Source organism: Paenibacillus sp. BAC0078 (assembly GCF_054483875.1).
The window spans coordinates 57672-145161 of the sequence record NZ_JBTLRW010000016.1 but is presented as its reverse complement, the minus strand read 5'-3'; the positions used below and the strand labels follow the sequence as shown (position 1 = coordinate 145161).

The 87490-nt window shown below is 51.8% G+C and carries 73 protein-coding genes and 1 riboswitch (1 of these 74 running past the window's edge); of the genes, 19 read left to right on the top strand and 54 right to left on the bottom strand.

What is annotated here, in order from left to right; all coding sequences use genetic code 11:
- Positions 1-103, bottom strand: a 103-nt coding sequence (locus ACX1DY_RS24180; RefSeq protein WP_458963903.1) for a helix-turn-helix domain-containing protein, incomplete at its 3' end; no start/stop codon positions are given.
- A 285-nt stretch (positions 104-388) separates the two neighbouring features.
- Between ACX1DY_RS24180 and ACX1DY_RS24175 the strand changes: the two genes are divergently transcribed.
- Entirely contained in the window at positions 389-817 is a 429-nt protein-coding gene (locus tag ACX1DY_RS24175; protein WP_458966750.1) for a PH domain-containing protein, read from the top strand.
- Between the two features lie 105 nt (positions 818-922).
- Here the strand turns inward: ACX1DY_RS24175 and ACX1DY_RS24170 are convergent, their stop codons facing one another.
- Positions 923-1765: a GNAT family N-acetyltransferase gene (locus ACX1DY_RS24170; RefSeq protein ID WP_458966749.1), complete on the bottom strand. Its 843-nt coding sequence runs from the start codon at positions 1763-1765 to the stop codon at positions 923-925.
- Between the two features lie 189 nt (positions 1766-1954).
- On the opposite strand from ACX1DY_RS24170, the gene ACX1DY_RS24165 reads away from it, so the two are divergent.
- Positions 1955-2992 carry an asparaginase gene (locus ACX1DY_RS24165; protein ID WP_458966748.1) on the top strand — a complete coding sequence of 346 codons (1038 nt, stop codon included), beginning with the start codon at positions 1955-1957 and terminating at the stop codon, positions 2990-2992.
- A 50-nt stretch (positions 2993-3042) separates the two neighbouring features.
- Here the strand turns inward: ACX1DY_RS24165 and ACX1DY_RS24160 are convergent, their stop codons facing one another.
- The 9 genes from ACX1DY_RS24160 to ACX1DY_RS24120 form a co-directional block, all read right to left on the bottom strand.
- Positions 3043-4155 carry a GerAB/ArcD/ProY family transporter gene (locus tag ACX1DY_RS24160; RefSeq protein ID WP_458966747.1) on the bottom strand — a complete coding sequence of 371 codons (1113 nt, stop codon included), beginning with the start codon at positions 4153-4155 and terminating at the stop codon, positions 3043-3045.
- Between the two features lie 27 nt (positions 4156-4182).
- Complete coding sequence (locus ACX1DY_RS24155) at positions 4183-5361, bottom strand: Ger(x)C family spore germination protein (RefSeq protein ID WP_458966746.1); 1179 nt, start codon at positions 5359-5361, stop codon at positions 4183-4185.
- A gap of 9 nt (positions 5362-5370) precedes the next feature.
- Positions 5371-6888: a spore germination protein gene (locus ACX1DY_RS24150; RefSeq protein ID WP_458966745.1), complete on the bottom strand. Its 1518-nt coding sequence runs from the start codon at positions 6886-6888 to the stop codon at positions 5371-5373.
- A gap of 304 nt (positions 6889-7192) precedes the next feature.
- Positions 7193-8899, bottom strand: a complete 1707-nt coding sequence (locus ACX1DY_RS24145) for a GMC family oxidoreductase N-terminal domain-containing protein (RefSeq protein WP_458966757.1) — start codon at positions 8897-8899, stop codon at positions 7193-7195.
- A gap of 10 nt (positions 8900-8909) precedes the next feature.
- A complete protein-coding gene (locus ACX1DY_RS24140) occupies positions 8910-9569 on the bottom strand; it encodes a hypothetical protein (protein ID WP_458966744.1) in 660 nt (219 codons plus the stop codon).
- 157 nt (positions 9570-9726) lie between these two features.
- Positions 9727-11148, bottom strand: coding sequence for an amino acid permease (locus tag ACX1DY_RS24135; protein ID WP_458966743.1), 1422 nt, complete (start codon positions 11146-11148; stop codon positions 9727-9729).
- 78 nt (positions 11149-11226) lie between these two features.
- Entirely contained in the window at positions 11227-16650 is a 5424-nt protein-coding gene (locus ACX1DY_RS24130; protein ID WP_458966742.1) for a diguanylate cyclase, read from the bottom strand.
- 13 nt (positions 16651-16663) lie between these two features.
- Complete coding sequence (locus tag ACX1DY_RS24125) at positions 16664-17827, bottom strand: small-conductance mechanosensitive channel (protein WP_458966741.1); 1164 nt, start codon at positions 17825-17827, stop codon at positions 16664-16666.
- Positions 17828-18082: 255 nt separating this feature from the next.
- On the bottom strand, positions 18083-19171 hold the full coding sequence (locus tag ACX1DY_RS24120; RefSeq protein ID WP_458966740.1) for a winged helix DNA-binding domain-containing protein: 1089 nt from the start codon (positions 19169-19171) through the stop codon (positions 18083-18085).
- A gap of 130 nt (positions 19172-19301) precedes the next feature.
- Between ACX1DY_RS24120 and ACX1DY_RS24115 the strand changes: the two genes are divergently transcribed.
- The 4 genes from ACX1DY_RS24115 to ACX1DY_RS24100 all read left to right on the top strand — a co-directional run bounded on the left by ACX1DY_RS24115 (position 19302) and on the right by ACX1DY_RS24100 (position 24497).
- Positions 19302-20207 carry a sugar phosphate isomerase/epimerase gene (locus tag ACX1DY_RS24115; protein WP_458966756.1) on the top strand — a complete coding sequence of 302 codons (906 nt, stop codon included), beginning with the start codon at positions 19302-19304 and terminating at the stop codon, positions 20205-20207.
- 137 nt (positions 20208-20344) lie between these two features.
- Positions 20345-20779, top strand: a complete 435-nt coding sequence (locus ACX1DY_RS24110; protein WP_458966739.1) for a VOC family protein — start codon at positions 20345-20347, stop codon at positions 20777-20779.
- A gap of 102 nt (positions 20780-20881) precedes the next feature.
- On the top strand, positions 20882-24031 hold the full coding sequence (locus ACX1DY_RS24105) for a hybrid sensor histidine kinase/response regulator (protein ID WP_458966738.1): 3150 nt from the start codon (positions 20882-20884) through the stop codon (positions 24029-24031).
- Positions 24032-24092: 61 nt separating this feature from the next.
- A complete protein-coding gene (locus tag ACX1DY_RS24100) occupies positions 24093-24497 on the top strand; it encodes a CBS domain-containing protein (RefSeq protein WP_458966737.1) in 405 nt (134 codons plus the stop codon).
- A 92-nt stretch (positions 24498-24589) separates the two neighbouring features.
- On the opposite strand, the gene ACX1DY_RS24095 is transcribed toward ACX1DY_RS24100, so the two are convergent.
- From ACX1DY_RS24095 to ACX1DY_RS24060, 8 genes are all read right to left on the bottom strand, one after another.
- Positions 24590-24877, bottom strand: a complete 288-nt coding sequence (locus tag ACX1DY_RS24095) for an STAS domain-containing protein (RefSeq protein WP_458966736.1) — start codon at positions 24875-24877, stop codon at positions 24590-24592.
- The gene (locus tag ACX1DY_RS24090) at positions 24870-26879 is read right to left on the bottom strand and encodes a methyl-accepting chemotaxis protein (protein WP_458966735.1); all 2010 of its coding nucleotides are present in this window, start codon (positions 26877-26879) and stop codon (positions 24870-24872) included. Before ACX1DY_RS24090 ends, ACX1DY_RS24095 begins: the two co-directional genes overlap by 8 nt.
- Positions 26880-26900: 21 nt before the next feature.
- Positions 26901-27293, bottom strand: coding sequence for an ATP-binding protein (locus ACX1DY_RS24085; protein ID WP_458966734.1), 393 nt, complete (start codon positions 27291-27293; stop codon positions 26901-26903).
- Positions 27294-27307: 14 nt separating this feature from the next.
- The gene (locus tag ACX1DY_RS24080) at positions 27308-28738 is read right to left on the bottom strand and encodes a SpoIIE family protein phosphatase (protein ID WP_458966733.1); all 1431 of its coding nucleotides are present in this window, start codon (positions 28736-28738) and stop codon (positions 27308-27310) included.
- Between the two features lie 203 nt (positions 28739-28941).
- On the bottom strand, positions 28942-29688 hold the full coding sequence (gene map / locus ACX1DY_RS24075; protein ID WP_458966732.1) for a type I methionyl aminopeptidase: 747 nt from the start codon (positions 29686-29688) through the stop codon (positions 28942-28944).
- Between the two features lie 182 nt (positions 29689-29870).
- Positions 29871-31595 carry an assimilatory sulfite reductase (NADPH) hemoprotein subunit gene (cysI, locus tag ACX1DY_RS24070; RefSeq protein WP_458966731.1) on the bottom strand — a complete coding sequence of 575 codons (1725 nt, stop codon included), beginning with the start codon at positions 31593-31595 and terminating at the stop codon, positions 29871-29873.
- A 249-nt stretch (positions 31596-31844) separates the two neighbouring features.
- Positions 31845-33704: an assimilatory sulfite reductase (NADPH) flavoprotein subunit gene (locus tag ACX1DY_RS24065; RefSeq protein WP_458966755.1), complete on the bottom strand. Its 1860-nt coding sequence runs from the start codon at positions 33702-33704 to the stop codon at positions 31845-31847.
- Between the two features lie 248 nt (positions 33705-33952).
- Entirely contained in the window at positions 33953-34546 is a 594-nt protein-coding gene (locus tag ACX1DY_RS24060) for a TetR/AcrR family transcriptional regulator (RefSeq protein ID WP_458966730.1), read from the bottom strand.
- Positions 34547-34699: 153 nt separating this feature from the next.
- Between ACX1DY_RS24060 and ACX1DY_RS24055 the strand changes: the two genes are divergently transcribed.
- Positions 34700-35869, top strand: coding sequence for an alpha/beta hydrolase (locus ACX1DY_RS24055; RefSeq protein WP_458966729.1), 1170 nt, complete (start codon positions 34700-34702; stop codon positions 35867-35869).
- A 14-nt stretch (positions 35870-35883) separates the two neighbouring features.
- Here the strand turns inward: ACX1DY_RS24055 and lspA are convergent, their stop codons facing one another.
- Positions 35884-36342: a signal peptidase II gene (gene lspA / locus ACX1DY_RS24050; protein ID WP_458966728.1), complete on the bottom strand. Its 459-nt coding sequence runs from the start codon at positions 36340-36342 to the stop codon at positions 35884-35886.
- A 233-nt stretch (positions 36343-36575) separates the two neighbouring features.
- On the opposite strand from lspA, the gene ACX1DY_RS24045 reads away from it, so the two are divergent.
- Both ACX1DY_RS24045 and ACX1DY_RS24040 read left to right on the top strand, forming a co-directional pair.
- A complete protein-coding gene (locus ACX1DY_RS24045; protein ID WP_019910116.1) occupies positions 36576-36845 on the top strand; it encodes an ACT domain-containing protein in 270 nt (89 codons plus the stop codon).
- 60 nt (positions 36846-36905) lie between these two features.
- Positions 36906-38261 carry a DUF711 family protein gene (locus tag ACX1DY_RS24040; RefSeq protein WP_458966754.1) on the top strand — a complete coding sequence of 452 codons (1356 nt, stop codon included), beginning with the start codon at positions 36906-36908 and terminating at the stop codon, positions 38259-38261.
- Between the two features lie 163 nt (positions 38262-38424).
- Here ACX1DY_RS24040 and ACX1DY_RS24035 read toward each other — a convergent pair whose 3' ends face one another.
- The 3 genes from ACX1DY_RS24035 to ACX1DY_RS24025 all read right to left on the bottom strand — a co-directional run bounded on the left by ACX1DY_RS24035 (position 38425) and on the right by ACX1DY_RS24025 (position 41360).
- Complete coding sequence (locus ACX1DY_RS24035) at positions 38425-39378, bottom strand: sigma-70 family RNA polymerase sigma factor (RefSeq protein WP_458966727.1); 954 nt, start codon at positions 39376-39378, stop codon at positions 38425-38427.
- A 13-nt stretch (positions 39379-39391) separates the two neighbouring features.
- Complete coding sequence (locus tag ACX1DY_RS24030) at positions 39392-39838, bottom strand: carboxymuconolactone decarboxylase family protein (RefSeq protein ID WP_458966726.1); 447 nt, start codon at positions 39836-39838, stop codon at positions 39392-39394.
- 64 nt (positions 39839-39902) lie between these two features.
- Entirely contained in the window at positions 39903-41360 is a 1458-nt protein-coding gene (locus tag ACX1DY_RS24025) for an MFS transporter (RefSeq protein ID WP_458966725.1), read from the bottom strand.
- A gap of 165 nt (positions 41361-41525) precedes the next feature.
- Between ACX1DY_RS24025 and ACX1DY_RS24020 the strand changes: the two genes are divergently transcribed.
- Both ACX1DY_RS24020 and ACX1DY_RS24015 read left to right on the top strand, forming a co-directional pair.
- Positions 41526-41957: a MarR family winged helix-turn-helix transcriptional regulator gene (locus tag ACX1DY_RS24020; RefSeq protein WP_458966724.1), complete on the top strand. Its 432-nt coding sequence runs from the start codon at positions 41526-41528 to the stop codon at positions 41955-41957.
- Between the two features lie 345 nt (positions 41958-42302).
- A complete protein-coding gene (locus tag ACX1DY_RS24015; protein WP_458966723.1) occupies positions 42303-42815 on the top strand; it encodes a YbaK/EbsC family protein in 513 nt (170 codons plus the stop codon).
- A 59-nt stretch (positions 42816-42874) separates the two neighbouring features.
- On the opposite strand, the gene ACX1DY_RS24010 is transcribed toward ACX1DY_RS24015, so the two are convergent.
- The 8 genes from ACX1DY_RS24010 to ACX1DY_RS23975 all read right to left on the bottom strand — a co-directional run bounded on the left by ACX1DY_RS24010 (position 42875) and on the right by ACX1DY_RS23975 (position 53749).
- Positions 42875-44560: an extracellular solute-binding protein gene (locus ACX1DY_RS24010; protein ID WP_458966722.1), complete on the bottom strand. Its 1686-nt coding sequence runs from the start codon at positions 44558-44560 to the stop codon at positions 42875-42877.
- Complete coding sequence (locus tag ACX1DY_RS24005) at positions 44557-45960, bottom strand: response regulator (protein ID WP_458966721.1); 1404 nt, start codon at positions 45958-45960, stop codon at positions 44557-44559. The genes ACX1DY_RS24010 and ACX1DY_RS24005 overlap by 4 nt, the downstream gene beginning before the upstream one ends.
- Positions 45953-47698, bottom strand: coding sequence for a sensor histidine kinase (locus tag ACX1DY_RS24000; protein WP_458966720.1), 1746 nt, complete (start codon positions 47696-47698; stop codon positions 45953-45955). Before ACX1DY_RS24000 ends, ACX1DY_RS24005 begins: the two co-directional genes overlap by 8 nt.
- A 136-nt stretch (positions 47699-47834) precedes the next feature.
- Positions 47835-49670 (bottom strand): type 2 periplasmic-binding domain-containing protein, encoded by a 1836-nt coding sequence (locus ACX1DY_RS23995; protein WP_458966719.1) that lies wholly within the window; start codon positions 49668-49670, stop codon positions 47835-47837.
- Between the two features lie 177 nt (positions 49671-49847).
- The gene (locus tag ACX1DY_RS23990) at positions 49848-50741 is read right to left on the bottom strand and encodes a carbohydrate ABC transporter permease (RefSeq protein ID WP_458966718.1); all 894 of its coding nucleotides are present in this window, start codon (positions 50739-50741) and stop codon (positions 49848-49850) included.
- A 15-nt stretch (positions 50742-50756) separates the two neighbouring features.
- Positions 50757-51716 carry an ABC transporter permease gene (locus ACX1DY_RS23985; protein WP_458966717.1) on the bottom strand — a complete coding sequence of 320 codons (960 nt, stop codon included), beginning with the start codon at positions 51714-51716 and terminating at the stop codon, positions 50757-50759.
- A gap of 214 nt (positions 51717-51930) precedes the next feature.
- Positions 51931-52839: a fumarylacetoacetate hydrolase family protein gene (locus ACX1DY_RS23980; RefSeq protein WP_458966716.1), complete on the bottom strand. Its 909-nt coding sequence runs from the start codon at positions 52837-52839 to the stop codon at positions 51931-51933.
- Positions 52840-52867: 28 nt separating this feature from the next.
- Entirely contained in the window at positions 52868-53749 is an 882-nt protein-coding gene (locus ACX1DY_RS23975; RefSeq protein WP_458966715.1) for an SMP-30/gluconolactonase/LRE family protein, read from the bottom strand.
- Between the two features lie 502 nt (positions 53750-54251).
- Between ACX1DY_RS23975 and ACX1DY_RS23970 the strand changes: the two genes are divergently transcribed.
- Positions 54252-54878: a GyrI-like domain-containing protein gene (locus ACX1DY_RS23970; RefSeq protein WP_458966714.1), complete on the top strand. Its 627-nt coding sequence runs from the start codon at positions 54252-54254 to the stop codon at positions 54876-54878.
- A 36-nt stretch (positions 54879-54914) separates the two neighbouring features.
- Here the strand turns inward: ACX1DY_RS23970 and ACX1DY_RS23965 are convergent, their stop codons facing one another.
- The 3 genes from ACX1DY_RS23965 to ACX1DY_RS23955 form a co-directional block, all read right to left on the bottom strand.
- Positions 54915-56384 (bottom strand): MDR family MFS transporter, encoded by a 1470-nt coding sequence (locus tag ACX1DY_RS23965; protein ID WP_458966753.1) that lies wholly within the window; start codon positions 56382-56384, stop codon positions 54915-54917.
- 111 nt (positions 56385-56495) lie between these two features.
- Entirely contained in the window at positions 56496-57158 is a 663-nt protein-coding gene (locus tag ACX1DY_RS23960; RefSeq protein WP_458966713.1) for a polymer-forming cytoskeletal protein, read from the bottom strand.
- The gene (locus tag ACX1DY_RS23955; RefSeq protein WP_458966712.1) at positions 57151-57837 is read right to left on the bottom strand and encodes a hypothetical protein; all 687 of its coding nucleotides are present in this window, start codon (positions 57835-57837) and stop codon (positions 57151-57153) included. The genes ACX1DY_RS23960 and ACX1DY_RS23955 overlap by 8 nt, the downstream gene beginning before the upstream one ends.
- 565 nt (positions 57838-58402) lie before the next feature.
- On the opposite strand from ACX1DY_RS23955, the gene ACX1DY_RS23950 reads away from it, so the two are divergent.
- The gene (locus ACX1DY_RS23950; protein ID WP_458966711.1) at positions 58403-58741 is read left to right on the top strand and encodes a sigma-70 family RNA polymerase sigma factor; all 339 of its coding nucleotides are present in this window, start codon (positions 58403-58405) and stop codon (positions 58739-58741) included.
- Positions 58693-58944, top strand: coding sequence for a hypothetical protein (locus ACX1DY_RS23945; protein ID WP_458966710.1), 252 nt, complete (start codon positions 58693-58695; stop codon positions 58942-58944). Before ACX1DY_RS23950 ends, ACX1DY_RS23945 begins: the two co-directional genes overlap by 49 nt.
- Before the next feature lie 87 nt (positions 58945-59031).
- Here the strand turns inward: ACX1DY_RS23945 and ACX1DY_RS23940 are convergent, their stop codons facing one another.
- The 7 genes from ACX1DY_RS23940 to ACX1DY_RS23910 all read right to left on the bottom strand — a co-directional run bounded on the left by ACX1DY_RS23940 (position 59032) and on the right by ACX1DY_RS23910 (position 66834).
- Positions 59032-59640, bottom strand: a complete 609-nt coding sequence (locus ACX1DY_RS23940; RefSeq protein WP_458966709.1) for a 50S ribosomal protein L25 — start codon at positions 59638-59640, stop codon at positions 59032-59034.
- 365 nt (positions 59641-60005) lie between these two features.
- Positions 60006-60971, bottom strand: a complete 966-nt coding sequence (locus ACX1DY_RS23935) for an ABC transporter ATP-binding protein (RefSeq protein WP_458966708.1) — start codon at positions 60969-60971, stop codon at positions 60006-60008.
- A complete protein-coding gene (locus ACX1DY_RS23930) occupies positions 60964-61947 on the bottom strand; it encodes an ABC transporter ATP-binding protein (protein ID WP_458966707.1) in 984 nt (327 codons plus the stop codon). Before ACX1DY_RS23930 ends, ACX1DY_RS23935 begins: the two co-directional genes overlap by 8 nt.
- 14 nt (positions 61948-61961) lie before the next feature.
- Positions 61962-62837 (bottom strand): oligopeptide ABC transporter permease, encoded by an 876-nt coding sequence (opp4C, locus tag ACX1DY_RS23925; protein WP_458966752.1) that lies wholly within the window; start codon positions 62835-62837, stop codon positions 61962-61964.
- 67 nt (positions 62838-62904) lie between these two features.
- Entirely contained in the window at positions 62905-63858 is a 954-nt protein-coding gene (locus tag ACX1DY_RS23920; RefSeq protein ID WP_458966706.1) for an ABC transporter permease, read from the bottom strand.
- A gap of 67 nt (positions 63859-63925) precedes the next feature.
- Positions 63926-65692 carry an ABC transporter substrate-binding protein gene (locus tag ACX1DY_RS23915; protein WP_458966705.1) on the bottom strand — a complete coding sequence of 589 codons (1767 nt, stop codon included), beginning with the start codon at positions 65690-65692 and terminating at the stop codon, positions 63926-63928.
- A gap of 233 nt (positions 65693-65925) precedes the next feature.
- Entirely contained in the window at positions 65926-66834 is a 909-nt protein-coding gene (locus tag ACX1DY_RS23910) for an ArsR/SmtB family transcription factor (protein ID WP_458966704.1), read from the bottom strand.
- Between the two features lie 178 nt (positions 66835-67012).
- Here ACX1DY_RS23910 and ACX1DY_RS23905 point away from each other — a divergent pair, with 178 nt between their 5' ends.
- Both ACX1DY_RS23905 and ACX1DY_RS23900 read left to right on the top strand, forming a co-directional pair.
- The gene (locus tag ACX1DY_RS23905) at positions 67013-67306 is read left to right on the top strand and encodes a GNAT family N-acetyltransferase (protein ID WP_458966703.1); all 294 of its coding nucleotides are present in this window, start codon (positions 67013-67015) and stop codon (positions 67304-67306) included.
- Between the two features lie 53 nt (positions 67307-67359).
- Positions 67360-68211 (top strand): GNAT family N-acetyltransferase, encoded by an 852-nt coding sequence (locus tag ACX1DY_RS23900; RefSeq protein ID WP_458966702.1) that lies wholly within the window; start codon positions 67360-67362, stop codon positions 68209-68211.
- Positions 68212-68322: 111 nt separating this feature from the next.
- Here ACX1DY_RS23900 and ACX1DY_RS23895 read toward each other — a convergent pair whose 3' ends face one another.
- The 4 genes from ACX1DY_RS23895 to ACX1DY_RS23880 all read right to left on the bottom strand — a co-directional run bounded on the left by ACX1DY_RS23895 (position 68323) and on the right by ACX1DY_RS23880 (position 71075).
- Positions 68323-69102: a hypothetical protein gene (locus ACX1DY_RS23895; RefSeq protein ID WP_458966701.1), complete on the bottom strand. Its 780-nt coding sequence runs from the start codon at positions 69100-69102 to the stop codon at positions 68323-68325.
- A gap of 2 nt (positions 69103-69104) precedes the next feature.
- Entirely contained in the window at positions 69105-69557 is a 453-nt protein-coding gene (locus tag ACX1DY_RS23890; protein ID WP_458966700.1) for a flavodoxin, read from the bottom strand.
- Between the two features lie 189 nt (positions 69558-69746).
- The gene (locus ACX1DY_RS23885; protein WP_458966699.1) at positions 69747-70112 is read right to left on the bottom strand and encodes a VOC family protein; all 366 of its coding nucleotides are present in this window, start codon (positions 70110-70112) and stop codon (positions 69747-69749) included.
- Positions 70113-70211: 99 nt separating this feature from the next.
- Entirely contained in the window at positions 70212-71075 is an 864-nt protein-coding gene (locus ACX1DY_RS23880; protein WP_458966698.1) for a helix-turn-helix domain-containing protein, read from the bottom strand.
- 261 nt (positions 71076-71336) lie between these two features.
- On the opposite strand from ACX1DY_RS23880, the gene ACX1DY_RS23875 reads away from it, so the two are divergent.
- The gene (locus ACX1DY_RS23875; RefSeq protein ID WP_458966697.1) at positions 71337-72200 is read left to right on the top strand and encodes a class I SAM-dependent methyltransferase; all 864 of its coding nucleotides are present in this window, start codon (positions 71337-71339) and stop codon (positions 72198-72200) included.
- Positions 72201-72203: 3 nt separating this feature from the next.
- A complete protein-coding gene (locus tag ACX1DY_RS23870; protein ID WP_458966696.1) occupies positions 72204-72980 on the top strand; it encodes an RluA family pseudouridine synthase in 777 nt (258 codons plus the stop codon).
- Positions 72981-73066: 86 nt separating this feature from the next.
- Here the strand turns inward: ACX1DY_RS23870 and ACX1DY_RS23865 are convergent, their stop codons facing one another.
- From ACX1DY_RS23865 to ACX1DY_RS23830, 8 genes are all read right to left on the bottom strand, one after another.
- Positions 73067-73498 (bottom strand): MarR family winged helix-turn-helix transcriptional regulator, encoded by a 432-nt coding sequence (locus ACX1DY_RS23865; RefSeq protein ID WP_019910073.1) that lies wholly within the window; start codon positions 73496-73498, stop codon positions 73067-73069.
- Positions 73499-73688: 190 nt separating this feature from the next.
- Entirely contained in the window at positions 73689-76130 is a 2442-nt protein-coding gene (gene gyrA, locus ACX1DY_RS23860; protein ID WP_458966695.1) for a DNA gyrase subunit A, read from the bottom strand.
- Between the two features lie 457 nt (positions 76131-76587).
- On the bottom strand, positions 76588-78570 hold the full coding sequence (gene parE / locus ACX1DY_RS23855; RefSeq protein ID WP_458966694.1) for a DNA topoisomerase IV subunit B: 1983 nt from the start codon (positions 78568-78570) through the stop codon (positions 76588-76590).
- A gap of 69 nt (positions 78571-78639) precedes the next feature.
- On the bottom strand, positions 78640-79629 hold the full coding sequence (locus tag ACX1DY_RS23850; protein WP_458966693.1) for an ABC transporter permease: 990 nt from the start codon (positions 79627-79629) through the stop codon (positions 78640-78642).
- A complete protein-coding gene (locus ACX1DY_RS23845) occupies positions 79622-80602 on the bottom strand; it encodes an ABC transporter ATP-binding protein (protein WP_458966692.1) in 981 nt (326 codons plus the stop codon). Before ACX1DY_RS23845 ends, ACX1DY_RS23850 begins: the two co-directional genes overlap by 8 nt.
- A gap of 55 nt (positions 80603-80657) precedes the next feature.
- A complete protein-coding gene (locus ACX1DY_RS23840) occupies positions 80658-81623 on the bottom strand; it encodes a GDSL-type esterase/lipase family protein (RefSeq protein ID WP_458966691.1) in 966 nt (321 codons plus the stop codon).
- A 217-nt stretch (positions 81624-81840) separates the two neighbouring features.
- Positions 81841-82626, bottom strand: coding sequence for a CAP domain-containing protein (locus ACX1DY_RS23835; RefSeq protein ID WP_458966690.1), 786 nt, complete (start codon positions 82624-82626; stop codon positions 81841-81843).
- A gap of 250 nt (positions 82627-82876) precedes the next feature.
- On the bottom strand, positions 82877-84829 hold the full coding sequence (locus ACX1DY_RS23830; protein ID WP_458966689.1) for a WG repeat-containing protein: 1953 nt from the start codon (positions 84827-84829) through the stop codon (positions 82877-82879).
- A 124-nt stretch (positions 84830-84953) separates the two neighbouring features.
- A riboswitch (purine riboswitch) is annotated at positions 84954-85053 on the top strand.
- A gap of 318 nt (positions 85054-85371) precedes the next feature.
- Between ACX1DY_RS23830 and ade the strand changes: the two genes are divergently transcribed.
- A complete protein-coding gene (ade, locus tag ACX1DY_RS23825; protein ID WP_458966688.1) occupies positions 85372-87123 on the top strand; it encodes an adenine deaminase in 1752 nt (583 codons plus the stop codon).
- A 195-nt stretch (positions 87124-87318) separates the two neighbouring features.
- Here the strand turns inward: ade and ACX1DY_RS23820 are convergent, their stop codons facing one another.
- Positions 87319-87490, bottom strand: partial view of a hypothetical protein gene (locus ACX1DY_RS23820; RefSeq protein WP_458966687.1) — the 3' portion only. It continues 758 nt past the right edge of the window; 172 of the gene's 930 nt are visible here — the last part of the coding sequence; its start codon lies off the right edge, out of view — the gene reads right to left on this strand; it ends in the stop codon at positions 87319-87321.

Below are 87490 nucleotides of genomic sequence, written 5' to 3'. Positions count from 1 at the left end.
CCTTAGCCCGATTGTACAGCTTCTGGCACAACCTCAACGTTCGAATCATGAGTTGCTCCTGTTTGGGAGTTGGATAGAGGCGAAACTGATAAGTGATTTGCACGAAAGGTCACCACCTTGATCGGATCATATGTTCCTATTATATCACACAAACATCCAACATCTATCCTCTTATTGGAAAAAGATAGGATGAATTTGACGCCCAAGGGCACACACAATAGAAAATGCATATAGGCTTCGCCTAACCGAGATTCATCCCCTACCTGCAGAGGTAGGGGATGAATCTCAGAAGGCCGTTAAAAAAGGAATTCGCCACTGCTTGGTGAATATTAACAATGTGCATGTAACACCAAGTCCGGTCTACGGACAACTAACAGGAGGGAATGTAATGGCTAACTTGTTTGGCGGGTTATTAGGCAATTATTCGGAGGTATCCATTCCGGAGCTAAAGAACCAATACGGGGCCTATCTTATGCCGCAGGAACAAATTCAGATGGGCTTCAAATTAATCCGCGACGCCTTTATTATTACAGATGAACGTTTGATCCTGATTGACCACCAGGGCGTAACCGGCAAAAAGACCCGTGTGGCTTCGATTCATCTCGCCTCCATTTTTGAGGTCACGATGGAAACGGGCGGCACCGGCTTTGATGATTGCGAGGTAACACTGCACTACATCACCTCTCCTTATCACAAAAGCAATAATCTGCAGACCGCTTCCTATAAGTTCGAATTCGGCAAAAAGTTCAATGTTCAGCCTCTGTACACTGCCCTTGTCAGCATCGCCTCGGACAATTACAAGCGCCTGAACGGCTGATTGTAATTGCAATGTTTGACTAGAACAAATCCCCCTGTACCGCTGATGCGGACAGGGGGATTTGCTCTAGCCGGGGTCTGCCTGCTGCGGGCTTAGCCTAAGGATTCAGCAGGGCAGCCGGTAATAGGGTAGCGTTAGTGAAGGCTTAAAGCCCAGCTTCTGCGCCAAATAGTAGGAGCCTTGATTCTCCAAGCGGCAAGCCCATACCGGCGTAAGATCATGGTCCAGACAATAGTCGATCAAGGCAGAGCATACGGTAAACGCATATCCTTTGCCCCTGTAAGCCCCGGCTGTCTCTATCCCGATCTCTAGCTGATGCTCCGTGCGGCAGGATGCAAAGGCGGTAGAAGCTGCCTCGTCCCCTTCCAGAATGCTATAGCCAACGCCATCCGCCAGGAAATGCTCCTCGTCCCGCCAGAAAAAGCGAGGAAGGACAGAGCCGGTCTGCTCGCGAAACTGTTCTTTTCCCGTCCGCACAAGAGCTGCATCCTGCCGAAAGAATCGCTTCTTGGCGGCCAGATAAGCTTCGCGGTCAAAGCTAAAGTTGACTCTGGTATTCTTCTGAATCTGCCGGGGGTCTTCTGCTTCAGATTCATCCCCATTCCCAATCACCGTGCTGTTATGGGCAGCAAGCATCGAATCTATCAGGTGGCTCCATGCTCCCGACGGATCGCCCTGTAGCCATTCCGCGTGATTGCGGATTCCCGCTTTATTCGTTATGTAATCATACAGGCTGCGGTTAAACTCTTCATTGCCGGCATCTCCGAACAGTAAGGACATCCCGTAGGGATGAACCACATAAAAGGCACGGGGCGTGTCCAGATCATCGACGTAGACCTTCCCGGACACACACTCCTCCAGCACAGCCCTGGCAAAGAGTGTGTTTATTTTCACTTGGTTTAGCAGGGACAGCCCTTTGAAATAATCTTTACTCTCTAGTGTAAGCATGCTCTTAGCTCCTTACTATAGCTTAATAATTAGCCTCATTATACTATAGTATGGTTTATACTAAAGTACGGATTGTTTGTAACATTCCTCCACAAAAAAACACCTTTTGAACTGGAAATCGTATGTTATAATACATTCAGCAAAATTTTATACATTTATGATGATTTGATCTGAAAGGAACACAAGTAGATGATAATTCCAGCTCCAGAAGTGAATTTTACCGCTTCCTCTTTCTATAACCCCAGCCTGAAGAATGTAGTTATTCTCGCCACCGGCGGCACGATTGCCGGCAGCGGCGAAGCGCATAAAACCTTGAATTATGAACCCGGCGCGTTGCCGATACAGGAGCTGCTGGACAGTGTTCCCCACCTCGAACGGGTAGCCAATTGCGCGGGTGTGCAGATCAGCAATCTGTGCAGCGCCGACATTACCAGCGAGCACTGGCTTACCCTGGCGGCATTAATCAACACGCTGGCACTCAGAGAGGATGTCCACGGTTTTGTGATTACACATGGAACCGATACACTTGACGAGACCTCCTACTTCCTGAATCTGGTGCTTAAAACCGACAAACCGGTGATCATCACCGGCTCCATGCGCCCGGCCACGGCGATCAGTGCGGACGGACCGCTCAACCTGTACCAATCGGTGGCACTAGCTGCCAACCCTGAGGCCTGCGGACAAGGAGTAATGGTTGTTTTTGCCGAGGGAATCTACAGCGGACGTGATGTGCAGAAGGTCAATACCTTCAAGGCCAACGCCTTCGATGAGCGGGATTTCGGCTGTCTGGGCTATATGCGGGACAGTCAAGCCTTTTTCTATACACGGTCGCTCAAAAAACATACCACCGCCGCACAATTTGACGTCTCAGCCCTGACCGAGCTGCCGGAGGTGTCTGTAGCTTACTTCCATGTCGATGCCAATCCGGGAATTCTGGATTACCTGGCTACCATCTCCAAAGGCATTATCATTGCCGGAGCAGGCGGCGGAATCTACAGCAAGCCCTGGATTGATAAAGTCGGCGAGCTCAAAAACAACAATATCCCGGTCGTCCGCTGCTCCCGGATTTCCAGCGGCATCACGCTGAAGGATTCCTATATTGACCTCTCCGCCAATTCGATTCCCTGTAACAGTCTGGTGCCGCAGAAGGCCCGGATTCTGCTGTCGCTGGCGCTGACCCAGACCACAGGGTACGAGGAAATTGCAGCCATGTTCAACGAATACTAAGCTGCCCAGCACTAACAGCCCGTGAATGCTCACGGGCTGTTTGCCGCTGCTTAAGACTGCTTGGCTGCAGCCGGGCTTTTCCCTTGTCTCCATTTGCCAACAATAAACAAGAGTAAGGGCAGGCCGAGCATATTCACAGGCATTGCAACCGGCACCCAGTAACGCTGCAAATAATTCGTTGTCGCCTCGGTCACATTTTGGGGAATTAACGCGAATACAAACATAACCGGGGCAATGAACCAAATCATGGTCCGCCAGTTGCGGACATGTAAAAATTGGGCGGTTCCATAGCTCATCAGGAAGAGAAGTACAGCCAATTTGAGGAACACACTGGCGATCCATATTACGACCGGAATCGCGTCGAAATTATCAATGAAGCCGAACAGCGAGATCTTTTTGGTCATCTCGAAAAATGGGTACCACATGTTAGACGCAGAATTGATCCCTATCGTGAAGATGACCATAAACGTGGTCAACAGTACAAAGAAAACCGCGATAATCACTGCTCCGAATACGTATGGGGCTCCTTTGCGCGGCTTCGTCATAAAGGATGCAAACATGAGATATTCAACGGAATGTCCGAGATAAGAGGCGGGGGCGAGCGCGCCGCCCAGTATGCCTCCCATCCCGCTATCCGCGTATATGGGGAGAATGTTTTTCAAGTGAACATTGTTGATGCTCGCAATCAGTACAAGACAGACCATGACCAGAATGAGCGGCCCCAGAAACTCGCCGCAGCGGCCAATGCCTTCAATCCCTCCCGCATAGGTCGCATAGACGATCAGCAAGACCATCAGGAGTATGATAGCTTCCTGTGGCGTCCCCTGAAGCAGCATGATTTGAACCAAATCGGAGAATTGACGGAGCACAATCGGGGTGATCGTATACCATTGGACCAAATAGATTACAATCACAGCTTTGCCGAGCCATGCGCCAAGAATCGTTTGACTGTATTCGATTAATGTCTGTCCGGGGTAGAGATGCGCGGCTAGCGTCGCTACCAAAGCGATCAGCATTGCGATACATCCGGCTGCGACGATGGAAATCCATGCGTCCTGCTTCGCAGCCGCCAGGCTTGGGTTAAGCGTCATGACCAGCGTCATGCCGAGGTCCATGATCATGATGATCCAAAAAACCTGTATACCCGTCAATTTCATCTTCATCGTAAACAATCCTCTGCCTGTTGATGGTCATTCTATTGTTTTCTTATGTGCAGGTGCTTGAGTTTTTCCCATTCGCTGGATCTTAATATCAACATCGGCAGTCACGGGAACGACAGGATAAATGTCAGTCCATTTATCCTTTATTTTCTTCCAGGTATAAGGATGCTCTATGTGAATTTCCTCTCCTATACCGAGGATATCCGACTTCAATTCTTGCTGCAGATGTGCAATCATGCTCTTGATTTCGGAATTAATTAGTTTTGACACTTCTCTTTCCACACGCTTAATATTATTAATTTTGCTCAAGTCCAGACTCGTATCGTTATCAATCGCCCGTACTACTGCATGAAACGAGGTCCTCACTTCCGGCATTCCGTTCTTGATAGAAGTGCGTATCTTCGCGCTGCTGTGCAGAAATTCGACGCTAACTGTTCCCCGGTACTGTTCATTTTCCGGCTCCACCTGCGCAATATATCTCATATGATAGGTCTCCCCTATCCACCAGCGCAATATCTTAAATTCTTCGGGTTCCAGAAATCCGGCTAATTTGTTTCCCCGGTATACTGCAGCCCGGTCGATATCGAACGATTCCTTATCTGTGTCTTTATGAATGATCCTGATAGCGGCAGTCACCGGTGATCTCCCGGACGAGGCAAGGGCATTCACAAAATCGTCAATTTTGACGGGGAGACTTAGTTTGCTGGATTGGATTTTGGTAATGCCGATTCCCGGAATGAGCTCTAGCTGATAGGGCGTATTCAAAATTTCTTTGGCTGTAGTTCCATAAGCTGTCACCACGTAGCCGTTGTAGCGGCTCTCGGGTAACCGGGTGAATGTATCCAGCAATTGTCTTAATCCTCTCCGGGCACATTGCTCCCCGATCACGACGACTCCTCGATGTCCGAAGTAGATGGCACGGGACAATTGCTGCTGCAAACGGCCTGAAGCTTCAGACGCGCTGATGCCTTTCGCCGAGATGACGAAAAAGGATTTGTGGCCTTTTCCTCCGGACTGTACGGCACTGGGAATTCCTGTTGGAAGTGCGATCTGCAGGGTAAGCTCGATCTGTCCGTCATCCGCAAGATCAATTCCGCTGGCCATAACCAAAGCAAGATCGTCCATTTCCTTGCGGTCCCAGCAGCCGGTTGTTAAAGCGAGGATGCCGAGAATAATCAGGAACCTGCTTGTAAGTGAAGTTCTGATCATTGTCTTCCTTCACTCCAATCGTCGCTTTATCAGCTGCCGGCGCCTCTGCATCATCCGCCACGGGGCACGGATCAATGTATCCGCAAGTCCCGAGTAGCTGAACGGTGCGAGCGGCGCCATATAGGGTACACCGAAGGATTGCAGGTTTACCAGGTGGATCAAGATGGCAATCAAGCCAATTCCGACACCATACAGGCCGAAGGTTGCGGCTAAAATCATAAGTGGAAACCGAATAATGCTGATCGCCTGGCTCATGCCTGGATTGGGAATGAGAAAAGAGGCGATTCCTGTTATGGATACGATGATGATTTTGGGAGCAGAAATAATGCCTGCCTGAACGGCGGCCTGTCCGATGACCAATGCTCCCACAATACTGATCGTCTGGCCGACCGGACGGGGAAGGCGGACCCCCGCCTCGCGGAGCGCCTCAAATGTGATTTCCATGATCAGAGCCTCTACCATTGCCGGGAACGGTACGACCTCCCGCGCCGCCGCAAGACTGAGGGCCAAGCTTGTCGGGATCATTTCCTGATGATAGGTCGTGACCGCAATATATAACGAAGGGAGCGCCATCGCCAGAAATGCGAATAGATACCTCAGCCATCGCAGCATCGTAGCGTAGATGAAGTTAATATAATAGTCCTCCGTCGCCTGAAACCCGAACCAGAAAGTAATGGGCAGAACAAGTACCATTGGCGAACCGTTAACGAGAACCGCTACTTTGCCTTCGACCAGAGAAGCTGATACCAAATCGGGCCTTTGCGTCGCCTGCATGGTTGGAAAGGGCGAATTGGGATGGTCGCTGATCAAATCCTCAATATAGCCGGTTTCCAGCACGCTTTCCATGCTGATACTGGCTATCCGTTTCTTTAAGTCTTCAACTACACTCTGCTTTGCTATATCCTCAATATAGACAATCGCCACTTCAGTCTGGGATAGTCCTCCTGCGCACAGCTTCACAATTTTCAGCCGCGGCGTACGGATCCGCTGACGAATGAGCGCAATATTGATGTCGAGCTTCTCGATAAATCCATAGCGTGGACCGCGAATAACCGCCTCCGTCGAAGGTTCCTCCAGCGGGCGATGCAGCTTGTTCTTAAGTGCAAACGAGAACACTTCCGCCAGGGATTCAACGAATAGGATCACTTCTCCTCTTACGATGGCTTGAACGATTTCATTCATACTCGTGACGACATGGGGTTGAACGATGGAAGCTAATTTGAATTTCAGCATTTCATAGAGCTGGGGAGGGTTGCTACTTGACACGGCTTCCGGCTGCATCAAAGGCTCCAAGAAACCGTCGTCCCAAATGTGATCATCGACTAAGACATCCAGATAAACCGCCATACCCGGAATGGAGCCAAGCATATGAAGTCTGCGCACAACAAGATCAGAGCAATTGGTGAATAATTGATTGATGGCTGCTTCGTTGTCATCCAGGTTGCTGGAAATCGTAAGTTCAGTTGTTTTTTCTAATTCTCGTAACTTTTTATCGAAAGGATCGGATACTCTTTTTTTCGTTTTCATATGCCACCCCTTTCGAATATAACGTTCCCCATCCATTATTGGATTATTCGGAATGAAATACCATGAGGTGTGGTGCCAAAAAACAAGAGCTATCCCCCAGGCTTTTTCCAAAGCATGTGAGATAGCCCTTGGTGGGCATAAGGAAGGTATATTTTGCCTCCCGCCGTGCATACTTCTTGCATGACAAAAGAATACATACGAAAAGGGGCGCAAGAAACATGAAGGTGCTCGGAAAAGCAATCGCCTTTTTGCTTATCGTCGCATTATCAGGGACCGTTCTGTATTACACCACCGCATGGGGCAGCTAGGCAAAATACTTGGTGACGATTTTCTCTGCTGTCCGGGTGGCCAGCGCCTGTGTTGTCAGCGTTGGATTTGGACCGCCGATACCGTTGAAGTGTACGCTGTTATCGGCGATGAACAAACGGCTCACTTGATAAGCCTCACAGTTCGTATCGGTGACATACCCCATCCGCATCGTGCTCTCAAGGTGGAGCAGGAAGGAAAAGGGCGTATCCGAGCGGATAATCGTTCTGGCACCGGCTTGCTGCAGCGTTTCTGAAGCATATCTCGCCAGCCGGTCACGTCTCTTGAGCGTCTTGACACTGGGAGAATAATGAATGACCGGTATCGGTCCGTTCTCGTCTTTCAGCAGCGGATCGACCTCAACCCTGTTGCGGTACAGCGTCTCATCATCCGTAAGGAGCAGCATGCTCATCGTCCGGCTATAGTTCATCATCAGCTCTTTCAGCTTGGGACCGACGACACGGCCGCGAATATTCCACGGCGCTCCCGGCTCCGGCGGATTAAGGGCATCAAATCCCCCTTCACTGAAGCCATAGGTCAGGAACGACATGATTCCCGGGCTTAAGCAGGAAACCTGGAATATCCCCGTTCCCGGAATATCGACCCTGGCCCCCGAGGTGTGACCGGCGTACGGATAGACTGACGGCAGGCCCATAATGCTCATCAGATCCTTTTCATCGAATACGCCCGCAACCCAGTCGAAGCAATGATTGGTCAGTCCTCTTCCCACCCATTCGTTCTGAGGCAGCCCCGAATTGAGCCAGAGGCGCGGCGTCTCGATGCAGCCGGCAGCCATAACAACCGTTCTGGCGGTTAACTCGCCGACTTCCCCAGTCCAAGTATCCCGAAACTGTACGCCTGAAGCACGCAGTCCTCCCTTGGGATCATGTGCCGTTAAAATTTTGATCGCGAAGGAGTTGGGCCGGATGGCGACATTTCCGGTTTTCAGCGCGAGCGGGATGTAGCTGACAAGGGTGCTTCGTTTAGCGATTTTATCAACGGACGGCCCGGATGAGCAGCCATTGACACAATTGCCCTTCAGGGTACACCCTTCCATGGCGGATAATTGCTCAAGTGAATAATTCGGGTCCATCAGATGATCGTTCGGCGGCAAAATCGCATTCGGATTCGGACGGTAGCCTGGAGTCGTGACATTGAGTGTGGGAATGAGCGGCCAGCCTGCTTTTTTGGCACCATAGTAAAAAAGCTCTTCCTTGGGCGTTGTGGGCGAAAACTGAACAGGTAGCGTGGCTTCCGCTTTCTCATAATAGGGCATCAGCTCCCGGTAGCTGATCGGCCAAATATTATCCACAGCAACGGGAAAAGCGCGCGGGGACTGGCTCCAGTAGTGTTGGGTCGTTCCTCCCACGCCGGATGCCTGCCAAATGTCACCTGTCTGGCGCATAACCCGGTGCCAGGGCGTACGGCGGCGGTCGGCAGGACCAAAACGGAATGCGCCAGACACCACATCGTTCATATTATTTTCATACGCATTGAAGATCTTCTTGTATATCCCTACATCCAAATCCTTATAATCGGAGCTCCATTCTCCGCCACGCTCGCTGTTAGGATTCTCCCATTTTTTGTTTCCGTACCAGGGGCCGGCTTCGAGTACCAGCACTTTCAAGCCTGCTTCGCCAAGCTCCTTCGCCGCAACGGCGCCTCCGCCGCCGGACCCAATGACAATCACATCAGCATCGAACATTGCCTCTGCCTCATACAATAGTGGATTCCCCTCCCTTACGCTCGATGGTCAGCATATTGCCAAGGAGAACCCGGTAGCCCGGGACTACTCCCGGATAGCCTACCTGTTTCCAGCTGACCGGGAAATATTCCAGCCTTCGTTCAGTCGGCGTTCGAAGCCGGGTCGTCCCGTAAGCTGACCATTCCGAGTAATTTCCAAACATCGTTTGCCTGGTGAGAAAATCAACCATATACCGGACAAGACCTCCATCATCCCGGTAAGGGGGCGGCAAGGTTCCCAGATCAACCTTCATTTGCTCCAGTATTGCAAGCACACGAATCCGGTCAGGCGGGCAAAGCGAGGCAAACGGACTGCTCCGCCATAGCAGGTGGTTTGGCGCATACTGCATATGCCCCGAAGCCGCAAGCTGTACCGCTCCAGCATCGAGGAGTCTTGCGGTAGAGCAGGATAGCGGAATAACCGTCAAATAAAATCCCAGCACAAGCGAAAGACTGTGGTCCAGCTCCCAGATCATATACTCGTGAATGCACAAATAGGCGGCTCCGGCCGCTTGCTCCGCCTCGTCTGCGCAGGTCACCGGTGAACCGGGGATGATCGCTTCAACAAGCGCCCTAAAGGTCATGAAGGTCTGGGGATCGACAGTTGCCGCATAGGTTGTAGCCGGATGCATAATAGCTCCCCCTTTACTCAGGTTTGGATCGTCTGCAGAGTCCCGCATCACCTAATCTTATTCGGCAGAATGATTTTTAAGACGCTATTCAGGGACAAAAAAAGAGCTTCCCTGTAAGCGGAAAAATCCGCTTACTTAATGGAAGCCCTTCTCTCTTCTATTTCCGTTCCTTCTTCCCTTCCAGCTCCTCCGAGGCCTCCATCTGTGCTCTCATGGCAGGCACCTGCAGCAAGGGCTTCCGCACTCTTCCCGGTTCCCTTGCCTTCCTCAGTGATCCTACAGCATATATCCCCGAGAAAAACACAACAAACATCACTCCGGCGGCGAGCCCTCCGCCTTGTCCGGGAATCAGCGGCATGCTGGCCAGAATGGCGGCCAGACTTGCGATAGCAATCCAGGAGGTGTAGGGATAACCGCGCAGGCCATTCCCCCCGGTTAACGGACCGCCATGCCGTTTTCGCAGCCGGTAATGGCTGGCCATGATAACAACATACGAGAACAGCAGAGAAAAGCCGCCGGAGCTGACCAGGAAGAGGTAGACACCCTGCGGCAGCAGCATGCCTAGCCACAGACCGGCAAGCATCGCGCTCCCGGAGATCAGGATGCCCCGGTACGGAATAGCTGCACGGTCCCGCATCCAATCCGGAGTATGGCCTTCCTCAGCCAATGACCGCAGCATCCGGCCCAGACCGAATACAGAGGCCAGCATCGTCGAGAGAATGGCCGATACCAGCACAATGTTCATCACGTTTCCGGTCCACCCTAGGCCATACAGGCTTAATGCCGATACAAAAGGACTAACCTGCTCCGACACCTGAGCAGGCGGCAGAAGCAGAAACAGCGCAGCTATAGCACTTAAATACAAGCCGACCAGGAGCACAATCGTATATCTGATCGCTTTGGGGATGGTCACCCCCGGATTGGCCGTCTCCGATGCCGCAAGACCAAGCACCTCAAACCCGGCATAGGTGAACATAACCATCAGCATGCTCCCGGCGATTCCGGCAATTCCTCCCGGCAGAAAGCTCTGTCCACGTACAACGCCGAAGCCTACAGCTCTGCTGCCGATTCCCAAGATCAGAGCCACGGCAAGGATTACAAATGCAGCAATTGCAAGCAGCTTAAACGCGGCAAGGCTGCTCTCCAGCTTGCTCAGCCGTTCTGCGCCGAGCAGGTTGAGCAGCGTCACACCCACAATAATTCCCGACCCGAGCAGTGACAGCGGCAAGGCGGGAAACCAGCCCCGCAGCAGAATGGATACCGCTGTAGCTTCGCTGGACATTGCGAGTACAAGCCCTGTCCAATAGACCCAGCCCACGGTGAAGCCCGCTCCCCGGCCGAAGGCCTGCTCTGTATACGTCCGGAAAGAGCCGGCCACCGGATTCGCCACGGTCATTTCCGATAATGCGGATAATATGAAATACACCAGTATCCCGCCGATCACATAGGACAACAGCACAGACGGCCCGGCCGCGCGGATCGCTACCGACGAGCCAAGAAAAAACGAGCCGCCCACCACCGTCCCCAGTGCAAGCATCGTAAGCCCCCACACCGATAATCCTTTCTTGCCACGCTCCATGGCAGCACCCTCCCCGTCCTTTTTAGGAGGAGTATCTGCAAAAAACGGAGAAATTACCCTTGACGGTGCAAACTTCCATTACTGAAGCAGAGTCACACAATTCCTGCCTTCCGACTTGGATTGATACAGTGCGTCATCGCCAAGCTTGTAAATGTCCTCTTCCCGGTGGTTATCCACGCGGACAGCGGCAACCCCGATGGAGACTGTGATAATTCCGTAATCCTCACTAAGCGCATGCTGGATCTGCAGCTCGGCAATGCTTCTTCTGAGGCTCTCGGCATATTCGCGCGACTGCCGGGGAGTGAAGCCGGTGATGACGATGCCGAATTCTTCCCCTCCAAGCCGGAACGCATACCCGTCCGCCCGCGCTGCCAGCTCCTGCAGCAAGGCTCCCACTCTCCGCAATACCGTATCACCTTCGTAGTGCCCGTAGGTATCATTGTATTTCTTGAAATAGTCGATATCCATCATCAGATAGGTCAGGTATTGCGACTGTGCAGCGGCCTTCTCCACTTCCTCCAGGAACACTTTATTGAAGTATCTGCGATTGTACAGTCCCGTCAGCTCATCGGTGATGGAGATTTGTTCGATCAGGTGAATGTACTTGTTCAGCTCCTCATTGTTCAGCTCCAGCTCCCTTGTACGTTCCGCAACCAGCTCCTCCAGATGCTCCTTATGCCTGAGCAGCTCCCCTTCCGCTTTTTTGCGCTCCGTGATATCCTTCACCGTTCCCTGAATCGCCGGCCGGTTCAAATAGTTGACCCGTGTGACCTTGTGAATCACAATCACCTCGCGGGCCTGATCTTTATGCATTAATGTAGTTTCATATTCATAGGGAGCCTGCTTGCCCTCTACCCTTCTGGCGTAATAGTGCATGACCTTCTCCCGTTCAGAGGGGCTGACGAAATTCTCAAAGGGCTGCTCCAGCATCTCTTCGATCTCATATCCGAGCATTTGCGCCAAGGCTTCATTCACATATTTGCATATTTTGTCCTGCGTAATAAAGATGCCGTCCTGCAGATTGTTGACCAGCTCGCGGTATTTCTCCTCCGAGCGCTCCAGCTCCGAATAGAGCGTAGCATTTTCCAGCGAGAAGACCATTTCCCGGGACAAAAGATTGATGATCTTCATCCGCTCCTCCGTAAATACACCCGTTAACAGGTTGTTTTCCAGATAAATGATCGCAATGGTCTTGTTCTGGTTGATCAGCGGCATGCAGACCATGGATTTCGGCCGATGCTTGACAATATACGGATCATTGACGAACGGAGTCTCCGAGAACGCATCTTTGTAGATCAGGCTTTCCCTGCTTTCCTCCACCTGCTTCAGGATCGAATACGGCAAAGGCTCAAACGCCCTACGGTCATGCACGGCCACAGAAATTTTATCATCCTCCGGGCGGTATTCGCCTTCAACCAGCAGATTCGTCTTGGAGGTCATCAGGATACAGCCTCTTTGCGCTCCGGCATTTTTAATGACGATTTCCATCAGCGCTGCCAGCAGGTTGTTCAGCTCAATTTCTTTGGAAATGGCCTGTGAGGCTAGAATCATCGAATTCAAATCTATGCTTTCGGAATAATCCGTAACTGTGCGTCCATGCAGGAATTCCTTGGTGGATATTTTCCGGACGATCTCCGGGTATCGGTTATTGAGAAAGCGGACCTTCCCTTTTGCCCCCCAGAGCGAATAATAATATACGGATTGTCTCAGCAGATAAGCAGCGAACTCCTTGTAATCCTTGTTGTAATAAAAGCGGGCCGCCAGCTCACTCGTGAGCGCCTTATACCGTACGAAGCCGCCTTGCTCGCTGGTCTCAATGGCCAAGTCGTAGTAATAGCCTGCCTCATCGTCCTTGCCCGAGATTCTGGCCCATTCGGCCTTCATAAGTAGCTCATGCTGGCGGAAGGTCCCGGGAGCATGCTTGGCCCATTTTTGCATCCGGCTGTATTCCTTGCGCATTCTGGCTCTGGCTTTTCTCTTCTCATACCCGCCCAGTTGCTTATAGATATAAGCCAGATTCAGGAATGTGTAAAGCGAGAATTCTTCCATAAATACCGAGCCGGCCAGCGTGCCGATAATCGGGTAGGCCTTCTCAATGTATTCCAAAGACTCAGTGTAGCTTTCATAAGTGAACAGCAGCTTCATTTTATAGATATAGTAAATCGCAATCCCCGAATAATATTTGGCTTCTTCCAGCTCCCGCAGATAATCCCTTTCACTGAACGATTCACTGTCAAAAGAAAGATTGTTCTCCAGCTCTCCGGACAAATTAAGCAAATACTGCCGGGCCAGTAGCGCGGTCGCAAGTGATTCCTTGTATTTGGTATTCTCGATCATGGCAATCGTTCTGTCGCTCTCCTGCAAATTCGCAGCAATATCAAGCGTTGGGTTCCAGAGATTCACATAGAAGCAAGAGTGGGCTAGATAGAGCAAATCCCCTGTCCGCAGACTGGCTTCGATAGAGGTGGTGAACCATTCCTGCAGCGTGTCCCATGGCTCGGTCCAGGCATGGCAGAACAGCGTATATAATACAATTGCGGCCCCTTTCCACTGCAGATCATGGAACCTGTCATTAATCCGGACGCCCAGCCGGCCATAGTCGAACGCTCCCTTAATATCGCCGAACCCGGACAGCAGCATGGCATACCCGATAAAAGCGAGTGCGGATTCAGGCGAATTGCCATATTTCAGCGTCAGCCCGACCTTCTTCAGCACCGCGAAGCCAAACAGGGAGGTCTCCCCGGAAATAAAGGCTGGAGGGATAAAATTGATCAGCAGCCGCATAGTCAGCTTTATTTCCGGGTCCTTCATCTCCGGAGCTTCAAAGATGCTCTCGACAGTTCTCCCGCGCAGCGCTAATTTGATCTTTGCCAGCTCGGTTAGAACCGAGGCCATGCCTACCTTTGCCGGAATTTTGATGCCGAGTGCCGACAGCCCCCGTTTGCCGGAGTCGATGGATTCCTTCATCATCCCCAGATACATATAGTGATTGGCCTGCATTTCATAGATTTGGGCCAGGGCAAACCTGTCGTTCGTATGCTTAATCAGCTCCCTGCAAGCTGCATCGGCAGCTTCCACCTGATGGGTCAGATAGCCGCACTCCGCATACAGCTCATAGATTTCCGCTGTTCGCGCTGCATTCTCTTCCCAGGCATCCTCCTGCAGCAGACTGATGGCTGCTGTAAGCAGCTTGAAGGCCGAGTCATAACCAAAAGCAGACTTGGCCTTGCGTGCGGCCTTCAGGTTAATCCCAATGACATCGTTGATATCAGCTTTATCCACAAGCCCTTCCAGACCTTTGTTCAAATGCGAGGCTATATCAACGATTCTTTCTTCCGCTTCTTCAGGAGGCAGGTGTTTAATCAGCAAACGGCCAATCGCCAGATGCAGTCCTCCACTTTTGCCGGAGTCAAGCTTCTGGTAAAAGGCCTGCTGAATCCTGTCATGGGCAAAGCGGAACTGGAGGTTCATCCGGCCTAGCATATCTGGCTCCGGTTCCGCCAGGAAGCCGGAAATCAACCCGTACCGGTGATCCACCGGAAGAATGAACTCCTCCTCCACAGTCTTCGCAAACGCACGGACAATGACTTCAAGCGGCTCTTCCGCAATCAAGGCCAGGATGCCAAAATCGAACACATTGCCTATCGCGGCGCTTAACATCAAAATCCGCTGTACATCCTCCGGCAATTCCTGCTGCCTCAGCATCAGAAAATCGACAACATTCTCATTCACCGGCAGGGAGAGGATCTGCTCAAGCTGCCAATCCCATATACCCTGCACATCGTCAAAGTACAAATAACCGTTTTTATATAAATCCTTCAGAATTTCATTCGTAAAAAAAGAGTTGCCTTTTGTCCGCTTGTATATCACTTCCGTAAGCTTCTGCACACGGCTCTTAGATGTGTACAAAGTATCGGCGATCAAGCGCCCCAGCTTGTCCTCGGACAAGGGGTTCAGTGTAATGCTTCCAACCTCGCGGCTTTTCTCGATTTTGGCGATGGCACCAAACAGCGGGTGACCCTCATGAATTTCATTCTGCCGATAAGAGCAGACGATAAAGACTCTGCGCAACTGGTGGTCCAGCACAAGTCTTTCTACAAGCTGGAGGCTGGAGTAATCCGCCCACTGGACATCATCCAGAAACAGGACCAGCGGTCTTTCATTTCGCGTGATTCCTTCAATGAACTTGGCAAAGGTGAGAAAGAAACGGTTTGTTTCCTCCGCAGGGTTAAGCGGCTCCATCTCCGGCTGGACGCCAAGTAAGTCTGCAAGCTCCGGGATGAGCGCGGCAATCAGATTGCCATTTCCGTCCAGAGCTTTGGTCAAGGAACGCTTAACATAATCTTTGTGCTCCTCATCCGGGCTGCCCTGCAACTGGCTGATCAATCTTCGGAAAGCCTGAATCAGCGCGCTGTAAGGGATATTTTTGTTGTACTGGTCGAACTTCCCTTCAGCAAACAATCCCTTCTCCTGGCTGATGTACTTGTGCAGCTCATGCACCAGAGCGGTTTTGCCCACACCGGCTTCACCGGTGACAAGCATCAGTTGGGGATTGCCTCTGACACTTCTGCGGAACGCATCGACGAGGCGTGTGGTTTCCTGCTCGCGCCCGTATATTTTCTGCGGAATCCGAAAAATATTTAGCCGGTCCTCCGCGCCAACCACAAAACTCTCCTGTCCGGCAAGGCATTTCTTCAGATCGGCTTTGATCCCGTAGGCGCTATGGTATCTGTCTTCCGAGGATTTCTCCATCAGCTTCATGATCACAGCCGACAGGGCGCTGGATACCTTGCCTCCGGTAGCTTTGTAAGGCGGAACCGCTTCTTTGGCGATAATGGAATAAATCTGCTCCAGCATCTCCTCTGCGGCGTAAGGCTTCGTTCCGGTCATCATCTCATACAGGACGACCCCCAGCGAATAATAATCACTGCGGTAGTCGATATTCCGGTTCATTCTGCCCGTCTGCTCCGGAGAAATATACTGCAAGCTTCCTTCCAGCACACCGCTGTTCTGAAAATCCCGTTTCTCCCTGGTGAGCCTCACGGCGAGGTCAAAATCTATAATCTGAACAATGTCCCGCTCTCTGTTCCATATAATGTTGGAGGGTTTGATATCCTTATGGATCACGTTCTGTTCATGAATCGCCCCGAGGATGTCCACGACCTTGACTGCAAGCTGCAGAAGCGTCTCTTGGCCCAAGCTTTCCTCTGCCATAATTCTCTTGAGTGAACGCCCCCCGATATCCTCCAGCACCATCACACAAGAACTGCTGTGCTCCACCAGCTTGTAGGGCTTGATAACACCGTGCATGTTTTCGCTTAGCTCTGTGAGCAGCTTATACTCCTGCTTGAACCGCAGCACAGCTTCAGTCCCGGAAAACTCCGACTTGAGCACCTTCAGGATTACCGTATCACCAGTTAAGGCATCACGGCATCTGTAAACTGATTTTATGTAGTTATCGGAAATGGTCTCCAGTAGCTGATAATGGTCGAACGCAATCATACCCACTCCACCTTTAGCTGTTATCTCCCGTCACTTCGAAGTCAGCATCAAATTTGAACACATAGGCAGCAATCAGCCAGATAATCCAGCAATTCAGCCCGAAAAAGAGATACCCGAAATAGCCCAGGACAGGCATCTCGGAGAAAATATGGAATTTGTCCAGATAAGGTACGGAGTATTTCCAAAAATTCGGGTTGGTCGGCGCTGAATCGTGAAACCATTCGCTGCCGAAATTCCAGAACTCCCAGAAGAAGCCGTTAAATAAAGTCGCCAGACCGATCAGAATCACATTAGACCAATCCCCGTTCCTGATCGTTGTAAAAGGCGTCCAGTAGCCGGCCAGCGCCATTGCGGCGGACAGCATCGGAACCAGGGCAACCCAGAGCACCCAGAACAGCAGATAAGGATAATAGCCCATGCCGAAGGCCAGAATCAGCCCAAGAATGTAATAAATAATCAGAAGGGTCCGGGAAACTGTGAGCTTCGGGCCATATTTGTAGCGGTTCCTGAAGGCGCTGGAGGTCTTAAGAAGCATATACCATTCAAAGATCGCCGGAAGCACAGTCGTGTACGACAGCGAAAACCAGAACACATTGCCGAAATTCGTGAAGATTTTGTTATTGGGATAATACCAGTTTTCGATGACAAAAAAATTGAGATATTCGAAGGCGAACCAGCTGAAGCAGGACACCACAGCGAGGAGCTGCATGACATGAGGTTTGCGGGAGATGATCGACGCGCCTTTATTTCTTTTATAGACCAGCCCGTCCAGAATTAGAATAAAAGCCCACCATAGCGGGACAAAAGTGTAATATTCCAGCGAAATGACCAGCTTCACCCGTGCCCACATCAGAAACCAGCTGATCAAAAGCACAGGCAGGCTCCACCAGAACCAGACAGGAAAAGGAGTAGCCTTACCATTCGGCGCGGGAGCTTCTTTCACTTTTTTGAATCCGAAAAGACGGGGAAATACCAGCACCAGTGTAATCAGCAGCGCAACAACGCAGGCCAGGGAAAAATACAGCGGACTAAAACCCGGGTCAGCCTCTACCATTTGAGCGGGAAAATCACCATAGCCGGGCGGCATTCCCTTCCATTTCGCTAAGCTTCCGAGCAAAGGCAGCAGAAAGATCAAAGCAAAGGTCACAATCAGGAAAAGCGTCTTGTTCTTTTTCATAGTAGTGACAACCCCTCTTATGTATGAAAGTAAAGTCGAATTATGCTGATATTCTCGCTATCTATTCGATGTGTGCCCAGATTATTCCTGCTTGGTGCTTTAGTCATTCTACCATTTTCCTACTCCCGTTCATGTACACAATCAAAGAGCGCTCCAGCGGCCAAATCAATGGCATACGGAACGCCCTATGATCATAACATGCGACTATTTCCTCTGCTCATGCGAGTGTTCAACTTAATGTAATATCACCCAATTCTATATGGCAGAAACAGAGAACTTGAGAATAGGGAGACCAAGAAATGCGGCATAACGTTCAGCAGCCTGCATAAGCCCAGTTTCCAAGGCAGCATCTATGGGGGCAAAGGGGGAAAATATCAGCTCAACGCCTTTTGTCTTGATGCTTCGCTTCCACGTCCCCAAGATTTGACCGCCCGCTGCAATGGTCGGCAGAAAGATCCCGTTATTGCCGGGCACAATCCGTGGAGCCGTCTCCGGTTCAAGCACAGCGCTCCGGTCCTTATAGCCGAGGATATATTCATCGAAGCCCGCCAGCAAATGAACACCGGAGGCTTCGTTCATAAGGCCTACGGGAGTGTCCGGCATCCAGTAGTCGCTGCCTTCGATTCGTTCACATACAAGCCTGTCCTTCACGGCATCAAGCCCTGACCTCGCTTCTGTCAGCGTCATCCCTGTCCACCAGGCAAAATCCTGTACGGTAGCAGGTCCATGTGCTGTAAAATAACGCAAAGCCAGCTCTGCCGGTATCTTCTCGGAGATCAGCTCCCGCGAATGCTTGATCCATTCGTCCAGCAGTACGAACGTCTGCTGCTTCCCTTGAAGCGGGCCAAAGCAGATCAAACCGTTATACGCGTTATGCCACAAAATATGATAGCCGCGTTGGCCTGTGGTCTGAATGCCTTCCTTCTCCAAAAGTCCAAGCAGATCAGGGCGCGCAATCCGCTCCCCATTCTTGAGCGCATGGCAGATTATTTCTCCGGACCGCTTCAAGATCTTCTCATTCAGCTCCAGCTGTGCAAGCCGTCTCGCCGCTTGCTTTAAGAGGCGCGGAGCGCAAAGCTGAAGCAGCCATTTCACATCCTCCGGCGGAACGAAATGAAGGGTCCCGCGCAGCGTCCACGTCAGAACAATCTTCCGCTCGGCGATTGCGCATTCGACCTCAGCCAGTGATGCAGCCGGGGTACGAAGCCCAACGGCCCATACCGCCTGCATATAATCCTGAGCCTGCACAGCCCCCAGCCTGCGGACCACCTCCTCCGGCTTTAGCCGCTCCTTACCGTTAATGCACTGGTTAACCAGCCTGCGTTCTGCAATGCTTGTAATCATCCGAATGATTCTCCTATTGGTAGTTGATAAGAATAGATAACCATATATTAGTGTAAAAGTCCTGACTATTAAACAGGAAATACACATCTTCTGCCGAATAAAAGTTTTGGATGATTCGACTATAATCGAGGTGGTTAGATTGCAGCAATTTATGATTGGGCAATACGGAGGATTTGATTTTACTAAATATGAGCGGGATTTCAGAGATGAGTTCTATGGAATTGAGGCTTGTTCCTTTACGAATGCTGAAGATTGCGCCCATTTAATAACTGAATCCCGTAATAAAGGGTTTCGCGTGGGGGTTCATTTTCCATTTCGTGCTGACGCTGCAAAATTACGCGATGCGCTATTTCTCTCCTTGAGCGAAAGTGAACGCAATGCTGCATTCCAGCACATCCAGGCGGAGCTTGATTATCTGGCTGCGCTCCAGCCCGAGTATATCTTGTTTCATTATCCAAAACCGGTCATTCTGGACGACCGCGTTGACTGGAAGCATTGGCGGTTTGGGGACCGCAGGGAATACATATATGAAAGTGAATATACGTTAAGTGAATTGATCGGGCGCAGTGAATACCTTTTCGAATGGCTTGACTTAAAGAGCAGACAGTACCATTTCACGCCTGTTCTTGAGTTTGATGCGTTGAACAGCTATATTTACGGGTACGATTTTTTTGAGAAGCTATTGCTGCAGTACCCGCAAATTAAATTATGTCTGGACACTGCCAGACTGTTTCTGCAGGACAAGCTTGATCCTAATTTTGATGCAAAAGAAATCCTGAGAAAGTACGCCAAATATGCCGGACTGATCCATCTCTCCAACGTTCAAGTAAATGACAGTGTGCAGAACAGCCATTATCCAGCGCTGCCGGAGCTAAGTCCGCAGGATGGCTGGGCCCCCATAGCGGAATATTTGCAAATTATTCGGGAGGAGAACAGCCGGGTTAAGATTATGTTCGAACACCGCTCCGATCTGATCACCAATGAGCAACTGCAGCAATGTTATTCTTGGGTCAATGGAATCTTAAAAGGCTTTTGAGTTTCACTATCCAATCAACGGGGTTAAAAGGGTATTGGAAATGCCTCGCAGATCAGTATATTAATAAATGGACAGGCACATGATACAATGTGGATGCAATACGCTTGTCTGTACAAAACACTTGAGGAGTGAAGCATGTGGCGATTAATGTTTACTTGAATTTCAATGGAAACTGCCGTGAAGCTGTGGAATTTTATGCCGACGTCTTTGGGACAGAAACTCCTAACATCATGACTTTTGGACAGTCACCTGCCGATCCTTCTTACCCTCTGCCGGACGAGGCCAAAGATCTTGTGATGCACGCAATGCTGCTTGTTGACGGCAGCCCTTTGATGTTCTCGGATGTTTTTCCGGGCATGCCTTTTGTGGAAGGGAACAACGTAAATCTTACGCTATCAAATACCGATGTTGAGAAGCTTAAAGGGTGGTTCCATAAGCTTGCAGAAGGCGGAACCGTAATGATGGAGCTGCAGGAGACCTTCTGGAGTAAGTGTTACGGCAGCCTGAAGGACAAATTCGGCATCATCTGGCAGTTCAACCACGACAACGGTGAGGCCGCCAATCACGCTTAAATTGATACTGCTAAACATTAAGGATATAGAACCTTCGTCTTCCGAAGGATTCTATATCCTTTTTTAAAGGAAAATGCGAAATTTTTGTCGAATAAAAGTTTTATGATGAATAAACCAATTCAATTTTACTTAAAAAATATATCCCTCATTTTGCTGTACATGGCCATCCTCCTTGCCATCCGCTGGTTGTGGTTCACCGCCTATGCCACTCCAGAGCACCCTAAGGCCGTTCAGGGCGTGCTTGATTTGCGCGGCTGGAATATCAAAGACTCCCGCTCCATTACGCTGGACGGCGAGTGGGAAATATATCCTGGCAAATTTTTGACACATGAGGAATTTTTGCCCCCAAATAAGGAAAATCCGGGCTATGCCAAGGTTCCGGGCGACTGGAGCGATGCTCTGACTAAAGGGGAGCCCCCCTCCTTCGGCTTCGGAACTTACCGGCTGCGGATTCTGATTGGCCAACCGCTGAACGAGCCCTACGGTTTCTGGATTCAGCGCATTCAGGCAGCCTCACAGCTAGAAATTAACGGGCTGAAGGAATCGCCCTTCGGCCGGCTATCCGAAAGCAAGGCGGGATACAAACCAAAGGCAGTCTCTTACACAGCGACCTATATTGCCGGGAACCGGCAGGAGATCGAGCTGCTGGTCCGCACCGCTAATTTTGACCAGCCTCTGGATGGCGGCATCGTCAACTCCATCCGCTTTGGCACACAAGCGGCAATAGATAACCAACGCTGGTATTCGATTGGCTTTCAGTTGGTCACATTCATTATCCTGATGCTGCATGCCATGTATGCAGGGATATTGTATTTTTTTAATCCCCGGCAAAAAGCCTTTTTGCTGTTCTTCCTGCTGCTGCTGGCTGCTGGCATTTCCATTGTGTCTGATGATGATACCCTGCTGCTGCTGTGGCTGCCGATCAATTACACCTGGGCGCTAAAAATCAAGCTGTTGTCTTACATGTGGCTGTCCTTTTTCATGCTGCTGCTTAGCATTAACTTCTCAGGAAACCAGAAAAAAGGCAAATGGTTCAAAGCTTATGCTGCAGCCTTGTTCCTCTATTCTCTCTTTTTGCTGATTGTGCCTGCACAATATATTTTTCACACGCTCCACTTGTTCGGAGTTCTTTATCTGCTTCCGATAGCAGGCGTAGTCTGCAAGATTGTGCGAATGGTGATTAAACAACAAGAGGATGCGGTTTTTTTGCTTTTTGCCGCAACCAGCATTGCTTCCAGTGTCGTTTGGGGTACTTTTGAATCCACAGGAAAAGCCAGCAGCTTCTATTACCCTGTAGATGTCATTGCGACAATTGTCAGCTTCTCCGCTTACTGGTTCAAGCGTTATTTCCGCAATTCGGAGGAGAATGCCAAGCTTACCTGGAAGCTGCAGGAAAATGACCGGCTGAAGGACCAATTCCTGGCCAATACTTCGCATGAGCTGAGAACCCCTTTGCATGGGATCATCAATATCGCCCAGACCATTGCGGCTAAAGAGCAGGCGGTGATGGGCCACAAGAGCGTTCAGGACATAGAGCTGCTCATTACGATCAGCCGCCGGATGTCGCACCTGTTGAACGATCTTCTCGACGTAACCCGTCTTCAGGACAAAAGGATTATGCTGCAGCAGGAGCCTCTATCCGTTCAATCGCTGGTTTCGGGCGTCATCGACATGTTCGAATTTATGACAGAAGGCCGGGCACTGACGCTGAAGAATGACATTGCCGACTCGTTGCCGCCCGTATTCGCCGATGAGAAGCGGCTGGTGCAGATTCTGTTCAACCTGCTGCACAATGCAGTCAAGTATACCAACGAAGGAAGCATTACCGTGTCTGCCGGGACTCAGGGGCAGCAAATGTCCGTTCATGTGGCAGATACGGGTGCCGGTATGGATCAAGCAACGCAGGCCCGCATATTTGAGCCCTATGAACAAGGACAGCAGGGGATCAACGACGGGGGTGGAATCGGGCTCGGTCTGAGTATTTGCAAGCAATTGGTAGAGCTTCACGGAGGAACCCTTACTGTCACCTCCGAACCCGGCCAAGGCTCCGTATTCACCTTCACCCTCCCCTTGGCTGATGCTTTTGACAATATACGAACGCTAAATAACTCCGGCGGTAAAATGGTGGAGAATACAGAGACTTCGGGAGCATTGATTGCCCAGAAGAGTCATTCTGCCGCCCTGCCCACACTATGGAGCGCCTTACATCCTGACGAATCGCAAATTTCCTCAGGCGAGGTCAAAATCCTGGCAGTGGATGATGATCCGGTCAACCTCAGGGTTCTGTCCAGTATTCTCTCCGGGGAGCATTATCATATCCGGACCGTTCTAAGCGCTGGTGAAGCCTTGAAGCTGCTTGGCACGGAGCAATGGGATCTCCTCATTGCCGATGTGATGATGCCGCATATGTCCGGTTATGAGCTGACCCGGATCGTTCGTGAACGCTTTACAAGCTCCGAGCTGCCTATACTGCTGCTGACCGCACGCAACCAGCCTGAAGATATCTATAGCGGATTTCTGTCCGGTGCCAGCGATTACCTGGTCAAACCCGTTGACGCCTTGGAGCTCAAATACCGGGTCCGGTCTTTAACCGGGCTGAAGCAATCCATCGACGAGAAGCTGCGCATGGAGGCCGCCTATTTGCAGGCACAAATCCAGCCGCATTTCCTGTTCAATACTCTGAATTCAATTATGGCCTTAAGCGAATTTGACACCGAAAAAATGCGCGATCTCAGCGAGGCCTTCTCCTCCTATCTGCGCATCAGCTTCGATTATATGAACTCCCATCAACTGGTCGCTCTCTCGCATGAGCTGGAACTGGTTCGCGCCTATCTATATATCGAAAAAGCCCGGTTTGAGGAGCGGCTGTCCATTGAATGGGATGTTGAGGAAGGGTTAGATCCGCTGCTCCCGCCGCTCACCTTGCAGCCGATTGTAGAAAATGCGGTCAAGCACGGACTGCTCAGCCGAGCACGCGGAGGTTTGCTTATCATCCGTATTTCCAGAAAGGAAGACTTTATCGTCTTTGAGGTCAGAGACAACGGAAAAGGCATACCGGAAGAACGGATCAGCCACCTGCTGGATCATACCCGCAAATTCAGCGGCGGTATCGGACTGCTCAATACGAACAGGCGTCTAACCCAGCTCTACGGCCGGGGGCTAAGTATTCAGAGCAAGGTGGATCAAGGTACGTCGGTGTCTTTTATGATTCCGCAATTGGATAAATTTCAAATTTTAAATACGCTTACATAGTAAACTATGGTTTAATAAAGGTACGCGATCTGCAAAAATCTGCTGAAAAGGAGCCTAACCTATGGAAATATCCTCATTTTTGCTGCCCAAAGATCAGGTATCTTTCATCACCTCCTCCATAAGCATGCTGGAAGCCCTGGAGCAGCTCGAGCATCATTATTATTCAGCCATCCCGATCATTGATGAAAAAGGTAAATATGTGGGGACCTTGTCAGAGGGCGATCTGCTGTGGAAGCTGAAGAATACAGCGGGCTTAAATTTTGAAAATTTGCGTGAAGTCACTGTAAACGATATTCAGCGGCATGTGCATAACGAAAGTGTCGAGATTCATGCCCAGATGGAGGATATGCTGACACTGGCTGCAGACCAGAATTTCGTTCCGGTTGTGGATGATAACGGCATCTTCCTCGGTATTATCCGCCGGAAGGATATTATTGAATACTACACCCGCAACATCACTGACTAACAATATCTAAGACCACATATCTGCACGGGGTTGCAAAAAACGGCTGGACTGTCCTTTTAGGGACGGCCCAGCCGTTTCTATAAACATCATACTCAGAGAATCTCGAACACATTCGTTAGTCTGGTTAATTCGAAGATTTTCCGCACATTGGCATTCAGCGCCTTCAGCCTGATCGTTCCGCCGTTCTCCACACATTTCTTGTAGGAGCTGACAATTACACCAAGACCGGTGCTGTCAATAAACTTGCAGCCGCCAAAATCAAGCAAAAAGCTGGAAACCCCATTCTGAATATGCTCTCTAATGTTCTCTCTAAACTCACTTGCTTCCTCCACCGAAAACATCTCGGGCATTTCAATCGTAATCTCGCTCAAGCTATTCACCCCTGATTTTAAATTTCTCCACGAGGGTCTCCAGTTCGTTCGCCATAGCGCTTACCTCCTGGGCCGAAGCCGCAAAATTGGTGACGGTAGCCGCCTGTTCCTCGGTCGCACTGGATACATTCTCGCTGTTCGCTGCCGCTATTTCTGAAATGGTGCCCATATTATCAATAAGCTTGATAATTTGATCGGAGGTTGCCACCTCATCCCTGGTAATATCCAGAATCTCCCGGACGCTTTCGGTAATGAGCTCCACGGAATTGATAATATGAATAAAAGCAGTATCCGTATCGTTTACTACACGAACTCCGCCTTCAACAGCCTCCGATGCGCCTCTCATTGAATCCACAGCCTGTGAGATTCTTGAGACCATATCATGGACCAGGACGGAAATCTCATCAGCCTGTCTGTGAGTCTCATCCGACAGCTTCCGCACCTCTCCGGCCACAACGCTGAACCCTCTGCCGTCTTCACCTGCTCTTGCAGCCTCAATCGCCGCATTAAGCGCCAGCAGGTTCGTCTGCTCGGCAACCGCATTGATCGTACCGATAATTGTAGCTACCTTTCCTGAAAGCTCACTAACGGTCTGAAGCTGCTCTTCGGTTGCCTTGGTGCTGCTGCTGATAATATTCATTGCTTCTACCGTATCAATGACCTGCGCTCTTCCCCGCTTCGCGGCCTGATTCGTAATATCCGCATTGCCGGAGGTCGCTGACGCCTTGCTCTGCGCCATTTGTACCAGACTGGAGAGCTGCACCAGCACCTGCGAAGCGTTAATAACAGACTGATTGCTGTTCTCCGCGCCTGAGGCGATTTCCTGGGTGCTGGAGCTGATCTCTTGAATGGAGGCGCTGATCTCTTCCGATGAGGCTGCCATTTCTTCGGACATCGAAGTCAGGGTAACAGAGCCAGCCCGTACCTTCTCAATAATCGCCTCCTGCTTGTCAATCATCGCATTGAAGGATTCACTTAATGTCTGAAGCTCGTCGCCCGAACGGATAGAGGTATGTACTGTCAAATCCCCATCGCCGGCAAGGGACATAGCCTTCTCCAGCTTGATAATCGGATTCACAATATTGCGTGTGGTGAAGAAATAAGCCACGAGCAGAGCAACGAGTATAAATGCAATAGTGACCAAAAGCGTAGTACTGCGGATTTCTGTCGCAGGAGTCATATATTCCTTAACATTAGCCGTCGTGACCACGATCCAATTCCCCGCAGGCTGAAAGGAAACGTACTTATGGACGCCTTCATAGGTATAGAAGCCATCCGAAGCTTTTCCGCTCTTCATAATCTGCACAAGATCGTTCAATTCCTTATTGCTGTTGCCGTCCAGTGTTTCCTTAAGAATCTTTCCTTTGTCGGGGTGATAGACAATAAGACCTGTACGGTCAAGCATATAACCGTATCCGCTGTCTCCAATCTTAACTTCGGCTACAGGAGCGGAGATGGTATCAAAAACGACCGTTCCGATAAGCACGCCTGTAACTTGCCCCCCCTGCTGAAGAGGGCGGGCAACCGCTACAATATGCTGATTGGTCTCCTTGGAGAGAATAACCTCACTGACAGCGTCTTTTCCTTGAAGCGCCTGCTGAAAATATTCCCGGTCCTTCACACTCAGTCCCGGGTTCTCGGAGCTGCTGGTCAGCAGCACTTGTCCGTTTTTGTCCGCGATAAGCAGCGAGCCCAGCAGCTTATCATAGTCCTTCTTCAGGCCGGAGATATAATCATAGGCCAGACTCTTGTCTGCCGCCCCTTCAGGGCTGGCGGCAAAGCTAGCCAGGGTGTTGTTCTTGCTGGCAATGCCCAGATAATTGCCTACAGCTTCAAGCTGCGCATCAACTGACTTGGCAGCCGAATTTGTGGTGTCACGCATTTCCTCTTCAATCGTTTTTTGCAGTGCATCCGAAGCCAGATTATAGGAGATGACGCCGGAAATAGATAGCGGCACACTTATAATAAGAAACAGCAGGATGCTAATCTTTACTTTTAAACTTAATTTCACAGGATTCTCCCCTTTTTATTTCTACGAGGGACATACGCATTTGCTGATGTACATCGTATTGTGAATCATCTCCACACTATCCGAGTAACAGCGGATCAGGTATAGTCCTCTTCCGCCTTCATCAAGCAATTCGTCATTGCTGATGGTATCCGGAAAGACCAGTGCCGCCCCTCCCTCCCCGGAGTCCTCCACCTGGAGGTTAAGCTGCTCGCCGCTGAGCAAATATCTAATCGTGATCGGTTTGGTGCAATCGCTGTGATTGCCGTGATAGTAGGCATTCGTGATCGCTTCAATCAGAATCAGCCGGATGTCAAAGGCATAGTCCTCCAGATGAAGCTCCTGAATGATCCTGTCAATAATCTCCTGGTGATGCTCCAAACCGTGAAACCTGATTTCCTTCTGAACAGCTTCCATAAACCTCTCCTTCTTCATTTGATATTCAGGCTGAGCCAGGTGCAATCATCCTGCAGACTAGCGCCGGCAAGCTTCGCAGACAGATAAACATAGTCACGGCCCAGCTCTTCGTTATCGTACAGAAGCTCCATCCCGTCGCTATAGAAGCAAAAACGGTCGCCCGAATAAAAGGCTACTGTCTTTTCCTCAAATTCACTGTTGCCGAACATTCCGAGCGGCGCGCCTTTGACCGTAATGCTCTCGGCCTCCTGATCCTTTGGGATATACAAAAACTCATTAATCCCTGCGCCTGCCGCTTTAAGTACCCCGGCCGTGAAGTCGAGCTGAAAGCAGCAGGCGGCAATATAATCCTCACCCAGATGCTGCAGCGCCTTTTGATTCAGATCCTTCAAGACCTGCAGAGGTTCAAACGTTGCAGCGAGGCAGTCCAGAAACAGCACCCGCAGTGCGGAGATGCTCAGCGCAGCCGAAATGCCTTTCCCCGTGACATCGGCGATCATTCCGATTACCCGCTCTTCATCTATTTTGTGAAAAATAAAGAAATCGCCGCTGAGCGTTCTGGCCGGGATATACAGCTTGTCCAGCTCTGCCTTGTCCTCCAGCGGAAACGTAATGGAATGGCGGTGATTCTGCAGCTTGACCGCGCGTTCCACTTCCTTCTTGCTCTCCGTGATATCTCTCAGCACCAATTGCAGCGCCTTTTCTTCCTCATACATAATCGGCACACCTGAGATTTCTACATCAAACACACGTTTGTCATGCCGGATGAACCGCTGTTCAATGCGAAAGCTTTCTTTGGAGGTTGTGCCCCAGGTCTTCAGGTTGTTATCCTTGGCGCTGCTGATGTATTCCTCTTTAAAAAAAGCCTCAATTCCGCGCCCGATCAGCTCCTTCTTCTTCTTGCCGAACATTTTTTCCGTTTGCTTGTTGGCGAACAGAATGGTGCCGCCGCTGTACACCAGAATGGCTTCAGGGCACAGCTCAACCAGATCCCTGTACCTCTCTTCGCTCTCCCGAAGTCTTTGCTCCGAACGGACCCGCTCGCTGATATCATGGATAACCGTGTAGATACATGATCTTCCAAGCATAGTCATCATACCGGTGTGGATTTCCACATCAATCAATTGCCCCCCGGCCAAAAGATGCCTGTCCATAAACACGCGGTTTTTTCCGCCTTCTCCACCGGGCATTGCACTCTTCAGGAACCCTTCCGTTCCAGCCTCGCTGTCCGCCTGCAGATCGGTTATATGAAGTTTTCTGAAGATACGCGGGCTGTATCCGTAGAATTCACAAGCTGCCCGGTTCGCATCGGTGATGCGGCCGTCCACCGGGTCTACCATTAAAGTGATCAGATGGTTGTTCTCATAAATGCAGCCATAATGCTCCATGCACTGTACTGGACTGGGAGTCTTGAGCAAATTCTTGCAATTTTTAACTGTAACCATTCTTAATCCTCTATTCTGCTTCAGCATTAAACCTTACCATTATATGCATTTTATCTGCAGCCAGCCGTGAATTCCGACACACATTGCAAAAAAACTCGATCTTTGTCACAAAAAGTTGCAGCAGCGGCTGTGTTATGGCAAGACAAAACCCGCGCATCCCCCTTCTATGGAAGGAGAACACGCGGGTTATTTGTTCATACGGTTTACAGCTCAGTCAGGATAATGGTACCGTTCGGGGTAATTGCCAAAGTATGCTCATATTGTGCCGACAAGCCGCCGTCAATGGTCCGGGCTGTCCAGCCGTCTGCATCCACCTTGGTCCGGTAGCTGCCGGTGTTCAGCATCGGCTCAATGGTAAATACCATGCCTTCCTTGATTCGCGGTCCTTTGCCGGCCGGTCCATAGTGCGGCACCTCCGGCGCTTCGTGCATTTCGGAGCCGATACCATGCCCGATGAAATCACGGACAACCGAGAAGCCGTTAGACTCGGCATAGACCTGCACCGCATGGGCGACATCACCGATCCGGTTGCCGGCCACCGCCTGTTCAATGCCTTTGAAGAGCGACTCTTTGGTTGTCTTCAGCAATTTGTCCGCCTGCTCGCTGATCGTGCCGACGCTATAGGACCAGGCTGAATCTGCCAGCCAGCCATTCAGGTTCACGACCATATCAATGGTCACGATATCCCCGTCTTTCAGCTCCTCGTGCTTCGGAAATCCATGACAAATCACATCATTCACAGATGCGCAGGTTGCGTATGGGTAACCGTGATACCCTTTTTGCTCCGGGGTTGCCCCTTGGGAAAGGATGAATTTCTCAGCAAACTGGTCAATCTCCCAGGTAGTGATTCCCGGTTTAATCATTTGCGCGATTTGCCGGTGGCATTCCGCAAGAATTTTGCCGGCTGCCCACATTTTTTCGATCTCTTCCATCGTTTTCATGATGATCATACATTTCGCCTCTTCTGTACAGAACGCATTACTCACTATAATGGCTCTTAGTTATGGTTTTTTGGTTCTCCTTTATATTATGTAAGAAAATCGCCGGAAATCCAAATTTAATCTTGCTTGCTCCAAAATAAATAACGAATCTGTCCGCCCTGCTGCCAGGAAGAACAGATTCGTTAAGTTAATCAATCATGGAAATGGATTCCCGAGGTAACGGCCTTGACATATCCGCTGCGGATCACAAAGTCCCCGAAATGCTCGCCCGCCTCACGCTCTTTGGCATAGCGGTGAATGATCGGCGTGAGCGTCTCCAGAATTTCCTTCTCATCAATGTTTTCCTTGTACAGCTTATTTAATCTGTCCCCGCTAAAGCCCGCGCCCAGATACATATTATATCTGCCGGGAGCCTTGCCAATGAAGGAGATTTCACCCAGCGCCGGTCTGGCGCAGCCGTTCGGACAGCCGGTCATGCGGATAACAATCTCTTCATCGCGGAGACCCGCTTCGTCAATAACCAGCTCCAGCTTATCCAGCAGCAGGGGAAGATACCGCTCCGCCTCAGCCATAGCCAGCCCGCAGGTTGGAAGTGCCACACAGGACATGGCGCTTCTCCGCAGAGCCGTATGATGTGCGCCATCGGTCAGGCCGTATTGCTTGGCAAGCTCATTGACCTTGCGCTTCTTCGCACTGCTTACGCCGCCAATGATCAGATTCTGGTTGGGGGTCAGCCGGAAGTCTCCACCATGAATTTTGGCAATTTCCCGCAGGCCTGTCATGAGCTGATTGCCTTCACGGTCCTGAATCCGTCCGCTTTGGATATACAGCGTCAGGTTCCATTTGCCGTCCACACCCTTCACCCAGCCGTAACGGTCTCCGTTGTGGTCAAAATGATAGCTGCGCGCCGGTTCGAGCTCCCAGCCCAGCCGGTGATGCAGCTCTCCGCTGAACCATTCCAGGCCATGGCGGTCAATAGTGTATTTAAAGCGGGCATTTTTGCGGACAGAGCGGTTGCCGTAGTCGCGCTGAATCGTAACGGTCTTCTCCGCCACATCAATGACCTGCTCCGGCCGGCAGAAGCCAATCACCCGGCCAAGCTGGGGATATGTGTTAGTATCTCCGTGGGTCATGCCCATGCCGCCGCCGACCGAAACATTGAACCCGGCCAGCTTACCGTCTTCCAGAATGGCGATAAAGCCCAGGTCCTGGGAGAAAACATCCACATCGTTAGAGGGAGGAACAGCCAGGCCGATTTTGAATTTGCGCGGCAGATATACCGGGCCATAGATCGGTTCAACCTCAAGCCCCTCTTTGCTGTCCACCACCTTCTCACCATCCAGCCAGATTTCATGGTAGGCAGGTGTGCGCGGCGCCAAATGGTCGCTAAGCCTGCGGGCCCACTCATACACCTCGCCATGAACCTCCGACTGGTACGGATTTGGACCGCTCATCACATTGCGGTTAACATCGCCGCAGGCGGCCAGGGTGGTCATCAGTGTATCGTTAATCGTCTTGATCGTCTTTTTCAGATTCCATTTGAGCACGCCATGCATTTGAAAAGCCTGTCTGGTCGTCAGCCGCAGTGTGCCGTTGCCGTACTTATGGGCCAGCTCATCCATAACCAGCCACTGCGCCGGAGTAGCGACGCCCCCCGGTGCCACAACACGCAGCATGAACTGATAGGCAGGCTCCAGCTTGGAGCGTTCCCGTTCACTCCGCAGATCTCGGTCATCCTGCATATAGCTGCCGTGGAATTTGAGCAGCCGGTTGTCGTCCTCGGGCAAGCCTCCGGTGATCGGATTGCTCAGCGTTTCGACTAACGCCCCGCGCAAATAGTTGCTCTCCTGCTTGATATGTTCAACATCACTAGGCGGGCCGCCGATGGGCTTCACCACTGATTCATATTTTGCCACTATTGATCGTCTCCTCCCGCATGTTCTGATATGTTACATAAGATAAACTCATTTTAGGGTCTGGTCGTACTGCGGGGAATGTTTGGATTTCCGGCCGCTGCCCGTCTTCAAATTTCTTAATTTATACCGCTCTTAGCGGTTGAAATTCGAAGACAAAGGCGGACGCTACCGCTCCTCCAATTCCAAACTTCCCCTCCGTACTTCTACCCTCTTTATGTTTTTTCAAGTTCATCTTATATAGAACTTTTATTAATATACGTCACGCTGGTAGCGCTGCTCCTGCTGCAGGCTGTCGAGATAAGCGGTAGCCGCTTCAGGACTCAGGCCGCCCTCCTCTTGAATGACAGTGATCAGCGCGGAATGGACATCATGGGCCATATGCTTCTCATCACCACACACATAAATATGGGCTCCTTCCTGCAACCAGGTGTAAAGCTCGCGGCTGTGCTCCAGAATACGGTGCTGCACGTATACTTTCTCTTCGGTATCCCGGGAGAAAGCGACATCCAGCTTATTCAGCACGCCGTCCTTCAGCATCCGCTGCCAGTCCGTCTGATAGAGGAAGTCGGTCACGAAATGGCGGTCGCCGTAGAACAGCCATGTTTTGCCATCCGCTCCCTGCTCTTCGCGCTCCTCCAGGAAGGAACGGAACGGCGCAACTCCGGTGCCCGGACCGATCATAATTACAGGCACAGCGGGATCTGCCGGAAGCTTGAAATTCGGATTGTTCTGGATATAGATCGGCAGAGTGTCTCCAGGCTGCACTCTTTCCGCACAGTGAACCGAGCAGACTCCGTAGCGTTCACGGCCATGCGAATGGTAGCGAACCGCGCGGACGGTGAAATGAACCTCATCGGGATTAGCCTTATAGCTGCTGGCAATCGAATACAGCCTTGCAGGCAGCTTGCGCAGAATCGTTACGAAGCTGCGGGCCGGAACGTTCCACGGCGCGAAATCCTGGATCAAATCCAGCAGATCGCGTCCTTGAATATACTCCTTCAGGTCCTGTTGCCGCTCCGGTCCCATCAGCTCTTGCAGGGCAGCGGACGAAGACAGCTTCGCCGCCTGCTCCAGCAGCGGCTTGGTCAGGACGGTTATCTCATAATGGCGGAGCAGAGCTTCCTTCAGCGGGCCCTCTTCACCTTTTTTGTTCAGTTGAACGGCTTCATCGGGATTCCAGCCCATAGCGGCAATGATCTCCTCTACCAGCCGGGGATGATTCTCCGGGTAGACACCGAGGGCGTCCCCCGGCTCAAAGGTAAGATCGGAGCCTGCCAGCGACAGCTCCAGATGGCGGGTCTCCCGGTCTGAGCCGCGGCCGTTCAGATTCAAATTCTCCAGCACCTCGGCATGAAACGGGTTATTCCGTGAATATGCCGATTGCGGCAGCTCAGCTTGCCCGGCAGCCGGTACAGCCTGCCCAGCAATGCCCGGGGCATGCTGCGCCCCGTTTAGGGCGCTGAGCACCTGCCCAGTCCACTCTGCCACCTGCTCATCGTAATCAAGATCGCAATCTACGCGCGGGCTAAGCCGCTGACCGCCAAGCTCTTCCAGCTTCTGATCGAAGTCCTTGCCGGTCTGGCAGAAAAATTCATAGGAGGTATCGCCAAGCGCCAGCACGGAGAAGCGCAGGTGACCGAGCTGCGGCGCTCTTTTGCTATACAGAAATTCGTGAAAGGAACGGGCATTATCCGGCGGCTCGCCTTCGCCGTGGGTGCTGACCAGAAGCAGCAGATTCTCTACCTTCTTCAGCGCGTTTGGCTTGAAGCTGTTCATCGCCATAGTCGTAACCTGGAAGCCCTGCTCCTCCAGCTTGCGGGACAGGCCGGACGCGAGACGCTGGCAGTTGCCCGTCTGGGAGCCGAACAGCACTGTCACTTCGCGGGATACCGCCGGCTGCACTGCTGCAGGCAAGCCTTCCGTGCCTGTGACAACTAACGGAAGGGCAGACACTGAAGCGGCAGATCCGGCTGTGCTCTCCTGCAATGAGAGTGCGGCTAAATATCCGCCGAGCCAAATCCGCTGCGAGCCTGTGAGTGACGGCAGAAGGCGGTTCAGAAGCTCAATCTGTTCCTCGTTGAAAGGACTGTTCGTAACTTGTAATTGCAACAATATCGACCTCTCCTCAGCATGAAATCTGCTTCCCTTTTAACATCTTTGAATCAGGCTATCACAATTATAAGAAACGAGCAACGAGTCCGACATCACCCAATTATTACGCTAATAAGAATATAATCCCATAAAATGCGCAAAAGCCGCTTAAATCAGAGTAAAAAGCTCTGATTTAGCCGACTTCATTACAATTAATGATAACTTCTATTAGATAAAATGATAGTTGAACGATGTGAATTCCCTTGTTAACATTCAGCCGGAACCAATCCGGAGACATTCACCGGCCCACTGGTCAGCAGCACCACCAACTGCCCCGCCATAAAGGCAGGAGAATATTTCATATCGTTATTCAGCCACCAGGAAATGGCCCCTAAATAAAGCGATGATAACAGCTCAATAAATATATCCTTTGAGATCAGGGGCTGCTCCTGGAAGCCTTGATCAAGCTTTTGAGCGAGCAAGCGGCCAAGCTTCAGGCGAAAGTCCTGAATTCCACGCCCGCCAAGCATCGCCTTATAAAAGAGCGCGTCCTCTGCAATGGTTGCCAGAATCTTTTCTATGTCACGGGTCAAGCCTTCCTGGTTCAAATGCCCCTCCTGTACATGTGCCCCCGGAATAATCAGTGAAATCAGCTTGCCCGTCACTTCATCAACGGTTGTGTTCAGCAGTTCATACTTATCAGTGTAATGCAGATAAAAGGTGGAGCGGTTAATTTGGGCTTGCCCGGCAATATCGTTTACTGTGACAGCCTCAAACCCTTTTTCAGCGATTAAGCTAATCAGAGCACCCCGGATCAGCTTTCTCGTCTTCAATACACGCAAATCGGTTTCTTTAGACATCCTTCGTCCCTCCGTCTATTATCTCCCGGATTCTCCACACAGTCAGGCGGGGTTGATGTATATCCAATAAAAAGCCAAATATCAATGATTGCCGTTCTCCCCATGGAAAAGTATAGTTCGTTGTATCCAATTAAGAAAGCAGGCGATATAAGTATGGCAGAGGGACAAAGAACAATATCCGATTTTCCGGTAGGCTTTTATTACGATCTCCATCAGGATTTCAGCATCAATTTTCAGATGAACCGCTTTTATAGCTGGACCAACGATTCGGAGATGCTGGAGGAAATGCGCACAGCGGCTTCCCGTATCCACAACTACGCGGATTTAATCGAGATTTTTCTGGAGCTGAGCGGGCAGGCGGCTGAAGCCGGAAAAAAGCTCAAGGCAGCTTTTTATCTGCGCGGTGCTGAATTCTACATGCCGGAAGACCATGCCTTGAAGCAAGCCTCCCGCCAGCAATTTATTGCTTTGACAAGAGCGCACTATAACGTGCAAGCGAACCAGCATTATGATATTCCCTATGAGCAAGGCTTCCTCTCTTCGTACCGTTTCTCACCCCAAGCTCCGGCAAAAGGCAGCATCGTCATGTTTGGCGGATTTGACAGCTATATTGAGGAATTGTTCCTGATGGCACTCGTGTTAAAGGATGCGGGATACGATGTGGTGTGTTTTGATGGCCCCGGTCAAGGAGCCGCCCTGGAGGATTGGAAGCTGCCATTGACTCATGAATGGGAGAAGCCGGTACAAGCGGTGCTGGACTTTTTTGAGCTGGATGAGGTTTCGCTGATCGGACTGTCCCTGGGCGGATATCTGGTGCTCCGTGCTGCAGCTTTTGAGAAGAGGGTCAAACGGGCCATAGCCGATGATATTTGTGCGGATTTTTATAAAGTTCTGTTAAAACAGACGGGGCCTCTTCTTGCGGAGAAAATCCACGATCTTCTGCTTGGTGAAAATGAAGATGAGATTAATTCACTCTTTCTCCGGGTGATGGATCAAAATTTAATGCTGAATTGGGGAATACGGCAAGGGATGCATGTGACCGGAAGTCATACTCCGTACGGATTTCTGAAACAGACCCAACTCTACAACACGTCAGAAATCTCGCCGCTCCTCATGCAGGATGTTCTTCTTTTGGCGGGGCAGGAGGATCACTATATCCCACTTGTTCAGTTCTCCGAGCAGAGCAGCTCCCTTACGCATGTACGGTCACTGACCACCCGTTTATTCACGCGCCAGGAGCAGGCTCAGAACCATTGCCATGTGGGCAACATCGGTCTCTCCATTGATGTTATCCTACAATGGATCCAGCAAATGGAGAGATGATGTGAGCCTTGTCTTTATCTTTTAAATGCTACGCGCTTTAACTGTCTCATCAGCAGATGCACCACAATCAGCAGACCTCCGGCATTGATCGCCAGATCGGCCAGATTCAGAATGCCGCCACGGCTGCCGAAGACGAGAAAATCGGTGACCTGATGGTAGATTACGCGGTCAATGGCGTTGCCAATCGCACCTCCGACCAGAAAACCGCTGGCCGCTTCCAGCACGGGTCCGCGAAGCTCCCCCTTGCGTCTGTAATAGAAAATTGCAACAACGAAGAGCACAGCCACAATGGCAAAATACTTCCCGTAGCCCTGAAAGGAGCTGAACGCTGCCCCGCTGTTCTCATAATAAGTAAACTGAAGATGCCCGCTCCAGAAGGGAACGGTTTCCCCCAGTTGCATGTTGGAGCGAACGATCCACTTGGCAGCCTGGTCCACGATAATCACCAGTGCTGAAATCAAATAAAATAACATAATGGTTCCCCTCTCTACACTCGGCAAAAGTTAGAATTACGACGTTCTCAGAGTCCAGCTTATCACACTAGCCCCCCCTCATTCATCTCTGCTCTTTCTTTCCGGGAACTCCTTAATCCAATAATTCATAAAAACTTTGGTTGTAGAGTGTGCAATCCTTTGCCATAATGATTGAAACAGTTCATTCCATTAAAGCGGCGGATGAACAGAGCACAAGATAGGAGGCTTTTTCATTGAAGGGGATTATTACTGTACTGGGAAAAGACAAGGTAGGCATTATCGCAAAGGTCTGCACATACCTCGCAGGCCACAATCTCAACATTCTGGATATTTCGCAGACGATTGTGCAGGATTATTTCAACATGATGATGATTGTCGATATTTCCGCGCCAAGCAAGTCCTTTGAGGAAATTGTTGAGGACCTGCAGCAGGTGGGGGAAGAGATCGGCGTGGAGATCAAGCTCCAGCATGAGGATATTTTCAATATTATGCACCGGATTTAAGCAGCCTGAACACTACTGCAAAGAAGCCATTGTCAACAAAATTTAAGGAGCATAGCTATGATTTCAATTGTGGAAGTACAGGAAACGAATAAAATGATCCGGGAAATGAATCTGGACGTCCGTACCATTACGATGGGAATCAGCCTGATGGACTGCGCCCATACAGATATGCGGGTGTTTAACCAGAATGTGTACGACAAAATCACCCGTTCCGCCGAGAAGCTGGTCAAAACCGGTGAAGATCTGGAACGGCAATTCGGCGTGCCGATTGTCAACAAACGGATTTCGGTGACCCCGATCTCCATTGCTGCCGGAGCGGTTCATACCGATACCTATGTGCCGGTTGCAGAAATACTGGACCAGGCAGCCAAAGAGGTCGGCGTTAACTTCATCGGCGGCTTCTCAGCGCTTGTGCAGAAGGGCTGCACCAAGGGTGACCGGATTCTGATTGACAGCATCCCGGAAGCGCTGGCTGTTACCGAAAGAGTCTGCTCCTCCGTCAACGTCGGCTCCTCGCGCAGCGGAATCAACATGGATGCCGTAAAGCTGATGGGCGACATTATCCTCCAGACGGCTGAGCGCACCAAGGAACGCGATTCCATCGGCTGCGCCAAGCTGGTGGTTTTCTGCAATGCAGTTGAGGACAACCCGTTTATGGCCGGCGCTTTTCACGGGGTTGGTGAGCGCGAATGCGTAATCAACGTTGGTGTCAGCGGACCAGGCGTAATCAAGCGTGCGCTGGAGGAAGTTAAAGGACAGGACTTCGAAACGCTCTGCGAAACGATCAAGCGGACCGCCTTCAAGGTTACCCGCGTCGGCCAGCTCGTTGCCCAGGAAGCCTCCAAACGGCTGAACGTGCCTTTTGGCATTATTGACCTGTCGCTTGCGCCAACTCCGCTGATCGGTGATTCCATCGCCGAGATTTTCCAGGTGATGGGGCTGGAGGAAGCCGGGGCGCCGGGAACTACGGCCGCGCTCGCCATCCTTAATGACAATGTCAAAAAAGGCGGCGTCATGGCCTCCTCCTATGTCGGCGGACTCAGCGGCGCTTTTATCCCGGTCAGTGAAGACCACGGCATGATCCAGGCTGTGCAGCGCGGTGCGCTAACGCTGGAGAAGCTGGAAGCCATGACCTGCGTGTGCTCGGTCGGCCTTGACATGATCGCCATTCCCGGCAGCACCAGCAAAGAAACCATCGCCGGCATCATCGCCGACGAAGCCGCTATCGGCATGGTGAACAACAAGACGACTGCGGTTCGCGTCATCCCGGTCATCGGCAAGGAAGTAGGCGAAATGGTTGAGTTCGGCGGACTGCTCGGCTATGCGCCGGTAATGGCCGTGAACCCGTTCAACTGTGCAGGGTTCGTAAACCGGGGCGGACGTATTCCCGCCCCGATCCACAGCTTCAAGAACTAACACGCGATCAATAGTGTACTGGCACAATGCCAAAAGCGCCGCTCCCGGGCAACAGGGGGCGGCGCTTTTATTATAACTTTAGATTTTCATTTTGGGTCGTGACTGCGGGGAATGTTTGGACTTCCGGCCGCTGCCCGTCTACAGATTTCTAATTGTGGCTAATTCAATCTGGGGCGCCCGCAGCAACATGCCCAAGCTTGCCCGGGGCCAGCATAAGATACAGCTCCTGAATCTGTTCCCCGCTCTTGTCCACGGTCAGGCAGAGCACTGCCTTGATCTCCCCTTGCTGCTTGAACACGAGATTCTGTTCTCCATTGATCATACCGAAGGAAATCTCCCACTCCCGCATCTTCCGCAGAACCCGCTTCGAGGTCAGCAAGGCCAGCACACCCTTGCGTCCAACCATTGGTCTTAGGATCGTTTGTACCTCCTGCCCGCCGCCGTCACCGACAAGCACTGGCTGCTCGGCGAGCAGCTTCAGCATTCCGCCGACATCATAGGCGGTAAAAGCTGCGGTGAACCGGCGCAGCAGCGTCTCTCTGGAAGTGCCGGAACCCGGTGCGTCTGACACTGGCAATGGCTGCTTGGCCTGAATCGTCCGCTTGGCCCGGCTGTAAATCTGCCTGCAGTTGCTCTCGGACTTGCCAACCATCTCCGCGATGGCATCATATTCATACTGAAAGGCCTCTCTCAGCACAAACACGGCTCTTTCGGCAGGCGACAGCCGCTCCAGCAGCACCAAAAAAGCGTAGGAAAGTGTATCCTTCCGTTCCGCCGCCGCTTCCGGCCCGTCGTAAGGCTCGCTCACCGGCTCAGGCAGCCATTCTCCGATGTACGTCTCTCTACGGCTGCGTGCCGAGCTGAGCAGGTTCAGACAGCGGTTGGTGATGCCCTTGGCTACATAAGCCTTCATGTTGAGAATTCCGCTGCGGTCCCGCCGCTGCAGCTCAGCAAAACAATCCTGCACAGCATCCTCCGCATCAGCCACCACCCCCAGCATTCTATAGGCAATCGAAAAAGCGTACCTATAATAGCTGCGGTACAGCTCCTCCAGGCTCATATTTCCCACCGCTTGCGTAGCTGCTCCAGCTCCAAGCTCACCGTCCCGGTCCTTCACCCCCGTACCTCCTTTAGTTAAAACATCCCGGATACATTCCTGTCGATATCGCGATCCGATTCCAGCTATTGATGGTGTTGATCACCATAATCCAGTCCACGAACTCCTCCTGGCTGAAATGCTCCATAACCTTGTCATACAAGGCTTGCGGCACACCCGCCTGACTGATAAGAGTAACCGTCTCTGCAAGCTCCAGCAGCGCTTTTTCCCGCTCCGTAAAAAGCGGCACCTCTCTCCAGACGCTCAGCAGCAGGATATGATCGGCATAATCGCCCAGCTTCAGCAAATCCTTCGCATGCATATCAAGACAGAAGGCACAGCCGTTGATCTGGGAGACCCGTATCTTCACCAATTCATATAATACCTTATCCTTGATACGCCCGCCCGCATGCTGCTCTAGTGTCATCATTGCCCGAAAAGCTGGTTCATTAGCCGTTCTGTAGTTAAACCGTAAACTCATTTTCATCGCCTCCATAATATGTGTACATACTGGAGACAATATAGCGTTCTGATTTGTGACAGCCCTATGCTTTTATTGCTCTTTTGGCTCTCTTAATAGTGATCATCCGCCAGCCCGTAAGCAGCGCCGACACCAGGCAAATAACCGATGAAGTCAGGAACACGGCATGCATCCCGGAGAGAAAAATATCCGGACGGCCCGCGATCAGACCGGTTACCCGGTAGCCCGCCCTGCTGCTCATTACATTGAACAGAATTGAGGTGGCGATGGTGATGCCGACCACCATGCCGACATTGCGGACCAGTGAATTGACGCTGCCTGCCGACCCAAGCTGTGTGCGCGGCACAGTGGACATAATCAGCGAATTGTTGGGCGACATGAACAAGCCGCTGCCGGTCCCGAGCATGGCAATCCACACACCTGCAAGCACAACCGGGCTGCCGTCATGCAGGCGGGCCAGACCGAATTGGGCGATGACCATTACGATCAGCCCGGCGAAGGTAAGGAATTCGGAACCGATTTTATCCGACAACGCCCCGCTCAGAGGAGCGATGATAACCATACAGATCGGGAACAGCATCAGCAGAAAGCCTGCATAGAATGGCGACAGATTCAGCATGTTCTGCGCATAGAACGGGGCAATGATATTGAAGCAGAAGTTGGCCACAAAGACCAGAAATGCACATAGGATGCTGAGCGAGAACAAAGGATTCTTGAACAGGGACAACTGGAGCAGCGGATGAGTCCGGCGCAGTTCCACTATGATAAAAGCAATAAAAGCTGCGGCAGCAGCAACCAGCGACGAGAGAATCCGGCTGTCTCCATATCCGAGCTGTTGTCCGAGCAGCAGTCCGGCAAACAAAGCAACAATAAAAACGGCAAACAGCAGGCTGCCGGGAACGTCAATTTTGGATTTTACATGGATCAGGTCCTTCGGCAGCACCTTCCACCCAAGGGCAATGGCAATGAGTCCGATTGGAACATTGACCCAGAAAATATACTCCCAGCCCAAGGTAGAGACGATGATTCCGCCCAGGCTTGGCCCCGCAATACTGCCGAGTGATACGAAGGTTCCGATCAATCCAAGCGCCTTGCCCCGTTCAGTGGACGGGAAAATATCCGTAACAATGCCCTGGCTGTTAGCCATCGTCATCGAGGCGCCGATAGCCTGAATGATCCGGGAAGCAATCAGGAATGGCAGATTCGCACTCAGGCCGCAGAGCAGCGATCCAATGATGAAGATCACCGTGCCGATTTTGAAAATTCTGATCTTGCCGGCGATATCGCCCAGCTTTCCGAAGAACAGTATGACGGAGCAGATCGCCATCAGGTATCCTGTCGTTACCCACTCCACCTGAGCTATCGGCAACTGAAGCTCCTTCACAAGCACAGGCAGGGCAATATTTACAATGCTGCCGTCCAGCGTAGACATGAAGGTGAACAAATTAAGTACGATCAGAATGATCCAGCGCTTCTTCTGAATCGCCGCATCCTCCTGATAGGTTGCACTGATTGAACTCATACGCAAGCACCTCTGACATCAAATTTTCCGAAAAAATATAGTTGCGCCCGCAACAAAATAACAAACCCAGTGTATCACAATCTAGTTGCATGCGCAACTACTTTACTGTAGTATTTTGGGTGAAAGGCTAATGAACGAAAATAATCAATCAAAGAGGTGCGCATATTGAACTCGAACAAGGAACCTATCGGCAAGCTGCTTTCCCAGCTAACCCGGCAGAGCCAGAAATTCCTCACCAAAGAACTGATGGATTACGGGATCGGCAGCGGCGGACAGCACAGCTTTCTCAAGCTGATCGTGAACCAGCCCGGCATTACGCAGGATCAAATGACAGCCGAGTTGAAATTCGATAAGGCCACTACCGCCCGCGCCGTGAAGCATCTTGAGCAATCGGGCTATGTCGAGCGCCGAACCGATCCCAAGGATCGCCGTTCCTCCCTGCTCTATCCGACAACCAAAGCGATTGAGTTCGCTCCGGTCCTTCAAGAGATTCTGAATGAGCTAAACCGCAAGCTTGCAAGCGGCCTAACCCCAGAGGAAGTGGACACTCTCATTATGCTGCTCCAAAAGATCAGCAGGAATTCCGCGAATCTGTAATCGATCATAAATATGTTTTCATGTAGCGAATATAGACTGTCTATGGGATTAGGTGGAAAAAGGATCACTAATTAACGTGCTACAAGCGTTGTTATCCGAAATAAATGGAAAAACTCCCGCTAAATCTTTCAATAGGACCACTAAAGGCTAGAAATAGTAAAAATAGTGGGAGAAATTCCACTTCAAGTCACATTTCACCTGATTAGATAGCAAATAAGTGAACAATTTCCCACTAAATATTGCTGGCTCAGGGGACGCCTACACCGGATGTTTTCTTTGCCGAATATTCAAAAACAGGTTAAAATGTAAAGCAATATGAGGTGTTTTCAGAAAGGAGTCATGATCTTGTCAATTGCAAGTGTAAAAGAACACTTCCGCCGTGTAGGCAGAGCGCAGGATGTGCGTGAATTTGCCACCTCCAGCGCTACTGTTGAGATGGCCGCTGCAACTATCGGTGTTATTCCTGCCCGGATTGCCAAAACCCTCTCCTTCCGGGGAGCGGACGAACAGGCCATTCTCGTTGTAGCCGCGGGGGATGCCAAGATTGACAATAAGAAATTCAGGGAACGCTTCGGCTTCAAGGCCAGAATGCTTACTCCTGAAGAAGTGCTGGAACAGACCAGTCACGAAATCGGCGGGGTCTGCCCCTTTGGACTGGCTCATGAGCTTGAGGTCTACCTGGATGTGTCGATGAAACGGTTCACCACGCTTTTCCCGGCCTGCGGAAGCACTAACTCCGCGATTGAGCTGACCTGCGATGAGCTGGCAATGTATTCGGGGAGCAAGGACTGGGTCGATGTCTGCAAGGGCTGGAATGAGGACGAAACGCCGGAATTTGAGGAAGGAACAACACTGTGAACAACAAAATGGACAAAAGCAGGCCGGAATCCTCATTCACGGGGACTCCGGCCTGTTTCCTATTTATTCACATTCTTGCTCTCCACGATTTGCGTAACTTCCTTGGTAATGATGTCACCGCCCATGCTCTTCCACTTGGCTACGAAGAGATCGAAATCGCTCAGCGGTGAATCGCCGACAATAATGTTCAGGAAGGTCTCGCTCTCGAGCGTTTGCAGCTCAGACCAATTCCGCTGCATATGCAGCGTGCTCCCGTAAAAGACACTACGAACTTTCTCAATGGCGGTCGAAGACAACACGGCGACTCCGTATTTATAGGCGTTGGCTGCCTTCCAGCCCTCCAGATTTTTTTTGGGCTGCTCCTCTTCGGTAAGCCAGTGGTTATAGAGCAGCTTTGTGTCCGGGTCCAGAGCACCCGGATCAATTTTGCCGTGCAGTGCCTGCTGCATATCCGAATAATGCTTCTCGATGGCGCCGGAATAATCAATCAGCAGGTCGAACGGGTAATAGGCCCGGGGCTGAATGCCAGTCTGCGCAGAGAAATCATCAAGCTGCTTGACCGCCTCCTGATTAGGGTCCCTTCTCCGTTCCAGCCGGGTAAAAACATTCAGCAGCTTCACCACAGCTTCGGGATGCTCATAGCCTTTGCGCACGACCAGATAGCGGTCCGTGACCGGAGCCATGTGTGTTATAAAATTGCCCGCTGCATCAAGCGGTGCGGCATATGCCCGCCATTCTGCCTTGGTATCGAGAGCCACCGCCTCCGACAGCGGATAGAAGGGCATCCACCACGGACCGAAGAACATCCCTGACTTGCCGGAGATAATCGGCTCCTGGGTTTCTTTGTAAAGGGCAAAATCCGGGTCGATCAGCCCCCGCTTGTACCAATCGGCCAGCTTAGCCAAGGCCATCTTCGTCTCCGGGGTAATCGAGCCATAGACAATATTGCCCTGGCTGTCCTTGATCCAATTGGTCGGAAACGCATGAAAAGCGCTGAACACGGAATCCAGTCCGTTGACATGGGGTTTCGTGCCGTACACGATATTTTTGTACGCGCTGAGGCCAATCGTATCACGCTTGCCGTTGCCGTCCGGGTCACGTTCAATGAAAGCCTTGGCGATCCGCTCAATATCCTCAAAGGTATGCGGAGCCGGAAGCTCCAGCCGGTCCAGCCAATCCTGCCGGACCCACAGCAGCGAAGGCGAATCCGCATTGATCGCCACATTCGGCAGGCCGTACAGCTTGCCGTTCCGGGTTGCGTCGCCCAGCGCTTCGCCTTGGGTGGAATCATACATATCCTTGATCAATTCGGACCCGTACTGCTTGTATGTCTCGGTCAGATCCGCAATCATATCGCTGTCAATCAGCTTCGCTAATTGATCCCTGTCAACGACCATCGCATCGGGCAGATCATTGCTGTCAATCGCGAGCTGTGCTTTTTGCGTGTACGGCTCTTCGCCCTTCGCTTCCCAAGAATGAATAACCTTGATATTCGTCAGACTCTCCAAATAACGGGAGATCGGATTGTTGTCGTTGCTGTCTCCTGTATTCAGGCGGGAATCCGGCACCTTGAAGCCAATCCGCATCACAACCGACTCGTCATATTTGCCGTAGGCGGCTGAGTCTGCACTATTCGCCGAAATTGTCCCGCCCGTTGCCTTCGCATCCGGCACTCTGCCCCCGCGGCAGGCCGATAGAGACAAGAGCGCCACAGCGAGGAGAACATATTTAACCGTTCTGTTCACCGCTCTATCCCCTCCGCACGATATTCGCTCGGCAGCTTGCCTACACGTTCCCGGAACAGCCTGCTGAAATAACGGTCATCCTCAAAGCCGGATCTGCCGGCAATTTCGCATACCGGATAATGGGTCTCCAGCAGCAGCGATTTAGCCAACTCCAGCCGCATGCCCCGCAGACTCTCGCCAAAGGTCTCACCGGCAAAACGGGCAAAACACTGGCTGAAATACCCTCTGCTCATGTTGATCTCGGCAGCTACATCTCCCTGATTGATCTTGTCTCCGGCATGGCTCCTCATATAGCGGACCGCACGGATCAGGCAGAACATCACCTCTTTGCTCAGTCCCAGCTCAAGCATCCGCCGCTGCGCACAACCGGAGAACTGCCGCAGCCAGTTTTTCCAGTGAGACCAGCTCAGGTTGCCTGCAGCCAAATCTTCCAGCTGCGCCGTTTCTTCAGCCTTCAGAATCAGCCCGTTCCAGCCGTGCAAAAGCGCATAACCAAATGCTGCAATCCTCTCATGCCCGGGCTGCTGCCGATGCACATGAGCGATGAAGGTCTCCCAAGCCTCCCGGTCGAGCGCCCACCGGAGATTCAGCGCATGCTCCAGTGCATCTTCTCCGGTTATGGGCAGAATCTCCTCTGCCGCTATCCTTTTGAGCTCAGCATAGTCCAGCCTGGCCGGCTCCCCGGTCCCCTCATAATAAAAGAGCGCATGGTGCGCTGCTTTGCCAAGCACCTCCTCTACCTCCTGAAGCTGCCGGTCCTTAAGTCCGCTTACCAGCGCCGCCGTCCAGCGTCCGCCAAGAACGCTTTTGAGCTCCCGGCCGCCCTCTTCCTCCGTAAAACGCCCAGGCAGCGGGGTGAGCCACATGTTCTTCAGCGCAAGCAGTGGATTATTCTTCACGATAGAAAGCCGGAACAGCTCCTCTTCATTGCCATGATGCCCCAGTGGAAGATAGAGCAATCCATTGTCCGCAGCCACCGCCTTACCCTCTCCGCGCGCGAGCGATTCACGGGCACGGTCCTCCCACTTCACCCGTTCGACCAGACGGCGGATCGTTTCGTCTGCGTTCTCAACCTCCAGCAGCGTTTTGACAATATAATCAACCGCCCCGAGCCGCAGCGCCTCCTGCACGTAATCAAATTCATGATGGCAGGTCAGCACGACACAGCGGATCGCGGGAAAACGCCTGCGCACCTGACGGATCAGCTCAAAGCCGGTCATGCCGGGCATTGTAATATCCACAAACAGCAGATCAGCCTCCTGCTCGCGGAGCAGGGCCAGCGCGGCATTGCCGTCCCCGGCTTCACCAACGATCACCACCCCGAAGGACGCCCAATCAATTAGCGAGATGAAGCCTTTGCGCACCAGGCGTTCGTCATCGACCACAACAGCTCTAATCATCGAAGTCCTCCTTGCTTTTGATGGGTATGATTATGATTACGCTTGTTCCCTCATCTGTTCCGCTCATAATTTGCAGCGACATTTGCTCTCCGAAATAAGTTCTCAGCATACGCTTTACGTAGGAGAAGCCGATCCCCAGCCCCCGCTTGCCCACTACTCCATCCGCGAGAAGCTCCTCCATCTGGGCCTCATTCATGCCAGTACCGTTGTCCCTCACGCACAGCCGTACTTCTCCCGGGCTATGGGCCGTAATAATGACATCCACTTTTCCGTTGTCGCTAAGGCCGTGATAAATTGAATTCTCCACCAGCGGCTGCAGCAAAAAACGGGGAACCGCAGCGCTCAGCACTGTCTCATCCGCCTGTACATTGAACTCGAACTCGTAGTCATATCGGATGCGCTGCAGCTCCATGTAATTGCGGATCGCTTCAATCTCCTCGCCAATGGTGACAATAATGCTCATCTTGCCGAGATTGTAGTGCAGCACCTTCACCAGCAGTGTGACCAGCTTGTCGATTTCCTTCTGCCCGTTGAGCCGGGCAAGCCACTGCACCGTATTCAGCGTGTTATGCAGAAAATGGGGATTGATCTGGCTGAGCAGCTTTTCGATCTCGAACTGGCTTTTCTGCTTCTCATTGCGGGCTACGGCCAGAAGCAGCTCATTGACCTGATCCTTCATCTGCTGGAAGTTGCTCAGTACAAAGTCGAACTCCTCCACATTGGTGTATGTCACGGGAACCGTTACATTCTCCGCCATGCGGATAATCTCCAGATTCACCTTGCGCAGCGGGCCGTAGATCCGCTTCCAGATCAGCCAGGCCAGAAATCCGGCAAAGAGCAGCGTGGCGAGGGCGAGCAGGATCATTTTGTAGAACCAGGTATAGATCTCGCTGTTGAATACCGATTTCTTAACCACGGCGACCAGCTTCCAGCCCTGCGGGCTTTCGTAACGGAACAGATGGTAGCCGTCAAGCTCCTCATGCGCCGTACCCAGGTTCTTGCCGGCCGCCGCAATAATGCGCTGAGGCAATTCACCGTCAATCGTCTGGGTCAGGCTGCCGCTCTGATTGACCAGCAGATGATTCACCTGCATCCCGTAGGCCTGCTGGTTAAAAATTTTGCGCAGCAGACTATAGTTCGTCTCCAGATAAATGTATAGCTTATGCTGGCCGTTCACCCGGACAATCCGCTGCTCGGAGAAGACAACATTATCGCCGACCGCGTACATCGTTTGGTGCGGCCCGTAGTAATCAGCCCCGTTATAATGCATGAAGGAAGGGAGCTTGCTGATTTCAAAACCCCGCCGTGTGCTCATATTGGTGAACAGCACCGGATCATCACTGCCCGGCATGATATAGGCGGTCAAGCCAATGTAGGGGTTGGTGAAATTGACCAGATTGATCTTCTGGTTAATCGAATTCATGATCTGCGATTTACGGTAGATTTGCTTCTCCTCCAGAAAGGAGGACATTTCCTGCACGATCTGACCATCCAGCGCGAACTGCTTGGAAGCGAAATCAAGGTTGTCGATAGCGTTCTCCAGGCTGAGCGCCTCCTGCCGCAGGCTCGCGCTGATGCCGCTTCCGATTTTGCCGGAAAGCACGGAATAAATCGAGGTATAGGATACAATGCCGACAATTAGCAGCGGCAGCATTGTACCGACCAGCAGGTACATCACCAGAGTTGTCCGCAGCGATTTGACTGCCGGAGCATGCCTTCCCGCCTTCCTTCTCAACATCCGCAGCTCCCTCTTCTCTTCTATTGAAAGCGTTTCATTCACTGATCCTAGAATACCAGATTTGACCTTAAACGAACAGAATAAGGCAGAGCAGCATAATCCACCGCCCTGCCTTGCTCCTGTCCCTCAGACCCGCTTATTTCACACTTTTGCGGGCTTCAAACAGCTCTTCCGCTTTCTTGACCGAGAAGTCCATCACTTCGCCATAGCCGAGGCCGTTCACCTTGTCATGCATTTCTTTGTTCAGCTTATCGAATTCAGTCTGATCTTTGGCAAAGACCATTTTCCATGAAATCTGCTGGATGACCGTACCGATTTGTTTATTTTTTTGCTCCAGTGTTTTGTCCATCGTCAGCGGCTCTTTGCCTGTAAAGCCCTGAGGTGCAACGGCGAGCAGATTATTTTTCTCAAAATATTCCTTCGGAGTCAGCACGCCCATCTTTGCTCTCCAGTCGCTGTCGAGCTTCGACGGGTTGCGTTCCAGTGAGGTTTTCCACAAATTGTGGTCAAACGGTTCATTCGTCTGCGGATTCACCATCGCCGGAACAACAAAGGAGAAGTTCATCTGATTCGAGCCGTAGTAGTAATCGCCGCCGCCGTATTCGTCAGGAATCTTGGTGTTCTGCTGATCAGCATACGCTTTCCAGCCAAAATCAGTCACCACCGGCTTGCCACTGCTGTCAATATCCCAGGTCAGCCCCTTCGGTCCGTTCGGAACCGCCGTTCCGCTGCCCGCCGAGATCATCGCGCCTTCCGGGGTGTACATCCAGTTGATGAACTCCATAATCCGCGCCGGGTCCTTGGCCTTCGCGCCGATAGCGATAATACCGTTACCGCCGTAGACATTGAAGCCTGTGGAGTACATCAGCTCATCCTTGAATGGCACAAGTGCAAAACCTTTACCTGCGGCCGTTCTTTCCGGTGTGTTGTAGTTGGCAGCGCCCAGCCACGGGAACCAGGAGAAGAGCAGCCGGCCATCCTTGTATTTGGCGACCACATCGTCGAACTTCTGTGTCAGCGAGTCGGGATCAAGCAGGCCCATTTGATTGGCCTCAAAGTACAGCTTCAGCGATTTCATATACCAGCTATCCTCGGAGAGGAAGTCATAGTATTTCTCTTCATCTGCTTTGACGTACAGCGCAGTGTCGGGAATTTCGTCATAGCCCATCATGTTGGCGAACTGCTTCGCCAGCGTCATTTTATAGTTGCCGTCCCAGTCGGACCAGAGCGAGAAGGCATAGGTTTTCTTGCCCTGCTCATTTTTCGGCTCCAGCTCCTGCATCTTCTTCAGCACCGGCAGATATTCCTCGATCTTGCTGATTTCCGGCGCTCCAATTTGCTGGTACAAGTCCCAGCGCAGGTCCGGTCCCCAAGTCATATCCTTGCCTTCGGACGGTCCGGACGGGTTAGTAGCCACGCTGTTTCCGATGCCATATATCGCACTGCCGCCGCCAAAAGCAACCTTTGCCTTCTCTATTGCTTTCGGGAACTGCTTCGTAATATCAGTGCCGTATTTATCCAATAGGCCATCCTTGGTCCAGTCCAGCAGCAGGTTGCCCTTGATCGCATTCGGATAGTGGTTCTTATCATCGCCGAAGACGATAATATCGCCGAGGTCGCCGGAGGCCATCATTGCCGAAATTTTCGTGTCACCACCGGTCAGGTTGGAGGCGACGATATCCAGCTCAATGTTGAACTTGTCTTTGATGATCTTGGCGAACCAGCCGGTTTGCGGACCTGCGTAGTTGGCCGTGGTTGAGAATACCGTCAGCTTCAGCGGTTTGGAATGGTCGAGCGCCCCATCGCTTGGCGCCGTGGTCTCAGCCGCTTTATTTGTTGCCTCAGCCGCAGGCTTATCCGTGCTCTCCGCCGTATTTGCTTTGCCTGAATTTCCGTTCCCTCCGCCGCACGCTGCCAGCACAAACACCATGATTGCCGTTAGCAGAATGAGCGACATTTGTCTGAACCTCATTGCTTCATACCCCCTAAAAGTTTTGTAAGCATCTGCTTCCTGAATTCACTTCGTACAAAACTCTCTTCGAAAGCATACGCTTAAGTTTTGTTAAGCTTAATCTCCTTGAATCACTTCGCAAAACTCGCTTCGAAAGCATATGCTTAAGTTTTGGTAAGCATCTGCGTTACGGACCGGTCAGCCTTTGACTGCACCGATCATAATACCCTTGACAAAAAAACGCTGGAAAAACGGATACACAATCAGAATCGGCAGCACGACGATCATCGTCACCGTCATACGAACTGAAGTCGGCGTCTGCATGTTCTGCACGCTGGCCGCCATGTCCGGGGAACTGCGGATAAGTGCCGCCAGCGAGCTGGACTCGTTCAAATACCGCCAGAGCAGGAATTGCAGCGTAAAATATTTGGTGTCTGTCATCAGGAACGCCGTATCCACGAACGAGTTCCACTGATTGACTGCCGAGAAAATCGTAATCGTCGCCAGGATCGGAGTTGTAAGCGGCACGATGATGCTCCAGAATGACCGCAAATAACCCGCCCCGTCGATCGCCGCCGATTCCTCCAGTGAGGGCGGAATGGCCTCAACGAAGGTTTTGACCAGAATGATATTGAATGGAGTAATAATCGTCGGCAAAATATACGCCAGATAGTTGTTGGTCAGATGCAGGTTGTGCATCGTAATGTACCAGGGAATCAGCCCCGCGCTGAAATACATCGTAACCACAATGCTGCGGTACCAGATCTGCCGGCCCCACATCTCTTTTTTGGTGAACAGATAGCCAAGAAATGCGGATGCGCCAACCGTCAGGAGTGTGCCGACCACAGTCCGGTAGACCGACACCAGCGCCGCGTGGCTAAGCCCGCTGATCCGCAGCACCTTGGAATAGTTGTCAAAGTGAATCTGCTGCGGATAGAACTTGATATACCCCGCCGCACTGAGATCGTTCGAGCTGATTGTATTGATGAACAGATAATAGAATGGGTAGATACAGCTTAAGGTAAATATCCCAAAGAGCACATAGATGATTCCCTGGAATAGGACATCGCGGGTTTTTAGCTTTTTACGCAACTGGAATCACCGCCTTTAAATGATAGACTCATCGCGCACAACCTTGGACAGCGTGTTGGCCCCGAACAGCAGAAGGACACTAACGACCGACTTCAGCATGCTGACCGCCGTGGCGAACGGAAAATTGTTGGCAAATGCGATATTGTACACATATAAATCCAGCACCTCAATCGCATCCTTGTTCATTGCGTTCTGGAAGGCAAAGTACTGCTCCATGCCGTTATTGACAAAGTTGCCGATGGAGAGCAGCAGAAGGACGAAGAAGGTCGGGATGATGCCCGGAACGGTGATATGCCAGATTTTGCGGAACCGGCTCGCCCCGTCCACCTCTGCCGCTTCGTACAGCTCCTGATCAATCCCCGCAATCGCCGCCAGATAGAGAATCGCTCCCCAGCCCAGCGACTTCCACCAATACCAGGCAATCATCGTTATCCAGATATGCGAGCTGGAGGCGAGGAAATTGAAGCCTTCATCCACAATGCCCAGCTGCACCAAAAAATTGCTCACTACCCCGTTGTCTACGGAGAACAGCGAAAATGCCAGCGCATACACCAGAATCCAGCTGATAAAATTCGGAATCGTCGTCAGCGTCTGCACCATTTTGCGGTACCAGCCTGCCCGGATTTCTGTCAGCAATATCGCGAAAATCACGGGGAAGATTGAGGTAATCAGCCCAAGCGAGCTCATCGCCACTGTATTTTTCAACACCCGCAATACTTCCTCAGTCTGCGTCGGATTGGCGACAATGGTCTTGAACCACTTCAGCCCGACATACGGCGTCTCCGACAGCGGAATGCCCGGGATGAAATCATAGAAGGCATAAATCCACCCGCTGATCGGCAAATAGTAGAAAATAAAGGTCACAACAAGGAACGGAAGCGCCATGAGAAACAGCTTATGTTTGTTCTGCAGCTTCCTGCGGGATGGACGGACCGGTTCCACACCGCGAAGCAGCTCGCCAGAAGGTACCCCCATATAAAATCTCCTCTATCCAGATTTTCGTTTGCGCTTTCATTCTAAGGGAAAAAGCTCTGCCGGCGGGAGGGAGGACAGATTGCCCTTCTGTGAGAGTCGTAAGACAGCTTCGGACCATTTTCACAGGCCAGCGGACCATTTTCGCGTTCGAAAAAAGAAAAGGAGCCGCTCATCCGCAGATTTCTGCAAATGAACAGCTCCTTCTTTTTTTCGCTTACTCAGCAGCCATCTTATTCGTTAAACATCCCAGCTTCTCGATCTCCACAGTAACCTCGTCACCGGGCTGCAGATAAATCTGCTTCTCCGGCGGATACCCCATTACAACACCCTCGGGAGTCCCGGTAAGGATAATGTCGCCCGGCGACAGCGTCATGCAATGGGAGATGTAGCTGACAATCTGCCTGCAGTCAAAAATCATATCCGCGGTATTGGATTGCTGCCGCACTTCCCCGTTCACCGAACACTGGATATTCAGCAGGCCGGGATCGCCCACCTCATCCTTGGACACCACATAAGGACCAATCGGCGCAAACCGGTCGCAGGATTTGCCTGCAAGCCACTGGCTGGTGCGCGTCTGCAGATCCCTGGCGGACAGATCATTGGCGGCAAAATAGCCGAACACCGCATCCAGCGCCTCTTCCTCACTGACGTTCTTGACTGTCCGGCCAATGACAATGCCCAGCTCCGCTTCATAATCCACCTTCTGTGTGGAGCGCGGAAGCGGCACTTCGGCTCCGTGACCTGCCAGAGCGTTCGCGAACTTGCTGAACAGAATCGGGTATTCCGGCAGCGGCATTCCCGTCTCTTCAGCATGCCTGCGGTAATTCAGCCCGATGCAGATGATTTTGCCGGGATCGGCCACGCAAGGAGCGAATTCCAGCAGCTTTTCTTTTCTGTAAAAGGACATCGCCCCCTCCCCGCTCAGGGGCAGGCGGTCCACGAAATCACGCAGGCGGCACAGCGCCTCTTCCCCTCCATCCAGCACTTCTCTCAGCGTTACGGGCGGAGCCGCTGCCGCTTCTGCCGTCATGGCGCTTACCGCTGCTGCCACATCCAATATGCCCTCGTCTCTTTTTACGCCTAACCGCAATTCTCCTGATTCCCAAAAGTTCAAAAGACGCATTCCGCACTTCCCCTCTCCGCTATTAGTCTCAGCCCGCGAACAGATTAGCCCTTACTCCCTTGATTCCCGGGTTAGCCTTGAACAGTCCGCCTGCCAGCGGCCAGCGCTGCAGCTCCTCCTGGCTCATGCCGCTGCGTGCCGTGGTAATGTACAGCTCATCCAGATTGTGGCCGCCGAAGGCGCAGGAGGTTACAAGATTTGCCGGAACCTTGATCTTTCCGATTTGCTCTCCGGTATGCGGATTCCAGCGCGAGACACAGCCGCCATTCCAGTGAGCCACCCAGATCATGCCTTCGCTGTCAATGGTCATTCCGTCCGGTCCGCCTGCCCCTTGCGGGAAATGAACGGCTGCCCGGCGTCCGCTTACCGTGCCGTTATGGAGATCATAATCCAGCACATCCACACGCCGGGTCAGCGTATCTATGTAGTACATCAATCCACGGCTGTCATCCCAGGCCATCCCGTTGGAGATGCCTATGCCGGATAGCACCTGCCGCACTTCTCCTTCAGGCTCCATCACATACAGGCTTCCCGCATCCTTTTTGCCTTCCATGCTCATCGTGCCGAACCACAATCTGCCTCTGCTGTCGCATTTGGCGTCATTCAGCCGGTTGCCGGGAAGGCCGGTCTCTACCGCCGACAGCAATTCCAGCGGCTGATCCTCCTTGTACCGGTAAATCCCGTCCTGCAGCGCCAATACCCAGCCTCCGCCAGTGGCCGGAACGGCTGCGCTGACCATTTGGTCGAAGGCATAGATCCTCTCGCCGCGCGTCTTCACATCATAAGTCCGCAGCTCCTTGCCCTCAATATTGACCCAATGTAGTCTGTCCGCCTCCGGGTCCCAATGGGCGCCTTCGCCAAGCACTGCCTTTGCGTCAAGCACCAGTTCAGCCTGCTCTATCTCGATCAATGAAAATCCTCCTAATACACTCCAGAATATGACACTTCCCTTTCATTCTACCTGCGTGGGAATTAATTATCTACTATCATCCAATATGACCAAGGAAAACGAGCGGAACCGCGAGATTAGGCGAGGTGAGCTGAAATAACGGCAGAAGTGCCGTTGTTGGAGTGAGATTGGGCCGGATGAGCTGAAATAACGGCAGAAATGCGGTTGTTGGAGTGAGATTGGGCCGGACGAGCTGAAATAACGGCAGAAGTGCCGTTGTTGGAGTGAGATTGGGCCGGACGAGCTGAAATAACGGCAGAAGTGCCGTTGTTGGAGTGAGATTGGGCCGGACGAACTGAAATAGCGGTAGAAGTGCCGTAAATACTTACGAAATCATTTATTACTTAATCTTTGAATGCAGGAATTCAAAAAAAACCGTAAGCGATTGTCCTGCCAATATGACAGACGGTTGTCCAGTTTGGCATGATATGCTGAAGGCAACAACTGACAGAAGAGGTGTCCTATGAAATACGAATGGAAAAAGCAAGACAAAACGTTCTATCTCCCCGCTGCCGAGCCGGCGCTGATTACCGTGCCCGCCCATAACTACTTCATGCTCCAGGGTGAGGGCAATCCCAATGGCGAAGCCTTTGCCGAAGCAGTGGGGGTGCTGTATTCCCTTTCTTATGCCATCAAGATGCTGCCCAAAAAAGGTCCGGCACCGGAAGGCTACTATGATTACAGCATTTTCCCGCTGGAAGGTATCTGGGATTTAAGTGAAAAAGGACGCAAAGAAGCCGTCCTCAACAAGGACGAGCTGGTATACACGCTGATGATCCGGCAGCCGGATTTTGTCACCCCCGGACTTGCCGCTGAAATTATCGGGAAGGTGAAAATCAGCAAGCCGCACCCGCTCTTAAATACAGCCGCCTTCGGCAGCTCCGAAGACGGCTTAAGTGTACAAATGCTGCATGTCGGTCCTTTCGATGAGGAGCCGCACAGCTTTGAGAGGATGGAACAATACTGCATAGATCAAGGGCTGCGGCGGATCTCCCATGCCCACAGGGAAATCTACATCACGGACGCCCGCAAGACGCAGCCGCAGAAGATGAAAACTGTGCTGCGCTTCCAGGTATCCCGGGAGAGTTAGCAGATTATTATTGCAAGCTCTCGACCCCAGCCAGCTCTAGTGCCCGGCTGGCATGCTGCCCTCCGCCGAGGCATCCATCTTTTGGCGGCCCATGAAGCAAGCGGCTACTAGCGCCAGCAAGGCCGGAACAATAGCCCAGAGAAAGGTGCTAGTGATAGAGTAAGACAGCCCGCTAGTAATCTTGTTCAGAATTTCAGGCGGAATCTGAGCCCGTGTCTCCGGGGACAGCAGCGCATGCGGATCTTTGAAATTCATTGCCATGCCAGCAGCATCGCCGTTATTTGAAGAGAATACCTCTGCCAGCCTGGAGCTGAGATAATGGCTCTGAATGATGCCGAAGGTTGTAATCCCGATTGTCATGCCCAGTGAACGGAGGAAATTCAGCGTTGCACTGGCCGAGCCGCGCTGCTGTGGCGTCAAGCCATGAATCGCCGCCGTGCTGAGTACAGAGAACGATGCGCCGATACCAAGTCCGATGAAGATCATGTACAGTGTGACGAGCAGACGCGAGGATTCCGGGGACAGTGTTGCCACAAGGCCCGTCCCCACTACCAGCAACGCCAAAGTCGGGACCAGCAGACGGCGGTAGCTGGTCTTGGCCATCAGGAATCCTCCTGCCGTAGCCGTAACGACCGAGCCGACCATCATCGGCAGCAGCACCAGCCCTGAATTCGTGGCCGAGCCGCCAAGCACGCCCTGAATGAAGATAGGGATATACACTGAAGCAGCAATAAATGCCGCACCGCTGAATAAAGCACACAGGATGCTGGTGGCATACAATCTTTTTCTGAACAGGGCAAACGAAATAATCGGCTCCTTTGCCTTGGTCTCCGCGAATAGAAACAGTACCGTCAGGATGGCAAAAGCTGCGAACAAGCCCAGTATGAGCGCAGAGCTCCAGGCGTACTCTTTGCCGCCAAGCTCCAGTGCGAACATCAGGCTGATCACCGCGCCAAGAAGTGTTCCCGCACCCAGCCAGTCAATCGGATGCTTGGAGTGCTCCACCGACTCCCGGTAGAAGCTGACGACCATTACCAAAGCTATTAGCCCGAGCGGCAAATTGATGTAGAATACCCACTGCCAGGCGATATGGTCAGTAATGTACGCGCCAAGCAACGGTCCAAAGATGCTGGACAGCCCGAAGACCGCGCCAAAAGCTCCGCCAAGCTTGCCGCGTGTCTCCAGCGGAACGGCGTCGAACATGATCGCAAAAGCAATCGGCACCAGCGCGCCGCCTCCAATACCCTGAATGGCCCGGTAAATGGCCAGTTGGGTAATGGTATCCGCCGTACCGCACAGCGCCGAGCCGCCCATGAACACAATAATCCCGAAGATAAAAAACCTTTTGCGGCCGTACATATCCGAAAGCTTGCCAAAGATCGGCATTCCCGCCATCTCAGCTACAAGGTACGCAGAGGTAACCCAGACGAATTTGTCCATCCCGCCGAGTTCACCGACAATATTGCCCATCGCCGTAGCGACGATAGTGCTGTCCATGGAGGCCATAAGAATCCCCAGCAAAAGACCGGCAATCACGACGCCCAGATTGGGCGTTTTTTGGGCTGAGCTCACAGACTCCACTCCTTTATATCTTTTTTCTCATTAGTTAGTTACTTTTCACAGCTTTATCCGGTAGTTTACATTGGCGTTCTCATGAATCTCCAGTGATTGACGGTATTCCACCACATCAATATCACAGTCCGTGCCGATGATGACCCGGTTTCCTCTGACAATTCCCGCTTGCGTTCCCTGAAGTTCCACCTCGTCACCTTCAATTAGCCCAGCCGAGAAGCTGAACCGGCCCGGATGCATCAGCGATCCGCCAATTTTTCGTTTGATTGTAATGCTCCCCGCTCTGGCTTCAGCGGCACGGCTGGGACCGAACAGCGACAGCTCCACACTCTCCGCATTCAGCACCCCATCTACCTGAAGTGCACCCGTCAAACGGATTTCCTCGGCCTCGCAGTCCCCCGCTACGGACAAGCTTCCGGTTAATTTGATCTCTTCAATACGAAGATCGCTGCCTGCCCGAATCTCTCCTTGTCCACTCAAGGATTCACCGTCAATTCTTCCCTTCACAATGCATTCTCCGGTCAGCTTCATCTGCTCCATCCGCAAATTGCCATGAACCGAGGTTTCTCCCATCAGCTTCAGCTTTTGACAGTCCACATTACCATTAAACCTGCATTCTCCCATCACCTTCACATCCAAAAAGCTTCCGCCACTCATAGTAGAATTACCCAGAACCTTCAGATTTCTGCGCGCTGCTGTCTCATTCACCGATCTTCACCTCCTGTCCTACTACTGCTCCGGGATGCACGGTCAGTCCGGTACGGTATTCCACCCGCCCGATGCTGCTCCCTTGCCCGATAATCACTATGTTGCCTCTTATAACCTCGGCTGTGGTGTTCTCCACATCAATAAAATCGCCCTCAATATACCGTACATTCAATTCCGGTCTGAGTTTTGGAATGAGGCTGCCCGCCAGCTTGTTCAAGCCCCATGGGCTCCCTTGACGAACAACCAGGCTCTCCACATGTATCCCCTTCATCTTGGCTTGCCCCTGCAGCTTGAGATTCACACGTCCCGCGCTGAGCAAGCCGTCAATCGTAATCACTCCGTCGCCGGTGAAATCCTCCAGTTCGCAGTCGCCCTTGACATTGATGACCCCATTCAGACAGCAGCTCCCGCCCTGCAGACCACCTTCAACCGTTAGCATCCCGTCGTTCTTTATGGTATCTGCCTGCAGGCCGCCTTGTATTTTCAGGTTCCCGCTCACCTCCATTTCCTCCACCGCCAGACTTCCGCCGAGCTTGATTAGACCGTTGCCTTTAAAAGTTCTCGCTGTCACCGGTCCATTAATCCGGCCTACCCCATCCAGAATGACATTGTTGTACAGCCCTCCAGCCGCACCGCCAAGTCCCGCAAACTTTAAATCCGGCACATTTCCTTTGTCCATAACCTGCATCCTCCCCGATTTTACAAACTACTGCGTTCGTCTCCTATTCCGCAATTAAGATTGTATTCCATGTCAAAAGAGCGGACCTCCGCCTGAAGGATGATTTCAGTTCGGTCGGCGAACGTATTTGCTGCTTATTTCTTTTGTTCCGGCCCCCAAATTATTGCTGCGCCATCTCCAAAGCCAGCTTAACAAAGGGAGCGGACGAGAACGCTATTCCTCATTTCTGATTAAGATTAACTTGAAAAAAATAAAAAGGGCAGAAGTGGCGGAGGGGAAGTTTGGAACTGGAGGAGCGAACGCGTCCGCCTTTATGGTTGGATTTCTACCGCGAACAGCGGTTTAAATCAGGAAATCCAACCATAACAGCGGCCGGAAGTCCAAACATTCCCTGTAGCTACGACCAGACCCATTATGAAAATCTAAAGTTCAACTTAATCTACTCCTCTTAACAACCTCAAAACAAGTATGATATGATTGATAAGAACAAATGTTCTTATTTCGGTTGTAAAAACATTCCTTTTATTACCCTATATATACAATCGGAGGAGAGAGGAGAAAGAACATGAGTGAAGCAACTCACATTTATGACTTCTATAGAAGAGAGATCTATCGCATAGGGTGGAGGGTCCAATACCAGGCGAAGAAGGTCAGAACCAGAGAATGCCCTCTGTATGATTACGAGCCTTCGAATATCAATTTTGCCGCCATTTCCGAACAAAAAATATGGGTAGAGCAGCTTATGCAGGATTTACCCCCTCAAGGAAAAGTGATCATCGAAAAAATATATCTGAAGGGCCTTACCGAAGCGGAAGTGGCCAAGCAGCTAAATATCAGCCAACAGGCGGTGAACAAATGGAAACGCAAAATGATCCACCAATTATCTCAGATTTCGAATTGCTAGAATTGCTGCAGGCAGCCAAGCAAAAGGATACTTTTGCGATGCTAAAGCTCATCGAAATTTATAATGAAGATATTTTGCGCATCAGTGAGTACATTAAAATGCCCAAAGAAGACGCTATTTCTGCAATTATTGTTGAATTTCTGGATTTGCTTCAAGCAACTGAGGTGCCTGCGGGGTTATGCGATCAGGGAGATTCACTGTAATTTTTGACAATTCGAAAAAGAGCAGACAAGTCCTCTCAAGGAACTGTCTGCTCTCATTATCTGCTGCTTATCTAATATTCACAAGGCTTACTCCGCTGGCTTGTCCACACTGGAAGCTGCTGCTACCGGTTCGTTCGCCGTATCGTCAGACTCTTCCGCAGCGGCAGGCGGTGCAATCCGTACAATCAGCGTATCTTCAGGGGTGAGGATTTCCCAGCCTTCGTGCTTAGGAAGATCGGACACGAGCAATTGATCGCCAATCTCCAGGCCGCTGATATCCACATCAAAAGTGGCAGTCAGCTTATCCGGCAAGGTGCGGATATCCAGCTCATGCAGTTCGACCTGCTGAACGCCGCCGTTCTTCACGCCGGCAGGCTCTCCGCTGAAATGGAAAGGAACCTTGGTGTGGAGTTCAGCCTTCATGTCAATCTGGTGAAGATCCACATGGATCAGCTTGCGGGACAACGGCTGACGCTGTACTTCCTGAATCATCACATTTTTCGAGCCGGAGTCCGGTAATTCTACCGTAAGGATAGCATGCGGGTTTTTGCCCAGAATCTCGTTCAATGTTTTGGCTTCGGCTGCAAAGGACTGGCTATCTGAACCTGCACCGTAGACGACAACCGGTACAAAGCCTTTGCTCCGCTGTGAAGACGACGATCCGGATCTTTTTGTCAAACGTACTGTGGTATTCATGATAATTCCTCCTAAAAGTTTTGTTAGCATACGCACCCGGTCAGCATCTTACAAAACTGGCTTCGGGAGCATACGCTTAGTCTTGTCAGCTTAGCTGCATAGAATGATCTTCGAACAAAACTAGCTTCGGAAGCTTGGAGCATGGCTACATAATGGTCATCGAACAGAACGGGCTTAGGAAGCGTAGGCTTAGTTTTGTCAGCTTAGCTGCACTCGGTAGTTCCTCCAACAAAAAGCAAAGACCGATTAGATGTGTAGGTCTAATCAGTCTCCTTTTACCCATATTTGCCTACTGTGGGACAAGTATAGCACTGTGGACATAGCAAGTCAAAATAGGGGGATTTTCAATTTTAATCCAGATTTCTTTAAACTAAATGGCAGGCCACAAAATGTCCGCCGCCAGCGTCACGAAAGTCCGGAATTTGCGCCTTACAGATTTCCAGGGTAAACGGACAGCGGGTATGAAATTTGCAGCCGGAAGGCGGATTGGCCGGGCTTGGGATATCTCCCCTCAGCACAATCCTCTCCCGCTTCAGCTTAGGGATAGGTACGGGCACTGCCGAGAGCAGCGCCTTGGTGTAAGGATGCAGCGGACTGTGGAACAGCTCGTCCCGGGGGGCAGTCTCAACCATAGAGCCGAGATACATCACCCCGATCCGGGAGCATAAATGCTCCACCACGCTGAGATCATGGGAGATAAATAAATAGGCCAGCCCTTTGCTGCTCTGCAGCTTGCTGAACAGATTGATAATCTGCGCCTGAATCGACACATCCAGCGCCGACACCGGCTCGTCGGCAATGATCAGCTCCGGGTTCAGAATCAGCGCCCGGGCGATCCCGATCCGCTGGCGCTGGCCGCCGGAGAATTCATGCGGGAAGCGGTCGATATGGTAGGAAGACAAGCCGCACGCCGCAAGTGATTCCAGCACCAGCTCCCGTACCTCATCCTTGGAGCATAATCCATGATCCAGCAGGGCTTCTCCGATGGCATCGCCTACCCGCACGCGCGGGTTCAGCGCACTGTAGGGGTCCTGGAAGATCAATTGCATCTTCGGCCGCAGCAGGCGCAGCTCCGCTTGGGAGAGGCTATGGATATCCACTCCCTTGAACTTTACCTCGCCGTCCGTTTTTTCGGTCAGCCGCAGAATCGTGCGGCCGACTGTACTTTTCCCGCTGCCGGATTCTCCGACTAGACCAAAGGTTTCACCAGGCTGCAGCGTGATGCTGATATCATCCACGGCTTTTACATGTCCTACTGTGCGGTTAAGCAATCCCTGTCTGACAGGGAAATATTTCTTGAGATGATTCACTTCAAGCAACGGCTCAGACATGGGCCTCCACCTCCTCATACAGCCAGCAGGCAACCTTTTGTCCGCTGTCCAGCTCCTTCAACTGAGGCTGGCGGCTGCGGCAGACCGGCATGCAGTCTCCGCAGCGGTCGTGGAAATAACATGAAGCTTCAAGCTCAAGCGGACTCGGCACCTGGCCCGGTATGGAATACAGCTCTTCCAGACGCTGGCCCACCACCGGCTTCGATTTCAGCAGCCCCCTTGTATAAGGATGCTTGGGATTCTTGAACAGCTCCACAACCTCCCCTTCCTCGACAATTTTGCCGGAATACATCACTATAACGTAATCGGCCATTTCGGCAACTACACCGAGATCATGGGTGATCAGCAGAATGGACATCCCTGAGCTTTCTTTAAATTCCCGCAGCATATCGAGGATCTGCGCCTGAATGGTCACGTCAAGCGCCGTGGTCGGCTCATCGGCAATGAGCAGCTTTGGATTACAAGAGACGGCGACGGCAATCATAATCCGTTGCAGCATACCCCCGCTTAATTCATGGGGATAGCTGTCAGCGATCTGCTCAGGCCGCGAGATGCCGACCTGCTTAATCAGCTCTATCGCCCGTAGACGTGCTGCTTTCTTTTTCATTTTCAAATGCACCATCAGCGGCTCCATAATCTGCTCAGCGATCTTCATCACCGGATTGAGTGAGGACATCGGCTCCTGGAAGATCATGGCGATATCATTGCCGCGGATCGTTCTCAGCGTATTCCTATCCAGCTTCAGCAGATCTTCTCCCGCAAGCTCGATCTTTCCGCCGGTCACCTTCCCCCCAGGCTCCTCAACGAGGCCCATAATGGACATGGCGGTTACGCTTTTTCCGCAGCCGGATTCTCCGACAATACAGACCGTCTCTCCTTCGCGGACCCGAAAGCTCACGTTATCAACGGCGGTCACCTTTCCTTCTTCCGTATAGAACATGGTACTGAGACCTTCTATATTCATTAAATGCTTCATCTGCTGCTGGCCACCTACCTCTTCTGTTTCGGATCAAGCACGTCTCTGAGGCCGTCACCAAATATATTTATGGCAATAACCGTGGCAAAAATCGACAAGCCCGGCGGAATCCATAGCCAAGGATGATCCTGGAAATCTATCATATTGTTCGCTGCATCAATCATATTGCCCCACGTCGGCGTAGGTGGCATTACCCCCAGGCCGAAAAAGCTCAGCACCGACTCACTCAGAATCGCCCCGCCAATATTGAGAGTAGCCATGACGATCAGTAGCGGGACCACATTCGGCAGCAGATGGTTGAACAGCTTCCGCCGGTCGCGCAGACCCAGCACAGTGGCCGCCTGCATAAATTCGCGCTCCCGCAGACTGAGCATCTGTCCTCTCACCATCCGGGCGAGTCCCGGCCAATTCACAATGCTCAGCATCAGCATGACGATGTACATCCGGTAATCCGTCGGAACCTTCCATTCCGAGAGCAGCGCCCCGAAGATGAACAGCAGGGGCAGGCTGGGAATCGTCATTAGCAGATCGGCGATCCGCATAATGATCTGATCCGCGATGCCACGGTAATATCCGGCAATTGCGCCCAGCAAAGCGCCAATGAAAACAGACAGCACCATCGACGCAAGTCCGACAGTCAGCGAGATCCGTCCCGCCTGCATCACCCGGGTCAGAATATCCCGGCCGAGCGCATCCGTTCCCAGCAAGTGGTGCAAATTAGGCGCTTTGTTCATTAGCGCCATATTGATTTTATTATCGGTATAAGGCGAGAAGATCGGCCCGATAAAACACAGTGCAAACATAAACAACACAACCCCAAAGCCTGCGACTGCCAGCTTGTTTTTCATTAGTCTTCTCATCGACTGTCTGAACAGTGAAGAAGACTTCAGCGGCTGTACCCGCGGCTTACGAAGCTCAGTTAACTTGCTGTTAGCTGCCAAAACGGCATCCTCCTCCCTATAACCGGACGCGCGGATCGGCAACCCGGTATAGAATATCCGAGAGCAGCGTTCCGATGACGGTCAGAATAGCAATAAACATTGTAAAGCCCATAAGCAACGGATAATCCCGCAGTCCGAAGGATTTCATATACAATTGGCCGATGCCTGGCCAGTTGAAGATTTGCTCAATAATCAGCGATCCGCCGAACAATGCCGGCAGCTCGAAGCCTACCAGGGTGATTGCCGGCAGCAGCGCATTGCGGAGCGCATGGGTGAACAGCACCTTCTTCTCCTTCAGCCCCTTGGCCCGGGCCGTGCGGATATAGTCCTGCTTCAGCACATCAATCATATTGCTGCGGAAATAACGGGTTAATGAGCCGAGGCCGAGCAGGGTCATCACCACAACCGGAAGAGTCATATGCCGAACAACTTCCTTTACATACGCTATCCCTGTAGCATTGCTCCCGGTAGTAATCATCCCGCCCGGAGGAAGCCACTTCAGATCTACCGCCAGAATCTTGATCAGGAACAGGCCTATGAAAAAGGACGGCAGCGACATCGCGGCAAAGATAGCCACCATGACCAGTGTGTCGAACCAGGAATACTGCTTATAAGCAGAGATCACGCCGACAATTACCGCAATCACCCAGGTAAGAAAGGTGGACACGGCAGCCAGCAAAAAAGAATTCCAGATATAATCGCCAAACAACTGAAGCACCGGCTTCTGCTGGGCAAGCGAATATCCGAAATCCCCGTGAAACGCATTGTTCATCCAGATGCCATAACGCTCAAGCACCGGTTTGTTAAGGCCGTAGATTTCCCGCAGCTCTGCCTTCCGCTCTGCCGTCAGCTTGATATTTCCTGTAATAAAATCACCTGGCGTCGAGGCATACAGGCAGAATATGAGCAGTGAGGCCGCGAACAGAATAATGAGCATATACAGCAGTCTTTTCGTCAAATAGGTACTCATGACCCGCTCCTTATGGATCATCCCCTACCATTACAGCAGGGGACGAATGTGTTGTTATTTCAGCGAATTATTTCAGAGTCCACTGCGGCAGGCTTCCGGCAAGTCCGATGAACGGGCTGACCGTCAGATTCTGAATGCGCCCATTGTAGGCGTAGACTGTTTTTTTGTAGCTGGTGAACAGGATCGGCAGTTCGTCATTGAAGAGCTGGTACAGCTCTTTGTAGACAGCCTTGCGCTGCTCAATATCGGTAGTTGCAAGTGCCTTGTTGTACAGCTCAAGGAATTTCGGATTGTCATAGTCGGTGATTTCCCCGTCAAAGAACTGCATGAACCCGTCAGCCGGATCAGTCAGCATACTGGTCGAGAAAGATACCAGATCGTAGTCTCCGCCTTCCACCTTCGACACCAGCGAGTTAAAGTCAGCAAATACTTCCGGCTGGAATTCGATGCCGAGCGCAGCGAAGTTCTCCTTGGCTACAGCAATGAAAATATCGGTGTTCTTGCTCTTGGAGCCGAGATAATGGATCGACAGCGGTTTGCCGTCCTTCTCACGGATGCCATTCGCGCCAACTGTCCAGCCCGCCTGATCCAGCAGCCCTTTGGCTTTTTCCGGATCATATTTGTAAGGGTTGATGCCTTCTTCTGTATAAGCCCAGGAGATCGGCGATGCCGGAATGTTGGCAATGGAGCCGGCTCCCTGCTGCGCATCCACATAAATGCTCTGACGGTCAAGACCATACATAATCGCTTGTCTGACTTGCTTATCCTTAAGCTGCTCATGCTTCAAATTGACCTGCATATAGCCGTAGGTGCTTGGTGTGTAAGGAATGATATTCACAAAGCCGAGCGCCTTCAGCTTCTCGATATTCTCGTCCGTTGCACTAAAGGAGGCATAGTCAACCTCTCCTGTCTCCAGGAACTGCCACACATCGCCTTCAGAGGTTTTATAGATGAAATGCTCTGTCTTCGGTTTGCCCTTGAAATAATTCTCATTGGCTATGAGACGCACTTCCTGTCCGGGCAGGAATTTCTCCAGCTTATAAGGCCCGTCGCCGAGCGGCTTCTCATGCAGCTTCTTGATATATTCCAAATGGCCGAAGTTGTAGTCCTTGCCGTAATAAGCTTTCGAGAGCACATTGGAGCCAAGTGTTACAAGTGCCGTAGCATTTGGTTTCTCCAGTGTCACTGAAATGGTCTGCGGATCAATGACCTTGATGCCATCGACGGTTTTGGCTGTGCCTTCTTTATAGGCTTTGCCGCCTTTAACATTCAGTGAGGGCAGTGAAGAGCCGCCGTCATAGGCTTTGTCATATTGAAGGGTCCAGGTAAAAGCAACATCATCCGCAGTGAGCGGCGAGCCGTCGCTGAATTTCAGGTCTTTTCTCAAATGAAAGGTATATGTAAGCTGATCCTCCGATACATCCCAGCTCTCGGCAAGCTCCGGCGTAGGAACACCTTTGTCATCTACCGTTACGAGTGAAGCATACAGCAGGGAAGACACGTTGCCGTCATAGCCGCTCTCCTGAAAATAAGGTGTAAACGCCCCGCTCGGATCTGTAAGGCCGACAATGATCGTATCTGTTCGGTTCTTGGCAACTTCCGGGAGCTTCGCCAAATCAGTGGCGGTAAAAGGCTCGCTCAGCGCGCCCGCCGGAACAGCTGCCGGGGATGCCGAAGCTTCTGTGCCCGCCGTTGCTCCCGCATCAGCCGATGCCGTTGCCGCCGCCGTGTTATTCCCGGTTGCAGCGTTGGAATTGCCGTTGTCCGAGCAGGCCGAGAGCGCAAGTGAACCCGCAATCAGTAAGGAGGACAATAAAAACATGCTTTTTCTCATAAAATCATCTCTCTTCTCTCCATTTGTGTAATACAATAATTCCTACCCGCTAAGTATGATTAAAGACCGATAGTTCACATTATAGAAAGTATTCTCTGTTCTGTAAAGAGAGAACTTATAAAAAATTCTTTATTAACAGAATTACAAACAATTTTATGCAAAAAAATAAGCCCGAAAATCCTCTGTTGCAGAGAATTCCCTGGCTTTAATCCTGGCCAAATGGCTGTGGGCTCTTATTTCAAATATTCAAACAACTGCTCGTTCATCCGGTGAATTCCCTCCAGGCGCAGGCTGTAGGCGGTGACGTTCTCCCCTTCGATGTAAGCATGAAGCAGACCGGCGCAGCGGAGACTGAAGATATGGTCATGGACGATCCCTTTGGAGATACCGGCTTGCTTCACGATCTCTGTAAAGGTTTTGCGCTCGCCGCCGAGCGAATGCAGAATCTTCAGGCGGCTTTTTTCACCCAGACTGCGGATGGTCCTGTACATATAAGGCGATATTTCTTCATCCGCTATAGAGATTCTTGCCGCGTAATGGCAAATCGTGAGCGGCCCGAAGCTGTAAATAATGTTGACTGGCTGAAAATGATATTGCGGAATCAGCACCAGCTTCTTCAGCCGGTCCGCCGGCAGGAAATAAAACCCGTTCGTCGTCTTATTAATAAAATCGGCAGTAGGGTTCACGCTCAGCTCCTGCTGACGCTCCTCCGTGTGCTGCCGCAGGCTGCTGATCACAGCGTCATTGCTGCCGTGGAAATATTGCCGGTTCCACTCTGATAGCAGAAAATGCATCCTGCTGCGGAATTGTTCCATTTGTCCCGGAAATACGCTGACATATTCGGCAAGGGTCTCGTACATTTCTCCTACCGTCAAGCCTTCCAGCCAGCCCAGCACATTGTCCACACTTCCTTTGGCTGGACACTGATAGATCAGCAGATTCAGCAGCTTCCACTCATTGTCCAGCTCCGTCTCCGCAAGCGTGGATAACAGCTCCGGGCTAAGGCGGCGCGACACCTCAGAGGACCATGACGTGCCCAGATCAATCTTTTTATTCGATTTCTTGCATATAAATGTATGTATGCTGCTCACTAATTCATACACCGGCTCAAATTCAACCCTAACCTCGTACTCCACGGTCATTCCTCCTGATGCAACTTCTTTTCACTACAGCGTTAGTGTCTTAATATTATGGTATTTCACGGCGTATACGCAAGCGCACAAGTTCTCCCGGCCCATAAGCCTACCACTCTGCATCTCGCTTTTTCGTGGCTAGGAGAGTAAAATAAAGGCACATTATTCGATTGGAGTGAAGGATAAGATGGGACAAATCAAACAGGGAGAAGGACGTTTTTATATTGCTGGTGACGGTAAGGACCTTGCCCAGATCACATACAAGACGGATAAGACAACGGGGAATTTGGTGATCGACCATACCTTTGTCTCGGAAGATCTGCGCGGCCAAGGTGCCGGAGAGAAGCTCGTGCGGGCGGTTGTGGATAAAGCGCGCGCAGAGCAGGTTAAGATTGTGCCAGTATGCCCCTATGCGGTTCATCAATTCAAAAAGCATGCAGAGTATGGGGACGTGCTGAGCGAGAATGGGGATAGGCCCTAATACACAGGCTGTGCCAAGCTGATGCTTGGGCACACATTCAGGAGGATATGCGCTTGACTACAACAGAAACATTAAAAGATATAGAGGAATTGCAGCAGCGCTGCGAGCAATATGAAGGAATTACCCTGAAGCTCAATTGGGAAATGCTGCGGCAGCCGCCGGCAGCCGGTGGAGCCGAGTGGCTGGTGACTTACGAGGATGATAAGCTGGTAGGATTCATAGGCCTGTACGGGTTCGCCAGCGAAATGGAAATCTGCGGGATGGTGCGGCCGGGATACCGGCGCCGGGGCATATTCACTTCCCTGTGGCAGCGGGCGCAGAGCATCATCAAGCAGAACAATGTCACTACACTGCTGCTGAATGCTCCAGCCTCCTCGGCTTCGGCTTCAGCCTACCTGAAGACGCTGCCGCTGGAATTTAGCCATGCTGAATACCAGATGAAATGGGATGGCGCTTCAGCACCACAGGGCTCCATGGAGCCGAGCTCGGCTGCGGGGACCGTAGTGCTGCGGCCCGCGCGCGAGGACGAAACTCCTATTCTTATCGAGTTGGACTGCGAAGGGTTCGACATGTCCAAGGAGGATGCCGCAGTAATGTACGAGCACCCTCTGCAGGACAATCAGCAGGAGCAGATCATAATCGAAATGAACGGACAACCCGCCGGCAAGATGCGGCTGTATACAGAGGATAACGAAACCTGGATCTACGGGCTCACAGTAGCCAAGAAGCTGCGGGGACTCGGCATCGGCCGAAGTACGCTTCTGCAGACGATTGAACGTGAGCGGCGGAATTATAACGGCGTGAATCTGGAGGTTGCCCTCCACAATCCAGGCGCGCTGAAGTTATATGAAAGCTGCGGCTTTGTCATTCTGAACAAGCAGGATTATTACCGTTATATCGGCTGACCTGCCGTAGATTGGTGAAGCTGCTGAGATGCAGCTCCCCCACGGAGAGCACTCTTTCTCTTGGCGAACGGCCCGGAGGAAGGGTACTTTTTTTAGTGAGAACCGCTCCGGTTACATCACGCCATACCCCCGGATTACTTGCTCATCCTTCTCATTTCGGCGTTCCCCATATTTCTGCATACGTTCCGCCGACTCTTCCCGCAGCAAAAACACAGACAACAGCCGCACATAATCCAACGATTCCTGTAGCGGAATTCCCACGCCATCGAAGATAGATTTGCGTCCGTCCAGCAGAGAATAGACCTCCACCGTTTCAGCCGGTTGGCCGTAGGCCTTATGGCAAAACACGTTGGCCATATGCAGAAAACCGGTAATAACCTCCTCATTCCCGTTCACCATAAACTTCTGAATGCTCAGGCAACGCCCGGGAACCGCCGCGTTCCAGCCTAGTTGAAAAATCATCGCCAGCTCAATATCCAGCTCCGGCACCGGCACATGCCACTGCTCATACAGCAGCACGGGAACCTCCTGCAGATGATTGCCGGATACGATCCGCATCAGTTCATCGGCGATTCCTGTCTTCACGTCCCAGTAGTGCATCAGGGAAGGAAAAGCATCTCCTCTGGGAGGCCAGCGGCGCTCCAATAGAAACTGGATCGGCGTTTCCTGGCGCACCTCAGGCTGCAGGCTGTAAAAGTCATTCAGCGTATGCCCAACCGCATACTGGACCTGCTGCCTCCAGCGCGGAAGACCGGTGGCCGCTGCTCCGCTGCCGGTATTCTCCGCTCCGCCCAGCATAATATGCTCCATGCGGAAATCATTAAGCCGGATGTATCGTACAGCCGCCCCCTCCCGGTTGCCTGCCGCCCAGCTACCCGCTGCGCCGCCCATCCTTAAGAAACCGCCGCGCAGGCTTCGATAAATTGGCGGCCGAAGGTGCGGCAGGTTTCTTTTTCTGTTGCGTTAGGACCATACTCAATCTTCAGGCTGTCCTGCAGAAGCTCCGCGCCGCGCTCCTTCAGCTTCGCCTCGATCTGATCCACGGCACCGCAGTATATTTCATATCCGGTATCTCCGCTTCCGAAGGCGGCTGCCTTGCAGGCTGTCAGATCCAGCTCATCCAGCTCTTCGTAGAAGTCCAGGAATTCATCGGGCAGCTCTCCGTCGCCCCAGGTATAAGCGCCCAGCAGCACGCCCTCATATGCTTTTATCTCATCCGCGTTGCAGTCAGTGACCGATTTCATTACAGCCTCACCACCCGCTTGGCGTATTCCCTCCACAATCAGTTCAGCGATCTCTTCCGTATTGCCAGTCAAGCTGGCATAGACCACAAGCACCTTAGCCATGATCGGTTCCTCCCAAGTAAACATTAAATTTAAACCAAGTTTGAACAACTTCTTTATTATTTTATTTGATAATGATTCTCATTGTCAACAGACAATAACAAGAAAACGCGAACCCCTGTCCTCAAAACCAGACAAGAGCCTCGCGTTCACTGTTGACCTATTCATTTTTTTGTTGGTAGAGCTACTCTTCTAATATGCCCCTTCCAGCAGCGTAATGCCGTTGCCGTCCGGGTCGCGGAAATTCATTTCCTGACCTCCGTATTCCATCGTCGCCGGCGGCTGACAATCCAGTCCTCTCGCCTTGAGCTGCTCATAGGTCTCATTCAGACTGCTGCAGGAGAATACCAGATTTACCACTCCTGTAGTATGCTTGCCCCATTTGTTCTCATCCCAGATGATCAGCCCAGGCTGTCCCTTGTCAAAGCCAAGCTTCGCCCCGTCGGAATTGCCATAACCCTCAAAAGGCACAGGAATCCCCAGCACCTCCGTGTAAAAAGCTACCAAAGCAGCCGGGTCCTTAGTATACAAATTTGTGCCTTCAAAAGCTGAAATCATCTATTCTCTCTCCTTCGCGATCATATTCTTAGCTGCGCGTTCGCCCGCTGAATACAGCTTAACAGCTGCCGCTCATCTTGTATTGCAAAAAAACGACATTCACCTCCGCGCATGAGCCAAGGCTTCCAGCGGTGTTCTCCCCGCAAATTTCTTAAAGCTGTTGATCAAATGCGACTGATGGCTGTAGCGGTAGTTGTATACCACATCCTGCATAACCATTTTGTGCGGGGAGGCTTGATACAGATCAAGCCATACATTCTGAAAGCGCACAAGGTCTGCTGTCTTTTTGGGGGAAAGACCGATATATTCGCGAAAAAGCCTCTCAAGCTGGCGGCTGCTTATCCCTGCATTATTCTCAAGCTCTCCGGCGGTAACCACGCCCTTCTGCTTCAGAATGCTATAAACGGCGTTCATCAGGCTGTTATTGCTGCGCCAGGAATTGTCCAAGCGTCTTAGCAAATATGCTTCCGCAGCAGCGGCCCGCTCAGAGAAGGTATGTAAAGCGTGCAGCCTTTGTCCCAATTCTTCGCGGAAGGAAACGAAATACTGCTCGGCAGGAACATGAACATTCAGAACATCCCGGAGATGCTCGTCCGCAAACAAATGTACCGCCCAGAAATGAAAACGAATGGCAAAGATCAGCTTGCCGTTAGACTGCGCAGCTCCTCCGGCTTCAAACGGAGTGTCATTAATTCCGCAAAAGATTCCGCCGGCCTCACCTGTTGCAGCATCCCATTCCCATATAATATCCATACAAGTATCCGGAATAATCGTCTCCGGCCCCGCAGACTGGAGGGCTGCTCCGTCCAGCGGTGTCTGTGGCAGAGGTGCATGGGCTTGCTTCCGGGACGCGCTTCCCCAGAAACAGCGGATATACGGCCGCAAGGCTTTGCAGGGCAGGTACTCGCCGGCCGCAGCCGGATTTGAAGTAATCGGATAATACAGCTCCGAAAGGTCAAACATCAGCTTCCGCCTCCAATCTTCCAGGGTATCCATAGAGATAAACGCACTTTCTTCTGATCATACACAATCACTGAGAGAAGCGCCAGAACATAGCCATGCATAGACCGCTGCAATGTCCCGGAATTCACTCGAAACTACTATACCCGGACCCTCTTTGGGGCAAAATACGAATAGTCGCAGCTTTGCAACCATTTTGTTTGTAGCAGCAAGGCTAAATGATGTACAATAAAGGCTAAATGACTTTTTGAAGGATGGATAATCATGTATATAGCAAGTGACTGGAAAGACTATGAAGTGCTCGACACCGGAGGCGGAGAAAAGCTGGAACGCTGGGGAGATGTCGTGCTGCGCAGACCGGACCCGCAGATCATCTGGCCGCTTGCGGGCGAGACGGCCAAATGGCGCGAAGTGCACGGACACTATCACCGCAGCTCAGCCGGCGGCGGGCAATGGGAAATGAAGAAAGCCATTCCAAGCGATTGGAAAATCAGCTACGGCAAACTGAAATTCCATCTTCGCCCAACCAATTTCAAGCACACGGGTCTATTCCCCGAGCAGGCCGCCAACTGGCGCTGGATGATGGACAAGATTGCCGAGGCGGGCCGTCCGATATCGGTGCTTAACCTGTTCGCTTACACCGGCGGTGCAACCGTGGCTGCGGCCAGCGCAGGAGCTTCTGTGGTGCACGTGGATGCAGCCAAAGGCATGGTCCAATGGGCTAAGGAAAATATTCAGCTCTCCGGCCTCGCCGAACGGCCGGTCCGCTTCATCACCGACGACGTATTCAAATTCGTGCAGCGTGAGCAGCGCCGCGGCAGCAAATACGACGCGATCATTATGGACCCTCCATCCTACGGCAGAGGTCCGGGCGGCGAAATGTGGAAGCTGGAAGCGAGCCTGTATCCCTTCCTTGAGAGCTGCATGGAAATTATGAGCGACAGACCGCTCTTCATGCTGATCAATTCCTACACGACTGGTATTTCACCGACCGTTTTGCGCAACATGCTCTCGATGACAATGGGCAAACGTTACGGCGGCAAGCTGACCTCCGGCGAAATCGGCCTGCCGATTACAGCCTCCGGAATGAACCTGCCTTGCGGAATTCTGGGCCGCTGGGAGGCGTAAGCCATGACACCGATAGTACCCGAGTCCGGCGGCGGGAGCTCCCGCTTCGAAATCCTGTACGAAGACAACCATCTGCTTGGCATTGTGAAGCCCGTGAATATTCCCGTGCAGGAGGATGCCACAGGAGACCCGGACCTGCTCAGCCTGCTCAAAGAAGATGTGAAGGAACGCTTCAACAAACCGGGCAATGTATACATGGGCCTGGTACACCGTTTGGACCGCCCTGTCGGAGGCGCGATGATCTTCGCGAAGACCTCCAAGGCTGCTTCACGGCTGTCGGAGAGCGTCCGCTCCCACAACCTGAGCAAAGTATACCTGACCGTAGTTCACGGCAAGCCTCCGGCTGCACAGGGCCGTCTGGTCAACACATTGCTCAAGGATGCCAAGACCAATACGGTAACCATTGTCCGCCCCGGAACGCCCGGCGGCAAGGAAGCCATTCTCGATTATACGGTGCTTGGCAGCGCCGAAGGCTACAGCCTGCTGAAGATAGACCTGCTCACCGGACGTTCCCATCAGATCCGCGTCCAGCTCAGCGGCATCCGCTGTCCGCTCTACGGCGACCAGAAATACGGAGCCGCAGTGAACAAGCCGGGGCAGCAGATCGCTTTATGGTCTGCGCTTGTGGGCTTCCCGCATCCCGTAACCAAGGAAGAAATAAAGCTGATCTCGCTGCCGCCGCAGACCCATCCGTGGAGCTTGTGGCCGCAGCATCAAGTAGAAACGGCTGTGCCGTCCATAAAAGGACGGTATCCGTTTCAGCGAGAAATAGAAGGATAAAGTATAACGTGAAACTTATACTTTCTTATATTTATGCAAAAGCAGGCCATCCGTTAGGAGGCCTGCTTATTATGCGTGCTGATATCTTAGGATGCAGACCCCTCCGGGGCCTGAGCCACCGCGAGCTTCCCCATTAAGTAGATCAGAAGCTGCTGGTTATGGGAGGAGATGGGGTCCAGCACCTCAGCAAAAAAATCACTGCGGATCTGGAGGCCGCGCTCCGTCTCTATTTTGCCAGTCTCCGTGATGCTTACCCACACAATTCGCCGGTCAGCCGCATCACGTTCACGGACAATCAGACCATGCTTCTCCATCCGGTCCAGCAGCATTGTTACTGCCGCCGGGCTGGTCGCCAGATGCGGAGCCAGATCGGAAGGCTTCATCGCGTTACGCTCCTGCAGCAGCTCCAGTACGGTAAGTTGGGCATCTGTAAGTGTAGGGGCAAGGTTGCTGTCCATGTGTAGCTTATAGTCCTTTAATATCTTATGCCAGATCTTACTGAATTCAGTGGCGTGCACACGTATTCCTTCCTTTCTTGCGGACCTCTATCCGGTATATCTACATTTTCGCGAGAAAAATTCCATTTCCTGCAAAAGAAAAAAATAATTCGCCGGCATAATTTTTAATTAAACCATAAACGGCGCCCGGCTTCTCCTTAAAGAGCAGTCAGGTGCCGTTTATTTATGCTATAAAAAGTGGTTAACCCGCTTATAAAACCGCCGGGAACAGGCTGATAATCTCGTCCTTTTTCTCTACGGCCACCAATTGCTTGCCAATTGAGCGCCGTTCGCCAAGCGGTGCCGATTCGGAGGAGAAGCTATGTACTGCTCCATCACGGGTAATCGCCGTAAGCTCCAGCGGTTCGCGGCAATAGAATGCGCCGGACAATCTGCTGCCGTTTGGCTTGATGCGTTTGCCCTCCTTGAATTCGAAGGTTGGCATGCCTTTGCCGCCGCGGCTCTGTGAAGGATAATCCAGCAGCAGTGTGCGTTTGGCATAGCCAAGCTCGGATACAACCAGGATTTCGCCCTCATCTTCACTTACCCAGAAGCAGGAAACGACTTCATCGCCTTCCCGCAGTTGAATGCCTCTTACCCCGCTGGCCACCCGGCCCATAGGATTAACTTCATTTTCCTTGAAACGGATGCACATGCCCTCGCGGGTCACCAGCACAAGCTCCTTGTCCCCGCTGCTCAGGGCCACTGTAATGATCTCATCACCTTCAGCCACCTTGCAGGCGGCAACAGCACCGGAACGGCTCGTAGAGTACTCCTTGAGCTCCGTACGCTTTACCTGGCCCTTGCTGGTGACGAAGACCAGGCTGGCCTGCGGATCTTCCAGATTGCCTACCGGCAGGATGCTGACGATTCCGTCACCTTTGGCGAGGCTGATTACGTTCACAATCGCCGTGCCCGGATCTTTCCATTTGAACTCTGGAATCTGGTGTACAGGAAGCAGGAAGTATTGCCCCTTGCGGGTAAATACCAGCAGGCTGTCACGTGTGTTCAGATCCAGCAGCTTGACTATATGATCTCCTTCCTTGACCCCTGAGGCATGGCGTTCGCCCCCCGAACGGGTGAAGGACAGCATGCCGGTCCGTTTGATGTACCCGTCGGCTGAAAGAGCGACGAGAACATCCTCGGCGTTCACCAGTACTTCAAGGCTCACCTTCAGTTCTTCCACTTCACCCTGAATGAGCGAGCGGCGGTCAATACCGTATTTGTCGCGGATTTCAATCAGCTCTTTACGGATGACGGCGATCAGCTTCTTGTCGCTGTCCAGAATGGCCTGCAGTGCGGCAATCCGCGCTTGCGTTTCATCCAGTTCCTTCTGGAGCGAGTGAATCTCCAGATTGGTCAGTCTGTAGAGCTGCAAGGTAAGGATGGAATCAGCCTGGCGTTCGCTGAAGCCGAACATCCAGACCAGATTGTTCTGAGCATCCTGGCGGTTCTTCGACGCCTTGATCGCGGCAATGACCTCATCCAGAATGTTCAGCGCCTTAACCAGTCCCTCCAGGACGTGAGCGCGGTCCTCCGCTCTCTCCAGATCGAACCGGGTGCGATGGGTTACCACCTCGCGCTGATGGGCAATGTAGGCCTCCAGAATCGCTTTGAGGCCAAGCTGCTGTGGAGCTTTGTTGACAATCGCCACCATGTTGAAGTTATAGGTGACTTGCAGATCGGTTTTTTTGAGCAGGTAGGCCAGAACCCCTTGGGCATCGGCTTCCTTCTTAAGCTCGACTACAATTCGCAGGCCGTCGCGGCCGCTCTCGTCACGGACCTCGGCGATGCCTTCGATTTTTTTCTCCAGACGGATATTCTCCATCGAGGTAACCAGCCGTGATTTGACGATCTGGAACGGCACCTCAGTGATGACAATCTGCTGCTTGCCGCCGCGCAGGTTCTCGATCTCGGTCTTGGAGCGCAGATAGATGCGCCCTTTGCCGGTGCGGTAAGCGTCCATGATGCCTTCGCCGCCCATAATTGTACCGCCTGTCGGGAAGTCAGGACCTTTGATGAAGGTCATGATGTCTTCAAGCGCAATATCCGGCTTCTGCATAACTGCGATACAGGCGTCGATTACCTCGCGTAGGTTATGCGGCGGAATTTCCGTAGCAAATCCGGCGGAGATTCCGCTGGTCCCGTTGACCAGCAGATTCGGAAAACGCGAGGGAACCACTACCGGCTCCTTAGCGGTATTGTCAAAGTTGTCCTTGAACAGCACGGTGCGCTTCTCGATGTCGCGCATCATTTCCATGGCGATTGGGGACAGCCGCGCCTCTGTGTAACGCATCGCTGCCGCCGGATCATCGTCCATCGAGCCCCAGTTCCCGTGTCCGTCTACAAGCACATGGCCCATCTTCCAGGGCTGTGCCATCCGCACCATGCCTTCGTAAATGGAGGAGTCCCCGTGTGGATGATAATTCCCCATTACATCCCCGACCGTCTTAGCGGACTTGCGGTAGGGCTTGTCCGGGGTATTGCCCGAGTCGTACATGGCATACAGAATCCGGCGCTGTACGGGCTTCAGCCCGTCGCGGACATCCGGAATCGCCCGGTCCTGAATTATATATTTGGAATACCGGCCAAAGCGGTCACCGACGACCTCTTCCAGAAAAGCCGGCGAAAATTGTTCTGATAAACTGCTCATTCGCTCACCTTCTGTTCCTCAATCTGTCCAACATTTTTAAACCTTGGTGAATCTAACGCTCCACTGACGGAATATCATTCTGGGGTATATTGCCGTTCAAAAGAACAAGCTGAGTAGATTGGTGTCCAGCGTAACTCCGGGGAATGTTTGGACTTCCGGCCGCTGTTATGTTTGGATTTCCTGATTTAAACCGCTGTTCGCGGTAGAAATCCAAACATAGCCTATGCTTACGATGCCAGCTTTCCTACGGAAAGCTCTCAGGCGGACGCTACCGCTCCTCCAGTTCCAAACTTCCCCTCCATTACTTCCCACCAATCAGCTTCGCTTTATTCTTCAGAACCTGGCAAAAGCAAACCCCAGAGAATATTCCCTTTGCTTCGCTAGAAGGAATCACCAAAAAATTAAAAACAGCGGAAGTAATCGTCACTGCCCAAAACCCCTTCAGACAAATGACGATTTACTCCACGATCTCCGTGAAATCGACATTCTCGACAATCCAGCGTTTACGCGGGTCGACCTTATCGCCCATCAGTGTGGATACGCGACGCTCCGCCTTGGCGGCGTCCTCGATCTGCACCTGCAGCAGGCTGCGCGAGTCCGGATTCATCGTGGTCTCCCACAGCTGCTCGGGATTCATTTCACCGAGTCCTTTGTAACGCTGCAGCTCAAAATTCTTGCCGAATTCCTTCAGATAGTTCGCGAGCTCCTCGTCGCTCCAGGCATAACGCACCGTCTCCAGCTTGCCCGATTTGCGCGTCAGCTTGTACAGCGGCGGCTGGGCGATGTATACCTTGCCCGCATCTATCAGCGGCTTCATATAACGGTAGAAAAATGTCAGCAGCAGCACCTGAATATGCGCTCCGTCGGTATCGGCGTCGGTCATAATGATGATCTTGGAATAATTGCTGTCTTCTACGGCAAAATCCGGCCCGATCCCCGCACCGATGGAGGAAATAATAGCCTTGTATTCATCGTTCTTAAGGATATCCAGCAGCTTGGCCTTCTCGGGATTCATCGGCTTTCCCTTCAGCGGCAGAATCGCCTGAATCTTGGAATCACGCCCCTGCTTGGCCGAGCCTCCGGCGGAATCACCTTCGACAATGAACAGCTCCGTACGCGTCACATCCTTGGACTGCGCAGGTGACAGCTTGCCGCCAAGGTTCGAGCTCTCGCTGCGTTTTTTGCCGCTGCGGATCTCATCGCGGGCTTTACGCGCCGCTTCCCGGGCCTTGGAGGCCTGAATCGACTTCTTCAGCAGGCTTTGCGCCACCTGAGGATTCTCTTCCAGGAAACGCGCCATATTCTCGGATACGATATAATCCACGGCGCTGCGGGCAGAAGCGCTGCCGAGCTGATCCTTGGTCTGTCCGACAAATTCCACCTCGGCCATCTTGACGCTGATGACCGCCATCATGCCTTCGCGCAGATCATTGCCTTCCAGGTTCTTGTCCTTCTCCTTGAGCAGTTGTGTCCGGCGGGCATAATCGTTCAGCACCCGGGTGTAGGCTGTCTTGAAGCCCGTCTCATGTGTACCGCCGCTTCGGGTCGGAATAGAATTGACGAACGAAGCCAGGGTCTCGGTATAACCGGCATTATACTGCAGCGCCACCTCAACCTCGATATCGTCCTTCTCCGCGCTGAAATGAATCACATCATGCAGCACGTCCTTGCCTTCATTAAGGAACTGAACGAACTGGCTGGCCCCGCCTTCATAAAAGTACTCATCCTGGCGGCCGCTCCGCTCATCACTAAGGTTAATGCGCAGACCGGAGTTCAGAAAGGCAATTTCCTGCACCCGCTCCGCCAGCGTATCGTAGTTCAAGGCTATGCCGTTTGCAAAGACGCGAATATCCGGCTTGAAGGTGATCTTCGAACCGGTCTTATTCGTATTTCCCAGAATTTCAAGGCCGGTCACAGGCTCACCGACATGTTCTTTTCCATTGCTGTCCACCCAATATTCGAAGCGCTGGCGATGGATTTTGCCTTCCCGGTAAATCTCGACCTCCAGCCATTCGGACAGCGCATTGGTCACGGAAGCGCCTACGCCATGCAGTCCCCCCGATTTCTTGTAGCCGGAACCGCCAAACTTACCGCCCGCATGCAGAATGGTAAATACCACCTGCGGCGTTGGCACTCCTGTCTTGTGCATTCCGGTCGGAATCCCGCGCCCGTTGTCCAGAACGGTTACTGAGCCGTCCTTGCGCAGTGTAATATCAATCTTTGAGCAAAACTTAGCCAAATGTTCATCTACCGCATTATCCACTATTTCCCATACAAGATGGTGCAGTCCCGAGGAACTCGTACTGCCGATATACATGCCGGGCCGTTTGCGTACCGCAACCAGACCTTCGAGCACTTGAATGTCGTCAGCATCGTATCCAGTCCGGGCGTCTTCGCCGTTCTTGGAGACTTTTGCAAACATGTCGATCTGTTCGAGCATTCATGCTCCTCCTTCTTTTTCTCTCTACCCTACGAAATGCAAACAAACGTTTCGTTCACTTTGTACATTCTAATTCAAAATATCCCGTTTCGTAAAGACGGCGAAGGAAATGATCACCGAAACGGCTCCCCAAACGGCCAATACAGCCATGGAAAAAGATAATGTCATTCCCTCAATCGGCGCGGGCGTTCCCGCCAAATATCCGGTCAGCCCCAGGTTGACCATAAATAAATATTTCGCCGTGCTCCAGGCCGAGGCCATATTGGTCAGAATCGTGCCGGCAATCAGCGCCGCCATCATCACCACGATACTTGCAGCCGTGCTGCGTACCAGTACCGACACCATGAAGGCCAGAAGCGCAACAACAATGCTGACGAACCAGATCAGCCCGCCCTGCATGAGCAGGTACTTCCACTGCGGCACCGCGTGCACAGTAGACATATTAACGGTATCTCCGCTGAGCTGGAAGCCCGTAAAGACTGGAACGTTAAAGCCCTTATATCCAAAAGCAAGACCGGAAATAAGATAGCTGATAATGAAGACCGAAAGTACAATCAGCGAGACGAACATCAGCAGTGCCGCCATTTTGCTGAACAGCACCTTCCAGCGTTTGACCGGCCGGGTCAGCAGCATCTTGATCGTTCCAGTTGTACGCTCCCCGGAGACCAGATCGGAGGCCACAGCCATGATCAGCAGCGGAATAAATAACGACACCGAATTGTCCAGAAACTCACGGGTGAAGGTTACACCACTAGGCTCATTTGGATTGACATCATGATCGAGATAATACTGCAGCTGCTGGACAAAAATCTTCCGGTACGATTTCCATTCCTCCGGAATCCGGTCGCTGCCGAGGGAGTTCTGGTTGTCGGTAATCTGCTGCTGGATTTCCAGCCTCCAGTCCGAATTGAATTTGTCCCGGCTGCGCTCGGCTACCCGCATCTGAGCGTAAGTGAACATAGGCACGAGCACGAGCAGAATCAGCAGTATCACATAAAAGCGTTTCTTCTTAATGATCTTCAGGCACTCATTACGGATGAGCGGCAACAGATTAATCAATGGATTCACCCTCCGTTAGCTTCAAGAATAGCTGTTCCAGTGTGGGGTTGATTTTATGCACAGCCCTTACTTCCACTTCGTCGGTAACCAATATAGCTACAATCTCGGGGATCAGGTCCTCATCCATAGCCGTAATAAGGGAATTCGGTCCCATGCCGGCAGTGATGGAATCATCCAGCGTAACCTCATCCAGCTCCAGCAGTGAAATATCCGGTCTTCCGGCCAAAATCCTCTTCGCCCTGTCAAAAGGCTCCAGCTCCCATAGCACATAAGGGGAGTTGCGGGTAACCAGTTCTTCCACCCCGCCCACAGCCAGCACGCGCCCCTTGCTGATAATGGCGACACGGTCGCATAGCAGTTGAATTTCACTCAGCAAATGGCTGGAGACAAATACGGCTAGCCCTTCATTCGCAAGCTGGCGGATGAATTCCCTCAGCTCCTTGATCCCCTTGGGATCAAGCCCGTTCGTAGGCTCATCCAGAATCAGAAGCCGGGGCCGTCCCAGCAGCGCCTGGGCTATGCCCAGACGTTGCCGCATACCCAGCGAATAAGTGCTTACCTTATCATGAATCCGCTGATCCAGCCGGACAATATCCACCACCTCGGCGATTCGGGCCTGATCCACCCCTGGCTGCATGCGGGCAAAATGCTGCAGGTTCTCCCAGCCGGTCAGATAGGTGTATACCTCGGGATTCTCCACAATGGAGCCGACATATTGCAGCGCTTTTTCAGGATCACGGTTCACATTGTAGCCGCAGACGGTAATCTTGCCTTCGCTTGGCCGGATCAGATCGACCAGCATGCGGATGGTTGTTGTTTTGCCGGCTCCATTCGGGCCAAGGAAACCAAAAACCTCGCCTTCCCGAACATCAAAGGTAACATCATTAATAATCCATTTGCGGCCTATTTTTTTACGGACATTCTCGACGGAGAGCACTATTGCCCCGGAGCCGCCGCTCTTTTCATTTGTCATCTTCCTCACAGCTCCCCGTTGTGTTCATTTCAGATATCTGCGATGCAGGTGGAGCTTAACGCACAGCTTGTACGACCCGTTCGCTGATCCGCTGGTAACCATCGCCGTTCGGATGGAAATGGTCGCTTGACAGATAGCTCTGCCAGTGGCGGTTGAATAAATCAAAGGTCGGAACGAGCGTCATATTGCTCCGTTTATTAATAATATCCATTGCTGCATTGTTCCAGGCCGTTACCGCCTGATTGCCGGGAACGAGCAGCTCGGGAACATCTCCGAAGGGATTATATAGTCCCAGATAATAAATTTGTGCTTTTGGATTGATCTCCGCGATCCGGTCAAGAATAACGCCCAGCCGTTTCGCGGCTTCAGGCAGAGCAGACAGCAGCGATTCCGGCGTTATTTCTTCACTTCCATTGGCTGCTGTAGTGCTGCCGGAGGAACCCGCTTTTTTGGCAGCATTCCCTGCACCGACTTCCCGGCCTGTTGACGTTTTGGAGCTTGTCCCGTTAGAATCCTTCGATCCGCTCTCAGTGCTTCCCGTATCCGGCGATGCGATTTGCTGGCCTTCACTGCCGTTCCCCAGGAGGTCAGCACCTCTGAAAAGATCATTACCGCCGATAGAGAGCAGAATGACGTTGGCCTGCCGCAGGGCGTATTTCACGCCTTCATCCTGCAGCTTGCTCTGCAGGCCTGCCGTGGTTAAACCGTTGATGCCCATATTTCCGAGAAGCTCCGCCTTATTGCCTTTTGCCGTCAGACCATCAACCGTTCTTTTGACAAATCCGCTGCCCTCGTTATCGCCTGTACCTTTGGCCAGGGAGTCGCCAAGCGCCATAATCCTGACCTCCTTGCTCACCGATACTGCGGGGGCTGTTGTCTGCTTCGGCAGCGAGGAGAAGAACGCCTCTCCCTTCGGGAATAAAATATCATTCACCGCGTACACAAACCCGACCAGCAAAAGTACGGTTGCCACTATGGAAATCAGGCTGACACTGCGCCAGGTCCATTTGGAATCCTTCAAAGCTATCCCTCCGTATGCCGTTCTATTCTGTATTGTTCCACATTTTACAAAGTTCTTAACTATGTAGATAAACATAATTCTTCTATGCGTAATTTGCAAATCCTTAACATGTAAAAAATGCAAAGCGCGGCTCCTAATCTTACTGCAAATGGAAGCGGCAAAAAAACCGCCCTCCAGCCAAGCCGGAGAACGGTTTCCATCAATTCTTAAAGCTGTATTATTTACCGATAAATTCCTGAACCCAATAATTGTTGTCGAAGCCTACGCCGATATAATTGAAATTCGGGCTCAAAATGTTGGCGCGGTGTCCTGCACTATTCATCCAGGCTGTCATTACTTCCTGCGGTGTCTTCTGCCCCATAGCGATATTCTCACCGGCATATTGATAAGTGACGCCGAAGGCGGACATCATATCAAACGGTGAACCGTACGTAGGGGAAGTATGCGAAAAGTAATTATTCGCACGCATATCGGTTGCCTTCGCTGCCGCCACTTTGTTCAAGCTGTCGAGTGCGGCTACAGGGGCCAATCCGGCTGCGGCACGCTCCTTATTGACCAGCGTCACGACCTGCTGCGTAAATGTGCCGTTTGCCACCGAGACGGCCGGTGCAGCTGTTGCCACAGGCTTCGCTGTTGGTGCTGGTGTTGCAACAGGCTTAACCGTTGGCACTGGCGTTGCTACAGGCTTAACTGTTGGCGCTGGTGTCGCTACTGGTTTAGCTGTTGGCACTGGAGTTGCTGCCGGTGCTTCCGTTGGTGCTGGAACCACCGTAACCGGCTTAGAAATCACAATCGGCTGGAACGTAAAGGTTGCTCCGTCAAAAGTAATACCCTTAATGCTATATTGGTGCAAATATTGCATGAATTGTGCAAAGCCGGGAGTGCTGACAGTCACCGCCTGAGGTGCTGCCGCTGCCTTTGCTTGTAATGGAAGCGAAATGCTTAATGCCAGAACAGCCGCTACACTTCCACCTATCACTGCTCTTAGAGTTTTGCTCTTCATTCTGTCATCTCCTTGTTCTTGTTGTATTTTCTAAGCTGCCAAGGTTCCGGGACCAAATATTACAAAGTTGTAATCTGTTCCTTGGTTATTGTAACATAAATCTCTCTGGTGTGCTCTTCTAATTTTTTACATTTAATAGATTGCAGATCAGCTTGTCCAAGCTGCCTGCGAAGGCATTCTGCTCCCAAAAACCAAAAAGAAACGGCCCCCTGCAGGAACGGCTGCCGTTTCTTATAGATACAAGCTTTTATTAATGAAAAGACTGCCAAAATTCGCCTTCAGTCGAAATCAGGCCCATAATCTCCGCATAAGGGATACGGAAGGTTGGGAACCCGGCTGCATAAGGGGCGATTTCATATGGGGCAAAATACAGATAAAGCGCCTCCCCATCCACAAAAAAGGGCTGATCGGCCGTAATTCCCTTATAGCTGTCAGGGAAGACGTAAGAGTACTGGGGATCGGTCGCAATCTGTTTGCCGACAATTTCGCTGAGCTTCTGTACATACTTGCTGCCTGGCTTGAACAGATCGCCGAGCCTGTAAAATTTCCCATTCTTCAAATTGATGTGTGTATAGATTTTGGTCGGCATGCCGTGCGCGGCTCCGAACGGATAACGATAGCCGTTCAGCTCCAGCACCAGGAGAATTTTACGGAAGAAGGATACAGCAAAGTCGCCTGTGTAGCTGAAATCCTTAGCTGTTCCTGCCCCCTCGGCAAGTGAAAGGCTACGCAGCTTGTCGTTCACTTCTCTGGACACATCTGTGATGGCGATGCCTTCTACAACCGGGTAATACACCAGGTAATCTCTGTTTGGATGATATTTTTTCTCCAGGACAGAATACGGTGGTCTTAGAGGAATGACATTATTTTGCCGCCATACAAGCTTCCCCTTGCGGTCATAATAGGCTGTGCGCAGGTCTACATCCGCCCTGATCAGACTGCCGCTGAATGACAATGTGCCGGAGCCTGGAACAACGGGGGGCTGGGCAGATTTGTTGCCGGTTTTATCAATAAAGTAGGTATCCTTCGCATCATATACGGACGCAAGCCCGTTCTGGTAATTGTTCACACCCAGCAAGGGATGATTGTTCAGAATTCTTCCCGTTACCGCATCGGAGATAACATAGCTGGCACCCCGGTAGGGCTGGTCCGCAACAAGCGGTGTTCCCAGTGCAACCCTGTCTTCTCCAAGCTGCAGCACAACATCATAGGTGGCCGGAATAATCTGCTTGCCCTGCATATCAATAAGCCCGTAGGCATTGCCGAAGTCCGGCGCGGTATTAATCACTGCCCGGCCCTCGGAAAAAGGCAGCGCGGACGTAAATTGCGGCTGTATGGCAATCGTGCCGTCCGTGCGGAGATAGCCGTATTTGCCGTTCTCCTCAGCCTGAAAAGCTAGCAGACCTTCACCCAGGTTGCCTACAAAAGGATAATTGTACGTGTGCTGCACAACTCCCTGCGGATCAATCAGCGCGAACTCCCCTGCTTTGATTTTGACCAGCGCCATACCGTCCTTGAAATCTCCGCCATCCTCGTAGACAGCAGGCAGCACTTCTTTGCCTTGTGCATCCAAATAGCCGTAGCGGGAACCGTCCGAAGGATTCTGCTTGGAGAAAAGCGCCCGCCCCTCATGAAGCGAATTCAAATAATCATAACGCGCCGAAGTGACCTCTTTGCCTTTTTCATCAATGAGCGTATACCCTTTTGCATCGGAGACAACGGCCCGGCCCTCGGAAAAAGGGGCAATAAAGGAATAGATTGGCTTCACCTTTTCCCTGCCGGTACTGTCGATCAGCCCGCTCTTGTCCTTGCGCTGCACAATTGCCAGCCCGTTCGCCTGAAATTCTTCGGCATATTCGTATCGCGGCTCAATGACTGTCCGGCCTTCATTGTTGATATACCCCCACAGCGTGCCCTCTTTCAGCTTAAAAGGTGCCGGATGCAGCACTTCCGCCCGCAGCTCGGCCTCCCCCAGCTCAGACAAAATGAACAGCGGCTCCAAAGGTTTTTTGGAGTAATCCACACGGTATAACCCCGGCTCTGCGGGGATGGTTACGAACAAATCGTCATCCGCGCGGATAAAATCCTCCTCCTGCTGTACGATAGCTTCATTCCAGCCGATCCCATCCCACCGCCACACCTCGGCCTGCAGGAGGCCGTTATCCATTCCTTTTCCCAGCTCATTCAGCCTTATCCTCAGCATCCAGTCGCTCCCCTTCACCATAGCCTTATGCCTACAGAATATGGGCGGGAGCGGAGTTATGTGCCTAATCTTCAAGGCTGCTGCCTAACATGTGCTGTAATCTTGATAATTTCGGCGTCCTCGCATACTATTAGACATATCATTTTGTATAACTTCGGCGATATGGGCCGAGGGTCTCTACCAGGAACCGTAAAATCCTGATTACAAAAAAATGCCGCTCTGGCGTTTTTTTGTAATCAGGATTTTTGGCGTATCCGGCTAGATAAGTTGAACCAAAGATAACATTAACAGGGGGAGTGCGGAGGGGAAGTTTGGAACTGTAGGAGCGAATGCGTCCGCCTCAGAGCTTTCCGTAGGAAAGCTGGCATCGTAAGCATAAGCCGTCTACGGATTTCATCCGCTACAAGCGGTATAAATCAAGAAATCTGTAGACGGGCAGCGGCCGGAGTCCAAACATTCCCCGCAGTTACGATCAGACCCATTAAGAAAGTCTAAAGTTCAACTTAAATAGGTGCAGTATAACAACAAAGGATGTGGACTCTATGACCAGCAATCAAAATCTGCTTGCAAGACGGATTCAGGTGGCCGGCAAGCAAATCCCGGCAGATCTCGTGATCAAAGGCGGAACGATTGTCAATGTATTTACAGGCGGGCTTATGGAAGGCGATATTGCCATCGTTGACGGCTACATTGCCGGTATCGGCTCCTATGAAGGCAAGCGGACGGCAGACGCCGCCGGCAAATGGATTATTCCCGGCCTGATTGACGGGCATGTGCATATTGAAAGCTCCATGCTGACCCCACAGGAATTCGCCAAAGTGGTGCTGCAGCACGGAGTAACGGCGGTTGTCACCGATCCGCATGAAATTGGCAGCGTGGCTGGAGTGGAGGGCATTGAATATATGCTGGAGCGCTCTAATGACCTGCCAGTGGATATTTTCGTTATGCTTCCCTCCTGTGTGCCTGCGACAACGTTCGAAACCTGTGCAGCCGGGCTGAAGGCCGCTGACCTGAATCCCCTCTATGCCAACCCCAAGGTGCTGGGGCTTGCAGAGGTAATGGATTTCCCTGCGCTGGCCGGACCGGATTCCGAAATGCTGGACAAAATATCCGGTGCGCTGAACCACGGGAAGCTGATCGACGGACATGCCGCCGGAATCGCAAGGGAGGACCTGAACATTTTCCGGGCAGCAGGCATTCGGACCGATCATGAATGCGTAAATGCGGAAGAAGCAAACCAGCGCCTCGATCTAGGAATGTACCTGATGATACGCGAGGGAACTGCCGCCAAAGATCTCGAAGCCCTGCTGCCGGCTGTCACAGCACAGAACGCCAGAAGATGCCTGTTCGTCACCGACGACAAATTAATCGACGATCTGCTGGAGGAAGGCAGCGTGGACCACAACATCCGGCTTGCCATCAGCAAAGGCCTAAATCCCATTACAGCCATTCAAATGGCAACCTTAAATGCCGCCGAGTGCTTCGGCCTTCAGGACAGAGGGGCCATCGGTCCGGGTTACCGGGCCGACCTTGTGCTGCTGGACGATCTGAATACACTCTCCATTGCAGAGGTTTACAAGCATGGGGAATGTGTCGTTAAACAAGGGGCGCTGGTGGCAGAAGCTTTCCCGGAAAATACAGCGGCAGAGACACCAAAGACCATTGTCGAGAGCTGCCGCCTGACTGATTTTCAAATTGGGGATTTGGCTCTCCCGCTTGGCTCGGATACCTGCAACGTCATTGAGATCATTCCGAATTCCATCGTCACCCGTCGCTTGAAGGAGAAGGTGCAGGTGGAGAACGGATGCTTTGCCTCTTCGGTCCTGCATGATCAGTTGAAGCTGGCTGTCGCCGAGAGGCACAAGGGTACGGGCAACGTTGGCCTTGGCATTGTCAAAGGCTTCGGGTTCGCCAAAGGAGCCATCGCCTCAAGCGTTGCCCATGATTCACATAACATCATCGCCGCCGGTGTGTCCGATCAGGAGCTGTTCACCGCAATCCGCCATATTGCCGCAATGAACGGCGGCTTAACCGTTGTATCCGGCGATTCCGTTCTCGCCTCCCTGCCGCTTCCGGTCGCCGGACTGTTGTCCGAGCAGAGTTATGAGCAGGTGTATGCCGAAATGAAGCAGTTCTATGCTGCCCTGCGCGAGATTGGTGCACCGGACCACTTCAATCCTTTTCTGACGCTGTCCTTCCTGGCGCTGCCGGTAATCCCCGAGCTGAAGCTGACCGACCGGGGATTGTTCGACTTCGCCTCTTATTCGCATATTGGAATTGAGGCCGCAAATTAGCATTTGGCTTGCAGGTCAATGCACTAATTAGATATAAGCGCGTCAAAAAGAACTGTCCAAAGAGCCACGGTTGCGGCTTGGGACAGTTCTTTGTTTTTGAGGTTTTAATACATCTACTGAATTTACATTATGGACCACATCCAGTGATTCCATCATCATGGATACTTTCGAAAGTTATTATGCTTATAGCTTTAACTAACCGATTCGGTCAAAATTCCTTAACAGCAGTACGTTATGAATGGCCCAATGTGCCTTCCACCAATTTTCTGCTACCACAAACTCTTTTGGGTAATCCGCCCACTTCCACGTTATTTCCCATACACCCTCGTCATTTCGAGATTCAAGAATGTATTCAAGCTCTTTTCCC

Bases quoted from the DNA above. Each gene is read 5' to 3' on its own strand.
- ACX1DY_RS24175 (WP_458966750.1), top strand. From the start codon at position 389: ATGGCTAACTTGTTTGGCGGGTTATTAGGCAATTATTCGGAGGTATCC.
- ACX1DY_RS24170 (WP_458966749.1), bottom strand. From the start codon at position 1,765: ATGCTTACACTAGAGAGTAAAGATTATTTCAAAGGGCTGTCCCTGCTA.
- ACX1DY_RS24165 (WP_458966748.1), top strand. From the start codon at position 1,955: ATGATAATTCCAGCTCCAGAAGTGAATTTTACCGCTTCCTCTTTCTAT.
- ACX1DY_RS24160 (WP_458966747.1), bottom strand. From the start codon at position 4,155: ATGAAGATGAAATTGACGGGTATACAGGTTTTTTGGATCATCATGATC.
- ACX1DY_RS24155 (WP_458966746.1), bottom strand. From the start codon at position 5,361: ATGATCAGAACTTCACTTACAAGCAGGTTCCTGATTATTCTCGGCATC.
- ACX1DY_RS24150 (WP_458966745.1), bottom strand. From the start codon at position 6,888: ATGAAAACGAAAAAAAGAGTATCCGATCCTTTCGATAAAAAGTTACGA.
- ACX1DY_RS24145 (WP_458966757.1), bottom strand. From the start codon at position 8,899: ATGTTCGATGCTGATGTGATTGTCATTGGGTCCGGCGGCGGAGGCGCC.
- ACX1DY_RS24140 (WP_458966744.1), bottom strand. From the start codon at position 9,569: ATGCATCCGGCTACAACCTATGCGGCAACTGTCGATCCCCAGACCTTC.
- ACX1DY_RS24135 (WP_458966743.1), bottom strand. From the start codon at position 11,148: ATGGAGCGTGGCAAGAAAGGATTATCGGTGTGGGGGCTTACGATGCTT.
- ACX1DY_RS24130 (WP_458966742.1), bottom strand. From the start codon at position 16,650: ATGATTGCGTTCGACCATTATCAGCTACTGGAGACCATTTCCGATAAC.
- ACX1DY_RS24125 (WP_458966741.1), bottom strand. From the start codon at position 17,827: ATGAAAAAGAACAAGACGCTTTTCCTGATTGTGACCTTTGCTTTGATC.
- ACX1DY_RS24120 (WP_458966740.1), bottom strand. From the start codon at position 19,171: ATGATTACAAGCATTGCAGAACGCAGGCTGGTTAACCAGTGCATTAAC.
- ACX1DY_RS24105 (WP_458966738.1), top strand. From the start codon at position 20,882: ATGATGAATAAACCAATTCAATTTTACTTAAAAAATATATCCCTCATT.
- ACX1DY_RS24100 (WP_458966737.1), top strand. From the start codon at position 24,093: ATGGAAATATCCTCATTTTTGCTGCCCAAAGATCAGGTATCTTTCATC.
- ACX1DY_RS24085 (WP_458966734.1), bottom strand. From the start codon at position 27,293: ATGGAAGCTGTTCAGAAGGAAATCAGGTTTCACGGTTTGGAGCATCAC.
- ACX1DY_RS24080 (WP_458966733.1), bottom strand. From the start codon at position 28,738: ATGGTTACAGTTAAAAATTGCAAGAATTTGCTCAAGACTCCCAGTCCA.
- map (WP_458966732.1), bottom strand. From the start codon at position 29,688: ATGATCATCATGAAAACGATGGAAGAGATCGAAAAAATGTGGGCAGCC.
- ACX1DY_RS24060 (WP_458966730.1), bottom strand. From the start codon at position 34,546: ATGTCTAAAGAAACCGATTTGCGTGTATTGAAGACGAGAAAGCTGATC.
- ACX1DY_RS24055 (WP_458966729.1), top strand. From the start codon at position 34,700: ATGGCAGAGGGACAAAGAACAATATCCGATTTTCCGGTAGGCTTTTAT.
- lspA (WP_458966728.1), bottom strand. From the start codon at position 36,342: ATGTTATTTTATTTGATTTCAGCACTGGTGATTATCGTGGACCAGGCT.
- ACX1DY_RS24030 (WP_458966726.1), bottom strand. From the start codon at position 39,838: ATGAGTTTACGGTTTAACTACAGAACGGCTAATGAACCAGCTTTTCGG.
- ACX1DY_RS24025 (WP_458966725.1), bottom strand. From the start codon at position 41,360: ATGAGTTCAATCAGTGCAACCTATCAGGAGGATGCGGCGATTCAGAAG.
- ACX1DY_RS24005 (WP_458966721.1), bottom strand. From the start codon at position 45,960: ATGATTAGAGCTGTTGTGGTCGATGACGAACGCCTGGTGCGCAAAGGC.
- ACX1DY_RS24000 (WP_458966720.1), bottom strand. From the start codon at position 47,698: ATGTTGAGAAGGAAGGCGGGAAGGCATGCTCCGGCAGTCAAATCGCTG.
- ACX1DY_RS23995 (WP_458966719.1), bottom strand. From the start codon at position 49,670: ATGAGGTTCAGACAAATGTCGCTCATTCTGCTAACGGCAATCATGGTG.
- ACX1DY_RS23985 (WP_458966717.1), bottom strand. From the start codon at position 51,716: ATGGGGGTACCTTCTGGCGAGCTGCTTCGCGGTGTGGAACCGGTCCGT.
- ACX1DY_RS23980 (WP_458966716.1), bottom strand. From the start codon at position 52,839: ATGCGTCTTTTGAACTTTTGGGAATCAGGAGAATTGCGGTTAGGCGTA.
- ACX1DY_RS23970 (WP_458966714.1), top strand. From the start codon at position 54,252: ATGAAATACGAATGGAAAAAGCAAGACAAAACGTTCTATCTCCCCGCT.
- ACX1DY_RS23965 (WP_458966753.1), bottom strand. From the start codon at position 56,384: ATGGCCTCCATGGACAGCACTATCGTCGCTACGGCGATGGGCAATATT.
- ACX1DY_RS23955 (WP_458966712.1), bottom strand. From the start codon at position 57,837: ATGGACAAAGGAAATGTGCCGGATTTAAAGTTTGCGGGACTTGGCGGT.
- ACX1DY_RS23950 (WP_458966711.1), top strand. From the start codon at position 58,403: ATGAGTGAAGCAACTCACATTTATGACTTCTATAGAAGAGAGATCTAT.
- ACX1DY_RS23945 (WP_458966710.1), top strand. From the start codon at position 58,693: ATGGAAACGCAAAATGATCCACCAATTATCTCAGATTTCGAATTGCTA.
- ACX1DY_RS23940 (WP_458966709.1), bottom strand. From the start codon at position 59,640: ATGAATACCACAGTACGTTTGACAAAAAGATCCGGATCGTCGTCTTCA.
- ACX1DY_RS23935 (WP_458966708.1), bottom strand. From the start codon at position 60,971: ATGTCTGAGCCGTTGCTTGAAGTGAATCATCTCAAGAAATATTTCCCT.
- ACX1DY_RS23930 (WP_458966707.1), bottom strand. From the start codon at position 61,947: ATGAAGCATTTAATGAATATAGAAGGTCTCAGTACCATGTTCTATACG.
- ACX1DY_RS23920 (WP_458966706.1), bottom strand. From the start codon at position 63,858: ATGAGTACCTATTTGACGAAAAGACTGCTGTATATGCTCATTATTCTG.
- ACX1DY_RS23915 (WP_458966705.1), bottom strand. From the start codon at position 65,692: ATGAGAAAAAGCATGTTTTTATTGTCCTCCTTACTGATTGCGGGTTCA.
- ACX1DY_RS23910 (WP_458966704.1), bottom strand. From the start codon at position 66,834: ATGACCGTGGAGTACGAGGTTAGGGTTGAATTTGAGCCGGTGTATGAA.
- ACX1DY_RS23905 (WP_458966703.1), top strand. From the start codon at position 67,013: ATGGGACAAATCAAACAGGGAGAAGGACGTTTTTATATTGCTGGTGAC.
- ACX1DY_RS23895 (WP_458966701.1), bottom strand. From the start codon at position 69,102: ATGGGCGGCGCAGCGGGTAGCTGGGCGGCAGGCAACCGGGAGGGGGCG.
- ACX1DY_RS23890 (WP_458966700.1), bottom strand. From the start codon at position 69,557: ATGGCTAAGGTGCTTGTGGTCTATGCCAGCTTGACTGGCAATACGGAA.
- ACX1DY_RS23885 (WP_458966699.1), bottom strand. From the start codon at position 70,112: ATGATTTCAGCTTTTGAAGGCACAAATTTGTATACTAAGGACCCGGCT.
- ACX1DY_RS23880 (WP_458966698.1), bottom strand. From the start codon at position 71,075: ATGTTTGACCTTTCGGAGCTGTATTATCCGATTACTTCAAATCCGGCT.
- ACX1DY_RS23875 (WP_458966697.1), top strand. From the start codon at position 71,337: ATGTATATAGCAAGTGACTGGAAAGACTATGAAGTGCTCGACACCGGA.
- ACX1DY_RS23870 (WP_458966696.1), top strand. From the start codon at position 72,204: ATGACACCGATAGTACCCGAGTCCGGCGGCGGGAGCTCCCGCTTCGAA.
- gyrA (WP_458966695.1), bottom strand. From the start codon at position 76,130: ATGAGCAGTTTATCAGAACAATTTTCGCCGGCTTTTCTGGAAGAGGTC.
- parE (WP_458966694.1), bottom strand. From the start codon at position 78,570: ATGCTCGAACAGATCGACATGTTTGCAAAAGTCTCCAAGAACGGCGAA.
- ACX1DY_RS23845 (WP_458966692.1), bottom strand. From the start codon at position 80,602: ATGACAAATGAAAAGAGCGGCGGCTCCGGGGCAATAGTGCTCTCCGTC.
- ACX1DY_RS23835 (WP_458966690.1), bottom strand. From the start codon at position 82,626: ATGAAGAGCAAAACTCTAAGAGCAGTGATAGGTGGAAGTGTAGCGGCT.
- ACX1DY_RS23830 (WP_458966689.1), bottom strand. From the start codon at position 84,829: ATGCTGAGGATAAGGCTGAATGAGCTGGGAAAAGGAATGGATAACGGC.
- ade (WP_458966688.1), top strand. From the start codon at position 85,372: ATGACCAGCAATCAAAATCTGCTTGCAAGACGGATTCAGGTGGCCGGC.